The following is a 114,157-nucleotide window of genomic DNA, read 5'->3' on the forward strand; positions in this document are numbered from 1 at the left end:
CGACGACATCGCCTCGGGCATGGTGCTCGGCATGCCCCACGGCGAACCGTCGTCCACGGTCGTCCTGACGTTCGCGTCGCCGTGGCAGCGTGTAGACATCGACGTCGTCCTTCCGCCGACGATCGCCACGCCCTCACCGGAAACGGTCGTGCTGACCTATGCCGAGGGCGACGAGCACGCGTCGGCGCTCGGCCTGAGGCACAGTGCGACGGGGCTCCGCCAGCACATCGCTCTGGGCACACCGCAAGGCAGACCGATCCGCCAGATCACGGTCTTGCTGCGCGACGGCGCCTACCTCGACAACGTCGGGATGCGGTAGCGGACGAGGCGCGCCTACAACTTAAGGCCTATTGCGTGGCCGTCCGCGCGTTGTTCTGCTGTGACGGCGCCGACGGACATGGCGCCCATCGCCACGGAGGGACTACCTAGTGAGGACGCCACTACCGGTGACGCGTGTACCAGCGAAGGTGCCGCGCGCCCTGCCACGCAAGACGGTCGCCGCGTCGCGCGGCCGGAATCGCGGATGGGAACATCCGCAGGTCCGCGAACTGCTCCACGGCCGGCGCGATCTCGGTCCCGAAGCCGTCGAGCAGACCTTCGCCGACGATCAGCTCGGCCTGATCCGCGCCGGGGATATCCAGGCGCTCGAGCACCTCATCGTCGTGACCGGCGATCGCGACGCGATCATCGAGCAGTCCGACGACGGCAACGTGCTCACGGGGTGCTATCGCAGCGAGAACGATTGCAGGCTGATCTTCCGCTACGCGTACGGGCGCGTCCGCTGCAAGGTGCGGACCCTCTGCGACACGGGCGACGTGCATCTCGGGTTTCTCAACTGCCTCTTCCAGGAAGTGCAGACGGTGAACATCCAGCGACCGCGAAGCAACCGCAACGACGCGTCGGGAAGCCTCTGGACGACGCTCGAATTCCATGCGGAGCCGCTGTACGAACTGCAGGGCATCGCATGGCGCGGGGGCATGCTGCAGATATCGAGCATCGAGCTCATGCCCTGATGGATGACGCACGCCTTTCATCCGTCGTCTCCGGATGCATCGCAGGCCATCGCGCACACGGCGACTCACGGTTGCCGTGTCGCGTCATTGAGAAAACTCCCATATATCGCGTAGGAACACGCTGATAGGATGCGCGCGGCCAATTCGGCATCACCGCATTCCAGGGAGGAATGATTCATGCAGCACACCCGCGCATTCCCGCTCTTGTCAGTCCTCGCAGCCGCTCTTTTCCCGGTCCATGCCTTCGCGACCGAAACGCTCCAGACCTTCGACCAGGCGGCACCGGGGCTCATCCAGCCCGGCGAGCGCCTTCGGGTCGACGGCATCACCGTCTCCACGCAGGACGGAACCACCGCTGCGATCAAGGCGGTGAAGGATCCTGACGAACTCGCCTCGGGCATCGCCGTGGGCGCCGTCGACGATGGCTCGACGGCGTCCCTCAAGCTGTTCTTCACCAGGCCCCAGCCGTCGGTTGCGTTCACGCTGGTGCTTCCGGCTTCCGCCGCGCCGTACACGGCGCTGGCAAGCGTGCTGAACGGACGCGAGGAGCGCCGCCAGATCGTCGCCATCGACCATCGCGCGATGGAGCAGCGCGTGCGCGTCCGCCTGCATGGCGACGACGGTGCGCGAATCGAGAACGTCGCACTCACGCTTGGCCACGGCGCGTACGTCGACAACGTCACGATCGATACCACGGAAGCCGGCGACGGCTACGTGATCGATCCCGCGCTGCTTCCGCAGGGCGCGATGTCCGGCCATGGCGAGACCGACGATGCGATCGTCACGCCGACGGCGAACCTCTTCGTGGGCCGCGAGCCGACGAGCGGCACGCCGATGCTCGGCAGCCGGCTCGCGACGGGCAACGACGTATCGTTCGTCTTCAAGGGCCGTCGCGACGCCATCGAGGTGACGCTCGCCGCGCCAGCGACATCGGATGCCGATCTGGAATTCTCCGCGTCGGACGTCGCAGGCGGCGGTCACATCTACCCCATCCACACCACGCATGTCCGTCGCGGCGACACGCGTGCCTGCTTCAAGGCGCCGCTCGGAACCGAGCTGCAGGCGCTGCGCTGGACGGGCGGGAACCTGGCGATCCGCAAGATCGAATTGCGCTCGACGCCGGCGGGCTCCTGCGAGGGGCAGTGATCGACGAACGGCGTGGAGGAGCGATCCTCCACACCGTTTCGATGGCTCACTTCAGGCCGCGATCCTTCAGCATCGGCTCGATGCTCGGATCCTTGCCGCGGAAATCGCGGTAGAGCTTGCCGAGGTCTTCCGTGTTGCCACGCGAAAGAATCTTGTCGCGGAAGATCTGGCCATTCTCGCGGGTCAGGCCGCCGTGCTCCCGGAACCACTCGAACGCGTCGGAATCCAGCATCTGCGTCCACAGGTAGGCGTAGTAGCCCGCGGCGTACTCGCTACCCCAGATGTGCTGGAAGTAGCTGGAGCGGTAACGCGGCGGCACCTGCGCCAGCGTGAAGCCGGCGTCCTTCAGTGCCTTCGTCTCGAACGCATCGACATCCTGCTTCGCGTCCGCCGGCGCGAGCATGTGCCAGCGCATGTCGAGCAGTGCCGCCGAAATCAGTTCGCTCATCGCGTAACCCTGATTGAAGCTGCCCGCCTTCTTGATCTTCGCCACCAGCTCCGCCGGCATGGCTTCTTTCGTCTGGTAATGCTTCGCGTAGTTGGCGAACACCTTCGGATCGGTCGCCCACTGCTCGTTGAACTGCGACGGGAACTCCACGAAGTCGCGCGCGGTGTTCGCGCCGGACAACGACGGGTACTGCGAATCGGCGAACATGCCGTGCAGCGCATGGCCGAACTCGTGGAACATCGTGGTGACGTCGTCGAACGTCAGCAGCGCCGGCTGGCCCGCGGCGGGCCTGGTGAAGTTGGTGACGTTATAGACCACCGGCTTGTCACCGAACAGCTTCGACTGGTCGACGATGTTGCTCATCCACGCGCCGCCGTTCTTGTTGTCGCGCTTGAAGAAGTCGGCGTAGAACAGCGCCATCGAGCTGCCGTCCTTGTCGAACACCTCGAACACGCGGACATCCGGCTGCCACACCGGGATGTCCTTGCGCTCCTTGAACGTGAGGCCGTACAACTGGTTCGCGGCGTAGAACACGCCGTTCTGCAAGACGTTGTCGAGCTCGAAGTACGGACGCACCTGCGCTTCGTCGAGATCGTATTTCGCCTTGCGCACCTTCTCCGCGTAGTGGTCCCAGTCCCAGGCCTGTACCTGGAAGCCGCCGTTCTCCTGATCGATCACCTTCTGGATATCGGCCGATTCGTTCTTCGCGCGCGCGACCGCGGCCGGCGCGAGGCGCTCCATGAACTTCTCGGCGGCTTCGGGCGTCTTCGCCATCTGATCGTCGAGCTTCCATGCGGCATAGTTGGGGAAGCCCAGGATCTTCGCGCGATCGGCGCGCACCTGGACGATCCTGACGATGAGTGCGCGCGTGTCGTTCGCGTCGCCGTGCTCGGCGCGATCCCAGGACGCCTTGAACAGCTTCTCGCGCGTGGCGCGGTCGTTCATCGACTGCAGCGCCGGCTGCTGCGTGGTGTTCTGCAGCGGAATGGCGAACTTGCCTTCGGCGCCCCGATCCTTCGCGGCGACGGCGGCCGCGGCCACGTCGCTTTCCGACATGCCGTCGAGCGCCTTGCGGTCGTCGACCACGAGCGCGGCGGCGGTGGTGGCGGCCAGCAGCTGCTGGGTGAACTTCTTGGTGAGCGTCGATTCTTCCTTGTTCAGCTCTTTCAGCTTCGTCTTGTCGGCGTCGGAAAGCTTCGCGCCCTGGTGCACGAACCTGTCGTATTTCACTTCGAGCAGGCGCGCCGATTCCGGATCGAGATGGAGGGACGCGCGCTTTTCGTAGAGCGCCTCGACACGCTTGAACAGCTTGTCGTTGAGATAGATCGCATCGTCGTGCGCGGCGAGTTCCGGCGCCAGCGCTTCGTCCGCCTTCTGCAGCGCATCGTTCGTGTACGCGCCGGTCAGTGTGTCGAAGACCGCCCGGGAGCGCTTCAGGAGCACGCCCGACTTCTCCATCGCGACGATGGTGTTCTCGAAGGTGGGTTCCTCGGGTGCGTTCGCGATCGCCTCGATTTCGGCGATCTGCTGCTTCATGCCTTCTTCGATCGCGGGCTGGTAGTCGGCATCGGTGATCTTGTCGAAGGCGGGCGCGTGGAACGGCAACGTGCTCGCGGTGAGAAGCGGGTTCTCGCGCGCGGCCGGCGCCGCGCTGGACGGCGCGGCCGGTGCGCTGGCGCCGGCTGCCGGCACCGTCTTGTCCGCGTCGTTGGATGAGGAGCAGGCGGCGGTGAGGGCGATCGAGGTGGCGATCACGAGCGTACGTACCTTCGGCATGGAGGGGCTGTCCGTGGGGTGAAAGGCCCCGACTCTAGCCGTGGCGGCACGCCCCGGACAACCGCCAAGGAAGGATTGGCCGCCTCAGCGGGTGTCGCGCAGCTCCCAGCTGTTGCCGATCAGGAGATTGAGCCGGTGCTTGACGATGCGCATGGGCAGCGACGTGGTGAGCCTGATGTCGGTGCGGTCGTTCGAGAGCTCGCCCGTCGCGCTCGCGGAGCCATCCGTCACGCCGAGCGACGGATCGACCTCGTCGGGCTCGGGTTGCTTGGCGCGCCAGCGCTGGAAGAGCGCGTCGCCGGACATCGCGGCCGCGATGTCCGATGCCAGCTTGTCGGGGCCGATGCCTTCGAACGAGAGCTCCGGATCCGGGCCCTTCGCCTTGCTCATGTCTTTGACGGAAAGAAAGTAGGTGGTCATGGTGATCTAGTTAATCGCGCGTCCGTGAAGGGGCCGTCAGTCGAGCGCGCCGACGTCGAGGACGCCCGCCGCGTCGGCGGGCGTCACGCCATGGGGCAGCACGCCGAGGCAGGGCGCGGAAAGGCACGCGCGCAGCGTCGCGATGTTTTCGTCGAGCAGCGGCATCGAGGGATCCACCACGTTGGCGATCCAGCCGGCGAAACGGCAGCCATCGGCCTCGATGGCTCGGGCGGTCAGCCGCGCGTGGCTGATACAGCCCAGTCGCATTCCGACGACCAGCACGACGTCGAGCCCCCAGCGCGCCGGTATCTGCTCGGCGGACAGGTTCCCGCCCAGGGGCACGAGCCAGCCGCCGACACCCTCGACGACCACGCGGTCGTAATCCTGGCGAAGCCGGTCGAACGCCGCGTCGAGGGGTGGCCAGTCGATCGCGACGCCGGCGCGCGCGGCGGCCAGGTGAGGCGCCACGGCTTCCGCCAGCGCGATGGGATTGACCCGATCGTATGGCGGGCGCGGCGCACTGGCGGCCTGCAACGCCAGGGCGTCCTCGTTGCGCAGGCCGTCCGCCGTCGCCTCCGATCCACTGGCGACGGGTTTCATGCCGGCGACGCGCCCGCCGTTCCGGCGCAGCGCGTGGATCAGGGCCTGGGCGCCGTGGGTCTTGCCGATGCCGGTATCGGTACCGGCCACGAAAAGGTGTCGCGACATCGTGGGAACCTTGCCTCCGCGGGGACGTGGCACCATACACGGCCCAACGCCCCGACACACCGGAACCGACATGTACGAAGCCAAGGCCATCGCCACCGACGACAAGGCTGCCCTCTACGCCGAACTCGTGCAGCAGGCCGAGGGCCTGATGCATGGCGAATCCAACCCTGTCGCCAACGCCGCGAACTTCGCCGCGCTCGTCTACGACGTGGTGCCGGACCTGAACTGGGCGGGGTTCTATCTCTTCGACGGCACGGAGCTGGTCGTGGGACCGTTCCAGGGCAAGCCGGCGTGCATCCGCATCGCCATCGGCCGCGGCGTATGCGGCACGGCCGCCGCCACGCGCGAAACGCAGGTGGTGCGGGACGTCAACGCGTTCGCCGGGCACATCGCCTGCGACGCCGCATCCAACGCCGAGATCGTGGTACCGCTGGTGAAGGCCGATGGCAGCCTCTACGGCGTGTGGGACGTCGACAGCCCGAGCGTGGGCCGTTTCGACGACGAGGACCGCAAGGGCATGGAGGCGCTCTGCGCGGTTTTCATGAAGACGCTGGTCTGACGGCGGAAGCCAGCCTGCTGGCGATGGGTGCTCGCGGCAAGCACCCTTCGCCAGCAGGCTGGCTCCCACCGTAGTGCGCGATCAGAGCTCGTGCGATCGCGGGGTCTGCAGCAGTTCCATCACGCGCGCCCGCGCATCTTCCACGCCCGTCTTCGCCAGCGACGAGAAGATCTGCGCGGTACCCGGCACGTTGTTCGCACGGAAATCCTTGCGCAGGGCTTCCAGCGCCGCCGAGGCCTGACCCCGCGAAATCTTGTCCGCCTTGGTCATCAGCACGTGGCACGGCAGGTCCGTGGCGGCGCAGAACTCCAGCATCGTGCGGTCGAAGTCCTTCAGCTCATGGCGGATGTCGACGATCAGCACGATGCCGCGCAGGCTGCGGCGCATTTTCAGGTACGCGTCGATCTCGCCGCGCCAGTGCTTGCGCATCGCCTCGGGCACTTTCGCGTAGCCGTAGCCCGGCAGATCGACGAGGCGCGTGTCGAGCGGCGCCGCGCCTTCCACCTTCAGCGGCGGCAGGTCGAACACCACCATCAACTGCGTGCGTCCCGGCGTCTTCGACGTGCGGGCGAGCGCGTTGTGCCCCGTGAGCGCATTGAGCGCGCTCGACTTGCCCGCGTTCGACCGGCCGGCGAAGGCGACTTCCGCACCCTGGTCGTACGGCAGCTGGGTGATCTCGTTCGCGGCCAGCACGAAGCGGGCGCCGTTGAGCGGATTGGAGGACATGGAGAAAGCCGTCGGGCGATGGGAATCGAAGGCCCGGCAGTGTATGCGATTCCACGGCCGGGCCGCGTGCGGGATGGTTTGACCGGGCTCTCCAACGCCCCCCATAATCGATTGATTGAGGCGCGGCAGGGAGCGCGCCCGGTCCTGGACGATTCCCCTTTTGGAGAGACTCATGAAGTTTCGGCACGCCGTCGCTGCCATCACCGCGTTGCTCGTCATGCACGTAGCTACAGCCCAGACCGCTTCTCCCGCCAAGCCGGCCACCGCGCCGGCACCGGCGTCCACCGCCGCGAAGGCCGGCGCCAATCCGGCGACCGACCCGGCCACCCCGGGCATGCCCAAGGCGGAGGCCGCCACCACGCCCGCGCCCGCCGGCGCGACCGCCGCACTGAAACCGGGCGATGCCACCGCCGGGCAGGGCAAGGCCGCCGTCTGCGGCGCCTGCCACGGCATGGACGGCAATTCCACCGACCCGGCCAATCCTCGCCTCGCCGGCCAGAGCGAGCAATACATCGCCGCGCAGCTCGCCGACTTCAAGTCGGGTAAGCGCAACAACCCGATCATGATGGGCTTCGCCTCGCCGCTGTCCGAGCAGGACATGCACGACATCGGCGCCTACTTCGCCAGCAAGGCGTCGCTCCCGGGCGTGGCCGATCAGGCGCTGGTCAAGGACGGCGAGACGCTCTACCGCCAGGGCGACGTCGCTCGCGGCGTGCCGGCCTGCATGGCGTGCCACGGCCCGGACGGACGCGGCAACCCCGGTGCGCGTTACCCGCAGCTCGGCGGCCAGCACGCGAAGTACGTCGAGGCCCGCCTGAAGGCGTGGCACGAGGACGGCGCGACCAGCGACGCCTCCCATACGAAGATCATGATCACGATCGCGCAGAAGCTGAACGACAAGGACATCGCCGCCGTCGCCAGCTATCTGGAAGGCCTGCACACGAACGAACCGACCCAGGCCGCCGCACCCGCGACGCCCTGATGGCGTTAAAGTGTGAAGATCGAACGGGCCTTCGGGCCCGTTCTTGTTTAAGAAGGTTAGAAAAGGACCCCCGATGCGTATGCGCCTTCCCCTCCTCTGCGCCGCCCTGATCGGCCTCGCCGCCTGCGGCTCCGGCAACAACGACACCGCGTCGACCACGCCGCCCGCGGCGTCGACCGCGGCGCCGGCCGCCACATCTGCGGCGCCGGCGACCGCGACCACCGCACCCGCCGCCCCCACCAGCGCGCCTGCGCCGACCGACGCCACGGCCGCGGCCCCTGCCGCGGCACCGTCCGCCGACGCCGACGACGCGGGTCGCCCGGACCCGAAACCGTTCGTGGACGACGGCAAGTGGGTCGAGGGCAAGAACTATTTCCGCATCGACCCGGCGCAGCCGACCAGCTCGCCCGGCAGGATCGAAGTGACCGAGGTGTTCTCGTACGGCTGCCCGGCGTGCTTCCAGTACCACGGCGTGGTCGACGAGCTCGCGAAGAGCCTGCCGAAGGGCGCGGTGATGACCTACACGCCCGCCTCGTTCCGTCCGGACGAGAACTGGCCGCTCCTGCAGCGCGCGTACCTGACGGCGCAGGCCCTCGGCGTGGACCGCAAGACCCACGACGCGATGTTCGACGCCGTCTTCAAGAGCGGCGAGCTCGGCATCATGGACCAGGCGGCCGGCAAGCCGAAGGCGCAGTCCGCCTGGCCGACGATCGACGACGTGGCGAAGTTCTACGCGAAGGCCGGCATCAAGCCGGAGGAATTCGTCGCCACCGCGAACTCGTTCACGATCAACACGAAGATGAAGCGCGCCGATGAACTGATCCGGGCCTACGAGGTCGATAGCACGCCGACGATCGTCGTGAATGGCAAGTATCGCCTCACGCCGGGCAGCGCCGGCGGCTACCCGCAGTCCGTCGAGCTGGTGCAGTGGCTCGTCAGCAAGGAAGCCGCGGGCAAGTGACCGCGCTTCGACCCCCAACGGAGATTTCCATGTTCAAGCGTCTTTCCATCCTGTTCGTCGGCCTGGCCCTGACCGCCGCCTGCAGCGCCCGCCCTGCCGACGACGCCTCTGCCGCCACCTACACGGATGGCCAGCAGTACGTCGCCACCACCACCCCGGCCCGCCTCGATTCGAAGGACGGCAAGGTGGAAGTGGTCGAAGTCTTCTCCTACGGCTGCGTGCATTGCGCGCACTACGAGGAGTACGCCGAGAAGCTGCAGAAGGAGCTTCCGAAGGGCGTCGTGTTCCACGCCGTCCCGGCCGCCTTCAACGATGCATGGCTGCCGTACGCGCAGGCCTACTATGCCGCCAGGGCGCTGAAGGTCGCTCCTGCATCGCACGCGGCGCTGTTCAAGGCGATCCACATCGATCACTACCCGCTGCGCACGATCGAAGAACTCGCCGACTGGTACAAGGCGAACTACGCGGTCGATCCCGCGAAGTTCATCGCCGCGGCGAAGAGCGATGCGGTGAAGAAACGCATCCTCGAAGACACGAAGCTGATCCAGGGCTGGGGCATCGACGGCACGCCCACGATCGTCGTCAACGGCAAGTACCGCAGCAACCAGATCAAGAACTTCGACGAGCTCAACGGCGTCGCGAAGTACCTGACCGACAAGGAACTGAAGGGCAACAAATAAGCCCTTCCCCACCGATGCCCTCCGTTCACATCGCGGAGGGCATCCTCTGGCCCTCACGGCCAGTCGAGTAAAGACGCGACACCCATGAGTCCCGCCTCGCCGAATCCTTCGTCCGCCGCCGCGCAGTGCACCTTGCGCCTGCTGAGCTGCAACATCCTCGCGGGCGCCAGCGTGCAGCGCTACAGCGACTACTTCACCCGCAGCGTCAACGCGGTGTTGCCCGGTCGCGCGAAGCTGGCCAACCTCGATTCGCTGGCCGAGCTCCTGCATGAATTCGACGTGGTCGGTCTGCAGGAGGCCGATGCCGGCAGCCTGCGTTCCGGTTTCCTCAACCAGACGCGTTACATCGCCGAGGCGGCGGGCATGCCGTACTGGAGCCATCAGCCGAACCGGCCGATGGCGCGCGTGGCGCACTCCGCCAATGGCCTGCTGAGCCGCATCGAGCCCACCGAAGTCATCGACTACCCGTTGCCGGGCCGCATCAAGGGGCGCGGCGCGCTGTTCGTCCGCTTCGGCCACGGCAGCGACGCGCTCGTGGTGGTCATCGCCCATCTGTCGCTGGGCGCGGCCGCACGCATGGGGCAGCTCGGCTTCATCGCCGAACTCCTCGCGCCCTATCCGCACGCGGTGCTGATGGGTGACCTGAACACCGAGCCGGTCAGCGCGGAAATGCGCCATCTGTTCGCGAAGACCGCGCTGCAGCCGCCGAGGACATCCACGCCGACGTTCCCCAGCTGGAAACCACGGCGTGCGCTCGATCACATCCTCACCTCCGCCGATATCTCGCTCGAGCGGACGTGGACATTGCCCCGCGCGTTCTCCGATCATCTGCCCATCGCCGCCCAGATCCGCCTGCCCATCGCCTTGGCGCAGGCAGCCGGCGCGCCCCTATCGGACTGACGCACGCATGCCTTCCCGCCTCCGCCCCGCCCTGCCCTGGGTCATCGTCATCGTGGTCGCCGTCGTGGCGACGTGGGTGCGTTACGGTTTCATCGAACCGCCGCAGCTCGCCTACGCATGCGAAGGGGCGAACGCGCCATGGTGGTGCGGCGTGCGAACGCTCGTCGTGCAGGGCTTCCTGAGCTATGGCTACGGCTACGCCGCCGTGCTGGCCGCGTTCGTCGCGCTGTTCTGGCGCAGCACGTTCGCGGCCGTGGTGGCGACGTCGCTCGGCGTCGTCGCCCTTCAGTTGTACTGCTACGAAGGCGGCGCCTTCGCGCTCCTGCTCGGCGCGTTGCGACTGGTGCGCGTGCAGTACGACCGCATCCGGCCCGCGACCGCCCGACTGACGGGGCTGTAGCCGGTCACCGTTCCGGCGATGTCTTCCACCACGCTCCCAGCACCGGCAGCGCCAGTGCGAGGTTCAGCAGCAGCCAGCCCCACGACACCGCGTTGACGCCGGTCTCCTGCACCACCACCGCGGCGGCGAGCACCACCAGCGACAGCGAGAGCAGGCGCTCCTCGACGATCGGTTTCGCCAGACCCTCGCGCGAACGCAGCAGCGCGAGCACGAAGAAACCGATGCAGGGCATGGCGAACAGCCCGATGGGGAAGTCGCGATAGCGGCCGTTGAAGACCATCAGCAGGCCGTACAACGTGAGCACGAACATCCAGAAGAAGCGCTGCGGCGTGAACGCGTCCGTCCAGGCGATGCCCCACAGACGACGTTCGACGGGGCGCGGCGCGACGGCCGCGGGATTCACCGGCGCCGCCAGCCGGGCGGCGATGGCACGGGCGAGCACGAACGCGGTCACCAGCGCGCACGCGCCGATCGCGATGCCGATGGTCCATTCCGTGAGGTTACGGCAGGAAAAAGTCAGCAGGCGCGCATGCGCGGCCAGTGCGGTGCCGCTGGCGAAACCCGCGAGCGCCAGCGCGCCCCAGCCCGTCGCGCCCCGCCAGCGCCGACGGATCGCGCCGCCGACGAGGAACACGAGTGCGCCGACGCCGCCGGCGACGAGCCCTTCCGTCCAGCGAGGCTCCTCGACCACCGGCCCCGTCATCGCGAACTTCGGCTCGGCGTTCACGTCGAAGATGCCCCAGTAGCCGCCGACCGTGCCTTCGAGGTCGCGTTTCCACGGCTGGTCGAAGGCTTCGATCACGTTATAGGGCATGTCGACGGTGGCGGCGTAGTTGAGGAACTCGCGAAGATAGCGGGCCTCGTTGACCAGGCTTGCGCTCGCGTCCCGCCGCGTGCGCCCTTCGCTGGGCCAGCCGGTCTCGCCGATCATCACCTGCTTGCCGGGAAACTCCGCCTTCATGCGGCGATACACGTCGGCCACGTGCTGCACCGCCTTTTCCGGCGCGACGGGTTCGTCTTCCCAGTACGGCAGGATGTGAATCGTCACGTAGTCGACGGCATGGACCAGCTGCGGGTGCCGCTGCCAGAACTCCCAGACGTCCGCATAAGTCACGGGCACATCGGTGGCCGCGTTGACTCGCTGGATGGCATCGGCGAGCGCCTTCTCGGACAGCTCGCCACGCAGGAGCACTTCGTTGCCGACGACGATGCCGCGGATGCTGGCACGGTCGCGACGCGCGGCGTCGAGGCCCAGCGCGATCTCGCGCTCGTTCGCCACGGTGTCGCGGCCGAGCCAGATGCCCATCAGCACCTTCATGCCGTAGCGGCCCGCGATGTCCGGCACCGCGCCGAGGCCCTGTCCCATCGAGTACGTGCGCACGCAGTCGAAGCGCGTGGACAGCGCCTTCAGGTCGGCGTCGATCCGTTCCGGCGAGATGACCGCATGCGGATCGAACGGCGTCTCGCCCTTGAGCCGATACGGCGCGTACGACACGCAGGCGATTTTCGCCGTGGGCGAATCCGGCAGATCGACGGGCCGCCCCAGCATGGCCCAGTAGCCCGCGCCGAAGACGGCGGCGAGCACGAGGGAAATCCATGCGAGCGGTCGCGCGAACCGCGCGTAGGAGGTTTGGGGCGACATGCCGTTCCAGTCGAATACAGAGGCGAGCGGGCACAAGCTTAACGGGCCGCGTGCGAGAGAGCGATTCCCGTGGACGCGGCCGTTCATCGGGCCTGCGCGCGCAGTTCCCTTACAATCCGGCAGGTATGCCCCCGCGAAGGAACTTCCGATGACCCCATTCCCGGCCCTGCGCCGTGCCGCTCGTCCCATGCGCATGCTCGCGGCCCTCGCGCTCGTCGCTTTCGGCCTCGGCATGGCGACCACGGCGGTAGCGGGCGGCACGGACGCGGAGCGCCTTCGGTTCCGCCAGGCCTACGCGAGCGCGCAGCAGGGCGGCGACGCATGGCGGGCGCAGGCGACGGGGCTCGAAGGCTATGTTCTTTTCCCTTACCTCGAAGCGGCGTCGCTCGAGCACGACCTGCGAACCCTCGACCGCGCCCGCGTGGACGCCTATCTCGCGCGCTATCCCGGCCTGATCCCGGCGGCCGATCTGCGCCGCGACTTCCTCGGCGAACTGGCCCGCCGCAAGGACTGGACCACGTTCGCGGCCATGTACCAGCCGGGACTCGGCGATTCGTTGAGTTGTTTCGCCTTGCAGGGCCGCCTGTCGCGCAACGAGCCGCTCGTGTTCGAGCGCGATCTCGCGGACCTGTGGAAGAAGGCGAGCCTGCCGAACGCGTGCGATCCCGTGATCGCGGCCGCGCACGACCAGGGCCTGCTGACGCCGGACCGTTTGTGGTCGCGGATCCAGATCGCCGCGGACGCGGGCAAGGGCGGCACGGTGTCGTCGCTCGCACCGTGGCTGCCGCCCGAGGATGCGATCGCCGCGCAGCGGATCGGGCAGGCGCTGAACGATCCGGGTGCCGCGCTCGCGGGTGCGGCGTCCTGGCCGGACACGCCGCGCCACCGGCAGGCGGTGACGCTCGCGTTGCAGCGCATGGCGCGCAAGCAGTCGACCGCCGCCGATACAGCATGGCGCAACCTCGAACCGCGCTTCCGCCTTACCGAGCAGCAGAAAGGCGCCATCGAAAACGCGCTCGCCCTGTTCCATGCCACCGATTTCGACGATTCGGCGCTCCAGCGCCTCGCCACCCTTCCGCCGGGCGCGCAGACGGACGCGACGCGCGAATGGCGCGTGCGCGTGGCCCTCGCACGGCAGGACTGGGCCGCCGCCATGACGGCGCTCGACGCCCTCGCGCCGTCGCAGAAGGACGATGGCGAGTGGCGTTACTTCCGTGCGCTGGTTCTCGCGAAGCTCGGCAAGCAGACCGAGGCGACGGCGATGTACCGGTCCGTCGCGCAGGAAGCGACCTATTTCGGCTTCCTCGCGGCCGACCGCGTCGACACCTCGTACGCCATCTGTCCCGTCGGCATGGCGACCGACGAGACCCGCGAAGCCGCGCTGCTTTCCGATCCGGGCCTCGACCGTGCGTTCGAGCTGTACGCCGTGGGCCTGCAGAAGCTAGCGCGGCGCGAGTGGAGCGCGGCGCTCGCGGGACGCGACGCCGATACGCAGCGCCTCGCCGCCGACCTGGCCTTCCGCAAGGGCTGGTACGACCGGGCCGTCTTCGGCCTGTCGTCGGGCGAAGCCCTGCGCCTCTACGAACAGCGCTTCCCGCTCGCCCGCCAGGACGGCGTGGTGGAGCAGGCGAGCCAGGCCGGCATCGAGGCGCCCTGGGCCTACGCGATCATCCGCGCGGAAAGCGCATGGATGAGCGACGCGCGCTCGGGCGCGGACGCGCGTGGCCTCATGCAGCTGCTGCCGTCGACCGCGGCCCTCGTCGCGCAACGCAACGGCCTCGCGTGGGCCGGCGGCGAGAGCCTCTACGAGCCGACCACCAACATCGTGCTCGGCACGCGTTACCTCGCGCAGATGGCCGCCCGCTACAACGGCGCGCCGTGGCTCGCGAGCGCCGCCTACAACGCCGGGCCGAACAAGGTCGACCAGTGGGTCGGCGCACGTGGGACGCTCGAACCGGACCTGTTCGTCGCCAGCATTCCCTACAAGGAGACGCGCGAGTACGTCGCGCGCGTGATGGCGTTCGCCGTGATCTACGACTGGCGCCTCAACGGCAATGCCCTGCCCATCGCATCCCGCATGACCTCCTTCGGCAGCGCCTATGCCCTCCCGGCGCCGGGCGCGGTGCGCAAGCCGGTCTCCTGCCCCGCGCCCGCCGTGGCGACGCCGGCGCCGCCGTCGGCACCGGCCGTTCTCGAGCCCGCGCCGGCGGAAGCGACCTCGGCCCCCGCCGCCCAGGAACCCCAGCGTTGATCCGCGTGGCTTTCGACAGACAAGCGGCCTACGCTGGCCGGGTCGAACGCCCCGCGGGAATTCGCTCATGAACGTCCAACGCATCGTCATCCTCGGCGGTACCGGCTTCGTCGGAAGCCGCCTGGTGCCTCGGCTCACCGCCGACGGCCACCACGTGCTGCTCCTCTCGCGCAACCGCGAAGCCCACCGCCAGCGCGGCGTGGGGCGCAACGTCGCGATCGCCAGCGCCGATGTCTACGATCCCGCCACGCTCCATCGCCATATCGCCGGCGCGGACGCGGTCATCCAGATGGTCGGCATCCTCAACGAGAGCGGTCGCAATACGTTCGAGCGCGTCCACGTGGGACTGACCCGCCTCGTGATCGACGCGTGCCGCGCCGCGGGCGTGCACCGGCTGCACATGATGAGCTCGCTGAATGCCGGCAAGGGCACCTCGGGCTACCTGCGCTCGCGCGGGGAGGCCGAAGCGCTCGTGCGGTCCTCCACGCTCGACTGGACGATCTACGAACCGAGCACGATCTTCGGCCCCGGCGACGGACTGGTCACGCGCTTCGACAGCCTGCTGCGCATCGCGCCGGTCATGCCGCTGCCGCGGCCGCAGGCGAAGATGGCGCCCGTCTACGTGGGCGACGTCGTCGAAGCGATCGCACGCGGGGTGAACGATGCGTCGACGGTACTGCGCACCTATGAGCTGTACGGCCCCGAGACGTGGACGCTGATCGACCTCGTGCGCGCGATTCGCGATGCGCGCGGCCGGCACCGCGTGATACTGCCGATGCCCGACGCGCTCGGCCGCCTGCAGGCGTCCGTTGCGCAGTTCGTTCCGGGCAAGCCGTTCTCGCCGGACAATTTCCGCTCCCTGCTCGTCGATGCGGTCGGCCAGTCCGATGGTCTCGCGCAGCTGGGCATCCATCCGCAACGGCTGAGCGACTGGCTTCCGCGCCTGCTCGGCCAGCCCGTCCGCCACCGGCGCCTCGACGAAGCGCGTAGCCGCCGACGACACTGACCCCGATCATGGACATCTATCTCGTCGGCGGCGCCGTCCGCGACCAACTGCTCGGCCGCCCCGTCGTCGATCGCGACTGGGTCGTCGTGGGCGCCACGCCCGAGGACATGCTGGCGCAGGGTTACCGCGCCGTCGGCAAGGATTTTCCCGTCTTCCTCCATGGCGACACCAAAGAGGAGTACGCGCTCGCGCGCACGGAACGCAAGACCGGTCGCGGCTATCACGGCTTCGCGTTCCACGCCGATCCGTCGGTGACCGTCGAACAGGACCTCGAGCGCCGCGACCTCACCATCAACGCCATCGCGCAGCGCGAGGACGGCACGCTCGTCGATCCATTCGGCGGCGTGGGCGACATCGAGGCGCGCGTGCTCCGGCATGTCTCCGACGCGTTCGCGGAAGACCCCGTGCGCCTCCTGCGCGTGGCGCGGTTCGCCGCGCGCTATGCCCCGCTGGGCTTTCGCGTCGCCGACGAAACGATGGCGCTGATGCGGCGGATGGTCGACGACGGCGAGGTGGATCATCTCGTGCCTGAGCGTGTCTGGACGGAGACGCGCAAGGCGCTGGCCGAACCGATGCCGTCGGCCTTCCTGCGCGTGCTGCGCGACAGCGGCGCCCTGCGCGTGCTGTTTCCCGAGGTCGACGCGCTCTACGGCGTGCCGCAACGCCCGGAGTACCATCCCGAGGTGGATACCGGCATCCACGAGGAACTCGTGCTCGACGCCGCCGCGGCGCTCGCGCCCGGCGACTCGCTGGTGGGCTGGTGCGCGTTCACGCACGACCTCGGCAAGGCACTGACACCGGCCGACGTGCTGCCGCGGCACATCATGCACGAACAACGCGGCATCGAACCCGTGCGGGCGATCTCCGCACGCCTGAAGGTGCCGGTCGAGTATGCGTTCATGGCGGAGATGGTCTGCAAGCACCATCTCAACGCGCACATGGCGCTGGAGCTCAGACCGACGACGATCCTGCGGCTGCTCGACGCGCTCGGCGCACTGCGTCGACCCGAGCGTCTGGAAACGTTCCTGCTCGCGTGCATGGCCGACAAGCGCGGACGCCTCGGCAGCGCGCAGGCGGACTATCCGCAGGCCGATTTCCTCCGCGCCTGCCGCACCGCCGCCGCGTCGATCACCTCGCAGCCGTTCGTCGCGCAGGGACTGCAGGGTCCGGCGATCGGCGAGGCCATGAAGAAGGCCCAGGCGACGGCGATCGCCGGCGTACCGAAGCCCGCGCCTTAGAGGCGCGAGCCCTGGTCGGCCGCCATCACGCCTTCCGGCAGCGCCGCGGCGTCGATGCCCTTGGCGAAGAGCATCACCTGGAAACGCTCGCCCATCTGGTCGGGCATGGTGAGCTTCTTCACTTCCTGCGACAGACGATAGCGCGCCGCTTCGTCGGTGAGCGCAAGGTAGTCGTCTTCGAAGCATGCCTGCAGACCGGCGGCGATCAGGAACTGCGCCTGCGGCATGTATGCCGCCACGCCGAAGCCCGCGCTGTTGCCGGCCTCCGCGAGCGCCGTGAAGTCCACGGACGCCGTGAGGTCCTGCAGCCCCGGCAGGTAATACGCATCGCCATGCGCGCGGTGGCGATAGAACGCCCTCAGCGTGCCGTCGTTGCGTTCGGGGAGGTAGAACTCGGAACGCGTATACCCGTAGTCGGCGAACAGCATCGCGCCACGGCGCAGGCTGCCGGCCACCGCCTGGATCCAGTACGGCAGTTGCGGAAGGATGTCGCTGCGGTAGCCGCCTTCGAAGTCCCGGCCCAGATCGCGTTCGACGTGGCGTACCGCGCCGCCTACCAACGCATCCGCGGGGCGATCGCTGCGCACGAAGCGTCGGTCGCCGTCGAGCACGACGTGTTCTTCGTAGACCTCGCCGTCGCGCATGCTGAAACGGGTGGTCGGCAAGGCGTCGATGACTTCGTTGGCGAACAGCACGCCGTCCCAGTCATCCTCCGGCGGACCGTCGAGCCACACGGCGCGCGCGAACACGCCGGCCGGCAGGGTCGCGTGCAGGCGCTCGCGCTGACGCTCGCGCAGGTCCGCGCTGGGCTCGAGGATCATGTAACGCCGCGGCAGCTGCCCTGCGGCGTCCAGCGCCAGCAGCGCCGCTTCCGCGAAGGCACCGCTGCCGCCGCCGATCTCCATGAAATCGGCCTCGGGACCCAACGACTCGAGCACCGGCTCGAGCGCGCGAACGACGCAGCGGGCGAACAACGTGCCGAGCTCCGGCGCGGTGATGAAATCGCCCTCCTCGCCGAACTTGGCCTTGCCGGCGCTGTAGTAGCCGAGGCCTGGCGTATACAGGCAGCGCTCCATGAAGCGGGAGAACGGCATGGGACCGTGGGAGGCGATCTCCTCGCGGATCAGGTCCGCGAGGTGGTCGGAGTGGGCGCGTTCGTCGGCGCCGGGTTCGGGCAGTCTGGCATTCATGCGTCGGCAATTCGTGGTGCGAACCGACAGGATAACGGAAGGGGCGCCCCGGATCAGAAATCCTGCTGGAGCGAGAGGAAGATCCCCCGCCGCGGACCGAACTGGGGGGCGCCCACGCCGATGCCGGAGCCGTCGCGGATTTCGTACGTGCGATCCAGCGCGTTCACCAGCGCCAGCTGCGCGTGGGTGGCGCCGACGGACGTCAGGTTGAAATCGTGCGACACGCTGAGATTGAGCTGAAAGTACGAGGGCATCGTCGCGCCGTTGGGCACGATGCCGTCGCGACGCAGGCCGGAGCCGAACAGGTAGTCGGCGCCGATCCGCGTGGTCTCCGCGAAGGCATAGCTGACGCCACCCGACGAGGTGTACTTCTGATCGTGGTCGAGGTGGATGAAGTGGTCGTCGATGTAGGCGAGGTCGTCGGGCGAGAAGTTGTATTGGCCGGTAATGATGCGCTTGCCGACGGCGCGGTTGTACGCGACGTTGAAGTACGCGGTGAGCGCGCCGCCGTCGTAGTTGACGGTCAGTTCGTCGCCCTTGACCTTGCCCTGGTCGTAATTGAACGTGGAATAGACGAGCGCCGTACCGAACTGTCCCTCGTCCTGCAGGCGCGACACGCGACGGTAGTAGCTGTCGAGACCCACGGTCCAGGCATCGCCGAGCTTCTGCGACACGCCGACGTCGTAGTAACTGGAACGCTCCGCGAGCGGTGTGTCATTGCCGTTGTCCGGCAGCGCATTGGTCGTGCCTGCGAATTTCGCGATCGATGTCGGGCTGATCGACTCCGACGCCGGCGGCGTGAAGTAACGTGAGTATCCCGCGTGGATCGTGGTGCTGTCCGTCGGCTGGTAGACGAGGCCCACGCGCGGGCTCAGCTGGCTTTCGGGACGGAAGGCATCGTAGCGATCGGCACGCACGCCATAGTTCACGGTCCACTTCTCGCCGATGGACCATTCGTCCTGCAGGTACAAGGCATACGTGCGCGCGATGACGCGACTGGCGTCGACGATGTTGAGTGGCGTCGTGGAGGTCTGGTTGCCGGCACCATCGGCGGGAAACACGAGCGCGTCGTTGGTCGCCGTGGCGCGCTCGAACGAGGCATAGGCGCCGTAGCGCAGCGTGTGGTTGTCGCCCAGCGGCGTGGAGAAGTCGGCCTGCAGCGTGCTGGCCCTGTTGGCCCTGTGCACGTCCGACGCGACGCCATTGAACATCAGGTCGCCGATATCGTCGGGCGTGAAGTCGAGGCCGCTGTAGCGCTGGCCGGCCGAGACCTGGTACGCGGTGTTGCCGACCTTGCCCTGCAGACTGAGCACGCCGAAGCGCGTGGTTTCGCGCTGGCGTTCGTCGAGTTGCGCGGAGTCGAAGTTCGTCACGTCGAGATAGCCGAACTGCGGTGTCTGCCCGGGATTGTTGGGGATGTCGAAACGGTTGTTGGTCGCACCGAACAGGAAGCTGAGTCGCGTGTCGTTGTCGATCAGGTACGACACGTCGCCGAAGGCCTTCACCTGGTTCGTGTGGTCGTGGATCGGCTTGCGGCTGGCGGTGGGGTTCTCGATGCCGACGTCGTTCTCGAGATAGTTGGCGGTGAGGAACCAGCTCCACTGGCCGCTTCGACCGAACAGCGTCGCGTTCGGGTTGATCGTGCCGAACTGGCCACCGGTCACGCCGACGCTGCCCCCGATGCCGTCCGTCGTCGCCGTGCGCGTCTTGATGTCCACCACCGCGGCGGTCCGGTCGCCGTACTGCGCCGGAAGCGCGCCGGTGAGCAGTTTCACGCTCTGAATGGTGCGCGCATCCAGCGTCTGGCCGAAGCCGCCGATGCTCTCCGGAATGATCACGCCGTCCACGCGGTACTGCAGGTTCGCATGGTCGCCGCGCACGTGCAGCTGGCCGTAAGAGTCCTGCACGACGCCCGGTGCCTGCAGCAGCACCTGGTTCAGCGGCGTCGAATCACCGAGCGGCAACGCCTCGATGGTCTTCCGGTCGATGACGTACTGGCTGCTGCCCGTGTCGGGCGAAAGGCTGTTTCGCGCGTCGTCGAGCCGCGCGCTGACGTCCACCTCGCCGAGGTTGGTGGCCTTCTGGGGCGTGACGTCGTCGGCGAGGATCGGGGCGGAGGACAGGGCGAGGGCGATGCAGAAGGCGAGGCGTGCGGGGGTCATGGGGGCTCGGGTCCGGGGAACGTTATATTGTTTCAACCGAGTCTGTACTCCCGACCTTTCGGACCTCTTTCGTCGTACGACGACGCTTCATCGACGCACGCGACGCGACGATGGGCCCATTCCAACCGTGGAGAAGACGATGGCGAGCCGTGAACCCGCGTCGACATCGAAAGAAATCGTGCCCACCTCGGGCGTCGACCGCGGCGACAGCCCGGTCGCCCGCGCGATCCTGGAATTCGTCAGTCGCATTCCCGAGAGCGAGGTGCCTCGCGCCACCAAAGGCACGGCGGAGGAGGAGTGCCGCCGCCTGGCCAGCAGCGCGGCCAACAAGGCGGCACTGACCGCTGGTTCGCTCGCGCTCCCGCCCGGCCCGCTGGGCTGGCTCACCGTGCTTCCCGAGCTCGTCGCCATCTGGCGCATTCAGGGACAACTGGTCAGCGACATCGCGTCGGCCTATGGCAAGACCGCCAAACTCGGGCGCGAACAGATGCTCTGGTGCCTGTTCCGGCATACCGCGGCTCAGGCGTTTCGCGACGTCGCGATCCGCGTGGGCGACCGTCTCGTGTTCCGGACGGCCGCGACCAGCGTCCTGCAGCGCGTCGCGGGCCGCATCGGCGTGAGCGTGTCGAAACGCGCCGTCGGCAAGGGCATCTCGCGCTGGCTGCCGATCGTCGGCGCCCTCGGCGTGGGCGCCTACGCGTATTACGACACGGGCCAGGTGGCGAAGACGGCCATCGACCTGTTCAGCGGCGAGGTCCACGTGGACGACGAGCCGCCGCGTGAGACGACGAAGACGCGTAAGGCGCGAAGCGACGTGGCAGAGTCGAGGGCGGTCACCGGCGAGGCCTCGTCGACGAGCGCCGGGCCATCCGCGCGCAAGCGTGTCGCGCGTGCACCGAAGAAGAAAACGGCCGCGGCGAAACCGAAGGTCGCAGCGAAGAAAATCGCCGCACGGAAAAAGCCCGCCTCGACGAAGGCAAAAGCCAGGACCGCGCCACGCGGCAAGACCGCCGCCCGCTGATCGGTGTGGGAGCGGCCCTGGCCGCGATGGGCTCGCGGCAAGCACCCACCGCGGCCAAGGCCGCTCCCACACGACGCATTCGCCGGTAGTGTGCGCGTGGCAAGCACCCATCGCGGCCGAGGCCGCTCCCACACGACGATCTCGCCGGTAGTGTGTGCGTGGCGAGCGCCCGTCGCGGCCGGCCGCTCCCACGGGATGAACTTGCCGGCGGCGCGCGGCGTGACTTGGCAAGACGATTGCGGCACGCTACCGGCCGACCTCGGAACCTCTGCCAGGGAACTGCGATGAACAAGCCACCGGTCGTCCTCGTCACCGGCGCCGCGCGGCGGGTCGGCGCCGTCATCGTCCGGACGCTGCACGCCGCGGGCTGCGACGTGGCGATCCACTACCATCGCTCGGCCGACGAAGCGCGAGCCCTCGCCGCCGAGCTGGACGCCACGCGCCCCGGCAGCGCGGCCACCTTCGCCGGCGCGCTCGGCGACGCGGACGTTCCCTCGCGCCTGGTCGACGACGTCGTGGCCCGTTTCGGCCGCCTCGACGGACTGGTCAACAACGCATCGTCGTTCTACCCCACCCCGATCGGCACCGCGACGGCGCAACAATGGGACGACCTCTTCGCCGCCAACGCACGTGCGCCGTTCTTCCTGGCGCAGGCCGCCGCGCCCGCGTTGCGGACGAATGGGGGAAGCATCGTCAACATCGTGGACATCTACGCCGAGCGACCGCTAGCGCAGCATCCGATCTATTCGATGGCGAAAGCGGCCCTGTGGATGCTGACGCAGTCGCTCGCGAAGGATCTCGCGCCCGATGTACGCGTCAACGCGGTCGCGCCGGGCGCCATTCTCTGGCCCGCCTCGGGCAAGCCGGAAGAAGCCGCCGAAGCGCTCATCGCGAAAACGCCGCTGGCTCGCAAGGGCGAACCAGCGGACGTCGCGGAAGCCGTGCGGTGGTTGCTGCTCGATGCGAGCTACACCACCGGGCAGCTCGTCCGCGTGGACGGCGGACGAGCCCTTTCAATCTGATCAGTTCTTCGGGCGGAACGCCGATTCGATCAGTGCGACGTCGAAACCGCGACCCGGATCGCCTTCTTCCGTGTAGCGGTAGAGCGCGGCGGAATACACGCCGTGCATCGCCGTCTGGAACAGGCTGAGCGCGATCAGCGCGACGACCGCCACGACGCCGACCGCGACCATCAGTGCGAACGACTGCGTGCTCGCGGCGAGGAAGAACAGCACCGCGCTGACGAAGATCAGGCAGAACGTCAGGACGCCGCCGGCGAGACCGATGCCCGCGTTGCCGATCAGGTTCTCGCCCCAGGTCTTTTTCAGCAGCGACGCGCTGCGCTTCACCGCGTCGACCGGGCCGACGTCCTGCGCGGCGAGCACTGGCACGACGAGGAAGGTCGCGACCGTCCAGCCGAAACCGAGCAGGCCGACGACGATGCGGCCGATCAGGCCGAAGCGCTCCTGCAACGCACGCAGGATCATGCCGACGGTCGCCGCGATCAGCGCATAACCGACGATGTTCGGCAGTTTCGACCACGCGGCGCGCATGCCGTCGCCGAGCGTGGGATCGCCACCGTCCAGGCGGATCAGCGCCGCCGACGCGAGGGCGACGTTGAAGAAGATCACCACGCCGTACTGCACGACGTAGAACAGGAAGCTCACCAGCATGAACATCGGCGACGCGTGGTGCCGCTGGCCTTCGAAGTCGGCCTGGTGCGTGGCGATGAGCGTCCAGACCGGCCAGGCGAACGTGGCGACGACGATCAGCGATGCCAGGCCTGCCAGCAGCGGAAAGAGCATCAGCTCCTTGTCCTGGCGGAGAATGTTGGCGCTGGCTTTCATCAACGCCCAGCTGCGTCCGAACTTGCCCATTTCCGTGTGCCCCTGTTGGTCCGATGTGGCAGGCGTTTTAGCATCTTGCCGGATGGGGTGCTACTGGAAGAAGTCCGGCACGATCGAGCGGGTGCAGGCCTCGTCGACGGCGAGCGGTTCCGACGCCGCCGGGAAGGCCGCCCAGAGTTCGGCCATCGTGCGGCCGTCCACGGGATGCCGCAGCCCGGGCGCGATGTCCGCCATCGGCTTCAACACGAAGGCATGGCGCAGTTCGCCGCGCGGCAGTTCGAGGTGGCCTTCGCCACTCAGCACCAGGTCGTCGTAGAGCACGATGTCGACATCGAGCGTGCGGCTGGCGTAGCGCTCACCGCCGCGCACGCGGCCGTGACGATCTTCCAGCGCATGGAGCCAGTCGTTGAGCGCCTGGGGGTCCAGATCGCTGTCGAGCCCCACGGCGAGGTTGAGGAAGTCCGGGCCGTCGAAACCGACGGCCGCGCTGCGGTAGACCGGCGAGATCGCAAGCGGGCCGAAGCGGGCCCGCAGCTCGGCCACGGCGACCGCCAGCCAGTGTTCCGCATCGACGTTCGAGCCGAGACTCAGCCAGGCGCGTCCCATGTCAGACCACCGCCACGTCGGGCCGGCGCAGCGCCGCGACGCCTTCGCGCACGTCGCCGCCCGATGGCTGCTGGAACGGCCGCAGGCCGAACGCCGGAAGAATGGCGATGAGGTGATCGAAGATGTCGCCCTGGATGCGCTCGTAGTCGAGCCAGACCACCGTGTTGGTAAAACAGTAGACCTCGAGCGGAATCCCCTGCGGCCCCGGATCGCGCATGCGCACCATGCGGGTCATCGTGTCGTGCACGTCGGGGTGCGCTTTCAGATAGGCCTCGGCATACGCGCGGAACGCACCGATGTTGGTCTGCCGCCGGCGGTTCACCGGCAGCTTGCCCGGCTCGCCCAGCGCCTCGTTCCAGCGGCGGATATCCTCGCGCTTGCGCTCCAGGTAGGCCTTGAGCAGCACCATCTCGCCGAAACGCTCGATCTCGGCGTCTTCGAGGAAGCGCACGCATGCCGCGTCGACGAAGAGCTCTCGCTTGATGCGCCTGCCGCCGGATTCGGCCATGCCTCGCCAGTTCTGGAACGACTCCGAGATCAGCTTCCAGGTAGGCACCGTGACGATCGTCCGATCGAAGTTGCGCACCTTGACCGTGTGCAGCGTGATGTCGATGACGTCGCCATCCACGCCTGCCGACGTCATGGTGATCCAGTCGCCCACCCGGAGCATGTCGTTGGTGCTCAGCTGGATCCCGGCGACGAATCCGAGGATCGTGTCCTTGAAGACGAGCAGCAGCACGGCGGACATCGCACCGATGCCCGACAGCAGCAGGCCGATGCTCTGGTGCGTGAGCTTGGTGATGACCAGCACGAACGCGACGATCCACAGCGCCATCTGCAGCAGCTGCACCACGCCCTTGATCGAGCGCTTGCCTGCGGGCGTGGCGCTGTAGAGCGATTCGAACGCAAGCAACGCGCGCCCCATCGCCGCGATCGCACAGACGATGATCCAGCACACGGCGAGATTGCGCACGAGCGTGACCATCGCATCGTCGACGGGCAGCAGCAACGCGATGCCGTAATACACGACGATGGCCGGGAGCATCCGCGCCATCCAGCGGAACGCGCCGAATTCGTAGAGGGCGTCGTCCCAGCGCCAGCTCGTGTGGCGGGTCGCCGCGCGCACCACGCGATGCAGGAAGAGACGGCCCAGCAGGCCGACGAGCCATGCGATGACGAGCAGTCCCGCCACCAGCACGAGCCGGCGGAGTTCCGGCGACGAAATGGTGTCCTCGAACAGTGCCACCATGGTTTTCGCGTCGATCATTCCGGCCGCGTACCGCGCTCGATCCGCACGCCCACGGCACGGGCGCCGCGCACCGCGCCGGGTTTGGACAGCTTCAGGCGCACCCACGCGACGCCGAACTCGTCGCGCACGATCTCCGCGCAGCGCTCCGCCAGCGTTTCGACCAGGCCGAAGCTGGACGATTCCACATAGGCCTGCAGGCGCTTCGAGATCGACTTGTAGTTGAGGGTGTCGGCGATATCGTCGCTGGCGGCGGGTCGCCGGTTGTCGAACGCCATCTCGAGGTCGAAGGACAGCGTCTGCCGGATGCGGCGTTCCCAGTCGTAGATGCCGATGACCGCGTCGATGCGCAGGTCTTCGATGAAGACGATGTCCATGGAGGCGAGGCGATGAAGAGGGTCGTACAGGGTCCGTGACCGGGGGCGATTTCGCAAGCGCCCGGGCCCGGTGGGAGCCAGCCTGCTGGCGAAGAGTGCTTGCGGCAAGCACCCTCCGCCAGCGGGCGGGCTCCCACCATCAGGCCGCCGGCAGGGTTTCCAGGTTCCAGCGCGGATAAACCTGGATCGTCTCGTCCTGATGCTGGCCCGAGGCAAGCCGGATGGCGCCGGCGAGGGCGATCATGGCCCCGTTGTCCGTGCAGAACGCCAGGCGCGGGAAATAAACGCGGAACCCGTCGGCCTGCCCCGCCTGCGCGAGTTGCTCGCGCAGGCGCTTGTTCGCGCCCACGCCGCCGGCGATCACCAGTCGCCTGGCGCCGGCGGCCCCCAGCGCGCGGCGGCACTTGATCGCCAGGGTGTCGACGATGGCTTCCTCGAAACCGCGGGCGATATCGGCACGGGTCTGGTCGGTCTTGTCCGATGCCTGCCAGGCCAGCAGGACCTGCGTCTTCAGGCCCGAAAAGCTGAAATCCAGACCGGGGCGATCGACCATCGGTCGCGAGAAGCGGAAGCGCCCGGGCGTGCCCTGCTCCGCCAGCTTCGCCAGTGCCGGGCCACCGGGATAGGGCAATCCCATGAGCTTGGCCGTCTTGTCGAAGGCCTCGCCCGCCGCGTCGTCGAGCGTGTCGCCGAGGATGCGGTATTGCCCGATGGCCTTGACCTCCACGAGCATCGAATGGCCACCGGACACGAGCAGCGCCACGAACGGGGGCTCCGGCGGATCGTCCTCCAGCAGGGGCGCCAGCAGATGCCCTTCCATGTGGTGCACGCCGATGGCCGGCACGCCGAGCGCCCAGGCCATGGCCCGGGCGGCCGAGGCCCCGACCAGCAGCGCGCCGACCAGACCCGGACCCGCCGTATAGGCCACGCCCCCGAGGTCGGCGGGTGTCATGCCGGCATCCTTCAGGGCTTCCCGGACGAGCGGCAACAGCTTTCGGACGTGATCGCGGCTGGCCAGCTCGGGCACCACGCCGCCGTACTCCGCGTGCAGGGCGATCTGGCTGAACAAGGCATGGGAAAGCAGCCCGCGACCCGGCTTCTCGGGGTCCCAGCGGAGCAGCGCCACGCCCGTTTCGTCACAGGACGTTTCCACGCCTAACACGGGCTTTGAATTTTTCATTTCGATCACGTTATAATCCACGGCTCACCCGGTTTCACGGGTCAGTTTAAACAAGTGGAGTTTCCATGCCGAGCGTTAAAGTCCGCGAGAACGAGCCGTTTGAGCTTGCCCTTCGCCGCTTCAAGCGTACGTGCGAGAAGGCTGGCGTGCTGGCCGAAACGCGCAAGCGCGAATTTTACGAAAAGCCGACCCAGGAGCGTAAGCGCAAGCGCGCTGCTGCTGTGAAGCGCCACCTGCGCCGTCTGTCCCGCGACACGACGCGCCGGACCCGCATGTACTGATGCACCCGCCGGCCTTCGGGTCGGCATGGTGTCGCGGCTGGCGTGCCAACGCCGCTGCCGCGTTCAGGCGGAAATCCCGAGCCGGCTTTGCCGAAAGGCGAAGCCGGCTTTTCGTCGTCCCGGAGAAAATAGCATGAGCCTCAAGGCAAAGATCACCGAAGACATGAAGGCCGCCATGAAGGGCGGCGAAAAGGACCGCCTGGCCGTCATCCGCCTGGTCCAGGCCCAGATCAAGCAGCGCGAGGTCGACGAACGCATCGAACTGGACGACGCCCAGGTGCTGGCCGTCATGGAGAAGATGCAGAAGCAGCGCCGCGACTCCATCGAGCAGTACGACAAGGCCGGTCGCGACGACCTGGCCGCCATCGAGCGTTACGAGATGGGGATCATCGACGGCTACCTGCCGGCCAAGCTGTCCGAGTCCGAACTGGATGCCGTGATCGCCGACGCCATCGCCGAGACCGGCGCCACTTCGGCCCGCGACATGGGCAAGGTCGTGGCGCTGATCAAGGAAAAGGCCGCCGGCCGCGCCGACATGGCGGCGGTGGCGGGCAAGGTGAAGGCGAAGCTGGGTTAACCACGGGCTCCTGAAGCCTTCCGGCGGGAGACAACCTGCTGGCGATGGGTGCTCGCGGCAAGCACCCATCGCCAGCAGGCTGGCTCCCACCCGCGCATTCACGACTTTCCCACGTTCGCGTCAGCATCCTCCACCACGCGACTGGCGGGCGTTCCACCGGCGCCGACGGAGGAATCCCATGCTCAAGTACGCCATCATCTTCGGCCTGATCGCTCTGGTCACCGGCGCCCTCGGCTTCAGCCGCGTCTCGGGCATCGCCGCGACGATCGCCAAGGTCTGCTTCGCCATCTTCCTGATCCTCTTCGTGATCGCGATCCTCGCCGTCATCGGCGTCTTCCACATGGCGTTCTGACGGACTCCATACGGAAGCGGATGCGTGGCATCCTAGGGGGCTCATGCGTGGCCGTATCCCCGACAATTTCATCGATGAGCTGCTGACCCGCGTCGACATCGTCGACGTGATCGAGCGACGCGTCCCGCTGAAAAAGGCGGGACGCGAATGGACGGCCTGCTGCCCGTTCCACAACGAGCGGTCGCCGTCGTTCTACGTCAGCCCGCAAAAGCAGTTCTTCCACTGTTTCGGCTGCGGCGCGCACGGCAGCGCGATCAAGTTCATCATGGACTACGATCGCCTCGAATTTCCCGACGCCATCGAGGAACTGGCCCAGTCCGCCGGGCTCAAGGTGCCGTACGAAGGCGGGCGCGACGACAAGCCGCGCGAAGACCGCAGCGATCTCTACACCCTGCTCGACGAGGCCGCCAGCTTCTATCAGCGCGAGCTCGGCAATAGCCCCGAGGCCACCGCGTACGTCGACCGCCGGGGGCTGGACGACGAGATCGTCAAACGCTTCCGTATCGGCTGGGCGCCCGCGGGTTTCGACGGCGTCCTGAAGGCGCTCGGTACCACCGATCGCCGGCGGCAGCTGCTCAACGACGCCGGCATGGTCGCCAGCAACGAGCGCGGCAACCGCTACGACCGGTTTCGCGAGCGCGTCATGTTCCCGATCCTCGACCGGCGAGGCCGGGTGATCGCCTTCGGCGGTCGCGTCCTGTCGTCGGAGCAGAGTCCGAAATACCTCAACTCCCCGGAGACCCCCCTGTTCCACAAGGGCCGGGAGCTCTTCGCCCTGTGGCAGGTGAAGCAGGCGCACCAGACCCTGACCCGGATCATGGTGGTCGAGGGCTACATGGACGTCATCGCCCTCCATCAGGCCGGCCTGCCGATCGCCGTGGCCACGCTCGGCACGGCGACGACACCGGAGCACGCCGAGGTCCTCTTCCGCGCGGCCCCCGACGTCTATTTCTGCTTCGATGGCGACCGCGCGGGCCGACAGGCCGCGTGGCGGGCGCTGGAGTCGATCCTGCCGCGCATGCGCGACGGTCGCCAGGCCCATTTCCTCTTCCTGCCCGACGGCGAGGACCCGGATACGCTGGTACGCAAGGAAGGCAAGGAGGGCTTCGAGAAGCGCATGAAGGAATCGATGCCGATGTCCGAGTACTTCTTCGAAGAACTCGCGCGCGACGTCGACATCACCCGCATCGATGGCCGTGCGCGCCTCGCCGAGCGGGCCCGGCCGCTGATCGCGCGCCTTCCCGACGGCGCATTCCGCGATCTGATGGGCCAGGAGCTGCAGCGCCGCACCGGCGCCCGCGCGCTGGACGCCGAACCGGACGCCCCGGCCCAGCGACAGGCGCAGGGGCGGCCGGCCAACGTGCAGCGCAGCCTGGTGCGCAGCGCCATCACGCTGCTGCTCGCGCAGCCCGCGCTGGCGGACGAGGTCGAGCCGCCGTATGCCTTCCTTCGTCTCGACCGCCCCGGTGTCGGCCTGCTGGCGGAGCTCGTGGACGTGGCACGCGCCCGGCCGGGCATCAATCCCGCCGTGCTCGTCGAGCACTTCCTCGACCGGCCGGAGTACGCCTCGCTGCAGAAGCTGATGGCGGCGGAGGTGATCGGCGAGGCCGACATGCAGCGGGTGGAGTTCCTCGACGCCCTGGCCCAGATGCAGCGGCAGGCCATCACGCAGCGGCGCGAATATCTCATCGCCCGCAGCCGCGAAGGCGTGCTCGACGATACCGAGAAGGCCGAGCTGCGCGTCCTGCTGGCCGCACGCGCGGCACCGGCCCCGGCGGACGGCGAATGATGCGCCGCACCGCTCGCGTAACGCGATCCATGGGATCATCCCGCCTTCGTACCTCCAAGGGACCGGCCCCAGCCGGCTTCGCGCGCCACTGATGGATCTGCTCAACGACCTCGTCGATTTTTTCGGAAGAAACGGCTACCTCGCCGTCTTCTTCGCGCTGATGCTCTGCGGCGCGGGCATTCCCCTGCCCGAAGACATCACGCTCGTGGCCGGCGGCATCATCACGGGCCTTGGCTACGGCGACGTCCACACGATGGTCGGCGTCGGCATGGCGGGCGTCCTGGTGGGCGATTCGACCATGTTCCTCCTCGGGCGGCACTTCGGCGGACGCATCATGAGCTGGCGCTTCGTCGCCCGCCTGCTGACGCCCGAACGCTACGCGAAGGTGCAGGAGAAATTCGAGCGGTACGGCAACCGCATGATGTTCGTGGCGCGCTTCCTCCCCGGCATGCGTACCGCCGTCTTCATCACCGCGGGCGCCACGCACCGCGTCGGTTTCTTCCGTTTCCTGCTGCTCGATGGCCTCGCCGCCGCGATCAGCGTGCCGCTATGGGTGTACCTGGGCTATTTCGGCGCCCACAACCACGAGTGGCTGGCCATGTGGATCCACCGCGGCCAGACGGGCATGTGGCTCGCCATCGGCGGCGCGGTGCTCGGCATCGCGGTGTTGTGGTGGCGACGCAAGCGCGCGGCTCGGGATTGCGGCTGAACAGCTTTGGCTCCCACCCGAGCTATTTGGGCGCTGCCAGCTCCGACATCAGCCAGTCGCGGAAGATCGACGTCTCGTCGCGATCCGCCGCGTCGCGCGAGATCGCCAGGTAATAGGTGTGCTGAAGCGACGTCGGCAGGCTGAACGGCTCGACCAGCCGCCCTGCCGCGAGGTCGTAGGCCACCAGCAGGTCCTGCGCCAGCGCCACGCCCTGCCCTTCGATGGCCGCCTGCAACATCATCGTGCCGTCGCCGAACCCCATTTCGCGCGAGACCGCGCCCGGCTCGACGCCCGCGCGTTCGAACCATTGGTCCCAGCTCACGGCGGCGGCGGCCCGCCGGCCCGGGCGTTCGTGCAGCAGCATCTGGGCGGCGAGGTCGGAAGGCCCGTGCAGCTGGCCCGACAGCGCGGGTGCGCACACCGGGCTATAGCCGCTGATCGCGAGGATCGACTGCTCCACCCCCTCGACGACCCGATCGTCGATCGACAGGTCCCAGCCCGCGTCGTCGTTGCCGTCGGTCACCACCTCGACGGCGATGGACGGGTGGCGCGCGAAGAAGCGGAAGAGTCGGGGGACCAGCCACTTCGTGCCGAACGTCGGCGGCACCGAGACCCGCAGCGACGCGTCGCGCTGCCCCATCACCTGGTCGGTCGCTTGCTGCAGTGCACGAAAAGCGTCGCGAATGCGGGGAAAATAATTCTCGCCGGCGGCCGTCAGCGACAGGCGATTGTTGCTACGCACAAACAGCGGCGTGCCGAGATACGCCTCCAGCGATTTGACCTGAGCACTGACCGCGGCGGCCGTCAGCGAGAGTTCTTCGCCGGCCTTGGTGAAGCTCCTGTGCTGCGCTGCAAGCTCGAACACGCGCACGGCGTTGAGGGGTAACGAGCGCTTCATTGCGGACTCATTCAAAAAAACTTGGGGAAACCCCGAAGAATTTCTAGTTTGCCTGCCTTGTCGGGTCACGCCAAGAATCCGGAGCGCTTTCGAACGGACCATCGATGAACATCCTCACCATCGACACCGGCACCACCAATTCGCGCGTCACCGTCTGGAAGGACGGCGACGTCGTCGGGCAGGCCGCGCGCCAGGTCGGCGTGCGGGACACCGCGATCACTGGCAGCAAGGCGAAGCTGGAGGAAGGCGTCCGCGAGACGATCGCCGACGCGCTGGCCGACGCCGGGCTCGAGAGGGGCGACATCGGCCGCGTCCTCGCTTCCGGCATGATCACGTCGAACGTCGGGCTCTGTGAAATTCCGCACGTGCCCGCCGCCGCCGGCCTGGCCGACCTCGCCGGCGCGATGCGCGAAAGCCTCACCAACGTCTGGCACGAGCCCATCTGGTTCGTGCCCGGCGTGCGCAACGCCGTCGACCACATCGGCCTGCACAACTGCGAGGCGATGGACATGATGCGCGGCGAAGAGGTCGAGTCGTTCGCCCTCGTCGAGCGCCTCGGCATCGCCGAGCCCACGGTCATCGTGCTGCCGGGCTCGCATTCCAAATTCGTCAGCATCGACGGGAAACAGCGCATCGAAGGCTGCGTGACGACGCTCGCCGGCGAACTGCTGCACGTGATTTCGCACGACACGATCCTCGCAGGCTCCCTGAAAGAGGGCTTCGCGAAGGAGATCGATACCGACATGCTCCTGGCAGGCGCGAACTCGTCGAAGCGGATCGGACTCGGCCGCGCGTGCTTCAGCGTGCGCATCCTCGACCAGTTCGCGGTGTACGACGCGAACGCACGTGCCAATTTCCTGCTCGGCGCCGTGCTCGGCTCCGACCTGCTGACGCTGAAGAACTCCAGCGCCATCCGCATGAGTCCCGGCACCCGCTTCGTCATCAGCGGCAAGCGCATCCTTCGCGAAGCCATCGCGCGACTGGTGCAGGGCGACGACTTTTTCTCCGGCACCGTCACGGTGCTGGACGACGACGACCAGCGCGACCTCGCGGGTTACGGCGCCATCGCCGTCGCCCGCCAGCGCGGCCTGATCGACTGACCCGACCTCTCGAGGAGTGACCGCATGAAGAACAAGATCGCCCTTGGCCTGAAAGTGCTCGCACTGGCCCTGACGCTCTCCGCCTGCTCGTCGGGTGGCAACGATCAGGTGAAGATCGGCTTCGTCGTGAAGCAGCCCGAAGAACCCTGGTTCCAGGACGAATGGAAGTACGCCGAACAGGCGGCGAAGGAGAAGGGCTTCACGCTGGTGAAGATCGGTGCGCCCGACGGCGGCCAGGTCCTCACCGCCATCGACAACCTGAAGTCGCAGCATGCGCAGGGTTTCGTGATCTGCACGCCCGACGTGAAGCTCGGGCCGTCCATCGTCGCCAAGGCGAAGGCCGACGGCCTGAAACTGATGACGGTCGACGACCGTCTCGTCGACGGTTCCGGCAACCCCATCGAATCCGTACCGCACATGGGCATCTCGGCGACGAAGATCGGCGAGCAGGTCGGCCAGGCGATCGCCGACGAAATGAAGAAGCGCGGCTGGAACCCGGAAGAGACCGGCGCGCTGCGCATCTCCTACGACCAGCTGCCGACGGCGAAGGACCGCACGGACGGCGCCATCGCGGCGCTGACCGCCGCGGGCTTCCCCACCGCGAACATCATCAACGCGCCGGAAGCCAAGACGGATACCGAGAACGCGTTCAACGCCGCGAACATCGCGATCACCCAGAATCCGAAGTACAAGCACTGGGTCGCCTTCGGCCTCAACGACGAAGCGGTGCTCGGCGCGGTGCGCGCCGCCGAAGGTCGTGGCTTCCGCGCGGCCGACATGATCGGCGTCGGTATCGGCGGCAGCAAGTCGGCGCTCAACGAATTCGCCAAGGGCGAAGCGACGGGTTTCTTCGGCAGCGTGCTGATCAGCCCGAAGCGTCACGGCTACGAGACGTCGGTCAACATGTACGAGTGGATCAAGAACGGCAAGGCACCGCCGCCGCTCACCCTGACCACGGGTCAGCTGATCACGAAGGAAAACTCGGCCGACGTGCGTAAGGAAATGGGGCTCTGACGATGATCGACGTTCCGCGCCTCGAGTTCCGCCACATCGGGAAGACCTTTCCCGGCGTGCGCGCGCTCGCCGACGTCGGCTTCCAGGTGCGGGCCGGCAGCGTGCACGGCCTGCTCGGCGAGAACGGCGCGGGCAAGTCGACGATGATGAAGATCCTCGGCGGGGAGTACATCCCCGACGAAGGCGAGGTCGCCATCGACGGCCAGCCGATGAACTTCCGCAAGGCCGCCGACGCGATCGACGCCGGCGTGGCGGTGATCCACCAGGAGCTCCAGTACGTCCCCGAACTCTCGGTGATGGAAAACCTCCTGCTCGGTCGCCTGCCCACCCGTTTCGGCCTCGTCGACCGCCGCAAGGCCCTCGCCTGGACGCGCCAGCGCCTCGACGCGCTCGGTGTCGACCTCGATCCGCGCGCGAAGCTGAAGCAGCTCTCGATCGGCCAGCGTCAGATGGTCGAGATCGTCAAGGCCATCCTGCGCGATGCGACGATCCTCGCACTGGACGAACCCACGAGCTCGTTGTCGCATCGCGAGACCGACGTGCTGTTCCGCCTCGTGCGCGACCTGCGTGCGCAGGGCAAGGCGATGATCTACATCTCGCATCGCCTCGACGAGATCTTCGAACTCTGCGATGCCGCGACCATCTTCCGCGACGGCCGCAAGGTGGCGGATTTCGAGACGCTGGAAGGCGTCACGCGCGACACGCTCGTGGAGCGCATGGTCGGCCGCGACATCGGCGACATCTGGGGCTACAAGCCGCGCGAGCACGGCGACATCCGGCTCTCGGTGAAGGGTGTCTCGGGCCGGGCCGTGCCGCAGCCCGTCAGCTTCGACGTGAAGGCCGGCGAAATCGTCGGTTTCTTCGGCCTCGTGGGCGCGGGACGCTCGGAGATCATGCGCGTGATCTATGGCGCCGACCGTCGCCTCACCGGCGACGTCGCCGTCGACGGCAAGCCGGTGAAGGCCTCGCACATCCGCGACGCGATCCGGCATGGCCTGGTGCTATGCCCGGAAGACCGAAAGGAAGACGGCATCATCGGCGTGCGCTCGGTCGCCGAGAACATCAACATCAGCGCGCGCCGGAATCACCTCACCGCGGGGCTGTTCGTCAACGACGCCGTCGAAGCGAAGACCGCCGACGGCTTCATCGAGCGCCTGCGCATCCGCACGCCGCACCGGCGCCAGGAGATCCGTCTGCTCTCGGGCGGCAACCAGCAGAAGGCCGTGCTCTCGCGCTGGCTCGCGGAGAAAGACCTCCGCGTGCTGATCGTCGACGAGCCCACGCGCGGCATCGACGTCGGCGCCAAGAACGAGATCTACAACGTGCTTTACGAGCTTGCCGGCCGCGGCGTCGCCGTGGTGATGATCTCGAGCGAACTGCCGGAAGTCCTCGGCGTGTCCGATCGCGTCATCGCCATGTGCCGCGGCCGCATCGTCGCCCAGTTCGCCCGTGGCGAAGCGAACGAGACCAACGTGCTCGCCGCCGCCCTTCCCGAAGGCGCCAGCGCCACCCCCACGCCTGCCGAGTAAGACATCCCATGACCGAGTCCAACGCCGCCGCCATCGGCGCCACCCGCGACACCCCGGCCACACGACGCCGCGCCCTGCTGTGGCATGTCGTCGACGACTACAGCCTGATCCTCATCTTCGTGGCGCTGTTCGCCGTGCTGAGCGCATCGGTGCAGTACTTCTTCTCGTGGGACAACATGGTCGGCCTGCTGCTGTCCGTGTCGCAGATCGGCATGGTCTCGTGCACCATGATGTTCTGCCTCGCCTCGCGCGACTTCGATCTCTCGGTCGGGTCCATCGTCGCGTTCGCCGGCGTTTTCTGCGCGATCGTGGCCAATGCCACCGGCAGCGTGACGATCGGCATCGCCGCCAGCCTGGCGGCCGGTGCCTTCGTCGGCTTCGTCAACGGCGCGGTCATCGCCAAGCTCAAGATCAACGCGCTGATCACCACGCTGGCCACGATGGAGATCGTGCGCGGCCTCGCGTTCATCAGCTCGCACGGCCAGGCGGTCGGCGTCACCAACGAGGCCTTCTTCGCGCTTGGCAGCGCATCGGTGCTCGGTCTGCCCGTGCCGGTCTGGGTCACGCTCGCCTGTTTCGCCGTGTTCGGCGTGCTGCTGAACAAGACGATCTACGGGCGCAATACCCTCGCCATCGGCGGAAACCCGGACGCCTCGCGCCTGGCCGGCGTCGCCGTGGACCGCGTGCGCATCGCCATCTTCCTCATCCAGGGCGTGGTCGCCGCGCTGGCAGGCATCATCCTCGCCTCGCGCATGACCAGCGGCCAGCCGAACGCCGGCGAAGGTTTCGAGCTCAACGTGATCTCGGCGTGCGTGCTGGGCGGCGTGTCGCTGATGGGCGGCCGCGCGAGCATCAGCGGCGTGATCGTCGGCGTCCTCATCATGGGCACCGTGCAGAACGCGATGAGCCTGATGAACATCGACGCCTTCTACCAGTACCTCGTCCGTGGCACGATCCTGCTGATCGCCGTGCTGGTCGACCAGCTCAAGAACCGCAGGCAGGCCCGCTGATGACCGAATCGTTCAAACCCCTCTCCGACCAGCGCCAGGCCCACGCCGAGGGCGTGATCTGGGACGATCTGAAAGGCGTGGTCCGCTGGACCGACATCGCCACGTCGATGCTCTACGCCTACGACCCGAACACGGGCCACGTGACGGGGCAGAAGCTGGGTGCGCGCGTCTGCTGTTTCGCGCTCACGCACGAAGCCGGCGTGCTGTTGCTGGCGATGGAGAAACAGGTTGCCCGGTTCGACACGGCGACGGAGGAACTGAAGGTGCTCGCGGATATCGAGCCCGACCTTCCCGGCACCCGCGCCAACGACGGCCGATGCGACCGCCACGGCAACCTCGTGTTCGGCACACTGAACGAGCGGGGCCCCGAGAAGATCGCGTCGTTCTGGCGTTACACGCACGACGGCCGCCTCGAGCGCCTCGCCTTGCCCAAGGCCGCCATCACGAACAGCATCTGCTTCAGCCCCGATGGCGGCACGATGTATTTCACCGATTCGCCGACGGCGCAGATCATGGCCTGCGATTACGACGGCGTGACCGGCGCGATCGACAGGATCCGGCTCTTCGCGCAACTCGACGCGGGTAACGAGCCGGACGGCTCGACCATCGACGCCGAGGGCTTCCTGTGGAACGCCGAATGGGGCGCGTCGCGCGTCGTGCGCTACGCGCCCGACGGCAGCGTCGACGCCATCGTCAACCTGCCCGCGCGGCAACCCAGCTGCGTGAGCTTCGCCGGACCGGAACTCGATCGGATGGTCATCACCTCTGCCAACAAGTACATCGACGAAGCGGCGATGACGCCGGACGACGGTGCCATCTTCATCGGTACGCCGCCGCGCGGACGCGGACTTCCGGAAGCCCGTTACGGCCACGGGGCACGCCGATGAGCGCCGCGACGAAGGGCGACCCGCGCACCACGCCCCTGCCCCGCCTCGCGGGCAAGGTGGCCGTCGTCACCGGCGCGACGCAGGGCATCGGCGCGGCGTGCGCGAAGCTGTTCGCGGCCCATGGCGCGTCCGTGGTGCTCAACGTCCTCGAAGACAACGCGCAGGCGCGCCAGACGCTGGCCGATCTGAACACCGACAAGGCGATGCTCTTCCAGGCGGACGTCACCGACCCGCAGGCGATCCAGCGCATGGTCGACGCCGCGACCGAGCGGTTCGGCGCGCCCGACGTCCTGGTGAACAACGCGGGCATCAACGTGTTCAACGATCCGCTGTCGCTGAGCGACGACGAGTGGACCCGCTGTTTCGAGGTCGACCTCAAGGGCGCGTGGAACTGCGCCAAAGCCGTGCTGCCGGGCATGCTCGGCCTCGGTCGCGGCAGCATCGTCAACATCGCGTCCGTGCACGGGCACAAGATCATCCCGCACTGCTTTCCGTACCCGGTGGCCAAGCACGGACTGATCGGCCTGACGAAGGCCCTGGGCATCGAATACGCCGCCCGCGGCGTGCGCGTGAATTCGATCTCGCCGGGGCTGGTGCTCACCGCGATCGCGGAGGCCGGCTTCGCGTCGGCGCCGGATCCCGAAGCCGAGCGCCGCAAGCAGACCGAGATCCTGCCGAACAAGCGCATCGGCGAGCCGGAGGAGATCGCGTACACCGCGCTGTTCCTCGCCTCCGACGAAGCCCGCTACATCAACGCCGCCGACATCCGCATCGACGGCGGCCGCTCCCAGCTCTACCACGAGTGACGCCCATGGCCTGGCCGACCGCCCTTCCCCTCGTCGCGATCCTGCGCGGCATCACGCCCGACGATGCCGTCGCCCATGTCGAGGCGCTGATCGCCGAGGGCTTCGACGCGATCGAGATCCCGCTGAACTCGCCGGACTGGCGCAAGAGCATTCCGCTCGCCGTGCAGGCGGCGGGCGATCGCGCGCTGGTCGGCGCGGGCACGGTGCTCACGCCCGAGCTCGTCGACGAGGTGGCCGACCTGGGCGGGCACCTGCTGGTGACGCCGAACACCGACCCGGCCGTCGTCCGTCAGGGCATCAAGCGCGGCATGTACGCGTCCATCGGCTTCGCCACGCCCAGCGAGGCCTTCGTGGCGCTCGCGGCCGGGGCGCAGTCGCTGAAGCTGTTTCCGGCGGCCAACCTCGGCCCCGGCTACATCCGGTCGATCCGCGCGGTGTTGCCCCCCGACGTGCCCCTGCTGGCGGTCGGCGGCGTGACCCCCGACAATCTGGGTCAGTACCTCGACGCCGGCTGCATCGGCGCGGGACTCGGCAGCGATCTCTACAAACCCGGTCAATCGGTCGCGCGCACGCGCGAGCGCGCCGCCGCCTTCGTCAAAGCCTATCGCTCGGTCTGAACATGAAAGTCACCCGGATCACCACGTACCGTGTCCCTCCCCGCTGGATGTTCCTCAAGATGGAGACCGACGAAGGCATCGTCGGCTGGGGCGAACCGGTCGTCGAAGGCCGCGCGCGCACCGTCGAGGCTGCCGTGCACGAGCTCTCGGAGTTCGTGATCGGCACGGATCCGGCGCGCATCAACGACATCTGGCAGACGATGTACCGCGGCGGCTTCTACCGCGGCGGCGCGGTGTTCATGAGCGCGATGGCCGGCATCGACCAGGCGCTCTGGGACATCAAGGGCAAGACGCTCGGCGCGCCGGTCTACGAACTGCTCGGTGGCCGCGTCCGCGACCGCATGAAGACCTACTGCTGGGTGGGTGGCGATCGTCCCGCCGACGTCATCGCGCAGATCCGCGACCGCCTCGCGCACGGCTTCGACACGTTCAAGATGAACGGGTGCGAGGAGATGGGCATCATCGGTTCGAGCAAGGCCGTCGATGCCGCGGTGGCACGTGTCGCGGAGATCCGCGAAGCGTTCGGCAACACCATCGAATTCGGCCTCGACTTCCACGGCCGCGTGTCCGCGCCGATGGCCAAGGTGCTGGTGAAGGAGCTCGAGCCGTACCGCCCGCTGTTCATCGAGGAACCCGTGCTCGCCGAACAGGCGGAGTACTACCCGCGCATCGCCGCGCAGACGTCGATTCCGATCGCGGCGGGCGAGCGCATGTATTCCCGTTACGAGTTCAAGCACGTGCTCGAACGCGGCGGCATCTCGATCATCCAGCCCGACCTCTCGCACGCCGGCGGCATCACGGAGTGCGTGAAGCTCGCCGCGATGGCGGAAGCGTACGACGTCGCCTTCGCGCCGCATTGCCCGCTGGGCCCCATCGCGCTGGCGTCGTGCCTGCACGTCGACTTCGTCGCGTGGAACGCGACGCTGCAGGAACAGAGCATGGGCATCCACTACAACCGTGGCGGCGAAGTGCTGGATTACGTCGTGAACAAGGAAGCGCTGAAGCTCGACGACGGCGGCTACGCGCATCCATTCACCGGTCCGGGCCTCGGTATCGAGGTGAACGAGGAGCTCGTGATCGAACGCAGCCGCGAGGTCGCCGACTGGCGCAACCCGCTATGGCGGCACCCGGACGGGTCGGTCGCGGAGTGGTAAGCGTCACCCGCCGTCGATGACTCGCACGTCGCCGGGTGCGAGCCCGGCGATCGTGTAAGGGCCTATCGATTCGCGGATCAATCGCAACGTCGGCAGCCCTACCGCGGCGGTCATGCGGCGCACCTGCCGGTTGCGGCCTTCCCTGAGCACGATACGCAGCCACGCGTCCGGCACCGTCTTGCGGAAGCGCACGGGCGGATCGCGGGGCCACAGCCAGCCCGGTTCGGCGATCGCTTCGACCTGCGCGGGCAACGTGGGTCCGTCCTTCAGCATGACGCCGCGACGGAGCCGGTCGAGGGCCACCTCCGTGGGCGTGCCCTCGACCTGCACCACATAGGTCTTCGGCTGTTTGTGCTTCGGATCCGCCAGCCGGTGCTGCAACCGGCCGTCGTCGGTGAGCAGCAGCAGGCCCTCGCTGTCGTGATCCAGCCGCCCTGCCGCGTAGACGCCTTTCTGCGCGACGAAGTCGGCCAGCGTGGGCCGGCCGGCTTCGTCGGTGAACTGGCAGAGCACCCCGAAGGGTTTGTTCAACGCGAGGAGCACTTACTTGGTTGCAGCGGGCTTCACGAAACGCAGCGTCATGCGGTCGGATTCGCCGATCGCCATGTACTTCGCCTTGTCCTGATCCTTGAGTTCGAGCACCGGCGGCAGCGTCCACACGCCCTTCGGGTGGTCGTGGTTGTCCTTCGGATTGGCATTGACCTCGCTCTGGCCGTCGAGTCTGAAGCCCGCGTCGGTAGCCAGCTTGATCACGTAGTCGGTCGGCAGGTAGCCCGTGTTCACCACGTCGTCCACCTTCTTGCCCTTGTCGGCACGATGGTCTTCGACGCCCAGCACGCCGCCCGGCTTGAGCACCTTGAAGAACGCCTTGAACATCGCATCGGCGGTGCCGTCGGCGGCCCAGTTGTGCACGTTGCGGAACGTCAGCACCATGTCCGCCGAATTGGCGGGACCGAGGTTCGGCACCTTGTGATCGAACTCGCGGATCTCGGCGAGCTTGTACTGGGCCGGCTTGTCCGCGAACTTGTTGCGCATCGCCGTCACGCCCTTCGAGCCCTTCTCGATGGCCGCGACGTAGTGACCGTTCGGGTTGAGGTACGGCGCGAGAATCTCGGTGTACCAGCCGCCCGAGGGATAGATCTCGATCACGGTCATGTCGGGACGGATGCCGAAGAACTTCAGCGTCTCCGCCGGGTGACGGTACGTGTCGCGCGCGGTGAACGCGGGCGTGCGCCACGGGCCGGCCACGGCCTTGTCGATCAGGGCGGCGCTGGCGGTGCTCGCGCTGGCCGGCGCGGGCGGAGCGGCAGGCTGGTCGGCCTGGAAGGCCTCCGCGCCACACGACACGGCGAGACCGATCACACTGGCGATGATGAATTTCTTCATGGCGCTACCGAAGGGTTAGGGTGGTGGGCCGGAAGGCTAGCACGACCCGTTACGACGGACCCATCCACGGCAACCTTCTTCGGGCATCATCGACGCGTCCCCCGAAAGGCATCCCCATGCATTCGTTTCCCCTCCGCCCCGTGGCCGCGGCCGTCCTCGCGTTGCTCTCCACAGCGGTCGCCGCCCAGCAGACGCCGCTCGCCCCCGTCGTGGTCACCGCGACCCGCAGCGCGCAGTCGCCGTACGACATCCCCGCCGCCATCGATGTCGCGACCGTGCCGGCGGATGGCTCGCTCGACGTGAACCTGTCGGAACGCGTGCAGGCGATCCCCGGCATCGTCGTGCGGGACAGGCAGAACTACGCGCAGGACGCGCAGGTGTCGATCCGCGGTTTCGGGGCGCGATCGACGTTCGGCATCCGCGGCATCCGTCTGTACACCGACGGGATCCCCGCCACCATGCCCGACGGACAGGGCCAGGTGTCGCACTTCAACCTGGATGCCGCGGATCGCGTGGAGGTGCTGCGTGGGCCGTTCTCCGCGCTCTACGGCAACGCGTCCGGCGGCGTGGTGCAGATCTTCACCGCCGACGGCACCGAACCGCCCGAAGTGCGCTTCGGCGTGGCGGGCGGCAGCAACGGCAACCTGCGTGCCTCGGTCAACGCCCGCGGTGTCGACGGTCCGGTCGACTACAACCTCGACGCGACGCATTTCCGCACCAGCGGTTACCGCGACCACAGCGCGGCGCGGCGCGAGTCGGGCAACGCGAAGCTTGGCTGGAAGATCGACGACGACGCGAAGCTCACGCTCGTGCTCAACGCGCTCGACGTCCCCGACGCCCAGGACCCGCTCGGTCTCACGCGCGCGCAGTACAGGGCCGATCCACGCCAGGTCGCCGCCGTGGCGGATACGTTCGATACGCGCAAGTCCGTCGACCAGCGCCAGGCCGGCCTCGTCTACGACCAGCGCGTCGACGAGGCGAACAGCCTGCGCGTCATGGGATACTACGGCAGGCGCGACGTGCTGCAGTACCTGTCGATCCCCGTGGCGACGCAGGCGTCGCAGCCCGGCAATTCGGGCGGCGTGGTCGACCTGGGCAGCGAATACGGCGGTGGCGACGCGCGCTGGACGTGGCGCGACACCGTGGCCGGTCGTCCTTTCGAGGTCGCCGTCGGCATCGCGTACGACAACCAGTCGCAGCACCGCCAGGGGTTCAACAACTTCGCCGGAGCGACCCTCGGCGTGCGCGGCGACAAGCGGCGCGACGAGATCGATCGTGTGTTCGACGTCGATCAGTACGCGCAGGCCACGTGGCGCGTCGCCGACGACTGGACCCTGATGGGCGGCGCGCGACATAGCGACGTCCGCTTCCGCTCGTCGGACCGCTATGTCCGCGCAGGCAATCCCGACGACAGCGGCTCCGTCGCGTATGTCGCCACCACGCCCGTCTTCGGCGTGCTGTGGCGGGCGGCGCCGTGGCTGCATGCCTATGCGAACTGGGGACGCGGCTTCGAGACACCCACGTTCTCCGAGCTCGGTTACCGTGCCGACCGCGGCGCCGGACTCGCGTTCGACCTGAAGCCATCGCACTCGCGCAACGCGGAGATCGGCCTCAAGCTGCATCCCTCCGGGCGCATGCAGGCCGGTATCGCGCTCTACCGCGCGGACAGCGACGACGAACTCGCCGTGGCTACCAACCTGGGTGGCCGCACGACGTACCAGAACATCGCGAGCTCGCGGCGCCAGGGCGTCGAGCTATCGTTCGAGGGCGAGGTCGCGCCAAACCTGCGTCTCGTCGCGGCGTACACGCGCATGCAGGCGAGCTTCCGGTCGCCGTTCCTGACCTGCGTGTCCGCGGGGTGCGCGGCACCGGATACGCCCGTCGCCGCCGGAACGCGCATCCCCGGCGTGCCCCGATCGACCGGCTACGCGGCACTGAAGTACGGCGGCGATCGCGCATGGCAGGCCGGCGTCGACGTGAGTGCGTCGGGCTCGACCTCCGTCAACGACCTCGGCACGGCGTCCGCGCCGGGCTATGCGCTGTTCGGTGTGTCCGGCGGCTACGTGTTCGACGAAGGCCCGTGGCGCGTGAACACCTTCGCCCGTGTCGACAATCTCGCCGACCGGCACGTGATCGGGTCGGTGATCGTCAACGACGGGAATGCGCGGTACTACGAGCCGGCACCGGGGCGGACCTATCTGGTGGGCATGGATATCCGCTGGAAGTAGACGGCTTTTTCCTGTGAAAGCGGGCGGCGCCACCCTTCGCCCGCGAGTTGGGGATCCGCTATCCGGAAATGGCCAGGCGCTCCGAGCGGTACATCAGCGCCGTGCCCCACACCGCGAGGACCGCGGCGACCAGGCCGCCGCCAAGGCAGAGCGCGATCTGCCAGCCGGCCATGCCGTCGCCGCGCAGCAGCTGCACGATGCCGAGGTTCTGGCCCAGCAGCGGTACCGCGTACATCCATGGCTCGGCGCGAATGGCGACGACCGAAAGCAGCGCGCTCGGCAGCACGGGCACGATCATCAGGATCGACAGGTAGGTCTGCGCTTCGCGGTAACTCTTGGCGAATGCCGACACAAGCGACTGCAGCGCGGCCAGCAACACGATGAGCGGCAGCATCAGCAACACCACCTGCGATGCGAAGCGCCAGCCCAGATCGAGTGCGATGCCGATCTTCTCCGTGGGGATGAACCACGGTGCCGTGGCGAACGCCGCCATGCTCAGCAGCAGGCTGACCAGCGAGAACGTGCAGATGGCGCCGAGCTTTCCGGCGAGGATCTGCCAGCGGGGCACGGGGTTGACGAACAAGGGCTCCAGCGACTGGCGCTCACGCTCGCCGGCGGTCAGGTCGATGGCGAGGTACATGCCGCCGAGGAACACCGTCAGCACGAAGAAGTACGGCAGGAACGAGAACATCAGCGCGGAGCGCGACTGCGACGTCGCCTGATCGCGGTAAGCCACCTGCACCGGCCATGCCGTGGTCGGCGAAAGGCCGCGCGCGATGAGCCGCATCGCGCCCTCGCGCCGGCCGTAGCCTTCCACGAGACTGCGAACGCGGGAGACTGGAGCGGCCGCGTCGCGCCGCGACGAATCGAAGATCAGCTCGACCTGCACCGCCTGCCCTTTCTCCCAGGCTTTCGCATAGTCCGGCGAGATGCGCACGACGACGTCGGTTCGCTGTTCGCGCACCGCGATCTCGGGGTCGTCGATCCCCGGCGCGGCGTCGATGCTCGCGCTCTTCATCGCAGCCACGAGGTTGGGCGCCAGCGCCGCGCCGATCACCGGCACGGACAACGGCTGGTCGGTCTTCGCGAGCTCCCTGTTCACGATGACGTTCATCAGCGTGATGAACATCACGGGGCCCAGCAGCGGCCCCGTGATCAGCGCGTTGATCAACGTGCGGCGGTCGCGGAGGTTCTCGCGCACTTCCTTCCAGTAGACGGCGGAAAAGGCGTTCATGCGGCCAGTCCCTCGTCCGTCCCGATGATCTTCACGAAGGCGTCCTCGAGCGTGGTCTCTCCGGTCTGCGCGAGCAGGGCGGCGGGTGGCGCGTCGGCCACCACGCGACCGTGCGCGATCACGACGATGCGATCGCAGAGCGCGGCGACCTCCTGCATGATGTGGCTGGAAAAGAGCACGCACCGGCCCTCGTCGCGCAGCTGACCCATGAATCGGCGCATGGCGCGCGTGGCCATGACGTCGAGGCCATTCGTCGGCTCGTCGAGCAACACGTTGCGCGGATCGTGGACCAGCGCCCGCGCGATCCCCGTCTTCACGCGCTGGCCCTGCGAGAATCCTTCCGTGCGTCGCGTGGCGATGTCGCGCATGTCCAACGCGTCGATCAGCGCTTCACGGCGTTCGCGCAGCAGCGCTTCCGGCATGCCGTGCAGGCGGCCGAAGTAATCGATGTTCTCGCTGGCGGTGAGCCGTTTGTAGAGGCCGCGCGCGTCGGGCAGCACGCCGAGCCGGCGTCGCACGGCGGACGGGTCCGCGCTCGCGTCGAGGCCATCGACCAGCACCTGGCCGGTGTCCGGCGTCATCAGCGTGTAGAGCATGCGCAGCGTCGTGGTCTTGCCGGCGCCGTTCGGTCCGAGCAGGCCGGTGATCTCGCCGTCGCGCGCGGTGAAGCTCACGCCGTTGACGGCGCGCACGTCGCCGAACGATTTATGCAGATCCTTCACCTCGATCATGGCGTGGCTCCGTTGAATCCGGTGAAGACAGGCAAGGGACCGAGCCGGTCGAGGCAACTCGCGTCGAGGCCCTTCGCGTCGGCGTCGTCGATGAAGCGTTCGAGCAGGCGCGGCATGCAGCCGCGCGCCACCACGCTGTGGCCCTGCCCCTTCAGCACCAGGTGCCGACCGTTCGGCAGACCCCTGACCACGTCGTCGCCGTAGCGCGGCGGCGTCACCGGGTCGAATTCGCCGGACATCAGCAGCGCCGGCACGTCGCTCTTCAACGGCTGGCGGAAGTCCGCGGGCCGCGCACCGCGGGGCCACACGGAGCACGCGGCCTTGATGACCCCGGTCATCGTGTCGCCGAGGATGGTGTCCTTGTCCTGCGGACGCGGCTGCATGAGATCGGCGTCCTCGGAACAGATCACCGAATACTGCATGCCGCCGTCCAGCGTGTCGCCCAGATCCCCGGTCAACTGCTTTGCCTGGCCCAGCAGCGGCCCGACATCGCCGTGCGCCGCGGCGTCGATCGACAGCGGAAGCAATGCGGCGGTCTCCGGCGAATACGCGAACATGCGCACCACGGTAGCCAGCGAGAACTCGCTGAGCACGCGCTGCACCGACGAGTAATCCAGCGGATCGCGGAACGTGACCTTGTGCGGGTTGGCGCGCAGCGCGTCGCGCAGCTGGTAGAGCGTCTGGTACGGATCGTTGAAGCGCTCGCGACACGCGGCGTTCTCGTGGCAACGCGCAAACTGCGCCTTGAGGGCGGCATCGAGGTTCACCGCGAAGTCGTCGCCCAGCACGAGTCCGTTCGGCACGATGCCGTCGAGGATCAGGGTGCGCACACCTTCCGGGTGCCGCATCGCGTATTGCTGCGCGACGCGCGTGCCGTACGAGACGCCGAACAGGTCGAACCCCGGCGATCCGAGCGCGCGCCGGACATCTTCCAGGTCGGCGACCGCGTCGGTCGTCGTGTAGAACCGGACGTCCGCCTCGCGGGAAAGCTGATCGAGGCACGTGCGCGTTTCGCGACGTATGGCTTCGGTATCGAAGGCGTGTGTCTCATCCGCGCCGCCCGCTTCGTCGTCGCGACAGCTGAGCGGATGCGATCCACCCGTGCCGCGCTGATCGAGCAACAGCACGTTGCGGTGCGCGAGCAACGGCGCCATCGCTCCGGCGATCGCGGGGTAGCTCTCGCCGGCGGACTGCCCCGGGCCACCCGCGATGAAGGCGACCATGTCGGTGGCCGGCACCTGCGCACTGCTGCGCACGACGGCGACGCGCAGGGTGATGTGGCGGCCCTTCGGGTGGGCACGATCCTCCGGCACGTCGAACGGCGCACACCAGGCCGGCGTCGACAGACCGGAGTGCGGCTGTGGCAGCTCGCAGGGCTTCAGTTCGAGCGTTCCAATGCGCCAGACGCGCGGCGGCGCGGGCTGGGTGGCGGCGAGCGGCGTCGATGCCTTCGTCGCCTTGCTCGCGTGGCCGTGCATCCACGGTCGCGCCGCGAAAACGGCGGTGACGATGGCGACGGCGATGGCGATCCGTGCTGCTCGTTTCATGCCTTCATTCCCCCGGCGTGAAGATGGATTCGATGGGCAGATCGAACAGCGCCGCGATCCGGAACGCGAGCGGCAGGCTGGGATCGTACTTGCCCGTCTCGATCGCGTTCACCGTCTGGCGCGAGACGTCGAGCTGCTCGCCGAGATCGGCCTGCGACCAGCCCGAGGCCGTGCGAAGTTCGCGGACACGGTTGATCATCGGGTGCGGTAGTACCAGTTGATGCCGCACTTGGTCACGCCGAACGTGAAGAGCAGCACCGGCAGTACCCAGATCGCGATCGCCTCGGCAGGTGGCGCAGGCAGGACTTTCGCGTTCAGCAGCATCCCGTAGGTGAAGAAGCCGAAACCGCCGACTGCGCCACCGATCGCGATGGATTCGAGATCGATGCGCCGTTCGAACTCGTCCTGTCCGCGGATCGCACGCACCATGGCGCGGATCATGAAACCGACGGGAAGCACGGGCAGCAGCGTGACGACCGTCCGCGCCGCGGTGCCCTCCAGTGTCTTCAGCCAGGCCACCGAAACCATGATCAGCACGACATAGCCCAGCAGTGCCGGCGCCATTTCCCACAGATATCGCTTGTGTACGGGTCGCATCGTCCGCTCCTCGATGTAAAGCGTGCTTGACACAGATCCTGAGGCACGCCACCCGGCCTGTCAAGTGACCTTGACACCGCCATGAGCGCATTCGGCAACGTCAGGTCATTCCGGCAATGCATCCGAAATTTCACACACGGCCGCCTGCGAATCGACCGATTCTTGCATCCGACGGAAACACATCCTGCGTCGCGCCGTTTTCCCGACGCGCCGTCACTCCTGGAGATCCGCCATGCGCCACCTCGTTCGCTCGTCCATGCTCGTCGCCCTCGCAGGCGTCGTCGCGTCACTCGCCCCGCCCGCGCAGGCGGCCACCGCGACCGCCACGTTCAACGTCCGCATCACCATCACCGCGGCCTGCGATATCGCGACGACCGCCCCGACGGACGTGAACTTCGGCTCGCAGCCGTCGACCGCGACCAATGTCGACAACCAGGGCGCGCTCAACGTGAACTGCACGCCCAGCGCGCCGTACACCATCTCGCTCGACAACGGCCAGAACGGTACCGATGCGAACTCGCGCAAGATGAGCAACGGCACCGCACTGGTCCCCTACCAGCTCTACCGGGCCGCGTCGCGCGGCGCGGCGGACGTCTGGGGAAGTACGACGGGAGCGGGCGGCAACGTCTTCGCCGGGACCGGCACGGGAACGGTGCAGAACCTGCCGGTCTACGGACGCGTGCCCAGCGCCAACTTTCCCGCAGGGAGCTACAGCGACGTCATCACCGCGACGATCACGTACTGACGGTGCACCCATGGGCGCCCCGCATGGCGATGGCGGCCGCGACGATCGTCGCGGCGTTCGCTGCGCCGCTGGCGACGGGCAGCGGCCTGCAGGTCTCGCCCATCGGCCTCAGCGTCGCGGCGAAAGCGCAGGCCGAGGCGCTGTGGCTGACCAATACGGGGACGGAGCCGATCCACGCCCAGGTACGCGTCTTCCGCTGGACGCAGGCGGATGGCAAGGATTTCCTGGAGCCTTCGCGCGATCTCGTCGTCAGCCCGCCCATGGTGACCATCGCGCCCGGCGACCGTCAGATGGTCCGGGTGATCCGACAGGTCGCGCCACCGGAGGGTACGGAAGCGGCGTACCGGGTGCTCGTCGACGAACTGCCGGTGGATGGCGCCAAGAAGGAAGGTCTGCAATTCGTGCTGCGGTATTCGATACCCGTGTTCCTGGCGCCGCGCGGCGACCCGACGGTCAGCGCGACATTGCAGGCGACATGGGAAGCATCGCCCACGGGCGGCGCGCTACGCGTGAGCAACGTGGGGAGCGGGCATGCGCAGATCGCCGACATCGTGCGGCAGGACGCACACGGCGAGCGAACGGTGCTGCGGAACGGGCTGGTGGGCTACGCGCTGCCGGGCGCCACCATGCGATGGGTGCTGCCGTCCGCGCCGGACGGCGGCAGCGTACGTGCAAGGGTCAATGGTGACCCGACCGAGTCGACGCTGGTCGTGGACCCGGGCAGCCGCTAGCGTCCTGATGCTCGACGCCGGCAGCACGCATGCGACGACGACCGAGGCGCTGGCGGTTCCGCCGCCGTCCACGATCACGGCACGCACCAGGACGGTCGGCGAGGATCTCTATCTCGAGGTCGTACTCAACGGCGCGAAGACGGAGGCGCTCGTGCATTTCGTGCGCCGCGACGACACCCTCTGCGCGACGACCGCCGACCTCGGTCGCCTCGGCTTCCACGTGCCGGCCGTCGATGGCGAGCGCTGCCTCCGCGATCTGCCGGGCGTGCGCATGACTTACGACGTGGCGGCGCAACGCGTGGTCATCGACGCGCCGAACGACATGCTCGCGCTCCCGACCACGGTCCTCAACCGCCCGGAGCGAAGCACGCTGGCCGCGACCAGCGGTAACGGCGTGCTGCTCAACTACGACGTCTACGCTTCCCACGGCGGCGGTCTGGGCAACCTTTCCGGTTTCGCCGAGCTGCGCGCCTTCAGCGACGGACTCGGCGTGCTCAGCAGCACGTCGCTGACCCGGCGATACCAGACGCGCGAGGATGGCTGGCAAGGGGACTCCGTGCGACTCGACACCCAGTGGCGGCTGTCGATGCCCGATCGCGCACAGGCCCTGACGATCGGCGACACGTTCACCGGGTATCTCTCGTGGACGCGCGCGACGCGCATCGGCGGCATCGCGTACGGGACCGACTTCGCGCTGCAACCGTACCGTGTCACCACGCCGCTCCCGCAGTTCTTCGGTCAGGCGACCGCGCCATCGGCGGTGGAGCTCTACGTCGACGGTGTCCGTCAGTACAGCGGACGCGTACCCGCCGGGCCGTTCCAGCTCACCGCCGTGCCCGGTGTCGATCAGGCAGGACAGGCGCAGGTCGTGCTCACCGACGCGCTCGGCCGGAGCAGCACGGTCACGTTTCCGTTCTACGCCGCGCGTCGCCTGCTCAGCGCGGGACTCGACGACTGGTCGGTGGAACTGGGGACCGTGCGCGAGGCGTATGGCATCGACTCGTTCGCTTACGGCAGCGCGCCGATCGGCAGTGCGACGTGGCGCCACGGCGCCAGCGATCGACTCACGCTCGAATCGCACGCCGAGGCCGGGGACGGGCGCGGCACCGCCGGGGTGGGCGCGGTGTGGAATCCGGGCGGCGCGCATGTCCTGAACGGCTCGCTGTCGCTGTCTCGCGGCGGTGGATCCCAGTACGGTGCCGGCTACGCGTGGAACGGTCGCATCGTGAACGTGTCGTTCGATACCGTCCGCGGCAACGCACGGTACCGCGATGTGGCGGCGGGCTACGGCTCGCCACCCCCGCGCGTCAGCGACCGTGCGCTGATCGGCTTCAACGTGCGCCAGTCGAGCTTCGGCGCGAACCTCGTTCGCCTGCGCTATGCGGGACAGCCGACATCGCGCTATGCGGGCCTTTTCGTGCTGCGCAACGTCGGTGGCGGCATCTCGCTCAATGCCAGCTACAACCAGAACCTCGACGATGCCGGCGATCGCAGCGTGTTCATCGGTATCACCGTGGCGATGGACGAGCGGACGACGTGGAGCGCGTCCGTGCAGCGCGACCGCGGCCACACCTTCGGGATCGTGGACGCGAGCCGGCCCATCGACGGCGACGGCGGCTTCGGTTGGCACGTGCAGGGTCGCGGCGGCGCGTACGGCGGTGGGCTCGGCGAGGTGGGCTGGCTCGGCAACCGTGGGCAGCTCACCGTGGGCGGCAGCACGATGGGTCACTCCTCGTACGGTTACGCGGACGCGAACGGAGCGCTCGTGCTGATGGGCGGTCATGCGTTCGCGGCGCGCCGCATCGACGACGCGTTCGCACTGGTGACCACCGAAGGTGCGCCGGACATCCCCGTGCTGCTCGAAAACCGGCGCACTGGCGTCACCGATCGCCGCGGCCTGTTGCTGGTGTCGCGACTCAATGCTTACCAGGAAAACCGGCTCGCCATCGATCCGCTGGACCTGCCGGCCGACGATCGCGTGCAGCGCGTGGAGGCGGTCGTCGCGCCGGCGGATCGTTCGGGTGTGGTCGTCCGTTTCCCGATCAGGCACGTCCGGGCGGCATCGGTCATCCTCGTGGACGACCGTGGCGAACCGATCCCTCTCGGCTCACGCGTCGGCGTGGGCCCGGGCGAGGACGCGATCGTCGGCTACGACGGCATCGTCTACCTCGATGGCCTGCCGGGAAGCGCGACGCTGGGCGTCGTGCGACCCGACGGCACGCGCTGCTCCGCCACGCTCGTGTATCCCGCCGGCGCGCGCGACCTGCCGCAACTCGGCCCGTTGACCTGCAGGGACGATGCGCCATGAAGTGGTTCGCGCTGACGCTGATCGCGTTAGCCGCCCTGCTCGGCAGCGGACGCGCGCACGCCCTGACCAATTGCAGCATCACCGGCATCACCACCGTCGCGTTCGGACCCGTGAACCCTACCGACGGTCTCGTCGACGGTTCCGCCACCATCGACTACAGCTGCACCTATACCGGCGGCCTGCTGGGCGGCCTCTATGGCGTATACCTTACCGGCTGCATCGGCCTCGCACCCGACGACCAGGGCAGCGTCTCGCCGCGCACCCTGCTCAACGCCAACAACGACCGCCTGCGCTACGACCTGTACAAGGACTCGCAGCGGACCAGCGTGTGGGGGCCGATCGGCAACGCGACGTACACGCCGTTCACCTTCCAGCTGTCGTTCACCATCCTTTCCAGTCCACAGACACGGACGGGCTCGGCGACGATCTACGGACGCGTGCCCGCCGGACAGACGACGCTTTCCGCCGGCGCCTACAGCGGCACGCTCACGGGGGGCACCAGCGCGAACGGGATCGCTTACCGCTACACCGAGGCGCTGCTCGCGCTCGGCACGTTTCCGGCCTCGTGCCAGACCGGCGGCGGTGGCGGCGGTGCGCTCGCCGGACCGGCCTCGACCGTGACCGCCACGGTGTCGAAGCTCTGCACGATCGCGACGGCGACGGAGCTGAACTTCGGCAGCGTGTCGGGATTGCTGCGCACCAACAGCGACCAGACGTCGCTGCTACGACTGACCTGCACCCATCGCACGGCCTACCAGGTGGGCCTCGACAATGGGCAGAACGCGTCCGGCGGGGTGAGACGCATGACCTCGGGCACCGGATTCGTCGCGTACGAGCTGTACCGCGACAGCCAGCGGACACAGCGCTGGGGCAACACGCTCGACACCGACACGGCGGCGGGCTCCGGCTCGGGCAGCGAGCAGACACTGACGGTGTACGGCCGCGTTCCCATGCAGTCCGCGGCGCGCGCCGGGGATTACAGCGATGTGGTCACGGTCACTGTCACGTATTGATTCCGGCGTATCAGAACGTGATCGCGACACCGGCCTGCGCGGTCAGCCCTTCCTCGCCGCCCCGCCCCGTGCGCAGTCGCCGCGATACGACGACGTGCGCCGAGGTATGCGACCACAGTTCGGCCCGTGTACCGGCTTCCGCCGTCCACGCGCCCGCTGCCGTACCGGTCGGGAAGCGTTCGCCGCCCACCGTCGCGCGCGCACCCGCATCGCGGGCGGCGTCGTAGCGCGCTTCCAGGAACGGCGTCCACGTGGAGAGCACCCGGCCCTCGGGCCGATAGGGCAGCGAGAGTCGCGCTCCCACACGGCCACCCAGACGCTCCGCGCGCGTGGCGCCGATGCGGATCGTGTCGCGATCGACCGCACCGTTGAGGCGAAGCCGCTGCCACGTCGCGCCGACACGCGGCTCCAGGATCAGGCGAGTGCCGGGCTGCCACGGATACGCCGCCGACAGCGTGGCCAGTGTCCCGTTGGCCCGATGGCGTGACAGCGTTTCGCCGCGTGCCGGGGACGCCACCGACGCACGGTAATGCGTCATGCCGTAGCTCGCCGAGGCACGCCAGCCACCGTCGGTGACGACGCCCGCCAGCAGCGCGACGCCGCGTGCGTCGAGTCGCATGCTCGCCGGACCGTCGACATCCTTCGGCACGACATGCGAGGTACCGAGGGTCACGACGGCACCGACACGCAGCCAGGCACGGCCGGACCGCTTCGCGATCGCGTCGCCACCGAACTGGAGTCCGCGATCGCGACGCCGGTAAGCGATGCCGAATTCGTCGAAGGACAGCGTGCTTCGATACGCCACGTCGGCACCGAACGCCTGCACGCGCAACGACGGCTCGCGCGGCGCGTCGTACGCGGCACGCTCCAGCGCGTCGGCGCTCGTCTGCGCATAACCGAGCACGGCGTGCGCCATCGCGAGATACGCAGGCACCTGCGGCGCAAGAGCGTTGCGTGTGCGTCGCCCGACGCTCCGGGTCGCGGGATGCGCACGCAGCCCACGTTCGTCGACGCGAGCGCTCTGCAGCCGGAAATCCCAGAAGCCACCTTCACCATCGACCAGGCGTTGTGCCGGATCCGATACGTCGGGCGCGAAGCCGTTCAGTTCGTAACGCCACGGACCGACCACGACATGATCGCCGGCGAGCACGAACGTGTCCGGTGCCGCGTTGCCGCCGACCTGCACGATGCTGATGCCATCGGCGGCGCCGTTGGCCGCCCGGCGCCCCGCGGTGGACGCACCGGCGCCGCCGGCGTTCTCGACGTGCACCACGGTGCGACCCGATGCGTCGCCGCTCACCAGCAGGCGATCGGTCGCCTGCTTGCGCAGGGGACCGCCACCGTCGAGGCGCGTATGCAGCAGCACCGTCGACTCCCCCTCGCCCGACCACGTGCGGGCACGCAGCGTCGCGAACGCGTTGTCGCGACGTGCGAATACGACACGGCTGGCGTCACGCAGCGCGATCGCGTCCACCTGGCTGTTCCCTTCCACGACCCAGTCCGAGCGCTCCAGACGGACGGATGAAAGTCGCTGCGCGGCACCCTGCCAATGACTGCGCACCAGCGTGACGTCGAGCACGCCGGCCGCGTCGCGCGCCATGTCGCCGACGAGCCGGCTGTCGCTGGCGTCGAGGCGCAAACCGGATTCACCCGATACGACACGACCGCTGAGCGAACTCGACGCCACGGCGACGGTGGCGGCGCCGCCACCGCGGACACGCGTGTCGATCGCGTACCCGTCGTGCGGCGCCCGTACCGCGGAGTCGCTCAGCGTCGCGCGGCTCGTGCCGTCGAGCGTCAGGCCCGCACCGAGCGAGGCCACCGTGACGTCGGTGCGTTCGAGCGCGATGGACGCGCCATGCTGCGCGTGGAGACCGACGCCCGAAGGAGCCCGCGCGGCCACGCGACTGTCGATCAGCGAGATATCGCCACCATCCAGGACGGCCACGCCGTACGCCCTTCGATTCGGGGTGCTTTCGCCATCGTTGACGATCGTGACGTGGTCGGCGTCGACCGTCGCCCGGGCACCCACGCGTAGCGCGACGGCCGAGGCGGCCGACGTGCCGACGACGTCGCCGGGATCGAGCTGCACGGCCTCGCGGGCGTCGACCACCAGCCCGCGGTCGAACCGCGTCGCCTGCGCGGACGCGGCGCAGGCACCCAACACGGCGCACGCGAGTGCGCGGCGCCCGAACGAACGTGTTCCCATGCTGCCTTCCCAGTGTCGCGACAAGGCGAAGCACGTTAGTCGCGGCAGGAAACGCCGTATGTCGGTGCGAGACGCAAGCCGCGTGGGCGGCTGCCCTGAAGGAATTCAGTCGGGGTCGCGGGACCAGTCGCCGCGCCGTGGCTTCGCCGCGTGCTTCGGGCCCGCCTTGCGCTTGAGGCGTGCCTCCAGCGTCGCGGCCTGTTCTTCGCGCTCGTCGTGCAGCTTGAGGAAGTTGCGCCAGCGCTGCGGCGACAGTTCGCCCGACGCGAGCGCGGCCTGGATCGCGCAGCCCGGCTCGTTGCCGTGGCTGCAATCCGCGAAGCGGCATTGCGCGGCGAGCGCTTCGATGTCCGCGAACAGATCGAGGTTCTCTTCCCCGGTGAGCTTCAGCTCGCGCATGCCCGGCGTGTCGATCAGACAGCCGCCGGTGGGCAGGCTGAGCAGGGCACGATGCGTGGTGGTGTGACGGCCACGGCTGTCGTTCGTGCGCACCGCGCCTGTCGCCATGCGCTCCTCGCCCAGCAGCGTGTTGGTGAGCGTGGACTTGCCCGCGCCCGACGACCCGACGAGTACGGCGCTCATGCCCGGACCCAGGTACGGCGCGAGCAACGACACCGTGGCGGGATCCTTCGCGTTGATCGCATGCACCGCCGCGTCCGCGGGCAGGCGCGCGACCAGCGCGTCGAGCGCCGCCGGCACGTCGACACCGGTGTCGGCCTTGCTCAGGAGCACGACCGGGCGGGCGCCGGAGCCTTCCACCAGCGTGAGGTAGCGCTCGATGCGGGACGGATTGAAGTCGCCGTCGAGCCCCGTCAGCACGATCACGAAATCGATGTTCGTCGCGATGATCTGACGCTCGTAGCGCTCGCCTGCCGCCGCCCGCGTGAGCACGGATCGCCGCGTCAGCACCTCTTCGATCACCGGATGGCTGGCGTGGTCGAGCAGGACGAAGTCGCCGACGGCGGGCCGCAGCGAGGGATCGAGCCCGCGTTTGAGGAAGGCGCCAGCGGGCTGCGCGTTGAACGCGACCGACCCGTCATGGACCTCGTAGCCCGCACGATGCTGCGCCACCACGCGTGCCAGTCGGCGTGGATCGTCCGGCAGGGAGGGCTCTCGCCAGCCGATGCGGCGCAGTCGCGCCAGGTCCGGTGTGTCGGTCATGGCCGCGATTATGCCCGCTCCAGGGCCGTTTGCCGCCTCGCGGCGTTCCGGAGACGCTGTTAGGATCGGATCGCGACCGCCGGGAAAGGGCCTGGCGGCGTGTGCCGGAAGTCCCGACGTGTCCTCGATCAAGCCCAGCGCGCACCTGGCGGAAGTGCGCTACGAAATCCGCGGCGCCCTGACCCGGCGCGCACGCGACATGGAAGCCGCCGGCCAGGCGATCATCAAACTGAACATCGGTAACCCGGGTCGCTACGGGTTCACGACGCCGCCGCATCTTCGCGAGGCCATCGGCGCGCACCTCGTGGACAGCGAGGCCTATGGGCACGAACAGGGTCTTGAAGAGGCCCGCGAAGCGATCGTCGGTCAGCAGCGCGCCCGTGGCGCGACGGGCGTCGACGTCGAGCGCGTGTTCATCGGCAACGGCGTCAGCGAGCTGATCGACATCTCGTTGCGCGCGCTGCTGCAGCCGGGCGACGAGGTGCTGCTGCCCAGCCCCGACTACCCGCTGTGGAGTGCCGCGACGATCCTCAACGACGGCAGCCCCCGGTACTACCGCTGCCTCGCCGAGAACGGTCACCTCCCCGACCCCGACGAGATCGACGCGCTGGTAGGCCCGCGCACGCGCGCGCTCGTGCTGATCAATCCGAACAATCCCACGGGCGCGGTCTATCCGAGGGCCCTGCTCGAACGCATCGTCGACGTGGCGCGCAAGCACGGCCTGCTGCTGCTCTGCGACGAGATCTACGACGAGATCCTCTACGACGGCACGCCGTTCCAGCCGCTCGCCGCCATCGCCGGCGACCATCCGTGCATGAGCTTCGGTGGTCTCTCGAAGGTGCATCGCGCGTGCGGTTACCGCGTCGGCTGGATGAGCCTCTCCGGCGATACGGCACGCACCGCCGAGTACCGCGACGCGTTGCAGCTGCTCGCCGCCCTGCGCCTGTGCGCTAACGTCACCGCGCAGTGGGCCGTGCGACCCGCGCTGCTCGACAAACCCACCATCGGCAGCCTCACCGCCCCCGGTGGCCGCCTGCACGAAGCCCGCCGGGTCGTGCTCGAACACGTCGCGGCCAGCCCGTTCCTCGATGTCGTCGCACCCGGCGGCGCGATCTATGCCTTCCCGCACGTGCGGGCCGATGCCATCCCGCACTTCGACGACACCGCGTTCGCGCTCCGCCTGCTGGAAGAGGAAAACGTGCTCGTCGTGCCGGGCACCAGCTTCAACCTGTCCGCTAGCCGGCACCTGCGCCTCACGTTGCTGCCCGAGCCGTCGCAGCTCGCGGAAGTATTCGTGCGCATCGACCGCGTGCTCACGCGCATGGCCGCCGAATCCGCGCCGACCGCGAGCGCGGTCGCCTGATGGGTCGGGCGGCGTTCCTCGCGCTCGGCGACTCGTACACCATCGGCGAAGGCGTTCCCGAGGAGGGCCGCTGGCCGGTCCAGCTCGCGGCCCGGTTGCGCGAGCGCGGCATCGATGTCGACGCGCCGCGTATCGTGGCGACCACGGGTTGGACGACGGACGAGCTCTCGGCGGCGATCGACGGCGCCGGCCTCCACGGTCGATGGGGTCTCGTCACGCTGCTGATCGGCGTGAACAACCAGTACCGCGGCCGACCGGCGAGCGAATACCGCACGCAGTTCCTCGCACTGCTGGAACGCGCGACCGCCTTCGCCGGCGACGCGCGACGTGTGGTCGTCGTATCGATTCCCGACTGGGGCGTCACCGCGTTCGCGGAAGGTCGCGACCGGGCGACCATCGCGAGCGAGATCGACACCTTCAACGCGATCGCCCGCGACGAAACGCTGCGCATGCATGCGCGTTGGGTGGACGTCACGCCGGCATCGCGCCGCGCGGGCGCGGCGCCCGGCATGCTGGTCGACGACGGCCTGCACCCGTCGGCCGCGCAGTACGCGACCTGGGTCGAGGCGATCCTGCCCGAGGCCCAGGCGGCGCTGCGCGAACTGCGCGCCTAAGGGGGAGCCCGCCTGCTGTCGATGGAAGCTTGCGGCGAGCACCCATCGCGGCCGAGGCCGCTCCCACATGAGCTCTCCTGGCAAGGCGGCCCGCTGCCACACGGCTGCAACCTTGCCGCCACCGCACGGTTACCTGTCGCCCCGAGACTGGGCACCCGGGACAACCCCGGGAACCGATGCCATGGCGAAGCTCACCTGCCGCAGCGCCTTCATCTCCGACGTGCACCTCGGCACGCCCGACTGCAAGGCGGCCTACCTGCTCGACTTCCTCCGCCAGGTGGACTGCGAGCGTCTCTATCTCGTCGGCGACATCGTCGACCTCGAGGCCCTGGCCAGGCGCCACTGGTGGCACCCCGACCATAGCGCGGTGATCGCCGAGCTGTTCGCGATCGCGGCGCGCGGCGTCGAGGTCATCTACATCCCGGGCAACCACGATTTCTCCATGCGCGGCCTCGCCGGGACGACACTGGCCGGCATCCGCGTGGAACTCGACGCCATCCACGAAGGCGCCGACGGCCGCCGCTACCGGGTAAGCCACGGCGACGAATTCGACCCCGAACACGTCGGCCGACGCTGGATCGCGTGGCTGGGCGACACGCTGCACCGCTTCATCTGCTGGGCCAACCGCCGCGTCCACGCGGTGCGCCTGCGGCTGGAACTGCCCTACCTGCCCCTGTCGATCATCCTGAAGTCGCATGTGGGCGCGGCGCTGGAATACATCCGTGGCTACGAAAAGCGCGTGGCGGACGACGCGCGCGAACGCGGGCTCGACGGGCACATCTGCGGCCACATCCACTTCGGCCATATCCGTCCGATGGACGGCATCCTCTACCTGAACGACGGCGACTGGGTCGAGCACTGCACGGCGCTCGTGGAAGACTTCACGGGCGCCATGGAGCTGATCCACTGGACCGAGCGGGTCACGCCGCTGGGTCGCGCCAGCCGCGAGACGGTGCTGCCGTCGCCCGAAGCGGTCCTCGGCTTCGCCCCTCTCGCCGACTGCCGGGCCGATCTGTCCGCCCTGCGGGGCGCCGGAGTGTCGATAGCGGGTTGAAAGTGACGGCCGGGGGGCCCATGTGCGATGGATGCCGGTAAAATGGCCCCTCTCTCTCCCGCGGTGACCCCATGGCCCTCGATACACCCACGCGCGAGCGCATCGAAACCCTGCTCGGCCAGCACGACGTCGTGCTGTTCATGAAGGGAACGCGCCAGCAGCCGATGTGCGGTTTCTCCGCCGCGGCGATCAACACCCTGAACGACGTGATCCCGGCTTACCACACGGTCAACGTGCTGGAAGATCCGGAGATCCGCGAGGGCATCAAGGAATTCGGCCAGTGGCCCACCATTCCGCAGCTCTACGTGAAGGGCGAACTGGTCGGCGGCTCGGACATCATCCGCCAGCTGTACACCAGCGGCGAGCTCTACACGATGTTCGGCCAGGCCGCGCCCGACCGCACGCCGCCGGAAATCACGATCACCGAGAAGGCCGCCGAGGCCATCCGCGGCGGCATGGCGAATGCGCAGGGCATGGCGCTGCACCTCGAGATCGGCCCCGACCATAGCGCCGGCTTCCAGCTCGCGCCCGCCGGCGATCACGACATCGTCGTCGTGGCCAACGGCATCGAGGTGCATTTCGACCCGGGCAGCGCGGCACGCGCGAAGGGCATCGTGATCGACTGGGTGTCCACGGTGCAGGGCGAAGGCCTCAGCCTGAAGTTCCCGGGATCGATTGGCACGATGAACGTGCAGGACCTGAAGGCACGCATCGACGCCGGCGACATCGTGGTGGTCGACAACCGCCCGGCGGCCAGCCGTGCGGAGCTCGCGCCGATCGCCGGCGCGCGCATCCTCGAGAACGAAGGCTTCGAAGCACTCGGACAGCTGCCGAAGGACACGCCGATCGCGTTCATCTGCAACTCCGGCGTTTCCAGCGTCGCCGACGCCAAACGTCTCGCGGCGCATGGCTTCACGGAGGTCTACAGCGTCGACGGCGGCATGCAGGCCTGGGCTCGCAAGATCGGCGAGTAAGCGACGCGACATGCTTCATAGCGAAACGGCGCCCTCGGGCGCCGTTTTTTTCGACCGTCCGAACGCCTTCGCATGTGGCCGGCACCGATCAGCACTCCGGACGTCGATGCTCTCGTCTTCTCACTGTGACTCGTGCGCCGGTCCTGAGGGAACCAGAAGTACATGTCTTTTCCGCCATACAGCCATCGCACCCCCTGAAATCGCTGGATGTCGTTGAGAAGGACACGGATCGCTTCGTGGATATCCATCTCCATGTCCTCGAGCGCACCCGTGCCGGAAAGCGGGCCGAGGCGTTCATCCGCATCCATGATCAGCGTCTCCGCCGCGACGTCGAAGCGCGCGCGGATGTGGATGGGCAGAGGATCCTCCTCGATGTAGGACCGACGGTTCGCGGCCTCGTTGGCCAGCGCCTCGATCCTTCGCTCGAGCGCTGTTCGCTCGGCCACGTCGATCACGCCCAGCGGCCGATCGTGTCCCGTCGCCACAGCAGTCCACGCCATGGCGCCCGTCAGCGCGAGAGCGGCGGCGATCACGCGCAGCCGCGCGGCCGCACACGTCTTCCTTCTTTGCATCGTTGGTTCTCCCGGTGATCCGACCGGCGCTCCACGCGGCGCGATGCACGCGCGATGTCGACGGACGGTACGAAGCATCGTGCGATCTCGTGGCGAGGCAGCCTGCCGGGGAACATCGGAAGATTGGGCGCCGGTGCCCGTGACGAAACGTGGGTGACGCCCAGAGGTCAGGCGACGGTTAGCGCCAACAACGTCGCGGCTTCCACCAGTTCGATCAAGGCACCCGCCGTGTCGCCGGTGAAACCGCCCAGGCGACGCATCACCGCCCGGCGCCATAGCCATGCCGTCGCGGCCGCGACGAGCAAAGAGACGATGCCGTGCACGCCGGCCATCAGGCAGATCGCGACGACGCACCCCATGGCCACATGGCATCCCGTCGCCGGTGCGCCACGCAGCGGATCGCCGAGTCCCGCCGCGCGCACGTAAGGCGTCGACAGGAACCACGCGACGATCGCGCCGCGCCCCAGCAGCGGGGGGAGCAGCAGCCACCACGCGTTCGCCAGCGTCGCCAGCGCCGCGAATTTCAGCAGCAGTACCAGTACCAGTGCGACGACACCCGCCGGCCCGCTGCGCGGGTCCTTCATGATCGCCAGCGTGCGTTCTCGATCGCCCATGCCGCCGATCCACGCGTCCGCGCTGTCGGCCAGGCCGTCCAGATGAAGCGCGCCGGTGATCGCCACCCAGCCCACGAGCAGCACCGCGGCAGCCGGCAGGGCAGGCATGCCATGCAGGAGCATCGCGGCGCCCGTCAGCAGCAACCCGATCGTCGCGCCCACCAGCGGATACCACTTCAACGAGGCCGCCTGCGACCGTCGATCGACATCGGACACGCGAACGGGAATGCGCGTGAGGAAGCCGAAGGCGACGACGAGCCCGCGCATCAGCGCGACCACGCCAGGGGATGCAACGACGCGTGCGGCACGTCGATGCCCGCCATGTCGCCGAAGTCCCGCCGCTCCGCCACACAGTGCAGCAAACGGATCGCGCCGCCGTGCGTCACGACCAGGACGCGCGACGACGACGCTTCGGTCGCCACGTCGTCGAGTGCGGCGGTCAACCGCGCGTGGAACGCGTCGAACGTTTCACCGCCCGGTGGCGGATGCGCGACGGGATCCGCCCAGAAGCGTCCGAGCGCATCGCCATCCGTTTCCGCGATGGTTTCGATCGGTACGCCCTGCCAGTCGCCGAAATGATATTCGACGAGGCGCGGATCGAGGCGCAGCGGCAAGCCGCTGCGCTCCGCCAGCTCTTCGGCGAAACGCGCGCAGCGCGCCATCGACGACGATACGATGCGGTCCCACGTGCCGCCCTGCACGGCGTCGCGCAACTGTCGCCAGCCGAGCTCGCTCAGCGGATCGTCCAGTTGCCCGCGATAGCTGCGCTGTCCCGTATCGCCGTGGCGAAGGAGATCGATGCTCATGCTTCCGACACTCCCGCTTCCGCGAACGTCGCCATCGACGCATGCAGCGCACAGGCCATGCGCAGCAGCGGCACGGCGATGGCCGCACCGCTCGCTTCGCCCAGCCGGAGGCGCAGATCGAGCAGCGGCTCGGCGTCGAGTGCCGCGAGAATGCGCGCGTGACCACGCTCGCGCGATTTGTGCGCGAACACGAGCCACGGCCGGACCTCCGGACGGAGCGCCACGGCGGCCAGCGCGGCGACGCTCGCGATGTAACCGTCGACCAGCACGGGTAACCCACGCTGCGCCGCGGCGACGAACGCACCCGTCAGGGCGGCTATCTCGAAGCCACCGAGGCGGCGCAGGCGTTCTCGCGCCGTCTTCGCGGAAGCATGGTGATGCAACGCGCGCGCGATCACGCCCGTTTTGCGTGCGATGCCGGCGGCGTCCAGCCCCGTGCCCGCACCCGCGAGCGTGCCGGGGGCGGCGCCGAGCAGGGCGCATCCGAGCGCGCTCGCCGCGGTGGTGTTGCCGATACCCATGTCGCCACCGATGTAGATGTCGGTGCCGTCCTCGATGGCGCGTTCCACGCTGGCGAGGCCTTGGGCCAACGCGGCGTCGAGCTGCGCGTCGGTCATGGCGTCGTGCGTGACGAAGTTCGCCGTGGAGGGCGCGATGACGTGCCGGCGCACGCCGGGGACGTCGCCCGGATCGTTCACGGTGCCGAGGTTCACCACTTCCAGCGTCGCACCCAGTTCGCGCGCGAGCACCGCGATGGCGGCGCCACCGCCGGCGAAGTTGCGCACCATCTCTCCGGTGACCGCCTGCGGAAATGCCGACACGCCCTCGGCGGCGATGCCATGGTCGGCCGCGAACACGGCGATACGCACTCGCGACGCGGATGGCATCGTGCGACGTTGCAGTCCGGCGAGCTGGATCGCCACCGTCTCCATCCGGCCGAGCGAGCCCGCCGGTTTGGTGAGCACCTTCTGCCGCGCCCTGGCCGCGTCGGCGAAGGCGTGATCGGGAACGCGGCACGGCGCCGCGAGCCAGTCGTTCATGGAGGAGTTCCTTTGAGGGTCAGAGGCAGGCCGGCGGCGACGAAGATCGCGCGATCGCAGCGTTGCGCCAGCGCCTGATGAAGACGCCCCGCTTCATCGACGAAGCGACGCGTCAGCTCGCCCATCGGCGTGATGCCGAGGCCGACTTCGTTACTCACGAACACGATGTCGCCGGGGAGGTCGGACACCGCGTCGAGGAGCGCCGCGCGCTCGATGTCGAATCGCGATGGCGCGGCACCCAGCAGGTTGGAGAGCCAGAGCGTGAGGCAGTCGACGAGAACGAGCCGATCGCCGCGCGCGCACTCGCGCAACGTGGCCGCGAGGGCGAGCGGCTCTTCCACGAGCGACCACGACGACGGGCGTCGCGCCCTGTGGTGTGCGATGCGCGATGCCATCTCGCCGTCCAGCGCCTGCGCCGTGGCGATATAGACGATATCGAGCCCACTCTCGTTCGCAAGGCGCTCCGCGAGTGCGCTCTTGCCGGAGCGTGCACCGCCAAGGATGAGCGTCAGCATGGGGCACATTCCAGAAGTCGGGCGAGCACCGCGGTGTCCATCCACGTATCGACCGCATCGGCGAGACGGTCCAGCGTCGCTTCGCGCTGCGCGTCGATGTCGAAAACCGGGGTGGCCGATCCGTCGCCCAGCCACGCCGCCAGCGCTTCCGGGTGATCGAAGAGACCGTGCAGGTAGGTCCCGGTCACGCGGCTATCGGCCGAGCGCGCGCCATCGGAGCGGCCGTCGTCGAGGTGCACGGCAGGATGGGCCAACGCGTCGCCCTCACTCACCCCGCAGTGGATTTCGTAACCCCTGACGCGGGCACCGCCGTCCGCGAGGCGCCCCGTGACGTTCGCCAGTCGCTTCACCGGCAGGAGCCGCGTTTCGAGATCCAGCAGGCCGAGGCCTTCCGTCGATCCCGCCGGCCCTTCGATACCGTCGGGGTCGTGCACCGCGCGGCCGAGCATCTGCATGCCGCCGCAGATCCCGACGACGCGCCCGCCGTAGCGCACGTGTCGCAGGATCGCGGCGTCCCAGCCCTGCGCGCGCAGCCAGGCGAGATCCGCGCGCGTGGACTTCGAACCGGGAAGCACGATCAGGTCGCACGACGGAAACGGTTCACCCGGTCCGACGAAGATGCAGTCGACGTCCGGATGCAGGCGCAAGGCGTCGAGATCGGTGTGATTGCTGATGCGCGGCAACGCGGGTACGGCGACGCGCAGCCGCGCGTCCGGCCGCGCGACGTGGGCACGCGGCAACGCGTCTTCCGCCTCGAGCACGAGGCCGTGCAGCCACGGAAGGACGCCGAGCACCGGCTTGCCCGTCTCGCGTTCGAGCCAGTCGAGGCCCGGTTGCAGCAGCGCGATGTCGCCGCGAAAGCGATTGATGACGAACCCGACCACCCGCTCGCGCTCGCTCACGGACAGCAGCGCCAGCGTGCCCACCAGATGCGCGAACACGCCGCCACGATCGATGTCGGCGACGAGCAGCACCGGGCAGTCGACGGCTTCGGCATACCCCATGTTCGCGATGTCGCGATCGCGCAGGTTGATTTCCGCCGGGCTCCCCGCGCCTTCAACGACCACCGCGTCGTAAGCCGCCACGAGCCGGTCGTGCGAGACGAGCACCGCTTCCATCGCGACGCGTTTGTAAGCGTGGTAGCCCACCGCATCCATGTTGCCGATGGGATGCCCGTGCACGATCACCTGCGCCCCCGTGTCGCTGTTCGGCTTCAGGAGCACGGGATTGAAATCGGTATGCGGTGCGACGCCGGCGGCCTGCGCCTGCACGGCCTGCGCGCGGCCGATCTCGCCGCCGTCGACGGTGACCGCCGAGTTGAGCGCCATGTTCTGCGGTTTGAATGGCGCCACAGCGACACCACGTCGGCGCAGCCAGCGACACAGGGCCGCGACGACCGTGCTCTTGCCGGCATCCGACGTGCAGCCCTGCACCATGAGCACGCGGGCGGTCATGCCAGCACCTCCGCCAGCGCGCGGTCCAGTCGCGCGACGTTCGCCTCGTCGCCGGGAAGCCCGAAGCGCAGCGCGGAGGGATCGTCGAAGACGCGCACGAGCACCGCATGCCGGCACAGCGCCTCGGCGATCGCCGCCGCCTCGGCGTGCCGCACGTACTGGAAGAACTCGCAGCCGCCGTCGGGCGCGAGGCCATGCGCCGCGAGCAACGCGGCGAGCCGCGCGCTCCCCCGGCGCAACGATTCACGCACGGACACCTGCCAGACAATGTCGCGCAACGCGCGGGTCACGGCGTCTCGTGTCGGTCCGCTCAGTGTCCACGGACCGAGTTCCTCGCCGAGCGCATCGAGGATCGTCGGCGACGCCGCGACGAAACCCGCGCGCGCGCCGGCGAGGCCGAAGAACTTGCCGACGGAGCGCAGCACGATCAGTCCCTCGCGGGCCTCGGATACGAGGCTTTCTTCCGGACGGACATCGATGAACGCTTCGTCGACAATGAGCCAGCGTGCCTCGCCCATGGACTCATGCAGCATGAGCGTATCGGCACGCGACAGGAAATCGCCCGTCGGATTGTTCGGCCGGATCAGCACCACCACGTCGAACGCCGCGGGCCGCTCGCGCACGTCGGCAAGCGACACCGTCACGACGTCGTGCCCCGCGCGTCGCCAGGCGTGCGCATGTTCCGCGTACGCCGGTGCGATCACCGCGACGCGCGAGGGGCCACGCAGCCGTGGAAGCGCGGCGATCGCGGCCTGCGATCCGGCGACGGGAAGCAGATGCCCGGCGCCGTAGTACTCGCGTGCCGCCGACAGCAACCCGTCGTCGTCCTCCGGCAAGCGATGCCATGCCGCGTCGGGCGCCGGCGGTACGGGCCATGCGTACGGGCTCACGCCCGTCGACAGATCGAGCCACCGCTCGCGCGCGATGCCGTGGCGTGCCGCGGCGCGACCGAGGCGCCCACCGTGTTCAAGCATGACGAATCGCTCCGATGCATAGCGCGACGACGAGCCAGGCGACGACGCCGCGGTCCACGAGTCGCAGGGCACGCCGGATCGTTCCGGCGTCGGGTGCCAAACCTTCCCCCAGCGTCGGGCGCGCTTCCCATTGCCCGTGGTAGGGCGCCGCACCGCCGAGGCTCACGCGCAACGCACCCGCCCCCGCAGCCATGACCGGGCCGGCGTTCGGGCTGTCCCACGTCGGCGCCTGTCGACGCCAGCAGCGCATCGCGGTCGCCGCATCGCCCAGCGCGGCATACGTCAGCGCGGTGAGCCGCGCGGGCACGAAGCCGAGCGCGTCGTCGGCTCGCGCGGCGCACCAGCCGAAACGTTCGTATCGCGGCGTGCGATATCCCCACATCGCATCGAGCGTGTTCGCAAGGCGGAACAGCAACGCGCCGGGTGCGCCGAGCACGACGAACCAGAACAGGGCGCCGAACACGGCATCGTGGCCGTTTTCGAGCACCGATTCCGTCGCTGCCGCGGCGACACCGCGCGCGTCCAGCACGTCGGTATCGCGACTTACCATGCGCCCGACGGCGTCGCGAGCCGACGCGAGATCGCCAGCCGACAACGCGTCGGCCACCGGACGTGCATGCTCGCCGAGGCTGCGCCGGCCCAGCGCGCCGTAAAGCACGAGCACGTCGATGCCGAACGCCGCGATGCCGCCGCTCAAAACGTGTAACGCACCGAGCAGCGTCACCGGAACAAGCACCGCCACGCACCAGGCGACCACGCCCGCGCCGCGGCGGTCGGCGTGGATGCGCCGCTCGATGGCGCTCGCGACACGACCGAAGCCCACGAGAGGATGGAACCGACGTGGCTCGCCCACCAGCGCGTCGACGAGCACGGCCATCATCGCCGCCAGCGCGGCGGTCACGGCAGGAACAGCCTCATCGCCGCATCCGGATGCGAGGGAAAGTAGAAGTGCACGAAGCTCGCCGTCATCCGCGCGCGCCGGTACACCCGTTCGGTCGTCGGGCCGCCGTTCGGATTCGTCGCGCTCGCCAGCGGTTCGGCGTCGACCGACGCCTGCGCGTAGTGGAAGGAGTGCCCGCGCAACGCACCTTCGGGCAGGTCGACCGACTGCATGCCCAGGGCGGCCATACGCGGCTGCATCGTGGCGTGTCCGGCGATGAGGCCGGCCATGGATGCACTGCGCCCATCGCGATCGGTGAGACGGTCCAGCGCGTAGAGCAGGCCGCCGCATTCGGCGAGCAACGGCCGGCCCGCGTCGACGTGCGCGTGCAGGTCGTCACGCAGTCCGGTCGCCGCGCCGAGGGCGTCGAGATGGAGTTCCGGATAACCGCCGGGCAGCCAGACGGCATCGCACGCGGGTAACCGCTCGCCGGATACCGGCGAGAAGAAGCGCAGGGACGCACCGGCCGCTTCGAGCAGCGCGAGGTTCGCCGGATAGAGGAACGCGAACGCGGCGTCACGGGCGACGGCGATCCGCACGCCGTCGAGACGCAGCGTGGACACGACGGCATCCGGCACGGCGAACGTCACGGGTGGCGGGAGCGCCGTCGCCTCCTGCGCGAGCCACGCATCCGCCAGCGCGTCGAGGCGCGCGTCGAGGTCGGCCAGCTCGTCTGCCGGCACGAGCCCTAGGTGACGTTCCGGCAGGCTCATGGCGACGTCGCGCGGCAGGGTGCCGCACCATGCGGTGCCCGGGTCCAGGCTCTCGCGCAACAGCGTCGCGTGATACGCACTGCCGACGCGGTTCGCAAGGACGCCATGGAACGGCAGCCCGTAGCGGTAGGTGGCCAGACCGTGCGCCAGCGCGCCGAACGTCTGCGCCATCGCGCTTCCGTCGATGACGGCCAGCACCGGCAGGCCGAACGCGATGGCGAGGTCCGCGCTGGACGGGGAGCCATCGAAGAGTCCCATGACGCCCTCGACGAGGATGAGATCCGCGTCGCCCGCGGCGTCGTACAGACGTGCGCGCACGTCCTCCGGGCCGCCCATCCACGGGTCGAGCTGAAACACCGGGCCGCCGCTCGCACGTTCGAGGATCATCGGGTCGAGGAAGTCCGGCCCCGTCTTGAACACGCGCACGCATAGGCCTTTGCGCGTTTGCGCCCGTGCGATGGCAGCGGTGACGCTGGTCTTGCCCTGCCCCGATGCGGGCGCGGATACCAGCAAGGCCGGACAGGAGCGGGTCACAGCTCCACGCCCTTCTGCGCGCGGATGCCGGCCTGGTACGCGTGCTTCACCACGCGCATTTCCGTCACCGTATCGGCCACCGCGACGAGCGCGTCCGGCGCGCCGCGACCGGTCACGACCACGTGCTGTCGCCCGGGACGCGAGGTCAGCGCGTTCAGAACGCGGTCGAGCGGGATGTACTGCTTCACCAGCGCGATGTTGAGTTCGTCGAGCAGCACGAAGTCGTACGCCGGGTCGCGCAGCATCCGTTCGGCGACATCCCACGCTGCCAAGGCCGCGGCGATGTCGCGCGTCCGATCCTGCGTTTCCCACGTGTAGCCTTCGCCCATCACGTGGTAATCGAGCGGGCCATCCTCGAACATGCGGAAGAACGCCTCCTCGCCGGTGGAAAAGCTGCCCTTGATGAACTGCACCACGCCGCAGCGGAAGCCATGGCCGAGCGACCGCGCCAGCATACCGAAGCCGGACGAACTCTTGCCCTTGCCGTTGCCCGTGTTCACTACGAGCACGCCGCGATCGATGGTGGCGCGCGCGATGCGCCGGTCGATCAGCGCTTTTTTCCGGCGCATGCGGTCGCGATGACGCGCGTCGTCGTCCATCTCGTGCCAGGGCGTCGGCTCCGTCATGCGCGTGCGGTCTTGCCGTCGCCCGTGCGCGGCGCGAAGCGGAACACGAGCGCCTGCGCCACCTGCGCCACGGCGACATAAGCCGCGGCCGCGCGTACGAAGAGTGGCGCCCACTGCATGAAGCGGTCGAGGTACTGGGCCATGTTCGGCTCGGAATACCGCCCGCCCAGCCAGTAGAACGCGCCGTTCGACACGGCGTAGGACAGCGTGGCGGCGACCAGCAGCGTGCCGAACACGATCGCGTGGGATGCGAAGGATCCGTCGTAGCGCGGCGCGACCAGACGACCGGCATACCAGAGCACGGCATAAGCCAGCGGCAGGAACGAGTACGCCACCGTGATGCAGAAGTCGCTGACGCCGGCATAGCTCACCGAGTACCAGTCGATGAGCACCGACAGCACGACGAAGGCGACGAAGGCCAGATGCCTGCGCAGGTAGATGCCCCCGAGGAAGAACAACGCCATCGAGGCGTCCGGCAGGTGCAGCACGTCGCCGAAGTGATGGAATCGCGTGGCGATCATCACCAGTGCGAACAGCGCGGCGACGGCGGCGAACAAGGGGCGTGACAACGGTTTCATCGGATGTCCTTCGGTGGGGGCGTCGATCAGGAACGCGGCTGGTAGCGCAGCGTCAGCATCCAGTTGCGACCGGGCTGGTTGAAATAGCGCGCGGTCTCGTAGTGGCGGTCGAACACGTTCTTCGCGGCGAGTTCCACCTTCCACGCGGCATCGAAGGCGTAGGCCATGCGCAGGTCGGTCAGCGCGTAGCCGCCCAGCCGGTTGAGGTTCGCGGTGTCGTCGTAGCGGTAGCCGGAGGCGAACACGCTGGCACCGACGCTCACGGCGCCGAACGTGCGGTCGACGTCGACGTTGGCGGTGCGACGCGCGCGACGCGGCAGCAGGTTGCCACGCGTGCCGTCGTCGCTGCGGTCCTCCGGCTGCAGCCACGTCGCGTTCCCGCCCAGGCGCCAGTCGCCGAGCGTGGTGTCGGCGGCGAGCTCCACGCCGCGGATGCGCGATCGATCGATGTTGTTCGCGCCGCCGAACGGGAACAGCGGGCCGCTCAGGCTCGAGTCGAACACGATCAGGTGGTCGATTTCGTTCTGGAACGCGTTGAGCGACCAGTTGCCCCAGACCGGCGTGCCGCGGATACCCAGTTCCCAGTTGCGGGACGTTTCGGGTGCGAGGTCCGGATTGCCGTAATCCGGGTAGTACAGATCGTTGAACGTCGGCGCCTTGAAGGCGGTACCGTAGCTACCCGTGACGCGCAGCGACTTCGTCAGCGCGTAACCGTACTGCAGGCTGCCGGTCGTCTTGCCGCCGAACTGGCTGTTCTCGTCGTGGCGGAGGCTGCCCTGCACCGAGCTGTCGCCGAACTCCTGCTGCCACTGCGCGAACAGCGCGTGGTTACGACGTGCATCGACGAAGTAGTCGGTGCTGCCGACGACGCGGTCGCGCTGCCAGTCGAAGCCGACCGTCGTCAGGCCCGCGCTGCCGCCGATGCGGCCAAGATCGGCCTGCAGCGAGGCGAGGTCGCGGTGCGTGTTGAACGTGTCGGCGTAATCGCCGTTTTCGTAATCGGTCGAGAGGTCTTCGCTCCGACCGACGTTGGCCGTTATCTGCACGTCCTTCGCCGGCTTGTAGCGCACGCGGCCACCGAGCACCTGCGTCGCCGACTCGGCGAAATTGCTGCTGGTGCCGTCGTAGTGGTTGCGGCCTTCCGACCGCGTGGCCGTGGCATCGGCGTCCCACTGCTCGTCGAAGCGCCAGCCGCCCTTCAGCGACAGCGCGTTGTTGCGGTAGCCGTCGCGATCCGGCTCGTACGTATAGCAGCCGCCACCGCGCGGGCTCGGTTTGCCCCGGCAGGCATTGATGCCGTCGGTCTGGTCGTGGCTCGCCTCCACCGAGTACCAGCCCTGCGTGCCACGGCCGGCGAAGCCGACCGAGCCGCGCAGGGTATCGTAGCTGCCGATGCCGACCGAGGCGTTCGGCACGAACGCACCCTGCGGACGACGGGTGAAGATCTGGATGACGCCGCCCAGCGCGTCGGAGCCGTACAGGCTCGAATAAGGACCACGCACGATTTCGATGCGTTCGATCTGGTCGACCGGGATGTCCTGGAATGCCGCCGTGCCCGAGGTCGCCGAGCCGATCTTCACGCCATCGACGAGCACGAGCACGTGATCGGATTCCGTACCGCGCAGGAAAACGGACGTGGACTTGCCCGGACCGCCGTTGTTGGCGATGGACACGCCGGGCGTGGCACGCAGGAGGTCGGCGAGCGAACGCGGCTGCAGGCGCTCGATCTCGGCGCGATCGATGACCGTGGAGGCGGCGAGTACCTGGCTCTGGGTCAGTTCGGTACGGCTGGCCGTGACGACGACACTGTCGAGGTCCGTCGACGCGTCGGCGGCGTTGACCGGAAGAGGTGCGAAAAGAGCCGTCGCGATGGCGACCGCGAGGGTGGAAGAACGAAACGACACGTGGTGACTCCCTGCGAACCGCGCCAACCCGCGCGGCATGAATGGCGAGGGACGGGCACAGGGTGACGCGGGATTGCCGACGTGGCGACGGCCACCCACGACATGGCCCTCCGCCTGTCCGGTGAATCCCAGTGGCCGGTCTCCGGGCTCGCGAGCGCAGGTTGCCCTGCGGGACGGCGCCTTCCCATGCCATGAAGGCACAGTGGCTTCGATGCCGACCTCGTTGCTCGCCTACCGTTGCGGGGGCAGCTCCGGAATGGCACGAGGCTTCATGGGCCGCGCGCGTCACCGGATTCCCGTTTCAATCCGTGGCGCTGACGCCGCGGATCACCTTGGGGACCGGCATTGTAGCCGAAGCGTGACGACGGCGGTCGCGCCAGCGCAGGACGGGACGTTCCACCGCGTAATGCAGCGCCGCACCACCGGCGAGGGTGGCGACCGCGTAGACGGCGAAGCGAATGAAGCGATGGCCGTCCAGATGGCCGTCCAGCCCCGTATCCACCAGGTGGAACACGCCCTTGTGACTCAGGTACAGGCTGTACGAGGCACGTGCCAGCCACCCGGCGCCCGGCAGATCACAGCGAGCCAGCCACGAGCCGCCGCTGGCGGTCGCCACGAACAGCGCCATGGCGAGCGCGATGAGCGGATAGCCGATGACGCAGGGCCAGAGTTCGGTGCGCGCGCCGTCGAACAGGATCAGCGCGGCGCCGAGGCAGGTCGCGCCAGCGAACAGCAGCGAACCGCTTCGCTCGCGCATCCGGGCCATCGTCGACGGCCGGTAGACGGCGCACGCGGCCAGCGCGACCCCGGCGACCAGGCCGTCGAGACGCGACCACGTGGGGTAGTAGAGATTGCCCAGGTAGGCCAGGCCGACGTCGCTGCCGGTGGCGCGCAGCGGCGCGATCGCGTGTTGCCAGAGCCAGGCGCGAAGCCCGATGCCACCGAGCACCACGGCGACACCGAGCGCGACGGACCGTGCGGTCGACGGTTGGCGCGTCATCGCGATCGCAAGGAAAGGGAAGACGAGGTAGAAATGCTCTTCCACGCACAGCGACCACACGTGCGAGAACGCGAAGCGGGCGTCGCTGCCGACGAGGAGATTGAAGGTGAACGTGAGGAACTGCCAGAGCGGCTGCATCTCCGGCACCTCGCGCCACGCCGGCCAGCAGGCGTAGAGAGCGAGCACGACGAGGAACGCGGGAAGGATGCGCGTCGCGCGGCGGACATAGAAGGCGCGCAGATCGAGCCTGCCGGTGTCCCGCAGCGACGTGAGCACCTGCGTGCCGATGAGGTAGCCGCTGAGCACGAAGAACAGGTCGACGCCCATCCACCCCGATCGTTCCAGCACGCCGAAGCCGTCGCCCAGCCCGCCCACGAGGTAACTGTGGAACAGCATGACCCAGACGATGGCGACGGCGCGCAACGTGTCGAGTCCCGGTGTGCGTTGCATGGTGGCATCCCCTGTCGATCCCGCGATGGTGCGGGTGCACGCGGTCATGGCCCGGCGCAAGGCGTGGCATTTCGGTGGCAGACGAGCATCGCGCTACCATCGGCGTGGCTATCGCTTTGGGATCCGCACATGACGCAGACACGACAGGGGACGCTCGCCTGCGTCGGGCTCGGCATCACGCTGGGCTCGCACCTGACGCCGCTCGCACGCAGCCACATCGCGTCGGCCGACGTGGTGTTCGCCGGCGTGTCCGATGGCGTGGTGGAGGCGTGGGTGCGCCGCATGCATCACGACGTGCGCAGCCTTCAGGGCTTCTATGCCGAGGGCAAACCCCGCGGCGAGACGTATCGGGAGATGGCGGACGCGATGCTCGCCGAGGTCCGCCTCGGGCAGAAGGTCTGCGGCGTGTTCTACGGGCACCCCGGCGTCTTCGCGCAGGCACCGCACGACGCGATCGCGCGAGCAAGGGCGGAAGGCTTCACCGCCATCATGGAACCGGGCGTCTCGTCCGAGGATTGCCTCTACGCGGATCTCGGGCTGGACCCGGGCCGGGTGGGCTGCATGCACCTCGGCGCGACCCAGTTCATGCTCTTCCGCCGGACGATCGATACGTCCGCCTGGCTCGTGCTGTGGCAGGTCGGCCTCGCCGGCGACCTCGGCGAAGGGCGCTTCGACACCGACCCGGAGCGGCTGGCGATCCTGACGGATGTCCTCCGTCGGGACTATCCGGCGGACCATGGCGTGATCGTCTACCAGGCGCCGACCCTTCCCTTCGAAGCGGCGCGGATGGAGCACATCCTCCTCTCCGCCCTGCCCGGTGCGGCGATCGGCATGGCGGACACCCTCGTCGTGCCGCCGTGCCGACGCCTGGCGCCCGACCCGGCGATCCGGGCCCGTCTGGCCGCCCTCGGCATGCCGTCCCCGACTTAACAGCAGGGTGCTTTTCCCGCGCTATCATCGGCGGGCGCGCGACGCCCGAAGCGGTGGCCGGCGCATCAACAGGGGAAGCAAACCACATGTCGAACGTGATCGATTTTCTTGAGCGCATGGGCGCCAGCGCTGGCCTGCGCACGGCCGGTGCGGACGGCCTCGCACGCGAACTGACGGCGGCTGCCGTCGACGACGGCCTCGCGCAGGCGATTCTCGCGGGTGACGCGCTGGCGCTGCGCGAGCAGATCGCGCCGGGCGTGTTCTACGCCATCCAGATGGACGACACGCCGCCCGACGAGCATGAAGAACAGGACGACGAGGAAACCTCCGTGCACATGCGCCTTCACCGCGCCTGAGCCCGCATCGTGGCGAACCGCGGAGCCGGTTTGACCCGTTACGCCCTGCTGGCGATCGTATCGCTGGCAGCGGCACTGAGTTCGTTCGACGCCGCGGCGCAGCTCGCGCCCGGTGAGGACGCGTCGGCGACGCTCGCCGCCGCCGATGCCGGCAAGACGTCGAAGCACGACGAATTCCTCGCGACACTGGAGCGTGTCGGGCGTGCGACGACGCAACTGACGCGGGCACAGCTCGACCATCTTCGGTATCTCGAGGCATGGCAGGTCGCGTATGCGGGGCGCTACGACGAAGCCGTGCCCCTCCTGGAGGCCGTCGTCGGCGGATCGTCCGACAAGACGCTGAGGTTTCGCGCCACGGCGACGCTGATCAACATCCTCGGCATCGGTCATCGTTACCAGGATGCGTTCTCGCGGCTCGCGGACCTGCTCGATACGCTGCCCGACGTGCAGGATCCGCAGGCGCGTTACGTCGGCCTCGCCGAAGCGGCGCAGATGCTCACCGCGGCAGGACAGCACGACCTCGCCGCCGAGTACGCCGAACGCACCATCCGCGAGAAACCCGCCGACGAAAGCCTGTGCAAGGCGACGTACATCCAGCTGCACGCGCTCTACCGCGGCAAGAAGATCGACGGGGACGATCCGCGCTTCGCGCAAGGCATCGCCACGTGCGAGACGGCCGGCGAGAACCTGGTCGCCAATTCGATGCGCGCCGACGTCGCCGATAGCGACATCGCCCGCGGGAAGCCTGCTGCCGCCATCGCGGTGCTGGAACCGCACTATGCCGACGTGCTGAGCTACCGGTATCCGAACCTGACGTCTCAGGTCGAATCGTCACTGGCGCAGGCGCATCGCGAAGTCGGCGACGCCGACGACGCCCAGAAGTACGCGCTGGCCGCCGTCGCGAGTTCGGTGCCGGGCGAATTCTCGGAACCGCTCGGCAACGCGCTCCGCACGCTCTACCTCGTGGCGAAGCAGCGTGGCGATTTCCAGGCCGCGACGCAGTGGCTCGAGCGTTACATGCAGGCCGACAAGGGCTATCTCAACGACATCTCCGCACGCGCCCTGGCTTATGAGGCGGTCAAGCAGCAGGTCGCCTCCAGTCGCATGGAAGCCGACGCGCTCGACCGACAGAACCAGATCCTCCATCTGCAGCGCGAGGTCGATCGCCGCTCGATGGAGTCGAGCCGTCTCTACATCGTGCTGTTGCTGACGATCGTGGCGGGTATCGCGCTGTGGCTTCTTCGCACGAAGCGCTCGCAGCTTCGTTTCATGCGCATGGCGCGACGCGACAGCCTCACCGGCATCTGCAACCGCCAGCATTTCGTCGAGCGCTCGACACAGCTCCTGCAGGCCGCGCGTCGCGCGAACAGACCCTGCTGCCTGATCCTGTTCGATCTCGATCATTTCAAGATGGTGAACGATACGTTCGGCCATGCCGAAGGCGACTGGGTGCTGCTGCGCGTGGTCGCGGAGTGCCGCGATCACCTGCTGGAAGGCGATGTGTTCGGCCGCCTCGGTGGCGAGGAGTTCGCGATCCTCCTGCCGGATGCCGACGAAGCCACCGGCATGCGTCGCGCCGAGATGATCCGCGCGGCCTTCGCCGCCGGACCCGTCGGCTCGCCGTCGAGCGCCCGTGTCACCGCCAGCTTCGGCGTGGCCTGCACCACACGCCACGGCGACGACCTCGATCGTCTGCTGGGCACGGCCGACCAGGCGCTCTACCGCGGCAAGGGCGCCGGGCGCGATCGCGTGATCCTCGCCATGCCCATCGACGAGAACGAGCCGGCATACGAGCAGGCGCCGGTCGCATCCGCGCCGCGCGTGCAGCTCGCCCGCCAGTAGCTTCCTCCGCGCAAGTGAAAACGCCCCGCCGCAAGGGAAATGCGGCGAGGCGGTCGATCCCGGCGATACATCGTTCGTGCCGGCGATGGGCGGCTCCGGGGAGCCGCCCCTTCCGTCAGAGACAGCCGATGAGGCCGTCGTATACCGAACGATTCGTCATCGGCAGCTTGGCGTGCAGGGCATCTTCGCCCTCGATGACTCCGTAGAACGCGTCGACCGGCGTGTCCTTCGCCAGAAGAAGCTTGCACTTGAACAGCTTCGCGGTGCTCTGCACTGCGCCCGACTTGCCATTCACGGTGGCGGTGCTGCCGGAGAAGAGCCACAGGCACTGCTTGAGCGTGCCCTTGGTCGAGTCGACCGAACAGCTGAGCTGCATCGGGCGGACGTTCGGGTACTCGCCTTCGCAGAAGGTGTCGCCGCAGATCTTGTCGAACGCGGCGTTGAGGCGGACTTCGGCATTGGCGAAGCGCTCCATGCCGGCTTCCGACGCCGGCCAATCCATGGCATCGACATAACGCGGCGCGGTGGGAGCGGCTTGCGCGAACGCGGCGGCCGGGACGACGAACAGCATGGCAGTAAGGGTCTTTCGGAACATCGGGGTGTCTCCCTGGTTGAGGAGCACCTATGAGACGTTTTCCGCTTCGACGCGTATGTCCCACCGCGCCCATGGCGCGATGTAGCGGACTTTCCCGGCCCGAGGTAAGAGGGCCGCCACTGGGCGGCCGCTCCCACAGGAAGAGCTCGCAAGTCAGGATGTCAGAGCCACGTTCCGTAGCGCCGGATGTAGATCGTCTTCACCACCTGCGTCAGCACGCAGTAGCTCGCGAGCGTCAGCGCCAGCCACGCGAAGTAGATCCCCGGCAACGGCTGCATGCCGATGCGCGCGCCGAGACCGGTATAGGGAATGAGCATGCCCACCACCATGATCGCACCCGTCAGGGCGAGCACCGGAGCGGACGCCATGCTGCGCAAGAACGGCACCCGCCGCGTGCGGATCATGTGCACCACGAGCGTCTGCGACAGCAGTCCTTCGATGAACCAGCCCGACTGGAACAGCGACTGGTGCGCCACGTCGTGCGCGCCGAAGTAGTGCCACATCAGCCAGAACGTGGTGATGTCGAACACGGAGCTGACCGGACCGATCCACACCATGAAGCGGCCGATGTCGCCGGCATCCCACTTGCGCGGCTGACGCAGGTATTCCTCGTCCATGCGGTCGAACGGGATCGACAGCTGCGACAGGTCGTAGAGCAGGTTCTGCACCAGGATCTGCAACGGAAGCATCGGCAGGAACGGCAGGAACGCGCTCGCGACCAGCACGCTGAACACGTTGCCGAAGTTCGAGCTCGCCGTCATCTTGATGTACTTCATGATGTTGCCGAACGTGATGCGTCCCTCGATCACGCCTTCTTCCAGCACCATCAGATTCTTTTCGAGCAGGATGATATCGGCCGATTCCTTGGCGATGTCCGTCGCCGTGTCCACCGAGATGCCGACGTCCGCGTCGCGCAGGGCCGGCGCGTCGTTGATGCCATCGCCGAGAAAGCCCACCGTGTGCCCGCGCCGCTGCAACGCTTTCACCACGCGCGCCTTCTGCACCGGCGACATCTTCGCGAAGACCGTGGTCTCTTCGACCATCGCATCGAGCGCCTCGTCGTCGAGCTGCTCGATGTCGCGCCCCTGCACCGAGCCCGCGACGTCGAGGCCGACCTCGGCACAGATCTTCCGCGTCACGGCCTCGTTGTCGCCCGTGATCACCTTCACCGCGACGCCGTGATGGTGCAGCGCCCGGATGGCGGTGGCCGCCGAGTCCTTCGGGGGATCGAGGAACGCGAGGCAGCCGACGGCCGTGAGGCCGGCTTCATCCTTCACGCCATACGCGCGGTCGGCCGACGGGTCCACGCGAATGGCGACGACGAGCACGCGAAGGCCGTCGTCGTTGAGACGACGCGTCATCGCGCGGATCTCGGCACGTTTCGCGTCGGTCATCGGTTCCGTCACGTCGCCGGTGCGGGCCTGCGTGCAGATCGCGAGCATCTCCTCCACCGCACCCTTGCAGACGAGCAGCTGCTGACCGTCGCCGTCGCTCACCACGACCGACATGCGCCGGCGCTGGAAGTCGAACGGGATCTCGTCGACGATGCGGAAGCCGCGCGCCATGGGCTCGAGATCGCGATGGGCAAGCACGGCCTTGTCCATCAGGTTGCGCAGACCCGTCTGGAACCTGCTGTTGAGATAGCCGAATTCCAGCGCCTCGTCCGAATCGCCGCCCGCGAGATCGACGTGGCGCTCGAGCACGATCCTGTCCAGCGTGAGCGTGCCGGTCTTGTCGGTGCAGAGCACGTCCATGGCGCCGAAGTTCTGGATGGCGTTGAGGCGCTTCACGACGACCTTGCGCTTCGACATGGCGATGGCGCCCTTGCCGAGGTTCGCGGTGACGATCAGCGGCAGCATCTCCGGCGTCAGGCCGACCGCGACCGACAGGCCGAACATGAACGCCTGCAGCCAGTCGTGCTTGTCGAAGCCGTTGATGACGAAAACGATCGGCACCATCACCGCCATGAAGCGGATCAGCAGCCAGCTCACCGACGAAATGCCGCGATCGAAGCTCGTCTGCACCCGTTCGCCCGACAGCGTGTGCGCGAGGGATCCGAGGTACGTGCGCGCGCCCGTCGCCAGCACCACGGCCGTGGCGCTGCCCGACACGACGTTGGTGCCCATGTAGCAGACTGTCGGCAGATCGAGCGGACCCGACGCGGCGTCGCCGGTCGTGGTGCCATTCGGCGCGATCTTCTCGACCGGAATCGATTCGCCGGTGAGGATCGCCTGGCTGATGAAGAGATCCTTCGCCGCCAGCAGGCGCAGGTCGGCGGGCACCATGTCGCCGGCACCGAGGTGGACGATGTCGCCCACGACCAGCTCCTCGACCGGCACCTCGATACGCTCCGCATGGCCGTCGTCCGCGCGACGGGTGACCGTCGCGGTGTTGCGCACCATCGCCTTCAGTTTTTCCGCCGCGCGCGACGAGCGGAATTCCTGGGTGAACGACAGCACCACGCTGATGCCCACCATCACCGCGATGATCAGGGGTCCGGTGTAGTCGTCCGGCTCGGTGACGAGCTGCACCACGGCCAGCACCAGCAGCACGATGATGAACGGGTTGCGGAAAGCGTGCAGCAGCTGGATCGACCAGTGGGGCGGCTTCTCGTGCCCGACTTCGTTGATGCCGTCGCGGTCCATCCGCTCGGCGATCGCCGGTTCGTCGAGGCCGTCGGGGCGCGCATCGAGCGCGCGCAGCAGTTCATCCGCAGGACGCCACGCGTCCGCGCTTGCGATGGCATAGGTACGGGCGGCGACGGCCGCCTGCGAGAGGTGCTTATTCATGGCTCGCTTCCTGCCGGACCCCGGTCCGGACAGGCGCGAGCGCCTCTCGGCTAGCTGCCGAAGGCGAGCGCGCCGGCGGGGAGCCGACGTTCGTCATCGCTGGAAAGGTTCGCGGCGGACGGCGTGAGCCGCGCCGTACTGTCTATGTCGCAGTTCATGGCTGCTGGAGTTTGCCATCCGCCGGTTTCGCCTGGCTTTCGGCGACATCCAGCGAGCGCGGCACGGTGATCGTGCGCTTCTGCTGCACGGGACCGGTGGCGCGGCGACGGGCGAGTGCGAAGGCGAGACGGCGGCCGAACATGCGCGGGCCGGTCTTTTCGATGGAGAGATTCATGGCTCGATCCTCGGATAACGGAAGCTCACGGCTTCCGACGAGGTGAGCCGGACTTTCCCTAGCGGAGGAAAGCGCCGGCCGACCGGGTACGGTCGCCGCGGGCGATGAGTTTTGCCAGCGCCGGGACCCGATGCGTGCGGGAGCCGGCGCGTCGACTAGGGTAGACGTCCATATGCCTGAATAAGGTAAGGAGGGTGCCACCGGGCGAAATGCCGCCGGGTAGCCGGGGAATTGTCGCGCCGCGGCGCAAGGCGGTCAAGCGCTGTCGTATCCGCCGACGACCGGGCGCTACGGTCACGCCGTGACCGGCATCGTCGCGGCGAGGCCCGCTTCGTAGTCCTTCGCCTCCCCCAGCAACCAGTCGCGCACGCGGGCCACGCCGCTGTGCGCTTCCGAGCGCTTCGGATAGACGAGGTAATACGCTTCCGCGACGCGCAGGCGTTCCTGGCACAGTACCGTGAGCGCGCCGCACTCGATCAGCGAACGGGCCATCACCAGGCGACCGAGGGCGACGCCCATGCCTTCGAGCACCGCGCGTTGCAGGTGCTCGGTGTTGTCGAACCGCGCGACGTAGCGCGACGGCAGTGGCATGCCGAACGCCTCGGCCCAGTCGTTCCAGCGTCCCGACGGATCGCCGAGCAGCGGCCAGCCCGCGAGCGAGGTCGTGGGCAGCCCGCCCATCCGGCGCACGAGGGACGGACTGGCGATCGGCACGATGTATTCGTCGAAGAGACGCTCCGCCTTCGTGCGTGGCCATGCGCCCAGGCCGTAGCGGAACGCCACGTCGACGTTGGGCTCGCGGTCGAAGTCGACGATCGACACCGACGAGTGGAGACTGAGTTCGATTTCCGGATGCTTGCCGACCAGACGCGGCAGCCGCGGAACGAGCCAGCTCGACGCGACCGACGGCAGGACGCTCAGGGTCACCGCGTCCTGGTGGCGCGCCTCGAACCGCCCGAGCGCATGCTCGATACCTTCGAAATGATGGCCGATGGCCTCGAGGAGGCTGGCGCCGTCCGCGGTGAGCGACACGCCGCGCGGACCCCGGTCGAAGAGGGTACGACCGAGCCGTTCTTCGAGGTTGCGGATCTGGTGGCTGAGCGCGCTGACGGTGAGGTTCAGCTGCTCGGCCGCGCGCGACAGCTTGCCCGTGCGGGCGACCAGAACGAACCCCTGGAGCAGACCGAGCGGGAGGCGGGACATGTGAAAAATCCTCAATGCCGGGTTGCAAACATATCGCTTTTTGCGATCCGGCGGAAAGTGCACCCTTTAGCCCACATTGAGTCGCAAGCCCTTGCGACCGGACGGGAACGGAGGTTGTCATGGCATCGATCTACACCGGCCTTGCCTTCATGCACGGCCATATCGTCGACACGCAGCTCGTGCTTCGTCTCGGTCGCGACGACGATGCCCGAACACCTGCGGTGGGCTCCCCCAAGGCCGAGCCATCGCGTGCGCCGACGCACGATGGCGTGCTGTCCGCGCCGCTTCCTCTGCGGCCAGACTGCGCGGCCTGCTGACGGACACGCCGCCTCAACCTGGCATGCGTCATGATGGCATTTTCCAGGCTATCGGAGATTCCGCATGACGCTTCGCCAGATCGGCCAGTCGCCGCTCAGGGTCGCCCCGCTCGCCTTTGGCGGCAACGTGTTCGGATGGAGTGTCGACGAGTCGCGCTCGTTCGACCTGCTCGACGCGTTCGTCGACCACGGCTTCAACCTCATCGATACCGCTGACGTCTACGAGGCGTGGGTGCCGGGTAACGAGGGCGGCGAATCGGAGACCATCATCGGTAAATGGCTGAAGCGGAGCGGCAAGCGGGACAAGGTCGTGATCGCGACGAAGGTCGGCAAATGGGCTCGCTATCCGGGCCTCTCTCCGGTGAACATCCGCGAGGCCGTCGAGGATTCGTTGCGCCGTTTGCAGGTGGACCATATCGACCTCTACCAGTCGCACGAGGACGATCCGAAGGTACCGCTCGAAGAAACGCTGCGCGCGTTCGACGATCTGGTGAACGCCGGCAAGGTGCGCGTGATCGGTGCATCCAACTACGAGAGCACGCGCCTCGCCGACGCGCTGACTACCAGCCGCGACAAGGGACTCGCACGCTACGAGAGCATGCAGCCCGAGTACAACCTCATGGATCGAAAGGGCTTCGAGGAGGGCCTTCAGCCGCTCTGCGTGAGGGAGAACGTCGGCGTCATCAGCTACTACTCGCTGGCGAGCGGCTTCCTCAGCGGCAAGTATCGCAGCGAGGCCGATCTGACCAAGAGCAGTGCGCGCGCGGGCAAGGTAAAGAACTATCTGAACGAGCGCGGCTTCCGCGTACTTGACGCGCTCGACACGGTCGCGGAGGCGCACGACGCGAAGCCGGCGCAGGTCGCGCTGGCATGGGTCATGGCGCAGCCGTCCATCGCGGCCGCCATCGCGAGCGCGACCTCGGTCGAACAGCTCGGCGAGATCGCCAGGGCCGCCGAGCTGAGGCTGTCCCCGGATGCGGTCCGCACGCTGACGGAAGCCAGCGCGAGCTGAAACCGCCTACAGCGACGTAAGTAAACCGCCTGCATCAGACGGCGGGCGCTTCCACGATGATCGATCGACCGGCTCCCCACCGGTCCATCGATCATCACGGAAGACACCATGTACCCACATCCCTCCCCTGTCCGCGCCGGACGGCGCCGTTCCTTGCGCCACGCACTCGCGGTCGTCGCGCTCGCCTGCATACCGCTCGCCGCATCGGCCGCCGACACGTCCGGCCTTCGCTGCCACTACAGGCTGCCGGCGAATCCCGACCCCTCCGCGACCGGCTTCAGTCAGGCGCCGACGCGCGTCGAAGGCTACTGGCACAACGCCAGTATTCTTCCCTCACGAAGCATGTTCTTCACGGACCAATCGCCGACCGAACTCGAGGCCGCCTGCCGGCGCCATCTGGCAGGCGTGCCGACGGCGGGCCAATTCATCGGCATGACCGCCGCGACGTCGGACCTTAGCTACAACTACGAGTTCTGGTTCAACGGCGACCTGAAACCCGGCGCGCCGATCGAACGCGTCGTGGCGTTCGGCGACAGCCTTTCCGATACCGGCAACATGTACAACGAATCGCAGTGGAAACTGCCGAGCGCGGCGTGGTTCGCCGGTCGCTTCAGCAACGGCCCGACGTGGGTCGAAAACCTCGCGGCGAATAACGGCCTCGTCCTGAACAACTGGGCCATCGGTGGCGCGCAGACGAAAGACGCGCACTTCGGCCTGATCCATGGCATCGCAAGCCAGATCGATAGCTTCCGGTCGTACGTGAAGCACGCGCGCGGCTACGATCCGTCGCGCACGCTGTTCACGTTCCTCGTGGCGGGCAACGACTTCGTCAACGACGACAAGCCGGCGCCGGCGATCGTCGCGCAGCAGGAAGAAGCGCTGTACAAGCTCGCCCACGCGGGCGCACGGAAGATCCTGATCGTGAACCTGCCCGACCTTTCGCGGGCGCCGGTCTTCCGTATGGGCAGAAAGGACGCGCACACGGTGCTCGGCAAGGTCGAGTATTACAACGCGCGGATCGGCGACGTGGCCGCACGCGTCGCGGCCGCGACGGGCGCGACGATCCGCGTGGTCGACGCCCGCAGCTCGTTCGACGAACTGATGGCCTCGCCGGACCGGTTCGGGTTCCGTAACGCGTCGGAATCGTGCCTGGCGATCGACGACACCAGCTCGCTCAACTACATCCGCAAGCCCGCCCTGCGACCCGGCTGCCGGCCCGACGATTACGTGTTCTGGGACACGCTGCACCCGACGGCTCGTGTGCATCGCCTGATGGCCGAGTGGGCGGTGCAGTACGCGCCCGCGGCGTGGGGACTGAGCCCATAGCACGTCTCGCCGTGCGGGAAGAGGTGGCTGTGAGCCGCCCCTTCCCGCGCGGGGACGTTATCCGCGATCCCGCGACACTCAGCGCGCCGCGTCGAGCAAGGCGACTGCGTCGTTGAGCGTCCGGCTGGGACGCATCGCGGCGCTGACCAGCGTCATGTCCGGGTGGTAATACCCCATGATCTCGACCGGCTTGCCCTGCGCGGCGATCAGCTCGGCGTTGATCGTCGCCTCGTTCTCCGACAGCGCCTTCGCCACAGCGGTGAACTTCGCCTTGAGATCGGCATCGTCGTTCTGCGCAGCGAGCGCTTCCGCCCAGTACATCGCAAGGTAGAAGTGGCTGCCGCGATTGTCGATCTCGCCGACCTTGCGCGCGGGCGACTTGTTGCTGTCGAGGAAGCGGCCGTTGGCCTGATCGAGCGTCTTGGCCAGCACGCGCGCGTGGGCGTTGTCGTAACGCTCGCCCAGGTGTTCGAGCGACGCGGCGAGCGCGAGGAATTCGCCCAGCGAATCCCAGCGCAGGTAGCCCTCTTCGACGAACTGCTGCACGTGCTTCGGCGCGGAACCACCGGCACCGGTTTCGAACAGGCCGCCGCCGGCCATCAGCGGCACGATCGAGAGCATCTTCGCCGAGGTGCCGAGTTCCATGATCGGGAACAAGTCGGTGAGGTAGTCGCGCAGGACGTTACCCGTGACCGAGATCGTGTCCTGGCCCTTGCGGATGCGCCCGAGCGAGAACGTCGTAGCGTCGACCGGCGCCAGCACGCGGATGTCGAGACCCGCGGTGTCGTGATCCTTCAGGTAACGCTCGACCTTCGCGATCACCTGCGCGTCGTGCGCGCGGGCCTTGTCGAGCCAGAACACGGCCGGCGTATCGGACAACCGCGCGCGCTGCACGGCGAGCTTCACCCAATCCTGGATCGGCGCGTCCTTGGTCTGGCACATGCGCCAGATATCGCCCTGCTCCACCGCGTGCTCGAACACCACCGAGCCGTCGTCGGCGACGACACGCACGGTGCCATCCGCGGCGATCTGGAAGGTCTTGTCGTGCGAGCCGTATTCTTCCGCCTTCTGCGCCATCAGGCCGACGTTGGGCACGCTGCCCATGGTGGCGGGATCGAACGCGCCGTGCGCGATGCAGTCGTCGATCACCGCCTGGTACACGCCGGCGTACGAACGGTCGGGAATGATCGCCTTGGCGTCCTGCAGCTTGCCGTCGGCATTCCACATGCCGCCGGAGTCACGGATCATCGCCGGCATCGACGCGTCGACGATGACGTCGCTCGGCACGTGCAGGTTGGTGATGCCCTTGTCCGAATTGACCATCGCCAGCGCGGGGCGCTGTGCGTATTCGGCCTTGAGATCGGCTTCGATCTCGGCGCGCTTCGCTGCATCCAGCCGGTCGAGGCGGGAATACAGGTCGCCGATACCGTTGTTGGCGTCGAAGCCCAGCGCCTTGAGCGTGTCGGCGTGCTTCGCGAGCACGTCCTTGTAGAACTCGCGCACCACGATGCCGAACATGATGGGGTCGGAGACCTTCATCATGGTCGCCTTCAGGTGCAGCGAGAACAGCACGCCCTTCGCCTTCGCGTCGGCGATCTGCGCGTCGATGAAGGTGGCGAGCGCCTTGCGGCTCATGACCGCCGCGTCGACGATTTCACCGGCCTTGACCGCGACCTTTTCCTTCAGCACCTTCGTGGCGCCGTCCTTGCCCACGAACTCGATGCGCAGGTTGCCCGCGTTCGCGATCGTGGCCGACCTTTCGCTGCCGTAGAAATCGCCGCCGTCCATGTGGGATACGTGCGACTTCGACTCGGGCGACCACTTGCCCATGCGATGCGGGTGCTTGCGGGCGTAGTTCTTCACCGAGAGCGGCGCGCGGCGATCGGAATTGCCTTCGCGCAGTACCGGATTGACGGCGCTGCCCATCGCCTTGCCGTAACGGGCGTTCGTGTCCTTATCGGCATCGGTCGACGGGGCGTCGACGTAATCCGGCAGGTCGTAACCCTGCGACTGGAGCTCGCGGATCGCGGCCTTCATCTGCGGCACGGAGGCGCTGATGTTCGGCAGCTTGATGATATTGGCGTCCGGCGTGGTAGCCAGCGCACCGAGTTCGCTCAGATGGTCGCCGATCTTCTGCGCATCGGTCAGTCGCTCCGGGAACTGCGCGAGGATGCGGCCGGCCAGCGAGATGTCGCGCGTTTCGACCGCGATGCCGGCGGTGCCTGCGAAGGCCTCGACGATGGGAAGGAAGGAGGCGGTCGCCAGGAACGGCGCTTCGTCGGTGAGCGTGTAGATGATCTTGGGCGAGCTGGACATGATTGAAGCGAGCCTCATGCTTGAGTGGGCCAGGTCATGGAGCCGGCCGGCGCAGGCCTTGCGGGGCGCACCGGCGAGCGGAAACCCGCCCATTGTGGCGCGGAACGCGCCGGAGGGGGAAGCGAACGACCGGAATGGATGATTTGCCCGTGCGGCAAGAAACCTCATCGTGCCGGCCATGGGTGGGAGCCAGCCTGCTGGCGAAGGGTGCGCGCGACAAGCCCCCATCGCCAGCAGGCTGGCTCCCACCAGAGCGGGTTACGCCGAGGCCTTCGCCAGCGCCCGGCGTTCCTTGCGACGCGCCTTGCGCGCCTTCCAGCGCTCCGACAGGCACGCGAAGATCACGTACAGCGCCGGCGTCGAGAGCAGCGTGAGGCTCTGCGAGATCACGAGGCCGCCGATCATCGCGATACCCAACGGGCGGCGCAGCTCGGAGCCGTCGCCCAGCCCGATCGCCAGCGGCGCGGCGGCCAGGATCGCCACCATGGTGGTCATCATGATCGGACGGAAGCGGACGAGGCATGCCTCGCGGATCGCTTCCTTGTAGGTCAACCCGTGTTCGCGCTGCGCCACGAGCGCGAAGTCGATCATCATGATCGCGTTCTTCTTCACGATGCCGATCAGCAGTACCAGCGCGATCATCGCGATCACCGACAGTTCGGTATCGGTGATGACCAGCGCGGCCAGCGCGCCGACGCCCGCGGCGGGCAGCGTGGACAGGATCGTGACCGGGTGGATCAGGCTTTCGTACAGCATGCCCATCAGCAGATAGACCGTGACGATGGCGGCGAGGATCAGCAGCGGCATGTCGCTCTGCGACTGCTGGAAACGACCGAAGTCGCTGCCGGCATCCAGCCGGATGTCGCCGGGCATGCGCATGCCGTTGATCGTCTTCTGGATGATCTCCATCGCCTCGCCCATGCTGACGTTCGGCGCGAGGTTGAAGCTGACGCCCATGCTCGTGTACTGGTCCTCGTGCACGATCTGACTGGGCGCGAGCCCGGGCTCCTGCCGCGTCACCGCGGACATCGGCACCATCGCACCGGAACTCGCCCGCACGTAGATCTGGTTGAGCGCCTCGGGCGTGGCGGCCATCTGCGGCAGCGCGTTCACGATGACGCGGTACTGGTTGATGTCGGAATAGATGGTCGACACCGCACGCTGGCCGAACGCGTTGTAGAGCGCACCGTCGATGTCGCCGATCGACACGCCCAGCCGCGACGCCGTATCGCGGTCGATGACCATGTTCTGGCGCAGGCCCTGCGCATCGATGTCGCTGCCCACGTCCCGCAGCATCGGATTCTTCTTCAGCGCGTCGACGAGCTTCGGGATCCACTCCTGCAGCTCCCTGATGTCGTCGCCCTTGAGCGACACGGAATACTGTCCGCCCTGTGTGTTGCCACCACCGCCGCCGGTCGGCAGATCCTGGATCGGACGCAGGCGGAGATTGAGGTCCGGGTACTTGTTCGCCTTGGCCGACAGGCGGTCCAGCACCTGGAACGTCGTTTCGTCGCGGCCTTCCGCGCGCGTCTTCAGCTCGATGTTGAAGAAGCCGCTGGATCCGCTGCGGCTGGTGCCCAGACGCGAGCCCACCGACTCCACCGCGGGATCCGCGAGCAGCATTTCCGTGAGCCGCGCCTGGCGCGTCTTCATCTCGCCGAACGATACCGTGGAGCTCGACGTCGCACGCGCGCCGATCAGGCCGGTGTCCTGCGGCGGGAAGAAGCCACCCTTCACCATGCCGAACAGGAACAGCGTGACGCCGACGAGGATCAGCGGCGTCAGCGCCATCAGCAGCGCGTGGCGAAGCGTCCAGTCGAGCGCGGTGCGGTAAACGGCGAGAAGGCGGTCGTGCATGCGCTCGAGCGCACGACCCAGCTTCGACTCCGGCTTCGCGTCCTTGTGCGCCGTGAGGAAGTGCGCGCACAACGACGGCGTGAGTGTCAGCGACACGATCGCCGATACCACGATCGCCGCGACCAGCGTGACCGTGAACTCCTTGAAGAACATGCCGAAGATGCCCGGCGCCAGCAGCAGGGGCACGAACACCGCGATCAGCGAGCCGGTGATCGAAACGATGGTGAAGCCGATCTCGCGGGCACCGAGCAACGCCGCCTCGAAGCGGGGAATGCCCTCGTCCATGTGACGAATGACGTTCTCGATCACGACGATGGCGTCGTCGACCACGAAGCCGATCGCGATGACGAGCGCGAGCAGCGTCAGGTTGTTCAGCGTGTACCCGAACGCGTACATCACCATGAAGGCGCCGGCGAGCGACATCGGCACCGCCAGGCCGGCGATCACCGTCGGCGCGAGGCGGCGCAGGAACAGCGCCATCGTCATGATGACCATGCACAGGCTGATCAGCAGCGTCGCCTGCACCTCGTGCAGCGAGGCACGGATGGTGGGCGTGCCGTCGAAGAACGAATGCAACTTCACGCCACCGGGCAGCCACGTCTGCATCACCGGGATCAGCGCCTTGACGCGATCGGTGGTCTCGATGACGTTCGCGTCGGCCTTCTTGTAGACGTACATCAGGATGCCGGGGCGACCGTTGAACCATGCCGCCTGGTAGGCGTCCTGCTGGCCGTCGTACACCTTGGCGATGTCGGACAGCCGGATGGGCACGCCATCCTTCACGCCGATGATGAGGTCCGCGAACTCGGATGCCTTGTGCAGCGAGTCGGTCGCGGTGACGGCCATGGTCGTCTGGCCGTCGGTGAGGAACCCCTGCGGCGATGTGACGTTGGCGGCCGTGAGCGCGTTGCGCAGCTGATCGGGCGACAGGCCCATCGAGTTCAGCGCGCGCAGGTTCACGTCGACGCGGATCGCCGGGGTCGCGCTGCCGGCGATGTCGACGGTCGCGATGCCCTCCTGCTGGCGGAGGCGCTGCGCGAGGATGGAGTCGGCGATGTTGTAGAGGTCGGTCGGCGCCACGGTGTCCGACGTGAGCGCCAGCACGATGACGGGGTCGTCGTTGGGGTTGGCCTTGGTGTATGACGGCGCATTGTTGAGGCCCGGCGGGAGATCGGGCTGCGCGGCGTTGATGGCCGTCTGCACGTCGCGCGCGGCCGCGTCGATGTTCACGCCGTTCTGGAAGAACATCAGCACGAAGGTGCTTCCTTCCGAGCTGTTGGAGCGCATCGACTCGATACCGGGCACCTGGCCCAGGTGGCGCTCCAGCGGCGCGGCGACCGTGGACGCCATGGTGCTCGCGTCGGCACCGGATTGCTGGGCCTGCACGAAGATCGCCGGGAACTGGATGTTCGGCAGTGCCGACACGCCGAGCAGCGAGTAACAGATGACGCCGACCACGAAGATGCCGATCGCCAGCAGCGACGTACCGATGGGGCGACGGATGAACGGGCCGGAGATATTCATCGAATGCGGGAGCTTTTCGGAGCGCGGCGACGCGGGGACGTATGGGGTCCTAACGCGCGAGCCGGAAAAAGGTTTCGCCGGGCGGTGTCCCGCCCGGCGAACAAGGGTGTCGCAAGCGTTGTGGAGCGGGGGTCCATCAGGTCGTCTGGACGTCGCCGCCGTGCGCCAGGGCGCGTCGTCGCTTGCGCTCGGCCAGCCAGTCGGAGAACCGCTCCATGTACAGGTAGATCACCGGCGTGGTGTACAGCGTGACCAGCTGCGAGAGCAGCAGGCCGCCGACGATCGACACGCCGAGCGGCTTGCGCAGCTCCGAGCCGATGCCGTTGCCGAGCGCCAGCGGGAGGGCGCCGAGCAGCGCGGCGGCGGTGGTCATCATGATCGGGCGGAAGCGCAGCAGGCAGGCGCGGCGGATGGCGTCCGTGGCGTTCAGGCCGGTGCGCTTCGCCTCGATCGCGAAGTCGATCATCATGATCGCGTTTTTCTTCACGATACCGATCAGCAGCACGATACCCACGATGCCGTCGACCGAAAGGCTCATGCCGCACATCAGCAGCGCGAGCAGCGCGCCGACGCCAGCGGGCGGCAGCGTGGAGATGATCGTCAGCGGATGGATGTAGCTCTCGTAGAGCACGCCCAGCACGATGTAGATGACGATGATCGATGCGAGCAGCAGGAGCACCTCGTCGCCGACCGACGACGAGAACTCCGCGGCCTTGCCGATGAACTGCCCGCGCACCTGCGGCGGGAAGTTCATTTCCTTCTCCACCTCGTGGATCGCGTCCACCGCCGTCGACAGCGAGTAGCCCGGCGCGAGGTTGAACGAAATCGTCACCGCCGGCAGCTGCTGCAGATGGCTGACGACCAGCGGCGCGCTCGTGACCTCCGCGCTGGCGAGCGCGGCCAGCGGGATCGTGCCGCCACCGCCGACCTGGAAGCCGACGTTACCGGTGTTGCCGATACCGGACGGCGTGGCCGAATTGCTGGAGGTGAGCTGGCCGAAGCTGGTGGCGTTGGAGCCCGTGAGCGCGCCGTTGCCGTTGCCGCGCACCGTGAGCTTGTTCAGCAGATCGGTGCTCGTGCGGTATTCGGGCGACACCTCGAGCACGACGCGATACTGATTCAGCTGCGTGAAGATCGTGGAGATCTGGCGCTGGCCGTAGGCGTCGTAGAGCGTGTCGTCGATCGTCTGCACGGGCACGCCGAGACGGCTCGCGCTGTCGCGATCGATCGTCAGCTTCAGCGCGTTGCCCTTGTCGGCGAGGTTGCTGTCGACGTCGGCGAGCTCGGGCCGCTTGCGCAGCGCCGAGGTCATCTGCTGCGCGTAGCCCGCGAGTTCCGTCGCGTTCACGTCCGACATCGAGTACTGGTATTCGGTGGCCGAGACCTGGCTGTCGAGCGTCACGTCCTGCACGGGCTTCAGATAGAGCGCGACACCCGCGATGCCGGAGACGGCTCTCTGCAGGCGTGGCACGACGTCATCCAGGCCGTCGCGGTCCTTGCGCTCTTTCAGCACCAGCGAAATCTGGCCCTGGTTGAGCGTGGGGTTGACCGAACCCGCACCGATGAAGGCCGCGACACCGGCCACGGCGGGATCCTTCGCCAGCGCGTCGGCGACGGCCTTGGTCCGCAGCTCCATCTGCGGGAAGGCCACGTTCTGGTCGGCCTGCACCACCGCGGTGATGAGGCCCGTGTCCTGCTCGGGCAGCAGGCCTTTCGGAATCACGATGTACAGCACCACGGTCAGCGCGACGCTGAGCGCGGCGACGAGCATGGTCAGGGGGCGATGGTCCAGCACCCAGTCGAGGCTGCGACCGTAGCCCTCGACGATGCGCGACCAGGTGGTGTGCTTGCCCGCGGCCGCCGCGTGCTCGTGCGCGTCTTCCGCGTCCGGCAGCTGGTCGGCCTTCAGCAGGTACGCGCACATCATCGGCGTGAGCGTCAGCGAGACGAGCATCGAGATCGCCACGGCGATCGTCAGCACCCAGGCGAACTCGTGGAACAGGCGGCCGGTGACGCCGGGCATCAGCAGCAGCGGAAGGAACACGGCGATCAGCGAGACGGTCAGCGACAGCACCGTGAAGCCGATTTCCTTCGCGCCGACCTCGGCCGCCGTCTTGGCGTCCTGGCCTTGCTCGATGTAACGGACGATGTTTTCGATCATCACGATCGCGTCGTCCACCACGAAGCCGGTCGCCACGGCCAACGCCATCAGCGACAGGTTGTCGAGCGACATGCCCGCGAAGGCCATCACGCCGAAGGTGCCCATGAGCGACAGCGGCACCGCCACCGAAGGAATCACGGTGGCCCACAGGCGGCGCAGGAAGACGAAGATCACAGCGACGACGAGGCAGATCGTGAGAATCAGGGTGAACTGCACGTCCTCGACCGACGCGCGGATGGTGATCGTGCGATCCGAGAACACCTGAAGGTGCACGTCGGCCGGCAGCACCTTCTGCAGGTCCGGGATCGTCTGGCGGATCTGCTGCACCGTCTGCACGATGTTCGCGCCGGGCTGGCGGCGGATGTCGAGCAGCACGGCCGGCTTGCCGTTGGCCCATGCGGCCAGCTGGTCGTTCTCGACGCCGTCGATCACGTTGGCCACGTCGGAAAGGCGCACGGGTGCGCCGTTCTTGTAGCTGATGATCGTGCCCTTGTACTCGGCGGCGTCGGCCAGCTGGTCGTTCGTGCCGATGCTGTAGGACTGGGTCTTGCCGTTGAGGGTGCCCTTCGGCGCGTTGACGTTGGCCTGCGTGAGCGAGCTGCGCACGTCTTCCATCGTCAGGCCGAGGTTGGCCAGCTGCGCCGGGTTCACCTGGATGCGCACGGCGGGGCGCACGTTGCCGGCGATGGACACCAGGCCCACGCCCTGCACCTGCGAGAGCTTCTGCGAAAGGATCGAGTCGGCGTAGTTGTTGACGTCGCGCAGCGAGCGGCTGTCCGACGTGAGCATCAGCGTCATGATCGGCGCGTCGGCCGGATTCACGCGGTTGTACACCGGCGGATACGGCAGGTTGTTCGGCAAGGTGCCGCGCGCCTGGTTGATCGCCGCCTGCACGTCCTGGGCCGCGATGTCGATGTCGCGGTCCATGTTGAACTGGAGAATGATCGTCGACAGGCCCGCCGACGAGTCGGAACTCATCGAGGCCAGGCCCGAGATCTGCCCGAAGTTACGCTCGAGCGGCGTGGTGATCAGCGCGGCCATCGTGGTCGCGCTGGCACCCGGATACTGCGTGGTGACCACCAGGCTCGGCGCATCGATCTCCGGCAGCGCCGACACGGGCAGCTGGCGGTAGCCGAGAATGCCGAGCAGCAGCACCGCCACCATCAGCAGCGAGGTGGCGATCGGCCGGCGAATGAAGAGAGTCGAAAAACCCACTGTCTAGTCCTGGTGTCTGGACCTTGCGGTCCGTGGGCGGCGCGTCCGTCGTGGGCGCGCCGCGCGCTGTCAGCCGCGGCGTCCGCCCTGGCGACCCTGGCCCTTCTTGGCCTTCTGCAGTTCTTCCGCCGTCGGCGCGGCAGGTACCTGCCCCGGCGCCAGCGGCTGCACCTTCGAACCCGGCTTCAGGCGGAACTGGCCCTCCGTGACCACCTTCTCGCCCAGCTTCAGGCCCTTGCCGATCATGACGTGGCTGTCGCCGACTTCACTGGCCGTCTCGACCGGCTGCATCTTGACCGTGTTGTCGCCCTGCACGAGGTAGACGTAGTCGCCGTCGGGACCGCGCTGCACGGCCTGCGCCGGCACGACGAGGCCGCCCTTCACCGTGCGCACCTGCAGGCGCGCGTTCACGAACTGACCCGGCCAGAGCTCGGTATTCGCGTTCTCGAACACCGCGCGCAGGCGGAAGGTGCCCGTGGTGGTATCGATGGTGTTGTCGATGACTTCCAGCTTGCCGGTGGCCACCACGTGCGAATCGATGCGGTCGAGCGCGGCTACGGTCAGCGGCGCGCCGGCATCTTCGCGAATGGACGTCCGCACCAGATCGAGGTTCTTCTCGGGCAGGTTGAACGACACGTAGATCGGGTGGACCTCGGTGAGCGTCACGATCGAATCCGTCGTCGAGACGATGTTGCCGACGTCGACCGCGCGGATGCCCGCGAGGCCATCGATCGGCGCGATGACCTTGGTGAAGCCCAGCTGCACCTGCGAGGCCCGGATCGAGGCCTGATCGGCGACGACCGTCGCGGCCGCCTGGTCGAGCGTGTTCTTCAGGTTGTCGAGGTCCTGCTTGGACACGTACTGCTGGCCGCCCTTGCTGACGAGGTTCTGCGAACGCTCGAGGTTGTTCCGGGCGGTGGCGGCGGCCGCCTGGTCCTGGCGAAGCTTCGCCTGGGCCTGGTCGTACTGCGACTGGATGGTGCGCGGATCGATCTCGGCGATCACCTCGCCGGCCTTCACTTCCTCGCCTTCCTGGAAGTTCAGCTTCATCAGCTGGCCGCCGACCTGCGGACGGACGACGACCGAATTGCGGGCCTGGGCGGTGCCCGTCGCGGTGAGGTACACCGGAACGTCCTGCGCGCTGACGGGCACGACGGTCACCGGCACCGGCGGCTGATCGGCCCCCTGGCCTTCACCGTTCCCCTTGCCTCCCTGCGCGTTCGCGTCGCCGTGGGAAGTCAGGCGAGGAACGACGAAAATGCCCGCGATCACCAGAACCACGATGACGGCCAGCGCGATCTTCCAAAAACGCGACATGTAAAGCTCCCAGATGAATAACCGGACGGGGTACCCGTTCCGACCGCAGCGGCCTGCGCCACCGGGGGTTATACCCCCAATCGATGAAGATTCGACGGCGCCAATATAGGTTTAGGGGAACGGCATTGAACAATGCCGGTTGACAGGGGTACAGCATGACTGACGACATGTACTCCCGCCGTGCCGGGCGAACCGCATCGTACCCCTGACTCGGGCGGCGCTTCCGCTATACTCGGGAAGTTCGACGCCGCGAAGCGGCCTGAAGGCACGCTGGATCCCCGGGGAGGGGGGCCGGCACACCCAAAATCAGTGGAGTCAATGCGTGAGCGGTTCTCCGAGCAAGTCCGACCAGAACTTCATGCGTCAGTTCTCGTGGCTGACCGCCGGCCTCAGTGTCCTGGCTATCTTCCTGATGGTCATCGCCTACGCCATCTACAGCAACATCCCGAAGGAAGAAGACCCGGCGGTCGCCAGGCGCACCGAGGCGCGGATCGCTCCCGTCGGCGCCGTATACGCGGGCGACACCGGCCGTGCGGCCATGCTCGCCGCGCAGGAAGCGGCCGCCAAGGCCGCCGCCGCGCAGGTCGCCTACGGCGGCAGCACGGATGGCAAGACCATCTACGACAACCTCTGCCACAGCTGCCACACGGCCGGCGTGGCCGGGGCGCCGAAGCTGGGCGACAAGGGCGCCTGGACGTCCCGCATCGCCGCCGGCCTCGCGACGCTGACCAAGCACGCCATCGAGGGCTACACCGGCCCGGACGGCAATCACATGCCGGCGAAGGGCGGCAACCCGTCGCTCACCGACGAGCAGGTGACCAACACGGTCAAGTGGATGGTCGAGCAGGCGAAGTAAGCGTAGGCCTCGTCGCGATCCAGTCCGCGGCGAAGGCGCGCAGCTCGGGAAAGAATGCCGCGAACGTCCCACGCAGCGCGTCGGCGTCCGCGATGAGCACCGCCAACCCCTCGGCCACGGGGTTGGCGCGCGACAGGCGGCGCGATATGCCCGCGAAGGCCCCTTCGATCCGGTCGAGGTGCGCGTAACGCGCCGGCAGGTCGTGCATGTCCATGTAGGCGAGGAAGCGCTTCAGCCCGTCGGGCAGGATGGCGTCGGCCGCATGGAGTTCGGCACGGACGTTATCGGAGAACGACGCCAGCGGTTCGTCGCTCCAGGTCGCGAAGTCGTTGGCCAGCAGATGGTCGAACCAGACGTCGAGCAGGATCCCCGCGTAGCGGCGGAACGGTGGCTGCATGCGTTCCCGGGCCGCGCGCACCGCGGGGTGGCTGTCCGTGAACCCGTCGATCGCCCGGTGCAGGTAGATGCCCTCGCGTACCCGCGCCGGCAGCGCGAGGTCGGGCGTGCCGTGGACGAAGTCGCCCATGACCCCGCCGAGCCGAAGGGCCGGGTCGTCGCCCGCCAGCAGGGCGTGCGCCAGCACGTTCACGGGGTGGCCTGGCCGCGAGGACGGCGGTCAGCGGTTATCATGGCGGGCATGAGCGATCTTCTACCGACAGCGCCGGATCGTTTTCCGGCCGAAACCATGAGCTTCGCGCTCGCGGGGCCCGCAGGCAAGCTGGAATGCGAGGCGAAGGCCGCGGCCGCCGATGTCGCGCGCGACGTGGTGGCCGTCATCTGCCATCCGCTGTCCACGGACGGCGGCAGCATGCATAACAAGGTGGTGACGATGGTCGAGCGCTCGTTGCGCGAGTCCGGCGTCGATACCGTCGTCTTCAATTTCCGCAGCGTGGGTCGCTCGGAAGGCGCCTTCGACCACGGCCACGGCGAAAGCGACGATCTCGCCGCCGTCGTGGCCTGGGCACGAAAGGTGCGTCCGGGCGCCGAACTGTGGCTGGCCGGATTCTCGTTCGGCAGTTACGTCACGATCCGCAACGCCGTCCGCCTCGATGCGCGTGCCCTGATCAGCATCGCGCCGCCGGCCGCCGGGCGTGGCTGGGATTTCGCACCGCTCGAGCTGCCCGCCATTCCCTGGCTGGTCGTGATGGGCGACGCCGACGAGATCGTCGATCCGCAGGCCGTGTACGACTGGGTCGAGAGCATTCCGGAAGACCGTCGGCCGCAGCTCGTGACGATGGAAGACACCAGTCACTTCTTCCACCGTCGCCTCATGGACCTGCGTGGCGCCATCAAGCACGCGGTGAAGGACTGGCTCCCGGAGCCGCGCCAGGCATGAACTGCACGGCATCGACGCCCGGCGAGCGCTACCGGGACGGGATCGCGGGCCACCGCTGGGAATCCGATCCCGCGCAGCTGCCCGTGATCGCCGAGTTCGACCGGCTGCACGCGGCGCTCTGCGCGCCGGATCCCGCCGCCGGCGCGGGCCTGTTCGGTCGCCTGCGCAGCATGCTGGGCAACGAACCGCGCAAGGCCGTGCCCGGACTCTACCTCTGGGGTAGCGTGGGCCGCGGCAAGACGTTCCTGATGGACCTCTTCGTCTCCAGCCTCGCGCCGGGACTCGCACTGCGCCGCCATTTCCATCGCTTCATGCTCGAAGTGCACGGCATGCTGCGCGAACTGGGCGAGCGCCAGAATCCGCTCGACGAAGTCGCCGAGCGCCTCGCCGCGAAGCACCGCGTGTTGTGCCTCGACGAATTCCTCGTCTCCGACATCGGCGACGCGATGATCCTCGCCGGCCTGCTCGACGGCCTGTTCGCGCGCGGGGTCACGCTCGTAACCACGTCGAACACCCCGCCGAAGGGTCTGTACAAGGATGGCCTGCAACGCGCGCGCTTCCTGCCCGCCATCGCCGCCATCGAGACGCACTGCGTCGTTCACGAGATGGTATCGCCGCACGACTGGCGCCTCCGGGCGCTGAGTCAGGCGTCCGTGTACCTCGTGCCGCCGGGCGCCGAGGCGGAGCGTTCGCTCGCGCGCATCTTCGCCGGCCAGGCCGAGGGCGACATCGAGAACGGCGGCGACATCACGCTGAACGGCCGTCCGGTGCCCGTGCGCAAACGCGCCGATCGCATCCTCTGGTTCGATTTCGGAGCGTTGTGCGAGGGCCCGCGCGCCGTCGCCGACTACATCGAACTCGCCAGGACCTACCCCGCGGTGATCGTGTCCAACGTCCCGCAGTTCACCGTCTACACCGAGAACGAGGCGAAGCGCTTCGTCCTCATGGTCGACGAGTTCTACGACCGTCACGTCAAACTGATCCTGTCCGCCGCCGCGCCGATCACGGAGTTGTACGATGGTGCGAAGCTGCGCGCCGAGTTCGGACGCACCGAATCGCGCCTGATCGAAATGCAGAGCGAGGACTACCTTGGCCGTGACCATAAACCCTGACACGGCACGGACGGAACCGGCTGGCCGGCTCCGTCCGCGGTCGTCCATGCTTGACGGGCGGGTCACCCGCGCCATCTGACGAGGTACGCCATGGAACATTGCGAGCTGGTTCCCGGTCGCGGCATTCGCCGCGGCGACACCGACATCTTCTTCGGCATGCCGCGGAAGAAGATCCGCGACGCGCTGGGCTGGAAGGCCCCGGGCGAGAACATCTGGGACGACGAAGACGAATACACCGACGAGGCCGGCAACGAGTGGCTGCGTCTGCGCTTCCTCGACGACAAGCTCTGCGACGTCGAAGTGCTGCACGCACGTCTCAGCCACGAAGGCATCGAGCTGCGCGACACCACCATGCCCGCGCTGCGCGCCGCGCTGAAGCAGGGCGGCATGGCGCTGGAAAAAACCGAGTGGCTGTCCGAAGGACACGACTGCGTCGACCTGCAGATCGTCGTCGCGTCGAAGGACGACACCGGCGACGTCGGCGAGGAAATCGAGTGGGTCATCACCAGCTGCGACTTCCACGTCGAATGAGACCGCATGTCGCCTTCGCCGCGCGTCGCGCCGCCTTCGTGGCGCTCGCGATGGCGACGGCGACACTCGCGGGTTGCGCCAGCGCGCCACGCGTGGCGCCGCAGCGCAGCCCGCTCGCCCACTGGACGCCCTCGCCGAACTTCAACGCGCGCAAGGCGCAGATCATCGTCCTCCACCACACGTCGATCGGTAACGCCGCCCAATCCCTGCGCGTGCTGAGCACGCGCAACAGCGAAGGCCAGGTCAGCGCCCATTACCTCGTCGAAGCCGACGGTCGCATCGATCAGCTCGTCGACGACGGCGCGCGTGCATGGCACGCCGGCGCGTCGCGCTGGGGCGACATGACGGACCTGAACTCGTCATCGATCGGCATCGAAATCGACAACGATGGCGAGTCGCCCTTCGCCGAGCCGCAGATCCAGGCCCTGATCCGCCTGTTGGCGGATCTCACCTCGCGGCTTGGCATTCCGCGCGAAGCCGTCGTCGGCCACGGCGACATCGCCCCCGGTCGCAAGAACGATCCCAGCCGCCTCTTCCCCTGGGCGACGCTCGCCCGTTATGGCTTCGGCCTGTGGCCCGACGCGACGCTCGTGCCCGCGCCACCCGGTTTCGACAGCCTCGCGGCGCTCCGCCTCGTGGGCTACGACGTGTCGAATCCGCGTAGCGCCATCGTCGCCTTCCACCGCCACTACCGCGCGATGGAAAGCGACGCGCTGGACGGCACCGACGCGGCCATCCTGTATTCGCTGCAACGCAAGCTGATGGCGCCGCGTCAGTAGGCGAACGCGCGAAACGCGTCGATCGTGCGCTTCACGGCGGTGTCGTCCACGTCCAGGTGCGTCACGAGCCGGATGGATGGCAGGTAACCGATGCTCAGGCGGATTCCGTGCGACGCCATGTGCGCGGCGAGGTCCTTCAGGCGTGTCGCTGGCACATCGACGAACACCATGTTGGTGTGACAGCCCTTAAGCTGAAGGCCGTCGATGCCGCCCAGGCCGTCGGCCAGCCGTGCCGCGCGCCGATGATCGTCCGCGAGCCGTTCGACATGATGGTCGAGCGCATGCATGGCCGCCGCGGCGAGCATGCCGGCCTGGCGCCAGCCGCCCCCGGCGACCTTGCGCCACCGACGCGCCTTCGCGATCAACGCCGCGCTGCCAAGCAGCACGGATCCGACCGGCGCACCGAGCCCCTTGGAGAGACACACCGACACGCTGTCGAATCCAGCGGCGACATCGCGCGGCGCGCGACCGTAAGCGATCGCGGCGTTGTACAGGCGCGCCCCGTCGAGGTGAAAGCCCAGGCCGCGGCGCGTGGCGAGCTCGCGCGCCTGCGCCAGGTAACCGAATGGAAGAGGCCTTCCGTGCCAGGTATTTTCCAGCGCGAGAAGGCGTGTGCGCGCGAAATGCGGGTCGTCGGGTTTGATCGCCGCCTCCACCCGGTCCAGCGGTAGCGTGCCGTCGGCCTCCTGGGGGATCGGTTGCGGCTGGATGGAACCGAGTACCGCCGCGCCGCCGCCCTCGAAGCGATAGGTATGCGCATCCGCGCCCACGATGTATTCGTCGCCGCGCTCGCAGTGGCTCATCAGTGCCAGCAGATTGCTCTGCGTGCCGGTGGGTACGAAGAGCGCCGCCTCGAAACCCAGCTCCGAAGCGAGGCGCTCCTGCAACGCATTGACCGTCGGGTCCTCGCCGTAGACGTCGTCGCCGACCGGCGCGTGGAGTATCGCCTCGCGCATGGCCTCGGTCGGCTGGGTGACGGTGTCGCTACGCAGGTCGATGGTTCGCATGGGTCGGGCTCTCGGGAGGATGCCTTCGATGTTACGCGATGCCGTTCACGATTCCGTGGCCTGCGCGGCCGCATGCTTCGGCCATGATCACGATCCTCATGGGCGTCTCAGGCAGCGGCAAGAGCACGATCGGCGAGGCCCTGGCGACGCGGCTCGGGCAGGACTTCGTCGACGGCGACCATCTGCACCCCGCCGCCAATCGGGAAAAGATGGCGCATGGCGTGCCTCTCGACGACGCCGACCGCCAGCCCTGGCTCGAGGCGATCGTCGCCACGATGGACGAGTACCGCGCACGCGGCGAGTCGCTCGTACTGGCCTGTTCGGCGCTGAAGCGACGCTATCGCGATTTCCTGCGCTCGGGACACGACGACGTCGGATTCGTCTATCTGCACGGCACCCGCGACCTGCTCGCGGAGCGCCTCGGTGCCAGGTCGGGGCATTTCTTCGATCCCGCCCTGCTCGACAGCCAGCTCGCGACCCTCGAGGAACCGGACGACGACGAAGCACTGCGCGTCGCCATCGGCCCGGGACCCGGCGAGATCGTCGAGTGCATCATCCGCTCGGGCTGCCACGGCGCCACGGCCTGACGACCGGGCGCGTGCGCACTCGCGCCGCGCGCGGTCCCGTGTTCTCATATTCGTTCCCCGAGATCCCCCGAGAACGCCCATGCAAGCCCCCGCCGATACGGCGCTGGATGGCCGTCGCCCGGACACGACCGTTTACGGCGTGATCTTCGCGATCAGTTTCTGCCATCTCCTCAACGACATGATGCAATCGCTGCTTCCGGCGATCTATCCCGGCCTGAAGAGCGAGTTCCAGCTCGACTTCGGCCAGATCGGCCTGATCACGCTCGTCTACCAGATCACCGCGTCGATCCTGCAGCCGCTCGTCGGCCTCTATGCCGACAAGCGGCCCACGCCACTCGCGCTACCCGGCGGCACGCTGTTCTCGCTGGCCGGACTCGTCGTCCTCTCGCAGGCCCATGCGTACCCACTGCTGCTCGCGGGTGCGGCGCTGCTCGGCGTCGGATCGTCCGTGTTCCATCCCGAGTCCTCGCGTGTCGCACGCATGGCTTCCGGTGGAAGGCATGGTCTCGCGCAGTCGCTGTTTCAGGTGGGCGGCAATGCAGGCCAAGCGCTCGGGCCGCTCGCCGCGGCGCTGGTCGTCGTGCGCTGGGGTCAATCGAGCCTCGCGTTCTTCGCCCTGCTCGCCCTGCTGTCCGGCGCCATCCTTTGGAATGTGGGCCAGTGGTATCGACACCAGGGTCTGGCCCGACTGATCGCCGGCGCATCGACACATGGCGTCGCCACGCCGGCAAGTCGCGAAGCGCGTCGCGGCATCGCCGTGCTGCTCGCGCTGATCTTCTCGAAGTATGTGTACCTCGCGAGTCTCACGAGCTATTTCACGTTCTATCTCATCCACCGCTTCGGCGTGTCGGTGGAAAACGCGCAGTACCACCTGTTCGCATTCCTTGGCGCGGTGGCCGTGGGCACGGTGCTCGGCGGCCCGGTCGGCGATCGCATCGGACGCAAGCGCGTCATCTGGTTCTCGATCCTCGGCGCCCTGCCCTTCACGCTGCTGCTGCCGCACGCGAGCCTGTTCTGGACCGCGCCGCTCACCATCGCCATCGGCCTGATCCTCGCCTCGGCCTTCCCCGCCATCGTGGTGTTCGCGCAGGAACTCGTGCCGGGCAAAGTCGGCATGATCTCGGGGCTGTTCTTCGGTTTCTCGTTCGGCATGGGCGGCATCGGTGCCGCGGTGCTCGGCGAACTCGCCGATCACATCGGCATCGAAGCGGTCTATGGCATCTGCGCTTTCCTGCCATTGATCGGTCTGCTTGCGGCGCTGCTGCCCGATACCGCGAAGCGAACCGCCTCGCGCTGAAACGCTCAGGTCGCTGCTCCGTATATCGGACTGTAGAACGGCTGAGCATGAACCCTCGCGTGTTCTCCGTCCCCGTACCAGTCGTTGAAGCCATTCCACATGTTCGTCTCGACCATCGCGATGAAATGACGCGCGGTGGCGCCGGTCTCGAAAGACATCGTCTCCACGAAGCACGACTCGTCGACGGCGTTGAGGTTGACCCTCAGATGCGCGCTGCTCGTGGAATCGAACACCCAGTAGTACGCCTCCGTATCGCTCTCCTCATCGAACCCGATCTTCCGGGCCAGCCCGGGTAGCAACGAGCGATGCTGCCGCCACAGCGCCCGCAAGTGCTGGAGTTGCGCCATCACCCCTGGCGTGAACCAGATGGACCCCAGTGCCTCGCCAGCAACGTACAGGGTCTGGCGATAATCCTCGCCGACATGTGCCGGCGTCCGCACAGGCATCACTACGGTAACGCCGGTCACGGTTACCGTGCACGTGGCTACCATTCCCGCGGCGTCGATGGCGCGAATCGAAGCCACGCCGTTCCCGGTGGCCACGACCGTGCCCTGCGCGTCGACCGCCGCCACTCTGGGATTGCTCGTTTCGTAGCGATACGGCGGCGTGCCGCCCTCGGCGACCCGGGTCAGCGTGACGTGGGCTGGAGGGTTTGGTGCGACGGCAGGCTCAGGCGATGCCATCGCCACGACGTAGGGTTCGGCATCGATCCGCGCGTCGCCGCCAAGCACGAGCGGCGAAGGCGGCGGCGGCGGTGGAATGCCGGCGACGGGGATCGAGAGGACGTTCGAAACCGCAGTGGCATCCTTGCGCGTCATGGTGCACCACGCGCGAAGCATGCCACCCGCGCTCGCTCGAGGATCGAACCCCTTGGCATGTGTGAAAACCACCGTCCTGGTGGCTGCGCCGATGGGGAGGACCACGCTCGTAAAGCAAGTCCATTCCGTTCCGAGGAGATAGAGGGCCATCGTTCCGCCGTACCATGCCGCAGAGACATTCGTACGAAGCGTGATGTTGGTGTCCGTCGGCTGCACGCCTTCTGCTTTCGGCATGACGACGAAGGGTGCGGCCAGACGATCCTGCGCATAGCCCGACTGGATCGATACCCGGAGTGCCGGCGACGTCGTGAGCACGTCGTGTCGCCAGACCTGGCAATGCACGTCGATCTGGTCCGCCTCGAGCGCCAGGCCGAAGAGTGTGATCGCGCGCAGGTAAGGTCGCGGTCGCAGGTCGTCTTCCACTTGCTCCCACGCACCGAGGATGGGTTGCCCGAGCCCTCCGACCGGAACGGACACCATTCGCACGAGATCGCCGGCGGCCATCCCCGGATAAGGGTCGATGCCCATCATGATGCCCGCTTCAGGCACTCTGGAGGCGATCAGCGTTTCGCCATCGAAGAGACTGGCGGCGTCCTCGAGCCAGCGAGGAGGAGGAACGGTCGAATCGGTCGCGAAGCCGTAGGTGCTCGCCATGGTCGCCTCCTTGCGCTCATTCGAATGGCAGGCTGGTGTAGTCCGCCGTATACCACGGCTGCCCGAAGGTTCTGGCTCGCTCGCCATCGCGGTACCAGCCATTGAAGCCGCACCATAGGTTGGTCTCCACCATGGCGATGAAATAGCGCGACGTGCCGCCCTTCGAGAAATCGACCCGCTCGACCACCTCACTCTCCGTGGTCGCATTGAGGTTCACCCGGAAGTACGAGCTGTCATCCGAATCGAATGCCCAGTAGAGAGATTCCTGCGGACTGTCCTCGTCGAAGCCGATGCGACGTGCCAGTGACGGTTCCCCATCGACGTATTGCTTCCATAACCCCCGTAAGTGCGCCAGTTGAGCCATCACCCCAGGGGTGTACCAGATGGTGGACAGTCCAGGTGCCGCCTCGAGCAGGGTCTGTCGGTAATCCGCAGCCACATGCAAGGGTGATCGGACAGGCATGAGCACCGTCGCCCCGGTGACCGTCACGTTGAATGAGGCAGAGCTACCTGCTGCATCCGTGACCGTGATGACGGACATGCCGTTGCCTGTCGGAACGATTCGGCCGGTTGCTTCGACCACGGCGGCTAGTGTGTTGCTCGACGTGAAGGTATACGGCGGCCACCCACCTCGCGGGGTTTGCATGGCGAAGGCGTGTGACGGCACGTTGGCAGGCTTCTTGCCAATGGACACCACGCATGGTTCCGCGTGTATCTGCATGTCGTCGCCCACCATGAGTGGACTCTGCACTGGCTCCGGCATGGTGCCAGGCATCTTTATCGTCAGAATGTCCGACACCCACGTGTCGCTCTCGATCGTCAGTTCGTACCAGATTCGCAGCGTATCGCCGGGATAGTTCCCCGCGCGGAACTTCGCCCTGGCTCCCACCCTGCGATTGACGACTTTGTACGGCGGCCCCACGTCCGGCTCGACGGTGAATATCGCGCCACCCTCGATTTTGATGGGATCGTTGAATGCGAGGCCAGTACAAAGCATGTGAACCACGACATACTCGTCCACCACGTCCCTGTCGGCAGGCAGCGCCATATCGATATTGATCGCCCTGGCGTCTTCCTTCAGCGCATCGTCGACGAGCTCCGTTCTCAGTTCTGGCGCGCGAAGCATCGCCGTTCGACGGACGGGAAGAAGATTCATCAGCAGCGGCTGGGACAACGTACGAACTCCCTGTCGCTCGACTTCGTAGTGGATCCGGACGGCCCGCGACTGGACCGCGAACGTATAGAGCGTCAGGTAGCGCACCCTGGGTTCGACGGGGGTTTCGCCTTCCACCGTCCTCGAGGCGCCGTAGACCGCCTGCTGATGCCCATCGACCGGCTGCGTGCAGACCCTGACCGTGTCGCCGGGCGCTCTGCCCGGATAGTCCGGTATGCGTATCGGCAACCCATCGTCGGGCACGCTCTCGGTATCGATGGTTCCGTCCTTGCCGTAATACGCTTCGTCCAGCGCGATCCATACAGGCGGTGGAAAGCGGATATCGGGCTGCAATTCAAACGGTTCGCTCACGGCCATCTCCCTATGCATCGCTGCGCGACCATCTTCATCTTATCGGCGCGGCGCTGCGACACCATCCGACGAGCGACGTAGGGCATGACAGGATGTCCCAAGCTCGTCGCGGATTTATAAGTGCCGTGCCGGATCGGCGGAGAGTCGCTCCGTCAGGGCGATGTCACGTGGTGCGTCCCGGGCCCCAGTGAACGAGGTCCGCCCCGTGGGAGCGTAACGACGGCCTCGCTGCCGACGGGTACCGTGACGTCGGCTTCGACGGTACCGGCGACGCGACGCCATGCGACGGACGCACGACCGTAGGGCGTCGCTACCGACGCCGATGCGCGATCGAGGAACGCCGTCAACGCCGGCCGCACTTCGAAGCGTCGCCAGCCGGGTTCGAGTGGACGCAGGCCGGCCACGTCCTCGAAGAGCCAGTCGTCGATCGTGCCGAGGAAATAATGCCCGCGCGATCGCGATGCGAGTTTCCAGTGCTCCCACAGGCTCGTCGCGCCGTTGGCGCGCCAGTAGCCCCAGCTGGGGAACGTGATCTGCGTGGCGATAGCCCAGGCTTCGTCGCCATGACCCGTCGCCGTGAGCACGGGAAGGATCGCCTTCGTCGCCAGCGCGCCCGTGGTGAGATGATCGCCGCGCGATTTCGCATCCGCCGCCACGCCGGCGGCCACGCGCGCGCGCAGGTCGTCGGGAACGAGGCCGAAGGCGAGCGCGAGCAGGTTGTGCGCCTGACGGTAGCCGGCGTCGCCGTCACCACGATAGCGTGCCGTCGGGCGATCGAGGAAGCGATCGTTGAACGCGTCTCGCACACGCTTCGCGCGCGCATCGAATCGCGCGGCGCCGGCATCGTCGCCCGTCAGCCGGAGCATCGTGGCCGTCGCGATTTCCATACCGTAAAGGTAGGCCGTCGCGGCGATGCGCTTGTCCTCGGGCGCGTTGCCGCCGCCCGGATCGGTCTCGGGGCTGACCCAGTCGCCGAGGTCCGTGTCCGCGATGCCACCGGGCGAGCGCGCGTCTTCCATCGCCACGTAACGCGCGATGCCGTCGATGTGCTCGTCGATCGGGCGGCGGTCGCCGGCGAACATCCACAACGACCAGGGCACGAACACGTACGCCGAGTGCCAAGTCGGGGCGCGGCCGGTGCCCCAGCAGGGGTTCGGCGCGATCAGCAACGGTGCCCCGTCGGCGGTGCGCGTGTCGGCGATATCGCGCACCCATTTCGCGAGGAGACGATCGGCATCGACGTTGCGCAGGAACATGTCCGCGCCCAGCATGCCGTCGCCCGTCCAGCCGTTCTTTTCGTACATCGGCGTGTCGGTCGGGATGCCGTGCAGGTTGTTCAGCATCGTGTCGACCGCCGCGCGATGGATCCAGTTAAGCAACGCGTCCGCACTGTCGAAGCGGCCCGTGACCGCGACGTCCGTATGAACCACCTGCGCCGTCACCGCCTCGGACCCCGGCTTGCCACCGGGCCAGCCTTCCACCTGCACGTAGCGAAAGCCCTTGTAGGAGAACCTCGGATGCCAGCGGAGCCTGTCGTTGGCAAGCGTGATCCGGTCGGTCTGAAAATCGCCCTTGACGTAGTGATGTTCGTCGCGCCACTGCACGGTGCCATCGGGCGCAAGCGTCTCGCCGTAGTGCGCGGTGACCGTCGTGCCCGCCTGGCCCGCGACGTCGAACGTCGCCCAGCCGGCGATCACGCGGGGAAACGCGAAGACGTACGTTCCCGGCACCGGCTCGGAGACGCTCGTCGCGGCGAGCGTCTCCACGACGCGAATGGGCTGCTCGGTCTGTGCCACCAGCGCGCCCTTCGGCGCAGTGACGATCTCAGCGTGCTTCCACGACGTCGGCACGGCGAGCCTCGCGTCGTACTGTTCGCCACCGTAGAGATCGTCGAGACGCGTCGGTCCATCGGCCATGTCCCAGCTGTCGTCGCTGACGACATCCTGGGTGTGGCCGTCCTTGTAGCGGATGCGCAGCAACGCGCGCACGCGCGGGTTGCCGTGCCACGGCGCCTTCTCCCAGTGCCACACGTTCACGTTGGTCATTCCGTAGAAGCCGCGCCCGAGTTCCGCACCGAGCGTGTGGTCGCCGGGTGTCACGGCGATGTCGGTCGCGACGACTTCGACGCGGCGGGCATAGTCCGTAAACCCTGGCGAGAGAACGGCGTCGCTCACCGGCCTTCCATCGATGGAGATATCCGCATAGCCGCCAGCGGCGACGTACAACGTGGCGCGCTCGATCCCATCGTCGGCATGAAACGCCTTGCGCAGGAGCGGCGCCGGCAACGTGTCGTCGCTCTTGCCGATCCATCGCGCATCGTTCCAGCCGGCCTCGTCGAGAGCGGTGTCGAAATGCGATGCCGCGTCGGCCGCGCCATGATTGGTACGCACGTGCACGCGCCACGCGTAGCGTTCGCCCGGTGCGAGCGCCGGGCCAGCGTAGTCGATATCGAAGGAGCGCGTCGTGTCGACGTCGCCGCTGTCCCACACGGTGCGGCCCTTCGCCGTGACGACGAGGCGATAGCCGAGCTGCTCGGTGCCGTTGGCGTCGTCGTGCACGATCCAAGAGAACCGCGGTTTCGGCGTGTCGACGAAGGTGGGCGTATCGCTGCGTTCGACGCGCGGTGTCGAGAGCGCGACGCCGGCGGACACGGCGGTCGAGGCGAGCAGCGAGAGTGCGACGACGAGCGCGACCTGACGAATGGGCAAGGGGACGACCTTTACGTTCGGGATCCCGCGAGCATAACGTGCGAACGCAGCCGTCCATACATCCATCTAACGCCAGGGAGCGTATCCCTTCACCGACCTTGCCCCAGGGAGACATGCCATGAAGACCGTTCTCGCCGCGCTCGTCCTCGTCGCCGCGTCCGCGCCGGCCCCGGCGCCGGCCGCTCAGCTCGACAGCCTGAAAGGACTGATGGGAGGCGGTGGCGGCTCGCTCACGTCGGGGAGCATGAGCAACGCTGCCGGCATCCTGCAGTACTGCGTGACCAACAACTATCTCGGCGGCGACAGTGGCGCATCCGGCGTGAAGGACCAGCTCCTCGGCAAGCTCGGCGGCGGCGACACCCAGGCGGCGTCGAACGATGCGACGGGATCGTCCGCCAGCGACATGCTCGGCCGGTTCACCGGCAAGGCGAAGAAGGGCGGCACGGCGGCGGCGCCCACGCAGGACAAGGGCTACATTGACGGCGCCAGGGGCCTGCTGAAGTCGGGCGACGGAAAGACGCTCGATCTCGGTGCCACCGGCGGATCGATGGGCGGTGGCGCGGGCGACCTGAAGGCCCAGCTCACCCGCAAGGTGTGCGATGCCGTGCTCAAGCAGGGCAAGGGCATGCTGGGCATGGGCAAGTGAGATGACGCGACGTGGACGGGACATGGACGTCCCGCCACGTAAACCGGAGGACCACTCCCCACCCGGTCCTGCCCATGTCGACGACTGCGAACAGCCACGATCCGTACGCGATGCGCGACCCGCGCACGCAATACCCGCAACCCCACTTCGCCAAGCAGCCCCAACCCGCACCGGGCCTGGCGAAGGACATGGTGCCCAGGCCCGACCATGGTGAAACGAGCTATCGCGGCAATGGGCGCCTCAAGGGCCGCAAGGCGCTCGTCACCGGCGGCGACAGCGGCATCGGCCGCGCCGCCGCCATCGCCTTCGCGCGCGAAGGCGCAGACGTGGTCATCAACTACCTTCCATCCGAGCAGAAGGATGCAGATGACGTCATCGCGCTGCTCACGGGCGAAGGCCACAAGATCGTCGGCGTGCCGGGCGATCTCGCCGACGAGGCGTTCTGCAAGAAGCTGGTGAGCGCGGCCGTGAAAGAACTCGGCGGCCTCGACATCCTCGCCAACGTGGCGGGCCGGCAGCAGTTCGCCAAATCGATCGACGAGCTCGACAGCGAAGCGTTCCAGGCCACGTTCCGGACGAACGTGTTCGCGCTGTTCTGGCTGACCAAGGCGGCGATGCCGCACATGCCACCGGGCGCCGCCATCGTGAACACGGCGTCTATCCAGGCCTACGAGCCATCGGACATCCTGCTCGACTACGCGCCGACGAAGGCGGCCATCGTCGCCTTCACGAAGTCGCTGGCCAAGCAGGCGGCGGAGAAAGGCATCCGCGTCAACGCCGTGGCGCCCGGTCCCGTCTGGACTCCGCTCCAGCCGAGCGGCGGCCAGCCTCAGGACAAGGTCGTGACATTCGGAAAGAACGTGCCGCTGGAGCGGCCCGGGCAGCCCGTCGAGTGCGCGCCGGTGTATGTGCTCCTGGCGAGCCAGGAAGCGAGCTTCATCACCGGCGAGACGTACGGCGTCACGGGCGGACACATGCTCCCGTAGCTCCCTAGGGTCGCGGTGCGAGGCGCCCGATCGCGTCCATCAGGTCCGCCACGCCGTACGGCTTCACGATGATAGCCGTGCGGTCGTCGCGCACGACGCCGTTGGCGAGATGGTCGCCCGTGGCATACAAGACCGGAAGCGCCGGCTGCTTCTCGCGCAGCCGTGCCGCGAGTTGCACGCCGTCGATGCCGGGAAGTCCGACGTCGGCCAACAGGACGTCGATCGCCTCGGCACCATGGATGCGAATCGCTTCGTTACCGTCGCCGGCTTCGAACACGGTGTGGCCGCGGCTCTCGAGCATCTCGCCGATCGACATGCGGATGAGCGCATCGTCTTCGACCACGAGCACGCGCAACGGCGCGGCCTTCGCGCGATCGGCCGGGGCCGAGGTGACGGCCGCCGCTTCGGCCAGGCGCTGGCGCGCGGCGAGGACGTGGCGCACGCGCCGTGCGAGCTGGTCGCGCGTATAGGGCTTGCTCAGCAGTTCCACGCCTTCGTCGAGGCGGCCGCCGTGCACGATCGCGTTCTCGGTATAGCCCGACGTGAACAGCACGCCGATGCCGGGTTGCCGTTCGGCAGCCTTGCGCGCGAGCTCGGGGCTGCGCAGCGGGCCCGGCATCACCACGTCGGTGAAGAGCAGATCGACGGCGATGCCGCTTTCGACGATCGACAACGCGCTCTGCGCATCGCGCGCCTTCAGCACGCGGTAACCGAGGTCGCTCAGCATGCTGACGACGGTCTCGCGCACCGCGTCGTCGTCCTCGACCACCAGCACGGTCTCGTCGCCGCCGCGCACGCCTTCTTCTTCGATCGCGACGATGCGGTCCTCGCTCTGCGTCGAGCGAGGGAGATAGATCTTCACGGTGGTGCCGTGGCCCTGCTCGCTGTAGATCTTCACGTGTCCGCCGGACTGCTTCACGAAGCCATAGACCATCGAAAGGCCCAGACCCGTGCCGCGGCCTTCCGGCTTGGTGGTGAAGAACGGTTCGAAGACCTGGTCGATGATTTCGCCGGGAATGCCCGTGCCGGTATCGGTGACCGCGATCATCACGTACTGACCCGGCCGCAGGTCGCCGTGCGCGTCAGCGTAGGTCGCATCCAGCAGCGCGTTGCCGGCCTCGATGGTGAGCTTGCCCTGGCCGTCCATCGCGTCGCGGGCATTGAGCGCGAGGTTGAGCAGCGCGTTCTCGACGTTGCTCGGATCGATCAGCGTGTTCCACAGACCGCCGGCCACCACCGTCTCGACCTCGATCGCCTCGCCGAGGGCGCGGCGGAGCAGATCGTCCATGTCGCGAACGAACCGCCCGATGTTGACGACCTTCGGCGCCAGCGGCTGGCGACGTCCGAACGCGAGCAGCTGGGCCGCGAGCTTCGTGCCTCGCGTGACGCCGGCCATGGCGTTGGCGACGCGTCGTTCGGCGCGCGCATTGCCCACGATGTCGGCGGCGAGCAGCTGGAGGTTGCCGCTGATCACCTGAAGCAGGTTGTTGAAGTCGTGCGCGACGCCGCCGGTCAGCTTGCCGATCGCGTCCATCTTCTGCGCCTGGCGCAGCTGGCCGTGCGTGAGACCCACCGCCAGTTCGCCGTCGCGATCGGCCGGCCAGGCGTCGCTGGAGGGACCGGCGGGCTGCACGGAAGCGATGACGACGCGGCTTCCCGACGCGGGGTCGGTCCACGGCTCCATCGCGATGCGCCAGGCGCCGCCCGCCGTGGTCGACGCCACGAAGCCAGCCAGGTCGTCGGCCGACGGCGTGGCGAGCGCCGCGACGATGCGTTCCCTGCCCGCGGTGTCCCACAGCGCCAGGAAGTCGTCGGCGGGCAACCGGGCCGCGGCCCAGGCATTGGCGTACAGAAGCTCGCCAGCGGGCGAGAGCGCGACGAGGCCGAACGGAACGGCATCGAACGACCGGGCGATCAGGGCGTGATCCTGCAGCGCGAAGGACGGTGGCATCGGGCCTCGATGGGTCCGGAAAAGGAGCGCGAAGTTTATCCGTGGAGGCGGGGAGACTTTGTGTAGACGCCTTCACGTACGTGTATCCCAGCGAATCAGGCACATAGCCCACACCCCACATCTTGTGTTGACCGGCACCCATACCGCCTATATCGTGTGTCGCGTTGGTGTCCGGCCGAGGCGCGACTGCCCGACGGACTTAAAAGGGAATCCGGTTCGAATCCGGAACTGCCCCGCAGCGGTAAGTGGAAACGAACCCGTCATCAGCACTGGCCCCACGGGAGGCCGGGAAGCGACGGGCTAGGTCGGCCTGAAGGCCCTTGTCCACGAGTCCGAAGACCTGCCAACAGTCGACGCCGAGCGTGGCGTCGATTGTGGTGACGGCTTCCGCGGGGAGGCACGTCGCGGACCGGAGGCGCCCGAAGGCGCGCTCCGTCGCGACCCTTTCCGCCCCGCCCGACCCGCATGGAGCCCCGTTCGAGGGAACGGGAATCTGGACCTGGCCCTGGGGCATGCCAATGACGACCACGATGGATTCCGCCGCGCGCGAGCGCACCGAGACGGCCGACGCCGCTCCCACTCCCACCGCCACGGCCGCCGACAAGGCGCCTGCGGCCGGCTATCGCAACGACCCGCCGCCGGCATTCGCCCTCACCCCGCCGCACAACCCCGGCCAGATGCGCGTGACCAAGCGCAACGGTGGCCAGGAAGTCGTCGACGTGAACAAGATCGTGCGCGCGGTGACGCGCAGCGCCGATGGCCTTTTCGCCGTGGATCCGATGCGCGTGGCGCTGAAGACCATCGGTGGCCTCTACGACGGCGCCACCACGCAGGAGCTCGACCAGCTCTCGATCCGGACCTCCGCCGCGCTCACCGCCGAAGAGCCGGAGTACGGCCAGCTCGCGGCCCGCCTGCTCGCCGCCTTCGTGGACAAGGAAGTGTCCGGCCAGGACATCCAGTCGTTCTCGCAGTCGATCGCCACCGGTTTCGACCTCGGCATCCTCAACGAGCGCCTGCGCGACTTCGTGCAGGTGAACGCGCGCAAGCTCAACGACGCCATCGATACGACCGCCTCGCGCCGCTTCGAATACTTCGGCCTGCGCACCGTGTACGACCGTTACCTGCTGCGCCACCCGACGAAGCGCTTCGTCATCGAGACGCCGCAATATTTCTTCATGCGCATCGCATGCGCGCTCGGCGGCAACGACGTCGCCGAGACGCTCGAGCTGTATCGCATGCTCTCGTCGCTCGAATACCTCGCCAGCTCGCCGACGCTGTTCAACGCCGGCACGGCACACGAGCAGCTGTCGTCGTGCTTCCTGCTCGACTCGCCGCAGGACGCGCTGGAATCCATCTACGCGAAGTACGGCGACGTGGCGCAGCTGTCGAAGTTCGCGGGCGGCATCGGCCTCGCCTATTCGCGCATCCGTTCGCGCGGATCGCTGATCAAGGGCACCAACGGGCACTCGAACGGCCTCGTGCCGTGGCTGAAGACGCTCGACGCTTCCGTCGCCGCCGTGAACCAGGGTGGCAAGCGCAAGGGCGCCGCCTGCGTCTACCTCGAATCGTGGCACGCGGACATCGAGGAGTTCCTCGAGCTGCGCGAGAACACGGGTGACGATGCGCGCCGCACGCACAACCTCAACCTCGCCAACTGGGTGCCGGACCTCTTCATGCGTCGCGTGGAGACCGATGGCGACTGGTCGCTGTTCGATCCGAAGATCGTGCCGCACTTCGTCGACACGTGGGGCCCGGCGTTCGACGCCGCCTACGAGAAGGCCGAGGCCGACGGCCTCGCCGCCAAGTCGATCAAGGCGCGCGAGCTCTACGCGCGCATGCTCCGTTCGCTGGCGCAGACCGGCAACGGCTGGATGACGTTCAAGGATCGCTCGAACGCCACCAGCAACCAGACGGCGCTGGCGAAGAACGTCATCCACCTGTCGAACCTCTGCACCGAGATCCTCGAGGTCACCAACGAGAACGAGACCGCCGTGTGCAACCTCGGCTCGGTCAACCTCGCGCGTCACGTCGTGGACGGCGCGTTCGACTTCGACAAGCTCGCGACGACCGTGCGCACCGCGGTGCGCCAGCTCAATCGCGTCATCGATCTCAACTTCTATCCGATCGCCACGGCGAAGACGGCGAACATGAAGTGGCGCCCGGTGGGCCTCGGCGTGATGGGCCTGCAGGACGTCTTCTTCAAGCTGCGCATGCCGTTCGATTCGGACGAGGCGCGCGCGCTGTCCACGCGGATCCAGGAAGAGATCTACTTCCACGCGTTGTCGATGTCGAACGAGATCGCGGAGCGCGACGGCGCGCACCCGGGCTTCGACGAAAGCCGCGCCGTCAACGGCGAGCTCCAGTTCGACTACTGGCCGGCGGCGACGCCGACCGGCAAGGACGATCGCTGGGCGACGCTGCGCGAGAAGATCAAGGCGAAGGGCCTGCGCAACTCGCTGCTGATCGCCATCGCGCCCACCGCGACGATCGCCTCCATCGCCGGCTGCTACGAGTGCATCGAGCCGCAGGTGTCGAACCTCTTCAAGCGCGAGACGCTCTCGGGCGACTTCCTCGTCGTCAACCGCTATCTCGTCGAAGAACTGAAGACGCTGGGCCTCTGGACCGCCGACGTGCGCGATCAGATCAAGCTGGCCGAAGGCTCCGTGCAGGGCATCGCCGCGATCCCGGCCGAGCTGCGCGCCGTGTACCGCACCACCTGGGAACTGCCGCAGAAGGCGCTGATCGATCTCGCCGCCGCGCGCGGCGCGTACATCGACCAGAGCCAGTCGCTGAACCTGTTCATGGAAAACCCGAACATCGGCCAGCTCTCGTCCATGTACATGTACGCGTGGAAGTCCGGCATCAAGACCACGTACTACCTGCGCTCGCGCCCCGCCACCCGCATCGCGAAGACCACGGTCACCGCGTCGGCGTCCGTTCCGGCGGCCCCGGTGGCCGATGCGCAGGAGCAGGCGGAAGCGGCGGTGTTCTGCTCGCTCGAGAATCCCGAGTACTGCGAAGCCTGCCAGTAAGACCGCTCACCGTGCAGGAGCCGCCATGGCGGCTCCTGCGGATACGGCATTCATCTTTTTCGAGGTACCCCGATGTCCGCGTCTCCCGTCACCCGCGATACCCACATTCTCGATCCCGGCTTCGAGCTCACGCTGCGGCCGATGAAGTACCCGCAGTTCTACGAGATGTATCGCGCCGCCATCCGCAACACGTGGACGGTGGAAGAGGTGGATTTCTCGCTCGACGTGACCGACCTCAAGTCGAAGATGTCGGATGCGGATCGCCATCTGATCCATCGTCTCGTGGCGTTCTTCGCCACGGGCGACACGATCGTGTCGAACAACCTCGTGCTCAACCTCTATCAGCACGTGAACTCCCCCGAAGCGCGCATGTTCCTGTCGCGCCAGCTCTATGAAGAAGCGCTGCACGTGCAGTTCTACCTCACGCTGCTCGACACCTACATCCCCGAGCCGTCGGAGCGGAACAAGGCCTTCGCGGCGATCGAGAGCATTCCGTCGATCCGCCAGAAGGGCGAGTTCTGCTTCCGGTGGATCGACTCGATCCAGGACCTCAACCGGCTCGAAACGCGCGAGCACCGCCGGCAGTTCCTGCTCAATCTGATCTGCTTCGCCGCGTGCATCGAAGGCCTGTTCTTCTTCGCCGCGTTCGCCTACGTGTACTACCTGCGTTCGCGCGGCCTGCTGCACGGTCTCGCGTCGGGCACCAACTGGGTGTTCCGCGACGAGTCGGGCCACATGGCCTTCGCCTTCGAGGTGGTGCGCACAGTGCGCGAGCAGGAGCCGGACCTCTTCGACGACGAGATGCGCGCGCAGGTCGAGGCCATGCTGGAGGACGCCATCGCCTGCGAGACGCAGTTCGCCGCCGACGTGCTCTCGGGCGGCGTCGCCGGCCTGTCGGTGGCCGACATGCGCCAGTACCTCGAATACTGCGCCGACCAGCGCCTGGTGCAGCTCGACATGCCGAAGAAGTACGGCGCGAAGAACCCGTTCGACTTCATGGACCTACAGGACGTCCAGGAGCTGACCAACTTCTTCGAACGCCGCGTCTCGTCCTACCAGGTGGGCGTGCAGGGCGAAGTCGCCTTCGACCAGTCGTTCTGACGGGCCGCTGTAGGAGCCGCCAGGGCGGCGAGCTCTCCTCCATGCATGGGGCAGAGCTCGCCGCGAGAGTGGATCCTGCCAGATCCGGCGCAATGCGGCGGTGCAACATAGGCGCTACAATAGCCCCACCATGAGCGAACCCGTCCCCAACCTCCCCGTTGCGCGCCCTACCGAGGCGCGCGTCCTCGAGATCGTCTTCCCCGATCACACCAACCACCTCGGCACCCTTTTCGGCGGCCAGGCGCTGGCGTGGATGGACAAGGCCGCGTTCCTCGCCGCCTCGCGCTACTCGCGCAAAGTGGTGGTCACGGCGC

102 protein-coding genes, 1 pseudogene and 2 riboswitches (2 of these 105 cut by a window edge) are annotated in these 114,157 nt (G+C 67.9%); of the genes and pseudogenes, 54 read left to right on the forward strand and 49 right to left on the reverse strand.

What is annotated here, in order from left to right; translation table 11 throughout:
- From BMX32_RS05290 to BMX32_RS05300, 3 genes are all read left to right on the forward strand, one after another.
- A protein-coding gene (locus BMX32_RS05290; protein WP_089975347.1) for a hypothetical protein crosses the window boundary here: on the forward strand, positions 1–319 show its 3' portion. 194 nt of this gene lie to the left of the window's left edge; only the last 319 of its 513 coding nucleotides appear in the window; its start codon lies beyond the left edge, outside the window; it ends in the stop codon at positions 317–319.
- A gap of 127 nt (positions 320–446) precedes the next feature.
- Complete coding sequence (locus BMX32_RS05295) at positions 447–1,013, forward strand: hypothetical protein (protein WP_089975350.1); 567 nt, start codon at positions 447–449, stop codon at positions 1,011–1,013.
- Between the two features lie 177 nt (positions 1,014–1,190).
- On the forward strand, positions 1,191–2,159 hold the full coding sequence (locus BMX32_RS05300) for a hypothetical protein (protein ID WP_089975353.1): 969 nt from the start codon (positions 1,191–1,193) through the stop codon (positions 2,157–2,159).
- A 46-nt stretch (positions 2,160–2,205) separates the two neighbouring features.
- On the opposite strand, the gene dcp is transcribed toward BMX32_RS05300, so the two are convergent.
- From dcp to bioD, 3 genes are all read right to left on the reverse strand, one after another.
- Positions 2,206–4,383, reverse strand: a complete 2,178-nt coding sequence (gene dcp, locus BMX32_RS05305) for a peptidyl-dipeptidase Dcp (protein WP_089975357.1) — start codon at positions 4,381–4,383, stop codon at positions 2,206–2,208.
- Positions 4,384–4,467: 84 nt separating this feature from the next.
- Positions 4,468–4,803: a hypothetical protein gene (locus BMX32_RS05310; RefSeq protein WP_089975360.1), complete on the reverse strand. Its 336-nt coding sequence runs from the start codon at positions 4,801–4,803 to the stop codon at positions 4,468–4,470.
- A 36-nt stretch (positions 4,804–4,839) separates the two neighbouring features.
- Positions 4,840–5,511, reverse strand: a complete 672-nt coding sequence (gene bioD / locus BMX32_RS05315) for a dethiobiotin synthase (protein WP_089975363.1) — start codon at positions 5,509–5,511, stop codon at positions 4,840–4,842.
- Between the two features lie 70 nt (positions 5,512–5,581).
- Here bioD and BMX32_RS05320 point away from each other — a divergent pair, with 70 nt between their 5' ends.
- A complete protein-coding gene (locus tag BMX32_RS05320; protein WP_089975365.1) occupies positions 5,582–6,070 on the forward strand; it encodes a GAF domain-containing protein in 489 nt (162 codons plus the stop codon).
- An 81-nt stretch (positions 6,071–6,151) separates the two neighbouring features.
- Here the strand turns inward: BMX32_RS05320 and yihA are convergent, their stop codons facing one another.
- Positions 6,152–6,796, reverse strand: coding sequence for a ribosome biogenesis GTP-binding protein YihA/YsxC (yihA, locus tag BMX32_RS05325; RefSeq protein ID WP_089975367.1), 645 nt, complete (start codon positions 6,794–6,796; stop codon positions 6,152–6,154).
- 172 nt (positions 6,797–6,968) lie between these two features.
- Here yihA and BMX32_RS05330 point away from each other — a divergent pair, with 172 nt between their 5' ends.
- From BMX32_RS05330 to BMX32_RS05350, 5 genes are all read left to right on the forward strand, one after another.
- Positions 6,969–7,778 carry a c-type cytochrome gene (locus BMX32_RS05330; protein WP_170843565.1) on the forward strand — a complete coding sequence of 270 codons (810 nt, stop codon included), beginning with the start codon at positions 6,969–6,971 and terminating at the stop codon, positions 7,776–7,778.
- 79 nt (positions 7,779–7,857) lie between these two features.
- Positions 7,858–8,739, forward strand: a complete 882-nt coding sequence (locus BMX32_RS05335) for a thiol:disulfide interchange protein DsbA/DsbL (protein WP_244511415.1) — start codon at positions 7,858–7,860, stop codon at positions 8,737–8,739.
- A 29-nt stretch (positions 8,740–8,768) separates the two neighbouring features.
- Entirely contained in the window at positions 8,769–9,419 is a 651-nt protein-coding gene (locus BMX32_RS05340) for a thiol:disulfide interchange protein DsbA/DsbL (RefSeq protein ID WP_089975372.1), read from the forward strand.
- An 84-nt stretch (positions 9,420–9,503) separates the two neighbouring features.
- The gene (locus BMX32_RS05345) at positions 9,504–10,319 is read left to right on the forward strand and encodes an endonuclease/exonuclease/phosphatase family protein (RefSeq protein ID WP_089975375.1); all 816 of its coding nucleotides are present in this window, start codon (positions 9,504–9,506) and stop codon (positions 10,317–10,319) included.
- Between the two features lie 7 nt (positions 10,320–10,326).
- A complete protein-coding gene (locus tag BMX32_RS05350; protein WP_089975377.1) occupies positions 10,327–10,719 on the forward strand; it encodes a hypothetical protein in 393 nt (130 codons plus the stop codon).
- A 4-nt stretch (positions 10,720–10,723) separates the two neighbouring features.
- On the opposite strand, the gene BMX32_RS05355 is transcribed toward BMX32_RS05350, so the two are convergent.
- Positions 10,724–12,361: a glycoside hydrolase family 17 protein gene (locus BMX32_RS05355; protein ID WP_089975379.1), complete on the reverse strand. Its 1,638-nt coding sequence runs from the start codon at positions 12,359–12,361 to the stop codon at positions 10,724–10,726.
- A 148-nt stretch (positions 12,362–12,509) separates the two neighbouring features.
- On the opposite strand from BMX32_RS05355, the gene BMX32_RS05360 reads away from it, so the two are divergent.
- The 3 genes from BMX32_RS05360 (at position 12,510) to BMX32_RS05370 (ending at position 16,856) form a co-directional block, all read left to right on the forward strand.
- On the forward strand, positions 12,510–14,612 hold the full coding sequence (locus tag BMX32_RS05360; RefSeq protein WP_244511417.1) for a transglycosylase SLT domain-containing protein: 2,103 nt from the start codon (positions 12,510–12,512) through the stop codon (positions 14,610–14,612).
- Between the two features lie 67 nt (positions 14,613–14,679).
- Positions 14,680–15,618 carry a complex I NDUFA9 subunit family protein gene (locus tag BMX32_RS05365; RefSeq protein WP_089975382.1) on the forward strand — a complete coding sequence of 313 codons (939 nt, stop codon included), beginning with the start codon at positions 14,680–14,682 and terminating at the stop codon, positions 15,616–15,618.
- Between the two features lie 8 nt (positions 15,619–15,626).
- Positions 15,627–16,856 carry a multifunctional CCA addition/repair protein gene (locus tag BMX32_RS05370; protein ID WP_089975384.1) on the forward strand — a complete coding sequence of 410 codons (1,230 nt, stop codon included), beginning with the start codon at positions 15,627–15,629 and terminating at the stop codon, positions 16,854–16,856.
- On the opposite strand, the gene BMX32_RS05375 is transcribed toward BMX32_RS05370, so the two are convergent.
- Together BMX32_RS05375 and BMX32_RS05380 are read right to left on the reverse strand one after the other, a co-directional pair.
- A complete protein-coding gene (locus BMX32_RS05375) occupies positions 16,853–18,046 on the reverse strand; it encodes a class I SAM-dependent methyltransferase (protein ID WP_089975386.1) in 1,194 nt (397 codons plus the stop codon). The genes BMX32_RS05370 and BMX32_RS05375 overlap by 4 nt on opposite strands.
- A gap of 53 nt (positions 18,047–18,099) precedes the next feature.
- Positions 18,100–20,208, reverse strand: coding sequence for a TonB-dependent receptor (locus BMX32_RS05380; RefSeq protein WP_089975388.1), 2,109 nt, complete (start codon positions 20,206–20,208; stop codon positions 18,100–18,102).
- Between the two features lie 139 nt (positions 20,209–20,347).
- Between BMX32_RS05380 and BMX32_RS05385 the strand changes: the two genes are divergently transcribed.
- Both BMX32_RS05385 and BMX32_RS05390 read left to right on the forward strand, forming a co-directional pair.
- Positions 20,348–21,229 (forward strand): EcsC family protein, encoded by an 882-nt coding sequence (locus tag BMX32_RS05385; RefSeq protein WP_244511420.1) that lies wholly within the window; start codon positions 20,348–20,350, stop codon positions 21,227–21,229.
- A gap of 284 nt (positions 21,230–21,513) precedes the next feature.
- The gene (locus BMX32_RS05390) at positions 21,514–22,251 is read left to right on the forward strand and encodes a pteridine reductase (protein WP_029213730.1); all 738 of its coding nucleotides are present in this window, start codon (positions 21,514–21,516) and stop codon (positions 22,249–22,251) included.
- Here BMX32_RS05390 and BMX32_RS05395 read toward each other — a convergent pair whose 3' ends face one another.
- From BMX32_RS05395 to tsaD, 5 genes are all read right to left on the reverse strand, one after another.
- A complete protein-coding gene (locus BMX32_RS05395) occupies positions 22,252–23,106 on the reverse strand; it encodes a DUF6159 family protein (protein WP_089975391.1) in 855 nt (284 codons plus the stop codon). It lies immediately after the preceding gene.
- A 60-nt stretch (positions 23,107–23,166) separates the two neighbouring features.
- Positions 23,167–23,682: a 2-amino-4-hydroxy-6-hydroxymethyldihydropteridine diphosphokinase gene (gene folK, locus BMX32_RS05400; RefSeq protein ID WP_049808704.1), complete on the reverse strand. Its 516-nt coding sequence runs from the start codon at positions 23,680–23,682 to the stop codon at positions 23,167–23,169.
- Position 23,683: 1 nt separating this feature from the next.
- A complete protein-coding gene (locus BMX32_RS05405) occupies positions 23,684–24,949 on the reverse strand; it encodes a mechanosensitive ion channel family protein (RefSeq protein ID WP_244511422.1) in 1,266 nt (421 codons plus the stop codon).
- Positions 24,946–25,305 (reverse strand): dihydroneopterin aldolase, encoded by a 360-nt coding sequence (folB, locus tag BMX32_RS05410; RefSeq protein ID WP_029213733.1) that lies wholly within the window; start codon positions 25,303–25,305, stop codon positions 24,946–24,948. Before folB ends, BMX32_RS05405 begins: the two co-directional genes overlap by 4 nt.
- Positions 25,306–25,444: 139 nt before the next feature.
- Positions 25,445–26,485: a tRNA (adenosine(37)-N6)-threonylcarbamoyltransferase complex transferase subunit TsaD gene (gene tsaD / locus BMX32_RS05415; RefSeq protein WP_089976978.1), complete on the reverse strand. Its 1,041-nt coding sequence runs from the start codon at positions 26,483–26,485 to the stop codon at positions 25,445–25,447.
- 65 nt (positions 26,486–26,550) lie between these two features.
- On the opposite strand from tsaD, the gene rpsU reads away from it, so the two are divergent.
- The 5 genes from rpsU (at position 26,551) to BMX32_RS05440 (ending at position 30,193) form a co-directional block, all read left to right on the forward strand.
- Positions 26,551–26,766: a 30S ribosomal protein S21 gene (rpsU, locus tag BMX32_RS05420; protein WP_029213735.1), complete on the forward strand. Its 216-nt coding sequence runs from the start codon at positions 26,551–26,553 to the stop codon at positions 26,764–26,766.
- A 133-nt stretch (positions 26,767–26,899) separates the two neighbouring features.
- Complete coding sequence (locus BMX32_RS05425) at positions 26,900–27,343, forward strand: GatB/YqeY domain-containing protein (RefSeq protein ID WP_029213736.1); 444 nt, start codon at positions 26,900–26,902, stop codon at positions 27,341–27,343.
- Between the two features lie 178 nt (positions 27,344–27,521).
- Positions 27,522–27,695 carry a DUF1328 domain-containing protein gene (locus BMX32_RS05430; protein ID WP_029213737.1) on the forward strand — a complete coding sequence of 58 codons (174 nt, stop codon included), beginning with the start codon at positions 27,522–27,524 and terminating at the stop codon, positions 27,693–27,695.
- A 43-nt stretch (positions 27,696–27,738) separates the two neighbouring features.
- Entirely contained in the window at positions 27,739–29,484 is a 1,746-nt protein-coding gene (gene dnaG / locus BMX32_RS05435; protein ID WP_089975394.1) for a DNA primase, read from the forward strand.
- A gap of 91 nt (positions 29,485–29,575) precedes the next feature.
- Complete coding sequence (locus BMX32_RS05440; protein WP_029213739.1) at positions 29,576–30,193, forward strand: DedA family protein; 618 nt, start codon at positions 29,576–29,578, stop codon at positions 30,191–30,193.
- A 22-nt stretch (positions 30,194–30,215) separates the two neighbouring features.
- Here BMX32_RS05440 and BMX32_RS05445 read toward each other — a convergent pair whose 3' ends face one another.
- Positions 30,216–31,091, reverse strand: coding sequence for a LysR substrate-binding domain-containing protein (locus tag BMX32_RS05445; protein WP_089975397.1), 876 nt, complete (start codon positions 31,089–31,091; stop codon positions 30,216–30,218).
- Between the two features lie 104 nt (positions 31,092–31,195).
- Between BMX32_RS05445 and BMX32_RS05450 the strand changes: the two genes are divergently transcribed.
- Genes BMX32_RS05450 through dgoD form a run of 8 tightly spaced genes read left to right on the forward strand, consistent with a single transcriptional unit; the run spans position 31,196 to position 39,208 of the window.
- Positions 31,196–32,191: a 2-dehydro-3-deoxygalactonokinase gene (locus BMX32_RS05450; protein ID WP_089975399.1), complete on the forward strand. Its 996-nt coding sequence runs from the start codon at positions 31,196–31,198 to the stop codon at positions 32,189–32,191.
- A gap of 24 nt (positions 32,192–32,215) precedes the next feature.
- Entirely contained in the window at positions 32,216–33,205 is a 990-nt protein-coding gene (locus tag BMX32_RS05455) for an arabinose ABC transporter substrate-binding protein (RefSeq protein ID WP_089975402.1), read from the forward strand.
- Positions 33,206–33,207: 2 nt separating this feature from the next.
- Complete coding sequence (araG, locus tag BMX32_RS05460; RefSeq protein WP_089975404.1) at positions 33,208–34,734, forward strand: L-arabinose ABC transporter ATP-binding protein AraG; 1,527 nt, start codon at positions 33,208–33,210, stop codon at positions 34,732–34,734.
- A gap of 8 nt (positions 34,735–34,742) precedes the next feature.
- A complete protein-coding gene (gene araH / locus BMX32_RS05465; RefSeq protein ID WP_029213744.1) occupies positions 34,743–35,744 on the forward strand; it encodes an L-arabinose ABC transporter permease AraH in 1,002 nt (333 codons plus the stop codon).
- The gene (locus BMX32_RS05470) at positions 35,744–36,631 is read left to right on the forward strand and encodes an SMP-30/gluconolactonase/LRE family protein (protein ID WP_089975407.1); all 888 of its coding nucleotides are present in this window, start codon (positions 35,744–35,746) and stop codon (positions 36,629–36,631) included. Before araH ends, BMX32_RS05470 begins: the two co-directional genes overlap by 1 nt.
- The gene (locus BMX32_RS05475; RefSeq protein WP_049808706.1) at positions 36,628–37,437 is read left to right on the forward strand and encodes an SDR family oxidoreductase; all 810 of its coding nucleotides are present in this window, start codon (positions 36,628–36,630) and stop codon (positions 37,435–37,437) included. Before BMX32_RS05470 ends, BMX32_RS05475 begins: the two co-directional genes overlap by 4 nt.
- A gap of 5 nt (positions 37,438–37,442) precedes the next feature.
- A complete protein-coding gene (locus BMX32_RS05480; protein WP_029213747.1) occupies positions 37,443–38,054 on the forward strand; it encodes a 2-dehydro-3-deoxy-6-phosphogalactonate aldolase in 612 nt (203 codons plus the stop codon).
- A gap of 2 nt (positions 38,055–38,056) precedes the next feature.
- Positions 38,057–39,208 carry a galactonate dehydratase gene (gene dgoD, locus BMX32_RS05485; RefSeq protein WP_089975410.1) on the forward strand — a complete coding sequence of 384 codons (1,152 nt, stop codon included), beginning with the start codon at positions 38,057–38,059 and terminating at the stop codon, positions 39,206–39,208.
- Between the two features lie 3 nt (positions 39,209–39,211).
- Here the strand turns inward: dgoD and BMX32_RS05490 are convergent, their stop codons facing one another.
- Together BMX32_RS05490 and BMX32_RS05495 are read right to left on the reverse strand one after the other, a co-directional pair.
- Positions 39,212–39,751 carry a pseudouridine synthase gene (locus tag BMX32_RS05490; protein ID WP_089975413.1) on the reverse strand — a complete coding sequence of 180 codons (540 nt, stop codon included), beginning with the start codon at positions 39,749–39,751 and terminating at the stop codon, positions 39,212–39,214.
- Positions 39,752–40,594: a class I SAM-dependent methyltransferase gene (locus BMX32_RS05495; RefSeq protein WP_029213750.1), complete on the reverse strand. Its 843-nt coding sequence runs from the start codon at positions 40,592–40,594 to the stop codon at positions 39,752–39,754.
- A 116-nt stretch (positions 40,595–40,710) separates the two neighbouring features.
- Here BMX32_RS05495 and BMX32_RS05500 point away from each other — a divergent pair, with 116 nt between their 5' ends.
- On the forward strand, positions 40,711–42,822 hold the full coding sequence (locus BMX32_RS05500; RefSeq protein ID WP_089975416.1) for a TonB-dependent receptor family protein: 2,112 nt from the start codon (positions 40,711–40,713) through the stop codon (positions 42,820–42,822).
- A 58-nt stretch (positions 42,823–42,880) separates the two neighbouring features.
- Here BMX32_RS05500 and BMX32_RS05505 read toward each other — a convergent pair whose 3' ends face one another.
- Genes BMX32_RS05505 through BMX32_RS05525 form a run of 5 tightly spaced genes read right to left on the reverse strand, consistent with a single transcriptional unit; the run spans position 42,881 to position 46,931 of the window.
- The gene (locus BMX32_RS05505) at positions 42,881–44,056 is read right to left on the reverse strand and encodes an ABC transporter permease (protein WP_089975419.1); all 1,176 of its coding nucleotides are present in this window, start codon (positions 44,054–44,056) and stop codon (positions 42,881–42,883) included.
- Positions 44,053–44,787 (reverse strand): ABC transporter ATP-binding protein, encoded by a 735-nt coding sequence (locus BMX32_RS05510; protein WP_089975421.1) that lies wholly within the window; start codon positions 44,785–44,787, stop codon positions 44,053–44,055. Before BMX32_RS05510 ends, BMX32_RS05505 begins: the two co-directional genes overlap by 4 nt.
- Complete coding sequence (locus BMX32_RS05515) at positions 44,784–46,334, reverse strand: alpha/beta hydrolase (protein WP_089975423.1); 1,551 nt, start codon at positions 46,332–46,334, stop codon at positions 44,784–44,786. The genes BMX32_RS05510 and BMX32_RS05515 overlap by 4 nt, the downstream gene beginning before the upstream one ends.
- A gap of 4 nt (positions 46,335–46,338) precedes the next feature.
- A complete protein-coding gene (locus BMX32_RS05520) occupies positions 46,339–46,533 on the reverse strand; it encodes a helix-turn-helix transcriptional regulator (RefSeq protein WP_029214048.1) in 195 nt (64 codons plus the stop codon).
- A complete protein-coding gene (locus BMX32_RS05525; RefSeq protein WP_089975425.1) occupies positions 46,530–46,931 on the reverse strand; it encodes a hypothetical protein in 402 nt (133 codons plus the stop codon). Before BMX32_RS05525 ends, BMX32_RS05520 begins: the two co-directional genes overlap by 4 nt.
- A 256-nt stretch (positions 46,932–47,187) precedes the next feature.
- Between BMX32_RS05525 and BMX32_RS05530 the strand changes: the two genes are divergently transcribed.
- Genes BMX32_RS05530 through BMX32_RS05545 form a run of 4 tightly spaced genes read left to right on the forward strand, consistent with a single transcriptional unit; the run spans position 47,188 to position 51,728 of the window.
- Positions 47,188–47,676: a Csu type fimbrial protein gene (locus BMX32_RS05530; RefSeq protein ID WP_049808771.1), complete on the forward strand. Its 489-nt coding sequence runs from the start codon at positions 47,188–47,190 to the stop codon at positions 47,674–47,676.
- A gap of 23 nt (positions 47,677–47,699) precedes the next feature.
- A complete protein-coding gene (locus BMX32_RS05535; RefSeq protein ID WP_049808770.1) occupies positions 47,700–48,407 on the forward strand; it encodes a fimbrial biogenesis chaperone in 708 nt (235 codons plus the stop codon).
- A 7-nt stretch (positions 48,408–48,414) separates the two neighbouring features.
- Positions 48,415–50,715 (forward strand): fimbria/pilus outer membrane usher protein, encoded by a 2,301-nt coding sequence (locus BMX32_RS05540; RefSeq protein ID WP_170843566.1) that lies wholly within the window; start codon positions 48,415–48,417, stop codon positions 50,713–50,715.
- Positions 50,712–51,728, forward strand: coding sequence for a Csu type fimbrial protein (locus BMX32_RS05545; protein WP_089975429.1), 1,017 nt, complete (start codon positions 50,712–50,714; stop codon positions 51,726–51,728). Before BMX32_RS05540 ends, BMX32_RS05545 begins: the two co-directional genes overlap by 4 nt.
- Positions 51,729–51,738: 10 nt before the next feature.
- Here the strand turns inward: BMX32_RS05545 and BMX32_RS05550 are convergent, their stop codons facing one another.
- Both BMX32_RS05550 and rsgA read right to left on the reverse strand, forming a co-directional pair.
- Positions 51,739–53,937 (reverse strand): autotransporter outer membrane beta-barrel domain-containing protein, encoded by a 2,199-nt coding sequence (locus BMX32_RS05550; protein WP_089975432.1) that lies wholly within the window; start codon positions 53,935–53,937, stop codon positions 51,739–51,741.
- A 105-nt stretch (positions 53,938–54,042) separates the two neighbouring features.
- The gene (rsgA, locus tag BMX32_RS05555) at positions 54,043–55,098 is read right to left on the reverse strand and encodes a ribosome small subunit-dependent GTPase A (protein WP_089975434.1); all 1,056 of its coding nucleotides are present in this window, start codon (positions 55,096–55,098) and stop codon (positions 54,043–54,045) included.
- Positions 55,099–55,216: 118 nt separating this feature from the next.
- On the opposite strand from rsgA, the gene BMX32_RS05560 reads away from it, so the two are divergent.
- The 4 genes from BMX32_RS05560 to grxD all read left to right on the forward strand — a co-directional run bounded on the left by BMX32_RS05560 (position 55,217) and on the right by grxD (position 59,103).
- Positions 55,217–56,461: an aminotransferase class I/II-fold pyridoxal phosphate-dependent enzyme gene (locus tag BMX32_RS05560; RefSeq protein WP_089975437.1), complete on the forward strand. Its 1,245-nt coding sequence runs from the start codon at positions 55,217–55,219 to the stop codon at positions 56,459–56,461.
- Positions 56,461–57,075: an SGNH/GDSL hydrolase family protein gene (locus BMX32_RS05565; protein ID WP_089975439.1), complete on the forward strand. Its 615-nt coding sequence runs from the start codon at positions 56,461–56,463 to the stop codon at positions 57,073–57,075. The genes BMX32_RS05560 and BMX32_RS05565 overlap by 1 nt, the downstream gene beginning before the upstream one ends.
- Positions 57,076–57,256: 181 nt before the next feature.
- The gene (locus tag BMX32_RS05570; protein ID WP_089975441.1) at positions 57,257–58,129 is read left to right on the forward strand and encodes a UDP-2,3-diacylglucosamine diphosphatase; all 873 of its coding nucleotides are present in this window, start codon (positions 57,257–57,259) and stop codon (positions 58,127–58,129) included.
- Positions 58,130–58,200: 71 nt separating this feature from the next.
- Positions 58,201–59,103: a Grx4 family monothiol glutaredoxin gene (gene grxD, locus BMX32_RS05575; RefSeq protein WP_029213166.1), complete on the forward strand. Its 903-nt coding sequence runs from the start codon at positions 58,201–58,203 to the stop codon at positions 59,101–59,103.
- On the opposite strand, the gene BMX32_RS05580 is transcribed toward grxD, so the two are convergent.
- From BMX32_RS05580 to BMX32_RS05640, 13 genes and pseudogenes are all read right to left on the reverse strand, one after another.
- The gene (locus BMX32_RS05580) at positions 59,052–59,753 is read right to left on the reverse strand and encodes a hypothetical protein (RefSeq protein WP_139206675.1); all 702 of its coding nucleotides are present in this window, start codon (positions 59,751–59,753) and stop codon (positions 59,052–59,054) included. The genes grxD and BMX32_RS05580 overlap by 52 nt on opposite strands.
- An 89-nt stretch (positions 59,754–59,842) precedes the next feature.
- Entirely contained in the window at positions 59,843–60,559 is a 717-nt protein-coding gene (locus BMX32_RS05585; protein WP_089976987.1) for an adenosylcobinamide-GDP ribazoletransferase, read from the reverse strand.
- A complete protein-coding gene (locus BMX32_RS05590) occupies positions 60,556–61,095 on the reverse strand; it encodes a histidine phosphatase family protein (protein ID WP_089975446.1) in 540 nt (179 codons plus the stop codon). Before BMX32_RS05590 ends, BMX32_RS05585 begins: the two co-directional genes overlap by 4 nt.
- Positions 61,092–62,135, reverse strand: a complete 1,044-nt coding sequence (gene cobT / locus BMX32_RS05595) for a nicotinate-nucleotide--dimethylbenzimidazole phosphoribosyltransferase (protein WP_029213170.1) — start codon at positions 62,133–62,135, stop codon at positions 61,092–61,094. The genes BMX32_RS05590 and cobT overlap by 4 nt, the downstream gene beginning before the upstream one ends.
- Positions 62,132–62,650, reverse strand: a complete 519-nt coding sequence (cobU, locus tag BMX32_RS05600) for a bifunctional adenosylcobinamide kinase/adenosylcobinamide-phosphate guanylyltransferase (RefSeq protein ID WP_089975448.1) — start codon at positions 62,648–62,650, stop codon at positions 62,132–62,134. Before cobU ends, cobT begins: the two co-directional genes overlap by 4 nt.
- Positions 62,644–64,104 carry a cobyric acid synthase gene (locus BMX32_RS05605; RefSeq protein WP_089975451.1) on the reverse strand — a complete coding sequence of 487 codons (1,461 nt, stop codon included), beginning with the start codon at positions 64,102–64,104 and terminating at the stop codon, positions 62,644–62,646. Before BMX32_RS05605 ends, cobU begins: the two co-directional genes overlap by 7 nt.
- Positions 64,101–65,078, reverse strand: a complete 978-nt coding sequence (cobD, locus tag BMX32_RS05610; RefSeq protein ID WP_089975454.1) for a threonine-phosphate decarboxylase CobD — start codon at positions 65,076–65,078, stop codon at positions 64,101–64,103. The genes BMX32_RS05605 and cobD overlap by 4 nt, the downstream gene beginning before the upstream one ends.
- Positions 65,071–65,958: an adenosylcobinamide-phosphate synthase CbiB gene (cbiB, locus tag BMX32_RS05615; protein WP_170843607.1), complete on the reverse strand. Its 888-nt coding sequence runs from the start codon at positions 65,956–65,958 to the stop codon at positions 65,071–65,073. Before cbiB ends, cobD begins: the two co-directional genes overlap by 8 nt.
- Before the next feature lie 17 nt (positions 65,959–65,975).
- Positions 65,976–67,265 carry a cobyrinate a,c-diamide synthase gene (locus tag BMX32_RS05620; protein ID WP_244511424.1) on the reverse strand — a complete coding sequence of 430 codons (1,290 nt, stop codon included), beginning with the start codon at positions 67,263–67,265 and terminating at the stop codon, positions 65,976–65,978.
- Positions 67,262–67,891 carry a cob(I)yrinic acid a,c-diamide adenosyltransferase gene (gene cobO, locus BMX32_RS05625; protein WP_089975462.1) on the reverse strand — a complete coding sequence of 210 codons (630 nt, stop codon included), beginning with the start codon at positions 67,889–67,891 and terminating at the stop codon, positions 67,262–67,264. The genes BMX32_RS05620 and cobO overlap by 4 nt, the downstream gene beginning before the upstream one ends.
- Positions 67,888–68,469, reverse strand: a complete 582-nt coding sequence (locus tag BMX32_RS05630) for a hypothetical protein (RefSeq protein ID WP_089975464.1) — start codon at positions 68,467–68,469, stop codon at positions 67,888–67,890. The genes cobO and BMX32_RS05630 overlap by 4 nt, the downstream gene beginning before the upstream one ends.
- Positions 68,470–68,495: 26 nt before the next feature.
- Positions 68,496–70,373, reverse strand: a complete 1,878-nt coding sequence (gene btuB, locus BMX32_RS05635) for a TonB-dependent vitamin B12 receptor (RefSeq protein ID WP_280140820.1) — start codon at positions 70,371–70,373, stop codon at positions 68,496–68,498.
- 115 nt (positions 70,374–70,488) lie between these two features.
- Positions 70,489–70,723: riboswitch (cobalamin riboswitch) on the reverse strand.
- A pseudogene (locus BMX32_RS05640) lies at positions 70,720–71,823 on the reverse strand (acyltransferase); the annotation flags it as partial. (Overlaps the previous riboswitch by 4 nt.)
- Before the next feature lie 129 nt (positions 71,824–71,952).
- Here BMX32_RS05640 and BMX32_RS05645 point away from each other — a divergent pair.
- The 3 genes from BMX32_RS05645 (at position 71,953) to BMX32_RS05655 (ending at position 74,951) form a co-directional block, all read left to right on the forward strand.
- Complete coding sequence (locus BMX32_RS05645) at positions 71,953–72,753, forward strand: SAM-dependent methyltransferase (protein WP_089975469.1); 801 nt, start codon at positions 71,953–71,955, stop codon at positions 72,751–72,753.
- A gap of 86 nt (positions 72,754–72,839) precedes the next feature.
- Positions 72,840–73,109 carry a hypothetical protein gene (locus tag BMX32_RS05650; protein ID WP_089975472.1) on the forward strand — a complete coding sequence of 90 codons (270 nt, stop codon included), beginning with the start codon at positions 72,840–72,842 and terminating at the stop codon, positions 73,107–73,109.
- A 30-nt stretch (positions 73,110–73,139) separates the two neighbouring features.
- The gene (locus BMX32_RS05655) at positions 73,140–74,951 is read left to right on the forward strand and encodes a GGDEF domain-containing protein (protein WP_089975475.1); all 1,812 of its coding nucleotides are present in this window, start codon (positions 73,140–73,142) and stop codon (positions 74,949–74,951) included.
- Between the two features lie 115 nt (positions 74,952–75,066).
- On the opposite strand, the gene BMX32_RS05660 is transcribed toward BMX32_RS05655, so the two are convergent.
- From BMX32_RS05660 to BMX32_RS05675, 4 genes are all read right to left on the reverse strand, one after another.
- Positions 75,067–75,546 carry a hypothetical protein gene (locus tag BMX32_RS05660; protein ID WP_029213179.1) on the reverse strand — a complete coding sequence of 160 codons (480 nt, stop codon included), beginning with the start codon at positions 75,544–75,546 and terminating at the stop codon, positions 75,067–75,069.
- Between the two features lie 161 nt (positions 75,547–75,707).
- The gene (gene mgtA / locus BMX32_RS05665; RefSeq protein ID WP_089975478.1) at positions 75,708–78,335 is read right to left on the reverse strand and encodes a magnesium-translocating P-type ATPase; all 2,628 of its coding nucleotides are present in this window, start codon (positions 78,333–78,335) and stop codon (positions 75,708–75,710) included.
- Positions 78,336–78,489: 154 nt separating this feature from the next.
- Entirely contained in the window at positions 78,490–78,669 is a 180-nt protein-coding gene (locus tag BMX32_RS05670) for a hypothetical protein (protein WP_029213181.1), read from the reverse strand.
- Positions 78,670–78,963: 294 nt separating this feature from the next.
- Complete coding sequence (locus BMX32_RS05675) at positions 78,964–79,872, reverse strand: LysR substrate-binding domain-containing protein (protein WP_089975480.1); 909 nt, start codon at positions 79,870–79,872, stop codon at positions 78,964–78,966.
- A gap of 119 nt (positions 79,873–79,991) precedes the next feature.
- Here BMX32_RS05675 and BMX32_RS05680 point away from each other — a divergent pair, with 119 nt between their 5' ends.
- The 3 genes from BMX32_RS05680 (at position 79,992) to BMX32_RS05690 (ending at position 82,527) form a co-directional block, all read left to right on the forward strand.
- Entirely contained in the window at positions 79,992–80,189 is a 198-nt protein-coding gene (locus tag BMX32_RS05680) for a hypothetical protein (protein ID WP_089975483.1), read from the forward strand.
- A gap of 64 nt (positions 80,190–80,253) precedes the next feature.
- Complete coding sequence (locus BMX32_RS05685) at positions 80,254–81,201, forward strand: aldo/keto reductase (RefSeq protein ID WP_029213184.1); 948 nt, start codon at positions 80,254–80,256, stop codon at positions 81,199–81,201.
- Positions 81,202–81,354: 153 nt separating this feature from the next.
- Positions 81,355–82,527, forward strand: coding sequence for an SGNH/GDSL hydrolase family protein (locus BMX32_RS05690; RefSeq protein WP_170843567.1), 1,173 nt, complete (start codon positions 81,355–81,357; stop codon positions 82,525–82,527).
- A gap of 78 nt (positions 82,528–82,605) precedes the next feature.
- Here BMX32_RS05690 and BMX32_RS05695 read toward each other — a convergent pair whose 3' ends face one another.
- The 4 genes from BMX32_RS05695 to BMX32_RS05710 all read right to left on the reverse strand — a co-directional run bounded on the left by BMX32_RS05695 (position 82,606) and on the right by BMX32_RS05710 (position 92,917).
- On the reverse strand, positions 82,606–84,843 hold the full coding sequence (locus BMX32_RS05695; RefSeq protein ID WP_089975488.1) for an NADP-dependent isocitrate dehydrogenase: 2,238 nt from the start codon (positions 84,841–84,843) through the stop codon (positions 82,606–82,608).
- 258 nt (positions 84,844–85,101) lie between these two features.
- Positions 85,102–88,224 carry an efflux RND transporter permease subunit gene (locus BMX32_RS05700; protein ID WP_029213186.1) on the reverse strand — a complete coding sequence of 1,041 codons (3,123 nt, stop codon included), beginning with the start codon at positions 88,222–88,224 and terminating at the stop codon, positions 85,102–85,104.
- Between the two features lie 136 nt (positions 88,225–88,360).
- Positions 88,361–91,600 carry an efflux RND transporter permease subunit gene (locus tag BMX32_RS05705; protein WP_089975491.1) on the reverse strand — a complete coding sequence of 1,080 codons (3,240 nt, stop codon included), beginning with the start codon at positions 91,598–91,600 and terminating at the stop codon, positions 88,361–88,363.
- A gap of 69 nt (positions 91,601–91,669) precedes the next feature.
- Positions 91,670–92,917 (reverse strand): efflux RND transporter periplasmic adaptor subunit, encoded by a 1,248-nt coding sequence (locus BMX32_RS05710; protein WP_029213188.1) that lies wholly within the window; start codon positions 92,915–92,917, stop codon positions 91,670–91,672.
- A gap of 358 nt (positions 92,918–93,275) precedes the next feature.
- On the opposite strand from BMX32_RS05710, the gene BMX32_RS05715 reads away from it, so the two are divergent.
- Positions 93,276–93,773 carry a c-type cytochrome gene (locus tag BMX32_RS05715; RefSeq protein ID WP_089976990.1) on the forward strand — a complete coding sequence of 166 codons (498 nt, stop codon included), beginning with the start codon at positions 93,276–93,278 and terminating at the stop codon, positions 93,771–93,773.
- On the opposite strand, the gene BMX32_RS05720 is transcribed toward BMX32_RS05715, so the two are convergent.
- On the reverse strand, positions 93,745–94,362 hold the full coding sequence (locus BMX32_RS05720) for an acyl carrier protein phosphodiesterase (RefSeq protein ID WP_089975494.1): 618 nt from the start codon (positions 94,360–94,362) through the stop codon (positions 93,745–93,747). The two genes, BMX32_RS05715 and BMX32_RS05720, sit on opposite strands and share 29 nt — an antisense overlap.
- Before the next feature lie 48 nt (positions 94,363–94,410).
- On the opposite strand from BMX32_RS05720, the gene BMX32_RS05725 reads away from it, so the two are divergent.
- From BMX32_RS05725 to BMX32_RS05740, 4 genes are all read left to right on the forward strand, one after another.
- Positions 94,411–95,109: an alpha/beta hydrolase gene (locus tag BMX32_RS05725; protein WP_089976994.1), complete on the forward strand. Its 699-nt coding sequence runs from the start codon at positions 94,411–94,413 to the stop codon at positions 95,107–95,109.
- Positions 95,106–96,221: a cell division protein ZapE gene (gene zapE, locus BMX32_RS05730; protein ID WP_089975497.1), complete on the forward strand. Its 1,116-nt coding sequence runs from the start codon at positions 95,106–95,108 to the stop codon at positions 96,219–96,221. Before BMX32_RS05725 ends, zapE begins: the two co-directional genes overlap by 4 nt.
- A 90-nt stretch (positions 96,222–96,311) precedes the next feature.
- Positions 96,312–96,752 carry a hypothetical protein gene (locus tag BMX32_RS05735; protein ID WP_089975499.1) on the forward strand — a complete coding sequence of 147 codons (441 nt, stop codon included), beginning with the start codon at positions 96,312–96,314 and terminating at the stop codon, positions 96,750–96,752.
- Positions 96,749–97,531 (forward strand): N-acetylmuramoyl-L-alanine amidase, encoded by a 783-nt coding sequence (locus BMX32_RS05740; protein WP_029213193.1) that lies wholly within the window; start codon positions 96,749–96,751, stop codon positions 97,529–97,531. Before BMX32_RS05735 ends, BMX32_RS05740 begins: the two co-directional genes overlap by 4 nt.
- Here the strand turns inward: BMX32_RS05740 and ltaE are convergent.
- A complete protein-coding gene (ltaE, locus tag BMX32_RS05745; protein WP_089975502.1) occupies positions 97,525–98,538 on the reverse strand; it encodes a low-specificity L-threonine aldolase in 1,014 nt (337 codons plus the stop codon). The genes BMX32_RS05740 and ltaE overlap by 7 nt on opposite strands.
- Before the next feature lie 83 nt (positions 98,539–98,621).
- Between ltaE and BMX32_RS05750 the strand changes: the two genes are divergently transcribed.
- Positions 98,622–99,125 (forward strand): gluconokinase, encoded by a 504-nt coding sequence (locus BMX32_RS05750; protein ID WP_089976997.1) that lies wholly within the window; start codon positions 98,622–98,624, stop codon positions 99,123–99,125.
- Between the two features lie 79 nt (positions 99,126–99,204).
- Positions 99,205–100,422, forward strand: coding sequence for an MFS transporter (locus BMX32_RS05755; RefSeq protein WP_089975504.1), 1,218 nt, complete (start codon positions 99,205–99,207; stop codon positions 100,420–100,422).
- Between the two features lie 5 nt (positions 100,423–100,427).
- On the opposite strand, the gene BMX32_RS05760 is transcribed toward BMX32_RS05755, so the two are convergent.
- From BMX32_RS05760 to BMX32_RS05770, 3 genes are all read right to left on the reverse strand, one after another.
- A complete protein-coding gene (locus BMX32_RS05760; protein WP_089975507.1) occupies positions 100,428–101,894 on the reverse strand; it encodes a hypothetical protein in 1,467 nt (488 codons plus the stop codon).
- A 16-nt stretch (positions 101,895–101,910) separates the two neighbouring features.
- Positions 101,911–103,419: a hypothetical protein gene (locus BMX32_RS05765; protein WP_139206676.1), complete on the reverse strand. Its 1,509-nt coding sequence runs from the start codon at positions 103,417–103,419 to the stop codon at positions 101,911–101,913.
- A gap of 152 nt (positions 103,420–103,571) precedes the next feature.
- Positions 103,572–106,127 carry an alpha-L-rhamnosidase gene (locus BMX32_RS05770; RefSeq protein ID WP_170843568.1) on the reverse strand — a complete coding sequence of 852 codons (2,556 nt, stop codon included), beginning with the start codon at positions 106,125–106,127 and terminating at the stop codon, positions 103,572–103,574.
- 118 nt (positions 106,128–106,245) lie between these two features.
- Here BMX32_RS05770 and BMX32_RS05775 point away from each other — a divergent pair, with 118 nt between their 5' ends.
- Together BMX32_RS05775 and BMX32_RS05780 are read left to right on the forward strand one after the other, a co-directional pair.
- The gene (locus BMX32_RS05775) at positions 106,246–106,773 is read left to right on the forward strand and encodes a DUF2501 domain-containing protein (RefSeq protein WP_049808568.1); all 528 of its coding nucleotides are present in this window, start codon (positions 106,246–106,248) and stop codon (positions 106,771–106,773) included.
- A 74-nt stretch (positions 106,774–106,847) separates the two neighbouring features.
- The gene (locus tag BMX32_RS05780; protein WP_089975514.1) at positions 106,848–107,759 is read left to right on the forward strand and encodes an SDR family oxidoreductase; all 912 of its coding nucleotides are present in this window, start codon (positions 106,848–106,850) and stop codon (positions 107,757–107,759) included.
- A gap of 4 nt (positions 107,760–107,763) precedes the next feature.
- On the opposite strand, the gene BMX32_RS05785 is transcribed toward BMX32_RS05780, so the two are convergent.
- Complete coding sequence (locus BMX32_RS05785; RefSeq protein WP_049808569.1) at positions 107,764–109,710, reverse strand: response regulator; 1,947 nt, start codon at positions 109,708–109,710, stop codon at positions 107,764–107,766.
- A gap of 148 nt (positions 109,711–109,858) precedes the next feature.
- A riboswitch (cobalamin riboswitch) is annotated at positions 109,859–110,073 on the forward strand.
- 149 nt (positions 110,074–110,222) lie between these two features.
- Between BMX32_RS05785 and BMX32_RS05790 the strand changes: the two genes are divergently transcribed.
- From BMX32_RS05790 to BMX32_RS05800, 3 genes are all read left to right on the forward strand, one after another.
- Positions 110,223–112,742 carry a ribonucleoside-diphosphate reductase subunit alpha gene (locus tag BMX32_RS05790; protein ID WP_029213200.1) on the forward strand — a complete coding sequence of 840 codons (2,520 nt, stop codon included), beginning with the start codon at positions 110,223–110,225 and terminating at the stop codon, positions 112,740–112,742.
- 72 nt (positions 112,743–112,814) lie between these two features.
- Positions 112,815–113,843, forward strand: coding sequence for a ribonucleotide-diphosphate reductase subunit beta (locus tag BMX32_RS05795; RefSeq protein ID WP_089975516.1), 1,029 nt, complete (start codon positions 112,815–112,817; stop codon positions 113,841–113,843).
- Between the two features lie 130 nt (positions 113,844–113,973).
- Positions 113,974–114,157: the 5' end (the start) of an acyl-CoA thioesterase gene (locus tag BMX32_RS05800; protein ID WP_089975519.1), read on the forward strand. It continues 212 nt past the right edge of the window; only the first 184 of its 396 coding nucleotides appear in the window; the start codon lies at positions 113,974–113,976; its stop codon lies beyond the right edge, outside the window.

Origin of the sequence: Luteibacter sp. UNCMF331Sha3.1 (genome assembly GCF_900109915.1) — a bacterium.
Lineage (GTDB): Bacteria > Pseudomonadota > Gammaproteobacteria > Xanthomonadales > Rhodanobacteraceae > Luteibacter.

Bases quoted from the DNA above. Each gene is read 5' to 3' on its own strand.
- BMX32_RS05300 (WP_089975353.1), top strand. From the start codon at position 1,191: ATGCAGCACACCCGCGCATTCCCGCTCTTGTCAGTCCTCGCAGCCGCT.
- dcp (WP_089975357.1), bottom strand. From the start codon at position 4,383: ATGCCGAAGGTACGTACGCTCGTGATCGCCACCTCGATCGCCCTCACC.
- BMX32_RS05310 (WP_089975360.1), bottom strand. From the start codon at position 4,803: ATGACCACCTACTTTCTTTCCGTCAAAGACATGAGCAAGGCGAAGGGC.
- bioD (WP_089975363.1), bottom strand. From the start codon at position 5,511: ATGTCGCGACACCTTTTCGTGGCCGGTACCGATACCGGCATCGGCAAG.
- BMX32_RS05320 (WP_089975365.1), top strand. From the start codon at position 5,582: ATGTACGAAGCCAAGGCCATCGCCACCGACGACAAGGCTGCCCTCTAC.
- yihA (WP_089975367.1), bottom strand. From the start codon at position 6,796: ATGTCCTCCAATCCGCTCAACGGCGCCCGCTTCGTGCTGGCCGCGAAC.
- BMX32_RS05330 (WP_170843565.1), top strand. From the start codon at position 6,969: ATGAAGTTTCGGCACGCCGTCGCTGCCATCACCGCGTTGCTCGTCATG.
- BMX32_RS05335 (WP_244511415.1), top strand. From the start codon at position 7,858: ATGCGCCTTCCCCTCCTCTGCGCCGCCCTGATCGGCCTCGCCGCCTGC.
- BMX32_RS05340 (WP_089975372.1), top strand. From the start codon at position 8,769: ATGTTCAAGCGTCTTTCCATCCTGTTCGTCGGCCTGGCCCTGACCGCC.
- BMX32_RS05345 (WP_089975375.1), top strand. From the start codon at position 9,504: ATGAGTCCCGCCTCGCCGAATCCTTCGTCCGCCGCCGCGCAGTGCACC.
- BMX32_RS05350 (WP_089975377.1), top strand. From the start codon at position 10,327: ATGCCTTCCCGCCTCCGCCCCGCCCTGCCCTGGGTCATCGTCATCGTG.
- BMX32_RS05355 (WP_089975379.1), bottom strand. From the start codon at position 12,361: ATGTCGCCCCAAACCTCCTACGCGCGGTTCGCGCGACCGCTCGCATGG.
- BMX32_RS05360 (WP_244511417.1), top strand. From the start codon at position 12,510: ATGACCCCATTCCCGGCCCTGCGCCGTGCCGCTCGTCCCATGCGCATG.
- BMX32_RS05365 (WP_089975382.1), top strand. From the start codon at position 14,680: ATGAACGTCCAACGCATCGTCATCCTCGGCGGTACCGGCTTCGTCGGA.
- BMX32_RS05370 (WP_089975384.1), top strand. From the start codon at position 15,627: ATGGACATCTATCTCGTCGGCGGCGCCGTCCGCGACCAACTGCTCGGC.
- BMX32_RS05375 (WP_089975386.1), bottom strand. From the start codon at position 18,046: ATGAATGCCAGACTGCCCGAACCCGGCGCCGACGAACGCGCCCACTCC.
- BMX32_RS05380 (WP_089975388.1), bottom strand. From the start codon at position 20,208: ATGACCCCCGCACGCCTCGCCTTCTGCATCGCCCTCGCCCTGTCCTCC.
- BMX32_RS05385 (WP_244511420.1), top strand. From the start codon at position 20,348: ATGGCGAGCCGTGAACCCGCGTCGACATCGAAAGAAATCGTGCCCACC.
- BMX32_RS05390 (WP_029213730.1), top strand. From the start codon at position 21,514: ATGAACAAGCCACCGGTCGTCCTCGTCACCGGCGCCGCGCGGCGGGTC.
- BMX32_RS05395 (WP_089975391.1), bottom strand. From the start codon at position 23,106: ATGGGCAAGTTCGGACGCAGCTGGGCGTTGATGAAAGCCAGCGCCAAC.
- folK (WP_049808704.1), bottom strand. From the start codon at position 23,682: ATGGGACGCGCCTGGCTGAGTCTCGGCTCGAACGTCGATGCGGAACAC.
- BMX32_RS05405 (WP_244511422.1), bottom strand. From the start codon at position 24,949: ATGATCGACGCGAAAACCATGGTGGCACTGTTCGAGGACACCATTTCG.
- folB (WP_029213733.1), bottom strand. From the start codon at position 25,305: ATGGACATCGTCTTCATCGAAGACCTGCGCATCGACGCGGTCATCGGC.
- tsaD (WP_089976978.1), bottom strand. From the start codon at position 26,485: ATGAAAAATTCAAAGCCCGTGTTAGGCGTGGAAACGTCCTGTGACGAA.
- rpsU (WP_029213735.1), top strand. From the start codon at position 26,551: ATGCCGAGCGTTAAAGTCCGCGAGAACGAGCCGTTTGAGCTTGCCCTT.
- BMX32_RS05425 (WP_029213736.1), top strand. From the start codon at position 26,900: ATGAGCCTCAAGGCAAAGATCACCGAAGACATGAAGGCCGCCATGAAG.
- BMX32_RS05430 (WP_029213737.1), top strand. From the start codon at position 27,522: ATGCTCAAGTACGCCATCATCTTCGGCCTGATCGCTCTGGTCACCGGC.
- dnaG (WP_089975394.1), top strand. From the start codon at position 27,739: ATGCGTGGCCGTATCCCCGACAATTTCATCGATGAGCTGCTGACCCGC.
- BMX32_RS05440 (WP_029213739.1), top strand. From the start codon at position 29,576: ATGGATCTGCTCAACGACCTCGTCGATTTTTTCGGAAGAAACGGCTAC.
- BMX32_RS05445 (WP_089975397.1), bottom strand. From the start codon at position 31,091: ATGAAGCGCTCGTTACCCCTCAACGCCGTGCGCGTGTTCGAGCTTGCA.
- BMX32_RS05450 (WP_089975399.1), top strand. From the start codon at position 31,196: ATGAACATCCTCACCATCGACACCGGCACCACCAATTCGCGCGTCACC.
- BMX32_RS05455 (WP_089975402.1), top strand. From the start codon at position 32,216: ATGAAGAACAAGATCGCCCTTGGCCTGAAAGTGCTCGCACTGGCCCTG.
- araG (WP_089975404.1), top strand. From the start codon at position 33,208: ATGATCGACGTTCCGCGCCTCGAGTTCCGCCACATCGGGAAGACCTTT.
- araH (WP_029213744.1), top strand. From the start codon at position 34,743: ATGACCGAGTCCAACGCCGCCGCCATCGGCGCCACCCGCGACACCCCG.
- BMX32_RS05470 (WP_089975407.1), top strand. From the start codon at position 35,744: ATGACCGAATCGTTCAAACCCCTCTCCGACCAGCGCCAGGCCCACGCC.
- BMX32_RS05475 (WP_049808706.1), top strand. From the start codon at position 36,628: ATGAGCGCCGCGACGAAGGGCGACCCGCGCACCACGCCCCTGCCCCGC.
- BMX32_RS05480 (WP_029213747.1), top strand. From the start codon at position 37,443: ATGGCCTGGCCGACCGCCCTTCCCCTCGTCGCGATCCTGCGCGGCATC.
- dgoD (WP_089975410.1), top strand. From the start codon at position 38,057: ATGAAAGTCACCCGGATCACCACGTACCGTGTCCCTCCCCGCTGGATG.
- BMX32_RS05495 (WP_029213750.1), bottom strand. From the start codon at position 40,594: ATGAAGAAATTCATCATCGCCAGTGTGATCGGTCTCGCCGTGTCGTGT.
- BMX32_RS05500 (WP_089975416.1), top strand. From the start codon at position 40,711: ATGCATTCGTTTCCCCTCCGCCCCGTGGCCGCGGCCGTCCTCGCGTTG.
- BMX32_RS05505 (WP_089975419.1), bottom strand. From the start codon at position 44,056: ATGAACGCCTTTTCCGCCGTCTACTGGAAGGAAGTGCGCGAGAACCTC.
- BMX32_RS05510 (WP_089975421.1), bottom strand. From the start codon at position 44,787: ATGATCGAGGTGAAGGATCTGCATAAATCGTTCGGCGACGTGCGCGCC.
- BMX32_RS05515 (WP_089975423.1), bottom strand. From the start codon at position 46,334: ATGAAACGAGCAGCACGGATCGCCATCGCCGTCGCCATCGTCACCGCC.
- BMX32_RS05520 (WP_029214048.1), bottom strand. From the start codon at position 46,533: ATGATCAACCGTGTCCGCGAACTTCGCACGGCCTCGGGCTGGTCGCAG.
- BMX32_RS05525 (WP_089975425.1), bottom strand. From the start codon at position 46,931: ATGCGACCCGTACACAAGCGATATCTGTGGGAAATGGCGCCGGCACTG.
- BMX32_RS05530 (WP_049808771.1), top strand. From the start codon at position 47,188: ATGCTCGTCGCCCTCGCAGGCGTCGTCGCGTCACTCGCCCCGCCCGCG.
- BMX32_RS05535 (WP_049808770.1), top strand. From the start codon at position 47,700: ATGGCGATGGCGGCCGCGACGATCGTCGCGGCGTTCGCTGCGCCGCTG.
- BMX32_RS05540 (WP_170843566.1), top strand. From the start codon at position 48,415: ATGCTCGACGCCGGCAGCACGCATGCGACGACGACCGAGGCGCTGGCG.
- BMX32_RS05545 (WP_089975429.1), top strand. From the start codon at position 50,712: ATGAAGTGGTTCGCGCTGACGCTGATCGCGTTAGCCGCCCTGCTCGGC.
- BMX32_RS05550 (WP_089975432.1), bottom strand. From the start codon at position 53,937: ATGGGAACACGTTCGTTCGGGCGCCGCGCACTCGCGTGCGCCGTGTTG.
- rsgA (WP_089975434.1), bottom strand. From the start codon at position 55,098: ATGACCGACACACCGGACCTGGCGCGACTGCGCCGCATCGGCTGGCGA.
- BMX32_RS05565 (WP_089975439.1), top strand. From the start codon at position 56,461: ATGGGTCGGGCGGCGTTCCTCGCGCTCGGCGACTCGTACACCATCGGC.
- BMX32_RS05570 (WP_089975441.1), top strand. From the start codon at position 57,257: ATGGCGAAGCTCACCTGCCGCAGCGCCTTCATCTCCGACGTGCACCTC.
- grxD (WP_029213166.1), top strand. From the start codon at position 58,201: ATGGCCCTCGATACACCCACGCGCGAGCGCATCGAAACCCTGCTCGGC.
- BMX32_RS05580 (WP_139206675.1), bottom strand. From the start codon at position 59,753: ATGCTTCGTACCGTCCGTCGACATCGCGCGTGCATCGCGCCGCGTGGA.
- BMX32_RS05590 (WP_089975446.1), bottom strand. From the start codon at position 61,095: ATGAGCATCGATCTCCTTCGCCACGGCGATACGGGACAGCGCAGCTAT.
- cobT (WP_029213170.1), bottom strand. From the start codon at position 62,135: ATGAACGACTGGCTCGCGGCGCCGTGCCGCGTTCCCGATCACGCCTTC.
- cobU (WP_089975448.1), bottom strand. From the start codon at position 62,650: ATGCTGACGCTCATCCTTGGCGGTGCACGCTCCGGCAAGAGCGCACTC.
- BMX32_RS05605 (WP_089975451.1), bottom strand. From the start codon at position 64,104: ATGACCGCCCGCGTGCTCATGGTGCAGGGCTGCACGTCGGATGCCGGC.
- cobD (WP_089975454.1), bottom strand. From the start codon at position 65,078: ATGCTTGAACACGGTGGGCGCCTCGGTCGCGCCGCGGCACGCCACGGC.
- cbiB (WP_170843607.1), bottom strand. From the start codon at position 65,958: ATGATGGCCGTGCTCGTCGACGCGCTGGTGGGCGAGCCACGTCGGTTC.
- cobO (WP_089975462.1), bottom strand. From the start codon at position 67,891: ATGACGGAGCCGACGCCCTGGCACGAGATGGACGACGACGCGCGTCAT.
- BMX32_RS05630 (WP_089975464.1), bottom strand. From the start codon at position 68,469: ATGAAACCGTTGTCACGCCCCTTGTTCGCCGCCGTCGCCGCGCTGTTC.
- BMX32_RS05645 (WP_089975469.1), top strand. From the start codon at position 71,953: ATGACGCAGACACGACAGGGGACGCTCGCCTGCGTCGGGCTCGGCATC.
- BMX32_RS05650 (WP_089975472.1), top strand. From the start codon at position 72,840: ATGTCGAACGTGATCGATTTTCTTGAGCGCATGGGCGCCAGCGCTGGC.
- BMX32_RS05660 (WP_029213179.1), bottom strand. From the start codon at position 75,546: ATGTTCCGAAAGACCCTTACTGCCATGCTGTTCGTCGTCCCGGCCGCC.
- mgtA (WP_089975478.1), bottom strand. From the start codon at position 78,335: ATGAATAAGCACCTCTCGCAGGCGGCCGTCGCCGCCCGTACCTATGCC.
- BMX32_RS05670 (WP_029213181.1), bottom strand. From the start codon at position 78,669: ATGAATCTCTCCATCGAAAAGACCGGCCCGCGCATGTTCGGCCGCCGT.
- BMX32_RS05675 (WP_089975480.1), bottom strand. From the start codon at position 79,872: ATGTCCCGCCTCCCGCTCGGTCTGCTCCAGGGGTTCGTTCTGGTCGCC.
- BMX32_RS05680 (WP_089975483.1), top strand. From the start codon at position 79,992: ATGGCATCGATCTACACCGGCCTTGCCTTCATGCACGGCCATATCGTC.
- BMX32_RS05685 (WP_029213184.1), top strand. From the start codon at position 80,254: ATGACGCTTCGCCAGATCGGCCAGTCGCCGCTCAGGGTCGCCCCGCTC.
- BMX32_RS05695 (WP_089975488.1), bottom strand. From the start codon at position 84,843: ATGTCCAGCTCGCCCAAGATCATCTACACGCTCACCGACGAAGCGCCG.
- BMX32_RS05700 (WP_029213186.1), bottom strand. From the start codon at position 88,224: ATGAATATCTCCGGCCCGTTCATCCGTCGCCCCATCGGTACGTCGCTG.
- BMX32_RS05710 (WP_029213188.1), bottom strand. From the start codon at position 92,917: ATGTCGCGTTTTTGGAAGATCGCGCTGGCCGTCATCGTGGTTCTGGTG.
- BMX32_RS05715 (WP_089976990.1), top strand. From the start codon at position 93,276: ATGCGTCAGTTCTCGTGGCTGACCGCCGGCCTCAGTGTCCTGGCTATC.
- BMX32_RS05725 (WP_089976994.1), top strand. From the start codon at position 94,411: ATGAGCGATCTTCTACCGACAGCGCCGGATCGTTTTCCGGCCGAAACC.
- zapE (WP_089975497.1), top strand. From the start codon at position 95,106: ATGAACTGCACGGCATCGACGCCCGGCGAGCGCTACCGGGACGGGATC.
- BMX32_RS05735 (WP_089975499.1), top strand. From the start codon at position 96,312: ATGGAACATTGCGAGCTGGTTCCCGGTCGCGGCATTCGCCGCGGCGAC.
- BMX32_RS05740 (WP_029213193.1), top strand. From the start codon at position 96,749: ATGAGACCGCATGTCGCCTTCGCCGCGCGTCGCGCCGCCTTCGTGGCG.
- ltaE (WP_089975502.1), bottom strand. From the start codon at position 98,538: ATGCGAACCATCGACCTGCGTAGCGACACCGTCACCCAGCCGACCGAG.
- BMX32_RS05750 (WP_089976997.1), top strand. From the start codon at position 98,622: ATGATCACGATCCTCATGGGCGTCTCAGGCAGCGGCAAGAGCACGATC.
- BMX32_RS05755 (WP_089975504.1), top strand. From the start codon at position 99,205: ATGCAAGCCCCCGCCGATACGGCGCTGGATGGCCGTCGCCCGGACACG.
- BMX32_RS05760 (WP_089975507.1), bottom strand. From the start codon at position 101,894: ATGGCGAGCACCTACGGCTTCGCGACCGATTCGACCGTTCCTCCTCCT.
- BMX32_RS05775 (WP_049808568.1), top strand. From the start codon at position 106,246: ATGAAGACCGTTCTCGCCGCGCTCGTCCTCGTCGCCGCGTCCGCGCCG.
- BMX32_RS05780 (WP_089975514.1), top strand. From the start codon at position 106,848: ATGTCGACGACTGCGAACAGCCACGATCCGTACGCGATGCGCGACCCG.
- BMX32_RS05785 (WP_049808569.1), bottom strand. From the start codon at position 109,710: ATGCCACCGTCCTTCGCGCTGCAGGATCACGCCCTGATCGCCCGGTCG.
- BMX32_RS05790 (WP_029213200.1), top strand. From the start codon at position 110,223: ATGCCAATGACGACCACGATGGATTCCGCCGCGCGCGAGCGCACCGAG.
- BMX32_RS05795 (WP_089975516.1), top strand. From the start codon at position 112,815: ATGTCCGCGTCTCCCGTCACCCGCGATACCCACATTCTCGATCCCGGC.